Genomic DNA, 115,343 nt, shown 5'->3' with positions numbered 1-115,343 from the left:
TAATTTAATTCGTTTTCTATGCTTAAATACTTCATATTTCCTCCTTATTAATTATTTAAAAATAGTTCCTTACATGTAAAAAAACCATATAGGCTATGCCTATATGGTTTACAAGTTTCATATACCATCATAGATACAAGCCCATTTACTGTACTTAAAACAGGGCTTGTATCTATGAAAAATTTCATAATTACAATCCCTTGGATCTATGATGATGATAATATAATGTTGTATTTAATTTACTATTAAGTTTTTCATTTATAATATACATCATACTTACCTCCAAAGAATTTATTTTAATTTATTAACACTAATGATAATCTACTTTGTATACATTATCAATAATTTTTTTAATTTTAATTAGTATTTTAATGATTTAATTACTTTATCAATTTGGTTACTAGCTTTATCCATGGAAATTAGCCTTTCTTTTTCTGTAGTTCCAGTACCATCAACCAATATTTCTTTTGTCTTTTTTATCCCCATAAATTTAGAAATATATTTTATGTAACTAACTCCACGATTTAATATGGGTTTTGTGTATACAGGTATTTTCCCACCGCTTGATTGAACATATACTAAGCTTCTATCAAAATCATTTAATTTCCCCTTTGGTTTTTTATTCTCAAACTTAATAGTTTTTTTGTCTTGAATTACACAGTCAAAATATTGTTTAAGTTGTGGTGGAAAAGATGAACACCACATTGGTGCTGAAATAACATATACTCTAGCTTTCATAAATTGGTCACATAAATTATTAATTCTTTTTATTTCTTTTTGGGCATGGTCATCTAATTGTTTTAGAACTTCATTTTCAACTAAAGCGCTACGCCCTGCAAAATATTCATATTCTAGTCTTGGTATATGATCTTTATACAAATCTACTTCTTCCACATCAAAATCGGGATTTTTGTCTATAAACTTTTCTATAAAAAGTCTAGCTACTGTTTTACTTGATGACAATTCTTCTGGTTTTGAATTGCAACTAATATATAATAATGTTTTTCTCATAATTCACCTCTAATAAATAATTGATAATATTATATTATTTGTTAAATATTAGAATCTATTCTATCCGCCACTAATTATTAACTCAAAAAGGGGTACACATTTTTGTGTACCCCTTCATGGCCTATCTTTTTTTCCACTTGGCGCTTCTACCTTTTGCCACAACTTCTATTTTTCCGCTTTTTCTCAAGTTGTTAAAAACGCGATTAATAGTTGGTTCTGGAATGTCAGGACACTGATTCCTTACATCATCCTTTGTAAAATATCCCAAAGTAGAATTTATAACTTTCTCTATTCTTCTAGTTTTAGTTTCTTTTTTACTTCCAGTTAAGTTCATTTCTTCATTCAAATCTTCGTACGCAGCTAATACAAATGACAAGAAATAGTCTAGCCATTTGTTCATATTATAAGATTCTCTTTCTAAATCTCCTTGTTTAGAAAATATAGTTTTAAAATACGAGTAATTTTCATCATTATATAGATTTCCCAAACTAGTAAATCGTCCTATCTCATATCCGCTTTTGTTTAATAATAGTAGTGTCATAATTTTTGACATTGCTAAGTTATCTTCTTTAAATGGAGATATTAAGATAAAATCCATTATAAAAGAAGCAATTATTATAAGATCTTGAATTTTATTTTCTTCTAAACACTTGTAATATTTTTCACATAAACTTTCAACTTTATTGCCTATATTATTCTCTATTTCCTGGACATTATCAAAATCATCAATTGATTTTCCAAAGTCATTAAGAACTATTGCTTCATTTCTATATCTTCCACCTCTTGTTAAGGAGTATCTGTGTAAATATCCATGAAGCTCTAAAATAGTTTGAGAGCTTATTTTAATATCTTCAAAAGCACTGTTTATTGTCTTAATTACATCTCTAAATTCTACAACACTAATCTCATCTCTAGACTGTGGTGTAATTTCATTGTGAATTAATTTTACTAGATTTTCCTGCCCCCCAAGAAAACTATCAATATAAGTGTCATAAACAAATTTAAGAATAGCATCATCTGTCATTAAAGCTACCACATTTTTAGGTTGCTTCTTATAGACAATTTGCTCTCCTTTGTATTCATTTATCTTGCATAATTTTTTTACATTGTTCATATCAACTGATATATTAGCCAGCTTTGTCCCCATAGTGTATCCCATAATATCACTCCAAACCCCAATAATATACTTTGCCTATAAAATAGTCGTATTAATTTGATTTTACCATAATTTGTTACTATTTACAATTATATATATATTATTTCCCTTTCATTGACAGAATATTTTAATTATTGCCACAAATTTAACAATTCCATTTATATGTAAAAAAAGCCTTACTTGATTTTATCCAAGTAAGGCTTTCATCATTATATTAATTTATTATTATAAACACCTAACAAATCTACATCTTTTACTCTTTTTTCTATTTCATTTTTATCTATTGTATAAAGTCCAAGTTCTTTCATTCTGTTGAAGTAAATACTTCCTGCAAAGGTAAATCTCATCTTTGCGCCTTCCCTCTTATGCATTTCTTCATTAGAATAAGATATAAAGTCTCCTATTGACAAACTACTTGGTAATTGTAAATAGCCCTTATTTGTTAAATATCTTACAGCATTATGTCCAGCTAAAGATCCTGTACAAATAGCTTCTGTGTGACCTACATAAAATCCTGATTTTTCTCCTCCAACAAATAAATTTTTCATTCCTTCCGCTCTCATATAATTATCTCTTGGAGATACTGCCATATATCTAATAGAATTTCCTTTGCCTCCACTATAAGGGTCAACTATACATGCAGTTTCAAATCCTGGCACACTTCTTAATTTTTCTAAGTCAAAAAATGGTGTCATTAATTTGGCATGAGCAGTGTTAACAGTATTGCGACACTTGAACCAATATGTTTTAAATTATATGGTGATAAAACTTATCGTTTATATAATTATAATGAAAATGACACACTTTCTCAACTTATAGAAAAGTATAAATCAAATCATAATCTATCATATGAAGAAGTCGGAAGTCTTGTCGGTTGCTCTGCTAGTCATTTATGGCTAATTGAACATAAAAATAAAGACTATGCTAAATCAAAGGATTTAATTAAGAGAATACTTAATTTAATAAAAAAGGATTTCACTTCATATAGTAAGCAATCTAATTTATTTACTATATAAACAATATTCAATCTAAGTAAATCTAAGTGCTAGAGTAATTAAATTCACTTTAGCACTTTTTTCATTTCTATACCTTTTCTATATAATCACAACATAAATAACCTACTTTACCTTTAAAGTCCCAAGTGCTACCCCAGTTATCTTTTACATATCCTATAGTAAAGATAGTACCTTTTGGAATAGTCATAATTATGTGGTGATTAGTTCCTCTTCCTGTTCTAAGATTAACATTAGCTGTAGCCTTTACTTTACAGTTATAATCCCCATTTTCCCAAGTGTCCTTTGGTGGAGTTGTAGCTGAAGTCCCAGGAACTTTTGTTACTTCACCTTTTCCATTTGTACAGTTTTTTATATTTGGTACTTTTATTTTCTCTGCTTTAAGATTATAAGCATCTAGCTTGAATTGTTCCATCTTCTTTGGATTACGGACCATATACTTTGGACACTCCTTGTAACTCTTGCCTACAACATCTGTATGAGTTATTATGTCTTTCTTACAATCTAATCCTTTATATTGACATAACCAAGCACATAAATAGACCATAGCCTTATATGTTTCGTCTGTGTAGTGATTATCCTTTCCTGTTGTTGCTACCTCTATACCTATTGCATAACTATTTGCACTATTTGTTGCATAACATCTTTCTGTTGTTGGAATTAATTGATATGTAGTTCCATCAAGGTCTATGACATAATGAGCACTTGCATAAACATATTTTCCATTTACTTTATATCCATTTGCAACAACATTATTGAAATAACTTACTGTATTTTTACCAGGAACATCTGCTTTACCAGTATAATGTATTGCTATTTTTGTAGGTTTTAAATAAGTTCCTGGTCTTCCGTATTTATTTCTCTTTTGCCATTTATTTATTACTTTTGGTTTTGATATACTCATAATTATTTACCTTCCTTTTATTATGTATTTTATAAAAATAAAAGATGCCTTCATCATGATCTGAAAGACATCTTTAATAAATTATCTATTACTTTACTTCATTATATTTTTTATTGCCTTCTTTTAATTGAGCTAATGCATCTACTAATTTTTCTGGAACTGGTAAACCTATAGCAGCAACATTTTCTAAAATACTTGCACCTTCATTAGAAGTATACCAGAAACACACTAATGTTCTAAATATCCACCCTTGGCCGATTAATCTATCTATCAAGACTGATAATATTATGACATAAAAAATAGTTAACTTTTTAGCTAACCCTCTAAATCCATACTCACTACTTAATTGTTTGTTAACATACCCTCTCGTAATTCCTGTAACATAGTCTAAAGCCATAGTTGTAACTAGTATCATTAATGATAAATCCCAAGCTCCAAACAACCATATAAATGTTGTGCCTAAAAGTGCTGACATATTGTTTATCCTTTCGCTGTAAATATTCACAACAGTTCTCCTTTCTGTGTTATAATTTATTTAGAAACTTGATATATAAAACTACTTTTCATTTTTTAAGACCTACTTGTAATAGGTCTTTTTTGCTGTATAAAAAAAGAACCTACATATGTAGATTCTCAATTCAACTATTTATAATTTCCTATAACAACCTTAATTCCAGGTAAACCAGCTAATGCTATTTTTTCTTCAATATTTATTACTGTAGGTTTATTTTTATAGAATGAAATATCTATACTATCACAATAAACTAATTTATCCTTATATGTATTTTCAATTATTATATTAAAGTCCTCATCTGATACATTTGAATTTTCGCTTCTAGTTACTAATAAATCAACTTTGTCCCCATTTTGAACCTTAAATATACCTTCTATTAAATCTCTATCCTCCATAATTAATCCCCCCCCTAATACTTATTTTTCTAAATAATTCTACATATTAGGAGGATATTCCTTCTATATTGACCTATAAAGTATAACTATGCCTATAAATTAAAACATTTAGAACCTGAAAAAATAGTTCCTCCTGAACCATATGTAGCAGTCCCTGCATTACAAGCAATATCATATTCAATGAATAATGATGAATTAAGAAATTTATATGCTAACCTGCTTTCTAAATCTATGAATAGTGATACAAAAGATAGCGTTCATCCTTCATTCGTTGAAATAATAAAGCAACTATCACCTTTAGATGCTCAAGTCTTTTATCATATTTGTAATAATAGTATAAATCCTGTGATTAATCTTAATCTTAAAACAATTCCTAATGGTGGTCTGAATTATTTAAGAAATAATATTACACTTATAAATGTAGCTCCTGTTGAATCTGTCTCCATATCAATAAATAATTTAGAAAGATTAAAGTTAATTAATATTCCTTACGGCTCTTATTATACAAATGATCAATTATATAATCCTTTCTATAACCTTGAAATTTATAAAAGTTATAAGCAATTATATAGTGAGCCTAGCAAATATGAATTATACGTAGAAAAGAGATTCATAGAAACAACAGATATAGGAAAATCATTCTACGATATATGTGTAAAAAATAATTAATTATTAAAATAGGACCTGCATTTACAGGTCCTATTTATTCACAATTGATTCAATTCATCCGTATTATATATTAAATAAAAAATAAAGATAATCATATATTAGATTATCTTTATTTTTTTAGCATATGTATTTTAAATTTTTTCTTTTTAGTAATTTTGAAATAGCTATTGAAATAATAGTAGTTAATATTAATCGTATTAAAAAAATTATTAATGCTCCAAACTCACTACCAAATACTCCAATTCCATAAATATTATATATTAAAAACAAAATTAAATAATTAAGAGTATCTGAATATAAATATATTCCAAAAGAATTATCCTTTATTATATTTGTAAGTTTATAATCCATAATTTTTGTATTAGTGATTAATAAATAAGAAACGTAATACACTATAAAGCACCCTAAAATTGTAGTTGCCCAGTTACATATTATTTTCATTGATAAATACAGTATATTTGTATCTAGAATTTTTCTGCCTATAAATGACGTAAAAATAAACATACCTAATGAGATGATAAATATAATCTTGTTTTGATTTATATATATGTTAAACTTCACTCTCACACTTTCAAATTTATATCCCATATAGAACCAAAGTATATACCTTAATGGATTACTAATTATCGGTATTGTTATTTTATAACTAATCAAATACATTGTAATAAATAATACAATTTTGAATATATCTTTTCCATTATATTTTTTTTCAATAATATATAACATGATAAAATTTAAAAATAGCGATGGTAAAAACCATAAACTTGAGTTTCCCATTAACATAAACTGTCCTAGAATTATTTCTTTTACTAATTCAATTAAATTATCATTAAAATACTGTGATATAAATTTTAATGGAACTACATAACATAAGGTAATCACAAAAAACGGAACAATTAATCTAAAAAATTTATCTTTTACTAACAAATTTAATCTTTGATATCTATTCCCTTTCATTTGAATTGAAAATAATGCTCCAGATAATGCTACAAATAACGGCATGTGAAAACTATAAATTATACGAACCATAATTTCTAGTAATTTATGAGTAATAGTGTCATTAACATTCATATTTTCCATGATACTAATATAGTCTATTCCACCATAATTTGTATTTATAGTATAATAAGTACAATGTCCTATTACTACTAAAATAACAGCAAAAACCCTTGTTAAATTGTACTCTTCAATCACTCTTTTATTCATAACTCATCTAATCCCTCTAAATATTCTATTAATAACCTAAACCTCAATATATTTTATATTACTTACGTTATATAATTGTAATTTACTTGTCTAAGTATAGCATAAAAGATATAATTTCACCATATTTTATCATATTTTCTGTAATTTACAATAAATTACGATATTTTTTAATTCGAGTTCATTTCAATTCAATAAATTTCTATTTTTAAATACATAAAAATTAACTATACTGTTTAATTATTTTTCTATAAATGTTATTAATTAAATATTGTATATTAAAATTTACTTTCTATAAAACTTGCGACTATATTCCCTATATCTATATAAGTATCTTCATTAGGATGTAAATACTTATTATCTCCATCATGACATAGTCTAGTTGTATAATTTAAAATATTAACCATAGAATTTTTTCTACTGTCTAAAACTGGGATATTATACAATTCACCTATTTTGACAATAGCATCAGAATAATCATTAAGTGTATATCCTGCACCATTTTTTATATTGTAAACATTCCCATACACAGGTTGACCATTAACATTTACATATGACCTATAAATAGGGGTTATTAATACAACCTTAGCTTTAGGGTTTTTAGAGTATATAGTTTTTATTATAGTATTCCATGCACCGTAAAAAGTATTTATACCAGTATCGTCAATAGTTCCTATTTGTCTTTCATAGCCGTAGTCATTTGTTCCACCATTCATTATTATATATTGATAATTTGCATAATCATTATTTACACATCTTTCAACTAAACTTTGGCCATCAGCAGGAGTTTTAGGAGTTACGCAAGCGCCAGAAACTGCTATCTTATCAAATCCAACACCTAATCTTCTTAAAACAACGTCTGGTATAGCAGGGTTTGCTGTTTGTCCATTTATAGTTCTGCCCCACATGATGCTATCACCATCAAATAAGAATTTTTTATTTTTAAATCTATTTGAAAAACCATTATTATGCTGTATAACTCCATCTACATATATATCTGAATTTGTGAATAATTCTAAATATGTTCCATAAGTCGAGTTTAAAGTCCATGCATGACCAATAATTGAAGTATTTTTCGTATTCATATTTTTAGTTGTGTAATCAAAAGCAACACACCATTTAATCACACTGTTTTCCCAGTCTACATAGAATGTACCTTGCTTAGATAAATCTAAATTAGAAATATCAAAAGGCATATTATTCATTAATTTTTTGCCACCTGCGACTTTATATGTACCATCACAACTGATTGTCTTATTAACAGTATCAATTCTAAACGGATAAGGTGAAAATATATAAGCATTATCACCTTCATATGTTCTCATGTCATAAGTTATTTGATATTCACCGTCGCAAATCATAATACATTTAATAAGATTATCTATATCAATATCAGTCATAACTGCATCATCAATTCTAGCAATATTCAAATAGCATTTTTTTACACTATCATTTGTGATTATCCAATCAAATTTATTTTCTTGCATCCATCCTGTGAAATTGGAAGATGCACCTATCTTTACTCCATTTTCATCTGTTGTTATTAATCCTATTTTATAGATGGAATTTAACTTATTATATAAAGTAAATTTTTTATTAGATACAGTAAAAAAATCTGAATATATTCTAGCCTTTGAACCACTCGGATTTACAGTACCATTATCATTCATTTGTCCTATTGTATAATTTATATTAATAGCTCTATTAAATCCTAATGATTGAGGACTTTTATCCCAAACATAGCCTCTTGAAGATGTTTCACTATCTAGTTTTACAGAAGTTACAGACTTGTCTTGTAAGCCAGTTGATTGATATTTAATTGTAGTTTTTTCAAATATACTTCCATTATGTCTATATAAAAATCCATCGGTTGTATTTACATAATTAACTGTTGTATCTGTCATTTCTTCAATTGAATTAGCAAATTCAGTAGTTACAGTTGATAATTTTGTAATATCATCAATATTCGCTTTAGTATTAAATTGCGTATCAATGACATCTAATCTTTCACCTAATGTTTTTTTATTTTTCCTAGCATCTATTAGTTCAGCTGCATGATCTCCAGTTGTAGAATCTGATATAATTTCATCCCATTTTTCATATACATACTCTATTCCATCTTCAAGATTATTTAAATTTCTAGCATTGATAGGAGTAGTTTCATCATCTTTCCAATTTGTTTTATTGTACATTAATCTGCTCATTATACCCCAACTCCCTCTACTACTGGTTTATATAAAGTATTATTATTTAATTTATCTTGTAATGTTTCTCCATCTTCAAATACAATCATACTTGCAAGATGTGTTTCTGGATGAGTATAATTTTCTAATGATTTTAATTTATTTTTTTCTTCATTTGTATAATCATTACTAGATAATCCTTTGCCTTCTGATTTATCTACTTTTCCAAATAAAGTTGTATCTATCTTATCAAAGTTTTCATTTATTTTTTCTATTTCAATAAAGTCATTTTCTCCAGGTTTATTTAATTTATAATTAGTTGTTTGTGTTGCCATTTTATCACCTCTTAACTCCTTGGCTTGGATATATTTCTCCAGGTATTGTTTTAGAACCAGGAATAGCAATTTTCTTATTTAATTTTTCATCACTCTTTCTTATGCTATTCCAGGTGTATTCCTTGGCATTTTTCCAAGTTTGATTTTTAATTTCCTTCCAATACATATATGTAAAGTTAAAGTCATATCCAACATGAGCAGGAATAATAGAATTAATTTGAGTTACTAAGTCTTTTATATTATCAGGCTCACCCTCTTTACTTATAAATCTTATGGTGAATTTGCCTTCATCAAACTTTTCATTTATTTCTATTTCACCATACCCATACTGGGAACATAACTCCTTTATAGCATTAAAATTAGTAATTCCTCTAAACTTCAACTTATTTTTTATTACATTTCTTCTTTCATTTATATCATTACTAATAGATTTTACACCTAAGAAACTTTCCCAAAATTCTAAGCTCCATGTAGCAGAATCAACAAATAAACTATTATAAAAATCTATAGCCTCTTTCTCTAATACTAGTCTTTCACTTTCAAATCCATTTTGAATACCTTTTATATATTCTGAATTTTGATATAAAAAAGGTAGCATAGATAATAAACGATTATTTTCCATTGCTACCCTCCATATTCTTGAGAAACAGTTATATTTAAATTTTTAAGCACAGCTACATGGTCCACTGGAATAGATACTACTACATTACTAGAACCATTAATAGTAAAGTTCGAATAATCTAATATACCTTCTATACCTAAATACTCTGAACCTAACCTATTTAATTGAATCTTATCGCTACAATTCTTTAGAAACTCAACTGTTAACTCTTGAATTTCTTCCTTGATTGATTCAATGCTATACTTTGTGTATATATTAATACTTATATTAACTTCAAATATTTCTGGATTACATACAGTAACATCAGCTAATATAGGTCTAATATCTTGTATATATTCATCACATTTTTTTAGAATAACACTAGATACAGGTTGCTTATCTTTATCACTTACAATAAGTTTTACTGTATTAGCTCCATTCCAAAGAGGTCTTACAGTTACATTTTCAATTGAATCTATTTCTTTACACCAGTTAATATAATCTTGTGAATTTCCACTTGTAGAAGGATTTTGGGCCTGCTGAAAAATTCTTTCTCTAAAGTCATCATCACTTTCAATTTCAACTCCACCAGTAAAATTATTATCATTTACTATACTTTCAACTTCTATAGTATTATTTTCAGTATCAGAAATAGTTGTATTCCATGACATATTAGCTTGAATATTATAATCTTCTCCCACATTTTCAGCTTCTACTAGTACATCTACATATTCAGATTTTATATATACTTGTCTATATACTAAAAATACTAGACCTTCATCTGTTACTATAGTTGCATTTCTAGGAATAAGTGTATTATCAGGTGCATAAACTCTCACAGTTCCTTGAGCTTTATTTCCTAGCTTTCTTTTCATTCCTAACTCTCCAGCCTTTTTATCCAAATACTCATCATAAGCATCTTCTACAAACATTACTTTTAGCATATTTTCAAATTCAATATATGTCCTTGCAAATTCTGTAGCTATAGGTGCTATCATATCATGAGTAAAACTACCTTCGCTTTTATCAACATCAGAGGTATTATTATCAAGTATTCTTTCTTTTATTACATCATAAGTTTGTGCACTATACACTTATATCTACCTCCCCGTAATAAGAGTCCACTTGAAAAGTTGCTTTAACTATTCCATTTTCATATCTTATTTCATCAAAACTAATAGAGTTTATATATGGATTAATTAATAAGCACTCTTCAATATATCTTTGTGATTCAAGTTCAATATGATCTCTTGAATAAATACTTTCACCAATCAATTCATTTATTTCACATCCATAATCCCATGAATAAATTTCATGTTCATATCTATTTATTTTTATTGCTTTATAAATCCAAATTTTTAAAGCTTCAATTCCTTCTACAAATTCAACTGTTCCATTAGAATTTATAATTGGTTTATCTTGTTCAAAATTCCATGCAACCTCTTTCAACAAAGGAAGTGCTTCCTCTATTGTCTCTATATCTTCATCTTCTTCTAATTCATCAATAAATGGGAATAAATCCATACTATATATCCACCACCTTACTTACAATTAAATATTTTTCACCTAAGCATATTAACAGTACTTTATCTTTTTCTTGTAAGTCATTAGATTCTTTTAATAATTTATCTATTAATAAATCATCGTCATAAAGTGGTAATCCTTGTGTGTTAACTTCTATAGGCGATGTTTTAAAAACTTCACCAATATAAAATGAAGGCCCTATTTTGCCTTCATCAATTATTCCTATTAAATCTGCTATTGGATTAGTTCCCATACAATCGTCTCCTTATAATACTCTTCTAGCTATTACAAATTTTTTCTTGTAATAACTACTATTTATACTTACTTTTTTAACAACATCTCCTGGTTTTGGTGCATGAATCATATATCCATCCCCAATGTATAAACCAACATGAGATACACCACTACCATGTGTATTAAAAAATACCATATCTCCTGCTTGTAAATTAGATCTACTTATCTTAGTTCCAACTTTTGATTGTTCCTTTGAAGTTCTAGGAAGATTTTTACCTGCAGCATTTTTAAAGCAATACCACATAAGTCCACTACAATCAAATCTATTTGGCCCTTGAGCACCCCAAACATACTTACAACCTAATTTACTTTTAACCATATTTATAACTTTTTGAGTTTTTCCACTTGGACTAGAACTTGAGCTACTTCCACCACCAATTATAGCCGTTCCTTTTCTACGACCAAATTTATTAGCTTCCCTAGCATTTTTCATTAATATATCAATTTTATAAACACCATTTACAATTTTAATTGCACCACCTCTATCAGTAACTGTATAAGTTTTACCATCGCAACTAGTTCCTGTACCTTGTACTTTTATTTTAGTTCCAAAAGGAATTAATTTAGGTGCTGCACAAGTTCTCTTAGAAGGGTTTAACCTTTTACCTTGTGCATCATAATATCCACCTTCCATTTTACTGTTACTTGGATAATATGCTGTAAACTGTGCTTTAACTTCTTTGCCTCCAGAACTGCCTTTACTAGACTTAGATTCACTCTCACTTGCATCAACTTCATTCATTATATTTTTAAAATCAAGTGTAAGTTCAATACTATATACTCCATTTTCCCAAGTATGTTTATCTTGATCTATATAAAATAAACCAGTTAATCCTGTAGATGAATCTTTTACATGAACTCCATACCCTGTCACACAAGAAGTGTCTCCAAATCCTTTTATACTAGCCTTTTTTTCCACGTCAGTAATAGCTTCACTTGCCTGTTCTTTTGCACTCTTACCTTCTTCTTTTTTAACTACTTTTTGGAAGCATCCACAAAGTTTCATAAGATTTTTATCTACTTTTGTATAAACAACTTTTCCATTATCATCAATAACCTTAACTTTTGTTTTTATATTACTTGCATCTTCTTCAAATTGTGATGAAATTATATTTTTCCCATTTTCAAATTTAATTTCTAATACTTTTGTTCCTTTTTCAATAACATGAAGTTTACCTTTCTTGAATGTAGTCATATATTTTTTAGAATTTTTAGCAGATGCTAAAGAATAAGCAGTCATTATAATATCATATAAAGTTGCTCCCATAAATTTCTTGTTAAATTTATAGTTTGGTGATGCTAAAGATCCCATTGAGATTTTATAATCACCACATACTTTTTTAGCAATTTCTTTAGCAGTTTTATTCTTGAAATTATATACCTCTTCATTATTTGCTAGATACATACCTTTGTCTATACAACTATAACTTATATCTGTACTATCACTAGCCCTGTTCCTTTTGACTACATATCCTCTAAATAGCTCTTTCCCATTTTCATAAAATTTAATTATGCTGAATTTAGGTATATTTATTTTAGGTATATTTTTATCATTAGCAGAAAATATAGTACTAAATTCTAGTTCCCTACCTGCTAATTGATAATCACCACTCCAAGTAACATTTTTAACTATTTGAGTAATGTCATAAGTTTCAGCTTTATTATTTACTTCTTTTGTCAATGTTAATTTTATTGTCATATCATCACCTATGGAATTATAAGTACTTGTCCTGGATATATCCTATTAGGATTTTTAATCTTACTTTTATTAGCATTATATATCTTTTTATATAGGCTACCTTTTCCGTAAAATTTTTTAGCTATATTCCATAGACAATCACCTTTTTTTACTGTATATTTTTTATTTTTACTAGGTTTTTTTGATGGTCTTGAAGGTTTTTTTGATGGTGAATTAGATGAACTTGATTTTTTAACTTTAGGAATTTTAATGCTTTTATATTCAATAAAACTAATAGTAAAATACACATCCCCTGTACCATCTTTTTCTCCATATTCAAAACTTTCAATTAGAAACTCTTTATTTATATTTGAACCAGTAATTAATAATCTTACTGGCTCACCTTTTTCTTTAGGTTGCTTTATAAATTTAACACAATCATAAGGTTTTTTAATGCTTTTGTACTGACAGTATGGATGATATCGTTTTGGAAAAAAAGAGGTTAGTTCTATCTTTTGTAGATTATTTCCACCATATAGACCAACCTCTCCTAAATTATTTATATTTTCATTTTCAATATTAGCACTTTCACTTAAATTGAATTCTGCTGGTGCTACTGGTAATCTTAAATTACTTCCATTTTTCTTTTTTATCCAAAATTCTTTCACCTAGTATACACCTCCATAATTAAGTTTAGTTGCTATTATTTTTTCAACTAATGCTTTTGCTATTTTATCTATATCAGCATCTTCTCTTACAACTATTGTATCTGCTAATTTATCAATATTTATTGAATTACTTGTTACCTTTTGCCCTGAACCAGTAGACGTTGTAGAATTTGTATTATTTGCAATTGCTCTTGTTTCAGTATTAGTATAAACTTTTGAACCACTAGGCATTTGTACTAATTCTGGTCCATGTTCACCAACAAGTGAAAGACCACCTTTCCAGTACTTTGTACCAGTAGCATTTTTGCCCATCTTTTCTGCAATCCAGCCAAGTCCACTTGATACAGCTCCACTAATTCCAGAGACTGCTCCCCCTATTCCTTCAATAAGAGGTTTAACAAAGTTATATGCTTTTTCAACAGTTTTCATTATGCCTCCAAAGACACTACTAAAAATAGTGGATAGTGATGTTAAAGCACTTCCTACATTCGCAAATATTGGAGACCACATTTGTATTAAATCACTTACTATAGGCGCTGCAGTTTGAACTGCTAATCCAATTGCACTAAAAACTGTTTGAACAATAGGCATTAATGCAGAAAACACAGGGCCTAAACTTTGTATAAGCTGTCCAATAACAGGTGCTACAGTTTGTACCACTCCCTGAATAGTAGTAAATACAGAAGAAAATACCGGCGCTAAGGTCGGCATTTGTTCTTGAATCCAACCTATACCAGTTGCAAGCCCACTTGTTATAGCCTGGCCTAAAGCTAACATTCCAGGTGTTGCAGAATCAATAAATCCTATAATATCATCCATAACTGGTTTCAATGGCTCTAGCATACCTAGACCGATATCAGCCAAATTTGATTTTAATTTACCCATTATAGTAGACCAAAGTCCTGCTCCACTTGTTGCTAGTTTTTCAGCTCCACCTTGGTATAATTCTTGTAGTTTTTTTTGAACCTCTTTTGGATTATCTTTACTACTAGCTTTTAGTCCAAATTCCTTAAGTCTTTCCATTTCACCAACATTAGCATCAGCTAATGCCTCCATTGCATCCCCCACGGTTTTTCCAGGATTTAATGCTGACATATCTTCTGCTAATTTAACCATCTGCATAGCATCTTTTGAATTACCACCAGCTATTTGTAATGCTCTAGTACCAGCACCAATTACCTCTCCTGTTTCAAAAGGAGTTGCATTTGCATTATCTCTTAAACTTTTTAGATAACTACTACTCATAGTATCAAGTTCACCGCTCGATTTGCCTTTGTTACCAACGCCCATAAAATGTCTCATGGAAATTTGTTGTTGTTCTAGCTCCATACCACTTTTTACAGTAGCTCCAACAGCTCCTGCCGCTAGTGCAATTGGTATGGTAACTTTTTTAGCTATAGATTTAATAGATTTACTTACCTTTTTAATTGCACTGGTGGCTTTGTCTCTTAACAATACAACAGGCTTAGCTATAAACTTTCCTACTGATTTCATATTGGATTTTATTCTATTTAATTTAGCAGTTGTTTCATCTTTCATTGCAACTACTGTAGCCAATTTAGTCCTAAGAGGTTGCATCTTCCTTCTCAAGTTTTCAATTACCCTATGAGCAGGTGTTGCATCCATTCTTATTCTCATTCGTTCTCTGTTTGCTGACCTTATTGCAGCTCTAGTTTGTCTAACTTCACGTTGAAACTGTCTTTGTTCCCTTCGGATACCTCGCATAGTAGCCGACATATTGTCTTTTAATGAAATTACGGCACTAATATGCCTTCTTCTTGCCATATTATTACCTCCTTATATGAGGCTTATTTTACTATCTTCATATTCTCTATTAACTTCCATACTAGCGATATAGAATTGCTTTTCTAGATAAGACAAATTCATGAGTTTATTAAGGTCTATTCCTTTATTAAGGTAATAGCTGTACATACTCATCTCTATATCGCTTTTAATTAGTTTTTTAGGTCTTCTATTGTTTTAACACTATCTATATAGCCTGCGAATTTCATTCCTTCTTTAGCTATAGATGCAATCTCTCCTGGATCAAATAGTTTGTCTATTATGTCCATCCCTACATCAACACCAAAAGCTTCATGCAGTTCAGTACTTTGTAAGTTAGGTTCTTTCACTATTTCATATACAAAATATCTATCACCTTCAGATGCATCTTCCATATCTAAACAATCCATACAAAGTTCCCTATCAGGCTTGGATATAACTATATTTCCGTCTAATGATTTTACAAATAACTCCATAGTTTGATTTTTCTTATTTTCGAAAAACTCTTTTCTTTTTAATATATCTTTAAGTGTTATTACTTGATTTTTTTCATTCTTTTTCATATGTATAATCCTCTCATTTTTTATAAATTTAAAAGGTAGCTAGATTAAATTCAATTTAGCTACCTTTTCATTATTAATAATTTATATTAAGCTTTTATTTCATCTACAAAACTTGCATCATTTGGAGTAAATCCAAAACTAAATTCTTCTTCAGATAATGCTCCTTGTTCAAATTGGTGTAATAATAATTCATTAAACCATACATTATTTATTGTTATTCTTTCAGCTTGTTTTCCAGGAGAATCTGGGTCTTGTGTTTTAGCAACAAAAGTAGACCTTGGGTCATTACCTTTTTTCCAAGCTTCAAGTATTTTCTTTTTACCTCTAGTGAAAACTTTTTTGATTGCAAAAGTTCCTTCACCTGATAGAGATGTAAGTTTAGAATCTTTACTCATTCCAACCTGAACTTCTTCTCTGTTAGCTGTTACCTTTGCTTCAAAAGTTTTTATTTCCATTATTAGAGTTCCATCCCACCAAAATTGGCCCCATGTTCCTGAAACTTGATGATTTCCTCTTAAGTTCATATTATGCACCGCCTATATGTATATATTAAAGTCTAAATCTTCCATAGCATCAAGTGGTGTTACACTGGCTTTGAAAAATACTTTTGAACCTGTATTAGCTTCTTTTAACTCTTGCTCACTTAACTCTGTTATATCAACTTGATTTTCAGTTAAATATTTTTCTTGAGCTATTAAATCTAGCTCTGCTAAAGCTTCACTATTTGGTTCTAACACACCATCCTTTTGCAAACCTCTAAAATATGCATTTACTGCACTTAGGAAAATTATTTTATTATCATATGAATTTGTAACTTTTCCGATGTACTCATCCTCAAAAGTTGTTTTAATATCTTCATACATGATATCCATTGATTCTAATATTTTTATTTTCTTAAATTCTTTTGACTTTGGCTGTTCAACAGTAGTAAGTGAATTAACGCCTCTACCTATTTTAATTTTAACTCCATCGTTTACAAGAATTAACTTACCTGCATCTATATCAGTATTAGGATCATCATGCTCTACTATTTCATCTACTTCATCTAGTACATAGTATGTTGAGCTACGTGTTACAGGTAATCCTGCAAGTATTCCTGCTATTCTAGCACAATACTCTTCAGTTGTATAAGCTTTATCTCCTACTTTTATACCTGTTGTAGCAAAATTTATAATGCCTTCATAATCTGCAGCAGTATTAGGAAGTACAGCCTTAAATACTTTTCCATCTTTTCTACATTCTTTTATCCAAGTTGTAACTTCTGTAGTTTCAGATTTTTCAATTCCTGGTATAGCCATATAGTTAAACTTTTTATTTTTTAAGTCTTTTAAAACTAATTGTAGAGTTCTTTCATTTGTAGTATTCATAACTTCAACAATTAGTTTATTAGGACTTCCTTTGAATGCAAGTTCTATATAATCATAGATTTTTGAAGTGAATTTAGTTTTATCAACTTCACTTATTTTCGTGAATGTATATGTTCTTTCTGTAGCAGTATCATCTTTTACAATTAACACTACAGTACCTCTTTGACTTCTTTCTATAGCCGTTGTAGCTAAAGATTGAAATACTATATTAATTTCTGGTAATCCCATAATATTTCTCCTTATTAATATAATTTGATTTCAAAATCCTTTGGATCAGTGGATGATACATATTCATTATCATCTTCTTCTAACTTAATAGATTCTGTAAATCTCAAATCAAATTTATACTGTAAAACATTATTTTCTAGCTCTTCTCTTTTTTCATAAAGAGTCAAAGTCCTATCACCAACTTTTATACAATTAATAAATAAGTTATTTAATTTATCAATCATAACTAAATTATCAATCTCAGTCTTTTCTTTAGAAAAATAATGGATATTTACAGTAATTACTCTTTCTTGAATACTATTGCCAGTATTATTTGATACTGGCATTATTTGAATAAAAAAAGCAGGTTTTAAATTTTCAAACCCACTCCTTATCTCATTTGCTATTATATTTATATTTAAAGGCTTTAACGTATCTACTATAGCCTTTTTTAACGTAACTAAACTTAACATTTTACCACCTTAAAAATCCAACATTTTATCAATAAACCTATCTATTTCTTGATCTATTCTAGGTTGTTGGTTAGTAATTGTATTCTCTAGCATATGTGCACCTTCTACCCACGTTCCATTTTCTGCAACATGGCCATTTTCAATTAAATGTATCTTATTAGATGCATTACTAACTACTCCAAAATAATTTCCTCTTTTCTTGTAAACCTTATGCTTCCACTTTTTTTTAGTTTTTTTTGATTTACCTTTTTGTCTAACAGGTGTTCTTGCTATAGCTTCTGCTTTACACCTACCAACAACCTTATTAATAAATTTTTCTGCTTCTTTTGGATATTTATTTTCTATTTGCCTTAACATTCTATTTGTATATTCATCTAAACCTCTTACATCAAATTCACTACTCATTATAAGCACCTTCTTTATAAACAACACAATCTATATGAGTTTGATATAAATCAAGTTCATTAATAGGATTAATATGTTTAATATCATAAATAATTCCACCATAAACTATCCTCATATTTTCATTTAAATCTGTTCTATATCTTATTTTAAATCTATAAACATACTCAATACCTTCTTTACCTATAGAATAAGTATTTGATGACTTTAATTGTGTCTTTTCTGACCATAGCTTTTTATATGTGGTCCATGCTTTTATAATTTCTCCAACTTCATTTTCCACATCTGAATACACTTGAATTTCTATTCTATGTTTCATTTTCCCTAAATCCAAACTCATAATTTAACCTCTCTCTTGGGAACATTTAAGTTGTGTAATTATACTTCTTAATGCAAATGATTGAGTATTATTACTTCCTGGATCTGTTGGATTTCTATTTTCATACCAACCACATACAAGCATATTAACAGCTAATTTATATAACTCATTACTTTCATTTTCTTTAATACCTGCATTAGTTAAATATTGTTTAGCAGATTTTAAATAAGAGGATAATATAATATCCTCTTCTTCACCATCAATTCTTAAAAAGCCTTTTATCTCTTCAATTCTAGCTTTTTCTTCCATATTCAAGCTCCTTATGCATCAGCTTTTTTAAGATATAGTAATCCACCAGCTCCAACTAATTTATCTTTTGAATCTTTACCTATAGCCATTTGTCCATCTGCTATCATTAAGCACTTATGGATCCATTTATTTTTATCTTCATTAAAGTACTTTTTGTAGTACATAGCTAAGTTTGAGTTTAAACAATATTCATTTATATTTACTACTGCTCCAAATATATCTCCTGCAGATGCAGCATCAAAAGATTTAAACTTATCTAATGTCATAACTTCTCTGCCATTTAATATTTTTTGACCTTTTTCATTTATCTTTCCTAAACCTATCTTTTGGCCATTCTTATCTACCATACCATTTAAATATTTTTCCCAAGTAGTTTTACTCATAACATATATTGAACCATCTTCATAAGCTTCTGGTATAGCTCCCTCAACTTCTGCCCATGCTTGTACAGTTCCTATTTCAGCTGCAGTCATACTTATTTGTTGTTCTACTGGTAAATCATATTTTGTAAATCCTTTAGGTTGCCCTGAACCAGTTCCAACAACTATTGAATCTTCTATAGCTTTTATCATAGCCTTTTTAAGTTGTTTTACTACTGTATTTTCAAATATCGGTAATGATACAGTTGAAGTTAATAATCCAATTGCCACCTTAGCCTCTAAAACATGATATCCAAATGTTATTTTAGCTTCCATTTTTGCCTTTTGTTCATCACTTACACTATCTTCATTTGCTAACCAAGTTGCAGTAGGAACCACCTCTGATATAGGTATTTCAACTCCACCTTGGTAAGATGTTTGATTTATTCTTGATATTAATTTCCCTTCAACAGTCATATCTTCAATTACTCTATTTAATACTGTTGTAGGTATAACTGCTCCTATATCTGAAACTACAGTTAATGCATCTGCTCTTTGTTCAAAATCTTGTTGCCTAAATTCTTCTGGTATAGGTGTACCATTAACCACATAATCCCTAAATGCCTGTCTATATTCTATTGATGAAAATACATCATCTACATTAGCATCTGAACTTCTTCTTTCTCCACCAACTCTATATGTAGCTATAGGATTAAACCCTCCTGGTGGTTGTGCACTTCTTCTTTCTCCACCAGGTACAAAATGTTCTCCTTGATTAGGCTCTCCATCTCCTTCATCATCTCCTGGTAATGAATCAATCATAGCTCTTAATTCAATCATATCATTATTTAATGTTTCCATTTCACTATTGATACTTCTTAACTCTTGAATTTCTGTAACCTCTTGAGATCTCTTTAATAACTCTTGCTTTCTTTCTTGTTTAGTATTCCATAATTTTAATAATTGTTTTTTCATTTTATCTCTCCCTATACATTCATTAATATTTTTGTTCTAAGTCTTTCTATCTCCAAAGCTTTTGAGTTATCCAACTCATTAGTCTTTGACCTAGCATTCTCCAATGCTATCTTGGCATTCTCCAATGCCACTTTATCTCTTGCATTTATATCAGTATTTGAGTAGGCTGGTTGATTAACTGCACTTACCTCGTATACTTTTGCAATTTTAGTAATTTTTCTTGTTGGCATATCTGAGTCTAAATTTTCCCAAGTTTGTTCCTTAATCCTAAATGAAAAACTCATGCCATCTATATCACCTCTACTAATAGAACTATGTAGTGTCCTTGATTCTGAATTATTTTCAATATCTAAATCTGCTCTAATATATAATCCAGTCTCATTAACTTCTAATTTCATAGTTGAATTTCCATTATTACGTCGTGATCTTGCTAAAGGAATTTTATTTTGATTATGATTTACAAAGAATAAAACATCATCAAAATCACATTCATCAAATGCTCCTCTTTCTATAACTTCATAAAACCAATTCCCTATAGTTGTTGTCTGATTAAAAACTGCAGCATGACCTTCTACATTATACTTTTCATTATCAGTTGCTCTAAAATCAGATACATTAAAACTTCTAACTACTGATAATTCATTCATTTGTTTATTCATCATTTTTAACCCCCTTTCCCTTATCAAACTTATTCATTTGATATTGACCTGCAATATCTCTATCTATAAAATTAAGACTCATATGTCTTTTATCTCCCCCCTCAAAGGGAGGATATCCAAATATCTCTAGCAGTTCATTATCAGTTAAAGCGCCTCTATTTCCTAATATATCTGCAACAGCTATTTTATTTTTTGTATTTGTAAATAAGAGTTTTTGACCATAAAAAATAACCTCATTACCATAATCTAATTCTCTGTCGGTAAATAAGGTTTTACTAAATGCTTGATTAAGACCTATTATATTTATTTCAAGTTTTTTTTCATAAAATGCTTGATACTGTTCATCTGTAAAATCACCATTGATTATAGATAGTGAAACTCCATAATGATTTAATATCTTTCGTTCTACAAACTCTAACGTGTTTTTATCTATAACTGTTGGATTCACATTAAGGGGAACATATTCACCTTTTAAATCCATTGGTAATATCCCACTTTGCGAATTACTTAGTTTTTGTTCAAACTCTTTTCTTTCAGCTTCTTGTTTTTCATCATCTAAAAGAGTATTTATTTTTAATATACCTCTAATTGATAAACTTGACTTTACAGCCTTTTCTAACCCTTCAGTTATTGTATGGTTTGTTTTTAGTACTTTTAAAATATCTTCTGTTTTTGGATTACCACGTTCATCACCACCCATTAAATCATTGTCACTAAAATCTTTTCTCCAATGAATGATCTCTTTGTATGGTAATGTATAATTATCTCCATTTGCAAAATAAAATTTTGCATAAAGAGTTCCTTCAATATCCTCTAAAAAATCAACTTCTATAGGATTTAATGGATAAAATCCTGTATAGTATCTTGTTGTACCTCCAGGAATATCCTTCAATTCATACTTTGGATATATAAAGCAATTATATTTCTTTTCATATATCCAAGTGCACTTCTCTAAAAAGTCTTTAATTGTCATAAATTCATTAGGTCCAAATCTTAAAAGTCTATTAATAGAACTATTTACATTAGTTTGAATACCATTTGTTGTTCTTATATGCTTAGGTTGTAGCTTTCCCATTTCTGTCGCTATACTTCTTATACAACTATTCACTATATCACTTGAATATATATCATTTCCAAATTGAGAGAATACAGGGATACCGCCATTTAACATTTTTGCATACTGTTTTAGTATTTTTTTCTCTTTATAACTTTTAAATATATTTCTTAATGCCACGTTATCACCTCACAATCTCTAAATATTCTTTTCTGAATCTATCGAATGTAGCATAAGCAATAATCATTGTTACAGCTCCATCTATTCTCCTATTTTTCATATCTTGAACTTTTATAGGCATTATTCTTCCTAAGTTATCTGTTTTTACAGATGTGTTTGACAAACACCAAATATCAATAGGATTTTGATTATAATTTACTAGGTTACTCTTTAGATCTGCTTCCAAAAGCTTCATTGGGTTACTCATATTATTAATATCTTGAGGTATTTTTTCTAAATCAAAGCCGTAATCATCCATTTCTTTAACAAATGATTTTGCATTCCATCTATCATATCCAGTTTTATAAACCCTAATCCCATATTTTTTATATAAAGATACATACCAAGCAACTATATCTGAATAATCAACCTCATTACCTTTACATATATGAACATATCCTTGTTTTGCCCATTCTAAATAATTCTTTTGGTCCTGCTTGCTTCCTTCTTCAACCTTACTTTCTGGTATAAAGTACATTTGTATAAAATACTTAATATTATTATTAGGTTTCATGATTAAAACTCTAGCAGATGATAAGTCAGTAGTTTCAGATAAGTCTGTAGCTCCTAGTCCTATACTTCCTCTCAAGTCTTCAATATCATAAGTCAAATCATTAGCTATATCCTTTTCTTGTAGCCATGCTTGAGCATTATTCTGCTTAATGTTAAAGTCTTTAGCTAATACAAAGGCTCTTTTACTAGAACTAGTTTTAGATTCTTCTATCATATTTCTAAGGAAAGACCATTTTTTTATTCTTCCAAGACCAGGATTACTCTTTACCCATGTCTTTTCATCTTGCCATACTTCTAACTCACTATCTTGAGTGTATAGCCATATAAGCCATCTAGGTCTTTCTAGCTCTTTATTAAGAACTTTTCTAGCATCATCTAACCTTCTATCCAAGTAACCATCTTGAGTAAAACCTTCTGTAGTTAATTCAAAGTAAAGAGGTTCATCTTGAGTAGATAGTGCTTGTCTTATAGGCATTACCGTAGAATCATCCTTCATCTCAAATACTTCATCTACTGCTCCTACACCTATATTCCTACCTTCCTTAGCTCCAGTTTTCGCAGATAGTTTTCTTATACTACCTTTATTTTGATAACTAAATTTACCTTTTTTCCTCTTTTGCTTTGTATTCCCAAAGTAAATTCCTTTCAAATTCTTTCTAGTGACTTTTTCAAGACTAGGGCTTTCTTCCCTCATACTATTAATAGCTTGGAACATTAAATCAGCCTGTTCATAATCATTACTAGCACAAAGAATTTTTTTACCCATCTCACCACAAAACCATTCACTAAGACATATAGCTCCTATAAGTGGTGTTTTACCATTTTTTCTTCCAACTAAAAAAAGTACCTCCTGGTACTTTCTTACATATCTATCAAGTTCTTCATCATACATTTGAATGGCAAATATAGCCTCTATAAAAGCCTTTTGCCATATTTCAAGTATGAATGGCTTACCAGCGTGAGGTGCTTCATAATGTTTACATTTTGTTTCAATAAATTTAATTCTTTTATTTGACTCTTCTATAGAAAACTTTATCTTATGTAAGTTTTGATATATAGGATCTGTTACCTCCAAATATACCTGTTCTAGTTGAAGTCTCATTTCATGGCCAACAATAATTTCATTATTTTTAATCTTATTGTAATATTCAACTATATTGCTCATACTACTCAAAATCCTCTAAGTCATCAAAGTCATCATCATCTATATTTCTACCTAAGATATTAGATAGTTTAGCTATATAATTAAGATAGTTAGCTCTGGTCTTTACTATTAACTTTGATACTGGTAATTCTTTTTGCATTTCAAAATTATCTGGATGAACTTTTACTAATCCAGTTTTAGATATTATCTTATGTAAATCATCTAATTCAACTTTTAATCTAGCACATTCTAAAAATGCACCATCTAATAAACTAAGCTGCTTATCATCAATATCATTAAATAAATCTTTAATTTTCTGATATTCTTTTTCAATCTTCAATAATCTCACCCACTTTTTATTTTTCTGAAAAAGTCTCAAGGAAAAAGTCAAAATTTTGGTCTGTGTATTTTTTCTCTTGGGGGCTACGGTCTTTGGGGAACCCTGTTTTTTTGTTAACAGGGGGGGATTATTCAACAAAATTATCAAACCAATTATTAATATAATTAATCCATTCATTTATATTATTTTGTCTATAATCATTACAATGTTTTAATCTCTCAATGCACTCCACCTTAGTAGTATCCATGTATATTAATTCAGCACCTAAATCTTTGGCTAACTTTTCTCTATCATATTTCTTTGGATATCCACCAACAATCCATGCACTATTAAAGTTTCCATACCTTACTTTAATGTTATCTATTAATATATTCCTAATAGCAAATACATTGTACTTTAACTTATCTGGCTTATTATATCTAGGTAATAAGGTTATAGCCTCATATAGTCTATCCATATCTATAACTATATCTTCATCCTTTTTATTCTGTAAAACATAAGTAGTCTTTCCTGAACAAGGTGGACCATAAACAATATATATGCCACGTTCTTTTACTATCTTCTCCTTACTGAATCTACCATGTGTATCATTATGACACTTCTGACAAAGTATCTTAACATTATCAGGATTTAAAGATATATTATAATCATTTAGGTTATTCTTATTAAGTTCTATAATATGATGTACTTGTATATCACCTAATCCTTTAATAATCTTTCCACAGTCTTCACATGGAATACCTTCATCTTCCATTCTTTGAAGAATAATAGTTTGTCTAAAATTCTTCCACTCTTTAGAATTGTAAAATTGTTTTGATGTAGTCCACATATTACCACCCCTTCAATTCTAATTCTTTCTGTCTGAGTTTCAAAAGTTCCAAGTCTATCTTCACTTTATGAGGATCATTCTTCCACTCTTCTGGTTTTCTATTTTTCAACCAAAATATTTGTGCTGTTACATCTGGTGCTATCTTTTTCTTTACAGTTTTAACTACCCTTAATTCGGCCACACCTGTCTCTTCATTGACTACAATTTCTTTTATTTCTTCTTCATACTCATAGCCTAGAGCCCTTTTAATAAGCGCACTTTCAACCTCAAAGTCTATTACATCTTTGCCCTTTTTTAGAACAGCCGATAAGGCCGGATACTTTTTCTTATACTCTTTAAAAGTCGAATAAGCTATGCCTAAATTTTTAGCTATTTGTTGTTCAGTTAGACCATTTCTTGCCCAACCTTCAACAAGTACTAATTTGTCTTTTACATTTGTCTCCCACTTGGACCTTGCCATGGTTTCACCTCTCTACTTTAGTTAGATTTTACTTGTTTTTAGTGTATAAAAAGTCACATATCTAATAGTGTGTTGTATTTTTTTAACTATAATTTTAATTAGCTTATGCTTTAGTAATTGCAATACTTCTAATATCACTATTTTCCATCAAAATTTTTATAAACATAACATATCCTTTTTATGTTACGTTTTACATAAATAAAATTTAAAAATATTTAAAGTTTTTATAAGCTTTATTCATTCTATCCTGGTCAATTCCGATATAATGTAATGTTACTGCAGGACTTGAATGATTAAATATCTTCTGTAGTAATGCAATATCTTTTGTCTGCTTATAATAATGATACCCCCATGTCTTTCTCATACTATGAGTCCCTAGATATGGAACATCAAACATTTCTCCCAAATCTTTTAAGATTATATATGCTCTTTCTCTAGATATGGGTCTATTATAATTTTTTTGAGATTTAATTAAAAAATCATCTGGATCTTTGTCCTTAACATATTCTTTAATAGCATTTTTAAGTATAGGATTAATTTCTATAAACTTTTGTTTTCCAGTTTTCTTTTCTCTAAGTACTATTTGTCTCTTTACAATTTTTTCATCCTTGCCATTTTTATTTTTTTTAATATCAACTAAATTATATATTCTAAGTTTCAATATATCTGATATCCTAAGACCTGTATATATTCCCATCATAAATAGAATATGATCTCTTTCACTAGTCTTTTTTAAGTATGAGCACATATTCTCCAATACATCTAAGTCTCGAATTGGCTCAACAAAATTCATTTAAACACCTCCTATACATAAAAATATATTTAGCAACTAAATGCTAATCTACCTTAATTTATTATTTAATTTTTTTAAATTCTTTCTTTTCTTAACCCTATCTTTTGTTTTATCAAAGTTAGGTTTTTCTTTCATTAACCTTTCAAACTCCCACTTATCTTTTTGTACCTCTGCTTCCTGTTCTGCAATTAAATTTGCATCTATCCATTTTTTCATAGATTCACATCCTTATTTAATTAAAATAAAAAAGGATGCACATTTGTACATCCAATTGAAAGGGGTTTATATTTCATTATTTTGGTGAGACTTGTTGGAATTGAACCAACCACTTTGGGGAATTGTGTACCATTAGTCTCATATTATAGAGGAGCAACTCCTCTATAAATGTGGTGTTTACGTCAATATTTATTCTTGTTGTAATGTCAATAGTTACAAATAATACATTTTAAATATACCGGTTATATTCCAGCTTATATTTTAGCTGGTCAGTCTCAAGAATCGAACTTGAATAAACTTTCAATACTGCGCGCCTCGTACCTATTTGCTTATGCTACCTGCAACCAACACATTAGAGAGAAGCCATTTTTATCTCTCTAAGTATTTAATGAACTATGACGATTAAAAAAATTAAACCTTACTATGTATAATCACTATTGTTTTCGTGCTAATCCCAAGAATTGAACTTGGCTAAACTTATTTGTCATCCCTACATACAAGTTTATGCTCCTGCAACTAACATATTGAATAGGTGTAACCAGCACCTATTCATTCTATTATAAAAAATCTATTTTAAGGAGTTGAAATAGTATCTTCCAAAAAGAAACAATTTCATTAGCAAGCACCAGCTAAAATACTTACAATATCATACTAACACCTTTTGGGGTGACATAAGGTGACACGTTTTTTATGAATTAAAAATAGATACGTATTTCTACGTATCTACCTTGTTTTCTATTCTATTTTTTCTAAAATTTCAGCATGCATTCTTTTTAAATGTCTTATACTGTAACTCATTCTACCTTCAATTTTGCTATATGGCATGCCTTTCATATATTTATATCTAATTAATCTTCGTTCATTAGAATTTAAGTTTTCTATACTGTTTTCAATATTTAACAATTGAGTTGCTAAATCAACACTTTTTTTAGCTATATCAACTATAACATCCTCAATTTCAACCATTAGATCCTCTAATAACTTTGCCGTTCCTCCACCTTTTGGTAGATCAGTTATTATCTGGGACTTAATACTTGTTTTTTGCTCTTCAAGTAATTCTTTGTGTTCATTTAATTGCTTTATTTCGCATTTAATAGATAAAAATTGTTCTAAATCTTTTTTAGTCATGTCCATTCCCCCTGATGAATTATATATAGTATTCTTCTAAATCTATTTGTGGTGTAAATGTTTTACAGCCACATTCACACTTATACACTTTTCTATTAGTTGCATTATCCACTTCTACTGTGATGTCTAGTTCATTTTTAACAACTCCACAGTCACTACATCTCAAATCCATTGTATTTTCATCTTTTGCTACAAGATATATAACATTACCGTCTTTTATTTTTCTCATTATATTTTCCCCTTCTGTTTTATATTAGCTATTTTTCCTTTTGATTAACAGATAGTTTAAATGTGTATAAGCTCTACAATCATCTACAGATACGTCTGTACCTCTTGTTGCTTTATGTAATCCGTTTTCTACTAGCTCACTATTAAGTGTGCCTCTTTCATAGTCCATTACAAGTGCTACACCATTTAACGTCTCTAACCTGTCAACTTGCATATCAGTCATCTCTTTGATTATATTGACTTTTTCTAATTCTATATTTTCTTTTATCGTATCTATTTCATCTTTCATTTCACAAATTCTATCAATTTTCATTTCTAGCTTTTGTACTATATTCATTTTTTCCCCTCTGTCTTCATTCTAATTAGTTGTCTATTGATTTTAAATTCTTTAAGTTCCTCTATATCTTCATCTGAAATATTTAATAAATACTTCATTTGCTCCAGGACCACATAAACATCCGCCATTTCACCTTTTATATTGTTAAGAGTTTTAGCCTTGTCTTTTGATTCTCTATGTTTGCAAATAGCTTGAGTTAGTTCTGACATTTCTTCTACTAACTTTATTGATTCCACATCATAACCATAATGAATTGCTATCTTTTTTATTCTCCTATCTGTATGATCCAAGTGTTTAATTAAATATTCCATATTTAGCATCTTCCTTTTTTCTTACTTCAACTTCTGCTTTTTTCACTGCATCTATGTATGAGTATCCTTGTTTTATATACTCTTTAGCTAAATCTTTTACTGCTATTATTGTTTTATTTTTCATGTACTTCCTCCTGCTCACTTGTGCTCCACCAACTACCAATAACAAATCCTATATCAAATATTATCACTATCAAAATTAAATCCATATCTGCTCCATTTTACAAATCTGATGACTTCACAATTTTAATTTCTTTGTGTTTTAAACTTGCCAGATACTCATCAAGTTCTTTTTTATTTAATTTGTATGTTGTAACACCATCTTGACTTACTTTTGCTTTTTTCTTTTTCTTATCCCAGTTCCAGTTTTTTCCCTTAACATAATTTCCATTCCAATTTTCATTTATCCTCATTGTCTTACTCCCATCTATTTAAAAGAATTATTTTATTCACTAAACAATTTTGCATATTTAGCAACTTCTAACTTACCTTCCCAAAAGGCTTTTTCTAATACAAGTCTATTTATTTGATTGTTACTCCTTGCATCAATTAACATTCTAGTGGTTATTAATATTTCACTTTCACAAGTGCTTATCAACGTAGTCAACATCTTATTTAGATTTTCTAATTTTTCTCTATCGTGCATATGTCCTCCATTAAATAAAAATTATATTTCATATCCTAAAATGGTATCTCATCATCATCTATTGCTTGAAACCCATTAGGATCTAATCCTTTTGGAGGTTCATTTGACTTTTTATTACTGTCCAGAACCTTTACACTTTTAGCAGCAACCTTTGTAAAGGTTCTATTCGCATCATCTTTCATATATCTATCAACTCTAATAGTTCCTTGTACTGCTACTAACCTTCCTTTTGTCACATAATTAGCAACAAAATCAGCAACCTTTCCCATGACTTCCACTGGAATAAAATCAGTATCTTTACTTCCATCTTTTTTTATAAAGTCTCTATCTATTGCTATTGTAAAATTAGCAACCGGAGTTCCACTTCCTGGTATATATCTTAATTCTGCATCCTTTGTTGTTCTTCCAACTAATACTACTTGATTCATTTTATCTCTCCCTTATAAAAAACTTAGTTGTCCTATTTTATTGCAATTTTTCAATTTCATATTGAATTCATTAAATCCTATCCACTTTGAATTTTCAAAAACCCTATTACTATACAACTCTAGCGCTAAGTTAATTGCATCATCATCTGTATTTATCCATGCGCATTCTTTTTTTACATATTCTATTAACATTTCGAATATATAGCCCTCATTTTGCTCTTTCATAGATTCATAAACTAACTTAATCCACTTCTCCTTTGAATATGTTCCAGAAGGTGTTATAATCTCACTTATGCTATTTTCTACTTTGTTATCATTTTTATCTTTGTATCTTTGCATATGATGTTTTTTATATAAATTTACATACTTCATAAATATCACCTACTCAAACTTTCTAATTTAAAGTTCATATAGTATTCCAACTTACCCTGCTCTTCTACTTTTCTATATTTCCTGTTGCATGCTACTATAGACTTGCCTAAGTATTCTGATATAACTTTAAAAGTAATATGAGGTCTTCTTTGGACCATATAAGCTATATCTTCATCTTTCCAAAGTACATACTCATATTTTTTCTTAGGTTTTTGAGTATAGTCATCAAGTGATTTCCACCACTTTTCTAGCTCCGTTTGTCCTCCTGCAGCTCTTATCTCGTCAATTTCTTTCATCCTTGCTTTTGACAAATCTTGAAAATGTTGACACTGTTTCACTACTAATCCCCCTATACAATATCTTTCAATCTGTAGTTACCACAGTTACTATCAAAAGTAACTACATTTCCTTTGCACATCTCAACGATTCTACTTCCTACTGCTTCATCCCAACTAATAATTTGATTTATACTTTTTTCAGTTGATATGATTATTGGCATTGATTTCAAATATCTTGTATTTATAATTTTGTAAATGTACTTCAAATCTGCATCTGTTGGATTCCCTTTTAAAAAATCATCAAGGAACAATACCCTTGGCTCTGTATATTTAGATTCTTCTCTAATATAATTTTCTTCGTCCATAACAGATTGTTTTAAATTTATAAGCATTGAAGTATATTCTTCATATTTGCACCCTACATTTTTATTTATAAGATTTAACATTGTAGCTATACCTAAATGAGTTTTCCCTGCCCCTGGTTGTCCACAAAGTAACAAACTTGCATTTGTTTCCTTAAACTCATTACAAAACTTCATTGCCTTTGTTTTTGCTTCTAATTGATATTTCCTACTAGGTATGTATGTTTGAAAAGTTTTCTTTTTAAATACTTCTGAAAGACCACACTTTTCTAATTTTTCTAAGGATTGTTTCTTATCTAGACATTCACATTTAATTGCTGCTTCACATCCATTTATTGTTTGAAATGTATATCCTAAATCCCTACACTTAGGACAGTTATATTCCTCTGCAACTTTTTCTTTTTTAGAAAGAGTCATAATTCTTTCTACTCTTTTCATTAGTTCCTTATCCATTTAACACTCCCCCTAGTTTAATCCTAATAGCTCCTCTTGCTTTTTCATTTCTGCTAATAATTCTGGATCTATCTCTTCATCATCATTATTTTCTAATTTTGGTTTGTTATCTTTATTTTTGGTTTTATTTTTCTTATTAGCTTTTTTATTTTTATACTCCATTTCCTTAGCTTTTAATTGTTCTAAAGTTAATATTCCTTCTGTATCCCATTTTTTAAGAATACCTTTTAAATATCCAGGAGTTACATTACTTTTATCTATACAAATTTCTATAGCTCTTTTAAATAAATCTACTTCAAATTTTTCCGATATATCTATAATCCATTCTCTATTAACTGGATATATAGGTCCTATATTGTCATTATAGATTGTACTTATAAGAGAAAGATTATTATCTTCTTCACTTACATACTTACTTACTTTTAATTTATTATTTAGTATAAGTTTATTATTTAGTAGTGTCGGGTTTTCCGGTTCTCGGGTTTCTCGATTATCGGGTTTCCCGGTTTTCGGATTTCCCGATTCTCGGCTTTTTCCCTTTTTCGGCAAATCATCTACTATAGCTATTGGTATCTCATAAACTTCATACTCAAATCCACCAATAAATTTATTTGTTTCATTATCTCTCTTTGCAATTCGCTTTACATACCCTGCATTAATCAACTCTTTAATAGTATTAGATGTACATTCTCTTCCATCTTTACTTCTATTTTTCAAGTCTTCTACATATATTTTCCAATCATCTGGAAGACTTAATAAATAGGAATGTAATCCCTTAGCCTTCCAAGATAATTTATCATCACATAAACACGTTTTATTAAGCATTACATAAGGATTACTTTTGTCTTTAATCACTCTTACAATTGCCATTTTGAACCCTCCTTTATTTAATATGTTTCTATCTAGTAAACCCCTTTAATACTCCATCTTTCACTATTAAATACATTCCTAAACTTGCAAAATACTCACACTCTTCTAGAGTTATGTTTTTTATGTCTTTTACTTTTATATTCATAAATTTCACCCCTTAAGCTTGTACATTTTATTATTCAAAGAAAGCTAGTTGCAGCTCTCTTCTCTTATTTCTTTCTCTAAAGCACTTTTTAGTGCTTTTATATATTCAGGTGACTTGCTTTTTATTAATGCCTTTGCAATGCCATCACACATTATATTTTGAAATTGTTCCATATTTTCCGGTGTTGGATAATTACATACTACAGTGATCTTTCTTCTTGCCATCACCTCACCCCCATATTAGTATTTATGTTTTTTAAATTTTGTCCTATTCTTTTTTATTGCTTTGTTGCTTTAATTCTTCGTGTATAAAATACTCTGCAACTCTAATTGGTGTAACCCTTAATGCTTTTGCTAATTCTATGACTTGTTTTATAGTTACATTGAAGGAGTTGTTTTCTAATTGACTTATAAAACTTTGTGTAACATTACACCTTTCTGCTAACTCCTTTTGTGTCAATCCTGCTCGTTGTCTCATTTTTCTTAAACTAACTCGCATTTTAAAACTCCTCTTATTTGAAATTTATTTGTCTCACATTATCAGTAACTAAATGTAACTGCATATTTTTAAGATTTATATCTTGCTCTAGTTTGTAAGGGACTTTATAATTAGCAACTATTTCTAAAGCACTCTCTAACTCTTTTCTCTTAATAGACTCATATCTGCTAACTTCAAACTCTCTCTTTATTTGTCCTTGTATATCACTATAGACTTTAGCTCTTAAAGATTTATCGTTGTACGCTGGAGACTTGTATCCTCCAAGTACTTTTGTACCTATTTGTCTTACCACTTTCTGCAACTCTTTACATTCTGTTTGGAACAAAGGTATATCTCCTTTAAAATCCTCAAACTCATTTTTTACTTCTTCTATCTTATGATCCTGCTCTTCGATTGCCTTAAATTGTAATCGTAATAAATCCATGGTTCCTAATGGTTTAACTGGTTGCTTCAATTTATTTTCAAGTGCTTCTATGTACTGTTGTGTTTTATATCTTACTAATGCACTTTCTTTATTAAGCATCTGCATTATTCCAGCTTTATTCATTTGATAGCATGGTCTTTTTTCGCCTTTAGCATCTATGTAATTAACCAGCGCAAAATTGCGCTCGTTAGAAATTCCAAACCTTTCAAGGACTTCAACTTCATTTCTTATACTTCTCATAAACTCTTTGTGCTGTTTTTCTGATGTATTACCCTCTTCTAATCTGAATTTATTTATCAACTCAACTACTTCTAAACTTGTCATTGTTGCTTCTTGGTTACTTTCAGTAACTTGAAAACTTTGATACAAACTACTTTTCATTTTATTTACCTTCTTTCTACATTTTTTTTAATATTGATGTGCTATAATCTTATTAGTATTCCATTTGGGAACTTGTTGAGTAAAAAAAATATCTTCAATTGATATTTTAAAAGCACTTGAAATTTTAAAAGCTTCCTCGACTGTAAAACTGGCATTACCCAATTCTTTTCTTACATAAGTTGAGACTGGCATTTTTATAAGGTTAGCCATATCTTTTTGAGTTAACCCATATTCAACTCTAAGGCTTTTTAATTTTCTGTTATTCATTTTATCACCTTCTTTCAAATTCCACTTTGGGAACTTTATATTTATATAATAATTCCCAAAAAGGAACTTGTCAACTATTTTCGGAATGTTTTTTTCTATTTTTGGGAACTAAAGTTTCAATTTTAGCAACTTTAGATATAATTGAATTTAAAAGGAGTGATAAAATTGGCAACATTTCAACAACGATTAAGGCAATTAAGAAAAGATAAAGGTTTGACAATTGAACAATTAGCGAAGGAATTAGGGACTGCTAAATCAACATTATCAAGATATGAAAATGGTTTAAGAGAACCTAAGAAAGATTTCTTAGAAATACTATCATCTTACTTTGATGTTTCTTATAACTTTCTTTTAGGTATTACAGATGTGAAACATGATAATAATGAAAATAATATAATAGATAATGAAATATTAGAAGCTTTAGATGATATAGAGATAATTAAATTTTTACAAGAGAATAATTTATCTGATGACATTATTAAAGGCTTAAAAGGATATATACTTCTAGATGAAGAAAGTAGAGAAATAGTTAATAACTTAATAAAAAAAATGAACCCAAAAAAGGAATAGATATAAATTAATCTATTCCTTTTTTAATTCTTTTATTTTATCTAATAAAAATTTAAAATCATCTTCATTATTTTTTTTAATTATTTCCATTTCATTTCCTAATTTTAATAATTCCTCTTTTGTCATTACTAATACCCCCACGTCGTAGTTTTTATTTTTGTTCCCCTTATAAGAACATTATATAGAACAACCGTTCTATTATCAACTTATTTTTTGAAATTATTCCCTTTCTACTTCCTGGATTATTTTATCATAAAATCGTATAACTGACAGTTATATTTACGACAAAATGCGACATGATTTAATATATTATAATACCATTCTTCTTTTTGCATTATTTTTTTATTTTTTTCGACATAGCAAAGTAATTATATTATGCAAAGTTTTATTTTTTGGTATATATTACCATATAAATATTATAGTACTTTTTTATCTTACTTATCTTATTTTGTTGATAATATCGTTGATAAAACTATATAATTAAATTGAACTAATATAATAAAGGGGGAACATTGATGGACTTTAACGAAAAAATTAATCAGTTTATAAATAGAATAGAAGATATAAAGGACACACTTACAACAGAAGAATCAACTAAAACAGCTTTGGTAATGCCCTTCTTTCAACTTTTAGACTATGATGTATTCAATCCTATGGAGTTTGTTCCAGAGTATACAGCTGATATAGGAGTAAAAAAGGGTGAGAAAGTAGATTATGCAATAATAAGGAATAATAAACCTGTTATGATTATAGAAGCAAAGCCTGTCAGTGATAAGTTAAAAAAGCATGATACTCAATTAATGAGATATTTTTCTGTTACTGAAGCCAAATTTGCAATACTTACAAATGGAATTAATTATAAGTTTTTTACAGATTTAGAGCAACCAAATATGATGGATGAAAAACCATTTTTGGAGATTGATTTGTTAAATATAAATGATAATGAAATTATTCAACTAAAACAATTTGCTAAAAATACATTTAATTTAGAAACAATTTCTTCTACTGCTTCTAATTTAAAATATATAGACTGTATCAACGATAGATTGAAAAAAGAATCAAAAAATCCTAGTGATGATTTTGTAAGATTCATGATAAATGATTTTTATGTTGGTGTGAAAAATAAAAATGTCGTTGACAAATTTAGGCCTATAGTAAAAAAAGCTTTAAATCAATTTACTGCCGATTTTATGAATGAAAAAATACAAATAGCCCTAGGTGAAAATACTACTGACACTACATCTATATCAAATATTGAAAAGGCAGAAACTTCTAAACTTATAACAGAAGATGAATTAGAAGCATTAGAAATGATAAGATCTATATTAGAGAATGTAGTAAATAAAGAGGATATTACATATAAAAGTACTAAAAGTTACTTTGGAATAAATTACAAAGATGACTCTAGAAATTGGATTTGCAGATTATTCTTAACAAAAAAAGGTAAAAAAGGAATACATATACCTGATGAAGATAAAAGTCCTATTAAATTTGATTTTGATGAGATAGAAGATTTAAAGGATATTAAACCTATGTTAGAGGATATTGTGAAAAGATATTTATAAATACAAAATAATAATGAATATTGATTTAATATGTAAGGAGAAAAAATGAAAATAGGAGTAAGAAAACCAAGTCTTAAAAAATCATTTAAAGCAAGGACAACTGGAAAAGCAAAAAGGGCCGTAAAAAAAGCAGTAATTCCTGGTTACGGTCAAAAAGGAACTGGATGGATAAAGGATCCAAAGAAAGCAGCATATAATAAAGTCTATAATAAAACTACTGTAAGTGTTACACAGTTAGCTAACTCTAGTAGTAAAAAAAATAAATCTAGTAATAAAAAAGTTACTAATACAGATTATGACTATGATTATGATTTAGATTTAGAACATGATAATTTTAGTAATTCCCAAGAAACTATTGAAACATTAGATAACTATATAACACTTATAAATTCTGATGGTAAAATAAAAAATTGCAAAGTTGGATATAGTTGGACCAACTTATTTTTCATGTTTTTTACACCTCTATCAAGAGGAGACTTTAAAAACGGATTCATTCAATTTATTATAATTTTTATATTAGGTAAATTATCATCACTATTAACAACATTTGCATGGCTTGTAATTCCAGCATTTTATAACAAGATTTATATAAAGGATTTAATACAAAAAGGATTTACACCTAAAAACAATCATTCTGTTGAACTACTAAATAAATTGGGTTTTAATTTTGAACAAATTCACAAAACTAATAGCACTAATTCAAAATCTGATACAGCAGCACCCTCTTTCACAAATTTCAGTGACTATTCTTCTCATAATGTCTCAAGTAATAACTTAGATGATTTAGGTGTTAGTATTACTATGACTGTAAATGGTAGAGAAATAGTTAATGATGATATTATTGTAAATGATATTGCACCTGATGGATATCATAAAATTTATACTTATGAAAAAGTAGTTGGGGTATCATTTGATAATAGAGATGTATTTGTAGAACAGTTTACTAATGGATCCAATCAAAAAATAATATTGAAAAAAGATAAAGACAACCAATATGATAAAAACGCAATAAAAGTATTTGGAGAATGTCTTGTAATGAAAGAATTTAAATCAGGAGAATTAGGATATTTAAGCTCCGAATTAGCTACTAAACTAAAAGATTTTGATTCTATATATGGAACTGTAAATGCAGTAAAACCTCCAAATAAAATAAGACTTGATATATGGGTTGATGAGGATGAATATAAAGTCGTAAATAGTCTTCATGAACAGGCAGAAAAAACATTTAAATTTGTTGAAAAAGGCTACCAGTCTAATTGTAAAGGAATGTCTTATGAAAAAGAAAAAGATATACCTAATGCAATTAAATATTATGAAGAATCTATATCTTACAACTTTGATGGCAATTCTCCTTATGAAAGATTGGCTATACTTTATAGAAAGTCTAAAGATTATGATAATGAAATAAGAGTATTAAACAAAGCTATAGAAAACTTTTCACTATTAGAAAAAACTTCTCCAAGAGGAGATATTTCTCCTAAATTAAATAAGTTCAAAGAAAGATTAGTAAAGGCTGAAACCTTAAAGTTAAAAAACTCAAAATAATAAAAATAAAAACCACTTTCACTTCCATGAGAGTGGTTTTTATTTTTATATATTTATTTTAACTCCATTTTACACATGATATAATTATCTTGAAAGGTGGTTATAAAATGAAAATTGCAATATACTCAAGAAAATCTGTTTTTACTGGTAAAGGGGATTCAGTAGAAAATCAAATACAATTATGTAAAGAATACATACAATTACATTTTCCTGGTGACAATGAAGTAAAAATATATGAAGATGAAGGTTTTAGTGCTAAAAATACTAACCGTCCTAAGTTCCAAGAACTTTTACAAGATGCTAGAAAAAAAGAGTTTGATTGTCTTATCTGCTATAGATTAGATAGAATATCAAGAAACGTTAGTGACTTCTCTAATCTTATAGAAGAGTTAAATAGCTTAGGTATATCTTTTGTATCTATTAAGGAACAATTTGACACTAGCACACCAATGGGGCGTGCTATGATGTACATATCAAGTGTATTCGCACAATTAGAACGTGAGACTATTGCAGAACGTGTTAGAGACAATATGGTTGAACTTGCTAAGCATGGTCGTTGGTTAGGTGGATTAACTCCACTTGGATTTGATAGTGAGCAACTAATATACGTTGATGAAGAAATGAAAGAACGTAAAATGTCTAAATTAATAATAAATAAAGAAGAAATGGAACTAGTAAAAAAGATATATGAAAAATATCTAGAACTAGGATCTATACACCAAGTAGTTATTTTCCTTCAACAAAATAGATATGTAGGAAAAAAAGGTAAATTATTTTCACCTTCTTCTGTAAGTAAAATACTTTCTAACCCTGTTTATGTTAAGTCCAATGATAATGTATTAAGCTATTTAAAAAGTATAGGTATAAACGTATTTGGTAGTAAGGATGGATATGGACTACTTACATATAACAAAAGAGATAATAACAATAAGAAAAGAGATAAAACAGAATGGATAGCAGCAGTAGGTAAACATAAAGGAGTTATACCTTCTGATAAATGGTTATTAGTTCAAAACCTATTAAATGCAAATAAAGATAAAAATAAAAACTTTAGATTAGGTACATCAAATAAAAGTCCTCTTACTGGATTAGTAAAATGTGCTAAATGTGGGTCTAATATGAGAATTGCTTATGGTAGAAACCATCATTACTATACTTGTACAAGAAAAATAAATTCTAAAAATGCTTTATGTGACAACGCTTCTGCCAATGGAGATGACTTTGAAAAAGCCGTTATAGATAATATTATGAACATTGATAAAAATAAATTACTCAAAAGTTTAAATAGTAATACTGAAGAAATTAAAGATGATAGTAAGATATTAGATAGAATTAATAATGAAATAATAAGTAAGAAAAAACAACTAGACAAACTTACTATAAATCTGGCCAAGTTTGATGATGAAATTTCAGATATATTAATTGAAAAAATTAATAATCTATCTAAAGAAATTAAAGAATTACAACTACAAAAAAATGAAGTTGCTTGTACACTAGATGAAACATCTACAGAGAATAGAAATACAGAATTAGTACTTGATACTTTAAATAGATTCCAGAAATCATTTAATGATATTGAAGATATTCAAACTCAAAGAACTCTAATGAATATGTTAATAGAGGAAATTCGTTGGAATGGTGATGACTCAAAAATAGAAATAGACTTCTTTGGTAGTAAAAAAAAAGTATAGAGTCTAATGACTCTATACTTAAATATAATAAACAGTCGCAATACTGTAAACACTCCTTGGCCAGTATCTAACAATATAATATTTTCAGCAAATTCATGAAGGGCATATTGCTGACAAACTTTAATATCCAGTTTCTTTTCGTTTCTAAGTTCCTTAGGAAGTGGTATTACTGCAAAACCTTTATCATTTAATTCTTTTTGTATATCCTCACTTAAGCTTTCTTTTAATAATTTCATAGAGCCACTAAATGCTCCAAAATCACCATTTACTCTTTCCCCGATCATATCATTTACTCCACATCGTCCTGTTACACTTACCCTTCCTCCAAAAGAAGGACATCTAAGAACGCACATAGCACATCCATTACCATACTTAGAACAATTACCCATTGGGCCAGAGGACCCTGTTGTATCAACAAAGCTATCCCCTTTAATCCTCTCTCCATCTTCTAATATAACTGCTTTTAATATGTCTTTTTCACAATCCACGTCCACTACTCTGCTCATTATTCTTACTTCAATCCCCATATCTTTTATAAGTTTTCTAACTGGTGGTTCAATTTTTAAAACATTATATATTGTGGCATGATTATGCCCTGGAAAATTCACATTTTTGTGAGTTGAATTTTCATCTGTTAACGTAAATAATTCACTTGCACCTAAACACATTGCCTCTTCACATGCAGTGTATCTTCCGTTATTTCTCATTATTCCGCCCACGTTACCAAGACCTATTAATAAATCTGTTTTTTCTAAAATTACTACTTGTGAACCGGCTTTTGATGCACTTATTGCAGCAGCGCATCCAGCCCAGCCACCACCTATGACTACAACTTTTGCCATTTATATCCCCCCAATTTATTTAAGATTGCTTAAAAACTCTCGTCCATTCATTTGAGCTTTACATGTCTTTATTCTGCAATTATTTAATCTAATAGTACATGCACCGCATATACCTTCTCCGCAACAGATTAAATTATTATTTGGAATTGCAAATTTTATCTTATCATCAATGCTATCTACTAATTGTAAAATAGACTTATTAAAATATATTAATCCACAACTGTAAACAAAACTTATATTGTTATTTCTTATATAATTAATTAGAATTTCTTTTTTGTCTTCCAAATTAAAAAGCTGAATATTTGCTCCCAAATCTTCTATTTTTTCTTCCATCATTTCTAGTCTTTTGCCTTTTTCATTTATAAATACTTCCACTTCATTGTTATTTCTAATTAATCTTTTTATAACTTTTAAGGAATTTACTTGAGATAAGCCATCTAGAACTACCACACATTTGTTATATGCATTTGATTTGATATCTTTTAGTCCAAAAATTCCATTAAAATAAGGAGCCTTTACAATTATCTCTTCACAATTTACTAAAGGCTTTGTTTTTATTCCTCTTGGAACTACTACTACTTCTAGTATATTATTTTCTTCATCCACATCCATTACAGATATTGGCGCATTGAAAAATCCACTTTCTCTATCTTTGTCCTTCAAAAAAACATATGCACCTGGTTCACTTAAATCTCTAGTTAAATAACTAGGTATTTTAATCTTTAAAAAGTAAATATTTTTTTCTATTTCTTTACTTTCAATCACTTTGCAAAGTAAATCCTTTCTTTCTTCTACTGGTACTATTTTGTTGTGCATAAGTTCATTGTAAATACAAACTCCTTGCCACTTACACTCACAAGTCTTTTCCCCTCTAATTAAAGAACATTTTATACAGTCCCCGCTGTGAGCTAAATGACATGGACAGTATTTTCCACCTGCATCAGCACAAAATTGATTATTAGGTCTTTCCATTTTGTCCACTTCCTTAAAATGATATTTTCTCTTAAACTCTTTCATCAATATTAAGCTATATTATTAATTTATTAATTATAGGAAAATCAGTGACAGAAAAAAAGAAGTTTAAAAGATATTTCTTTTAAACTTCCTTTTTTCATTTTATATATATGGATCTGCTGCAAACCACACTGCCGTATAGTAATCCTCCTTGTTTGTATCACTCCAAGCAATAGCAACACTAAAATCATCAATATATTGCAAATCTATAATTTCTGCTTCTAATCCATTTTTTATAACTGAAAATGAATAAGCAAAGTTTTGTTGACCTATATGGTCGCTAATATCATATCCTCCTATTGCTAAATACAAATCATCACTTTCAAACATGGCTTCAACTAAACAATCTCCTCCATCATATTGTGATATTACGTTTGTATCAATGATAAAGGTAAGTATATCTCCACTTTTTATTTGTGATTTATCAATTTCTATCATATATCTTGCGTCTACTTTATAGTTGGAAACTTCTATAGGTTTTAATGGTAGTTCACTTATATTGTATTTTACTTGTTCTTTGTTTTTATATACGTATAAAGGTCCAAATGGCGTTTGTAACAATATGTATTCCCCCTTTTCAATTCTATAATATAGTATATGGGTGTAATTACATAAATTATCCCTATATCTTTTTATAAAAAATTCGCCTTGCTCATATCGCCAACGAGATGCCTTCGCTCTCGCTTCAGACAACTCCGTTGCTCAAAAATACATTTTTACACTTTCTAAATGAGTTGATATAACTTCATCCCAGAGTTTATCAACAACGTAAATTTAACTATAATTTCCTGACGTGTAAAAAAGCCTCATACTATTTTTAGCATGAGGCTCCAAATATAATTTATTTAATTTTTATCCAAAATATCTTTGTAATAATCCTAAGAATGCTTTACCATGTCTAGCTTCATCTTTACACATTTCGTGAACAGTATCATGAATAGCATCAAGTCCTAGTTCTTTAGCTCTCTTAGCTAGTTTTAATTTTCCATCAGTTGCGCCATACTCTGCATCAACTCTAACTCTTAAGTTTTCTTTTGTATCAGCAACAACTACTTCTCCAAGTAATTCTGCAAATTTTGCAGCATGTTCTGCTTCTTCTAAAGCAATTCTTTTGTAAGCTTCACCTATTTCAGGATAACCTTCTCTATCCGCTTGGCGACTCATTGCTAAATACATTCCAACTTCAGTACATTCCCCAAGGAAGTTAGCTCTTAAATCTTCTATTACTTGTTCATCAACACCTTGTGCCACACCTATTCTGTGCTCATCTGCCCAATTCATTTTGCCTTTCATTTCTTCGAATTTTTCAGATCCTACTTTACAAACAGGACACACCTCTGGTGCTTTTTCTCCTTCATATATATATCCACATACAGTACATACAAATTTTTTCATTTTAATTACCCTCCCAAATTTTATGATTTATTATAAATGCTTAATTAATTAATTATTAATTTATACTAAATATATACCTTAAATTTGGTTTGTTTAAACAAAAAATTAAAACTTTTAATTTGGGTTATAAAAACTAGTATTAACTAACTCTTTTTTCATAATATTATTTTCTTCATCTAAAAATAATCTATATGTTTGTACAGTAATTTTATTTTTCCTATACTCCTCTACAATTTTTATAATTATTTTTTCTCTATCTAAGTTACATCCATATATTTTTGAAGTTATTGCTCCATTTCCAACTATGTTTTTTATATATACAGGATTAGTAAATGGGTTGGTAAATTTTAAGTCAGTATATCCATAAGACACAGTAGCATCTCTTCCTCTTTGTACATATCTGGAGGGAAGAGAATGATTATGTACCTCGTCTATGGTAAGTCCTGACATTAGGGCTGCATTATAAATTGTTGTAGACACTTGGCATACGCCTCCACCTTCTCCATTTGTAACCTTACCGCCTACTATTACAGGAGCACTTTTGTATCCGTTAACCCAGTTCCTCGCTCCAGTACATTTATTGTAAGAAAAAGTATCTCCAGGCATTAGTAATATATCACTAGTTTGTTGCCCTGCCACATGTATATTACTTCCTCTAGATGTGGAGTTGTTAAAACTTGTACTAAATTCTCCCAGTACTGAATTTATACTTTTAACTTGCTTTGTAGAAACTTTTGGATACAAAGTAATTACAGGCAAATTAATATCTTCAATTTTCTTTTTATTTATCATATCATATATGTCTTCTTTTAATCTTGATAAATCAACTTCCCTACCCTCTTTTGATTTTGTTGTTTTTAGCTCACCAGTAAGTTCAACACGAAAAGTTGCATCCACCGCATCTACATTTATTTTATTACAAATCACTTCTAACTTTTTACTTAATTTTATTTCATCATATGTGGCCTTTAACTTAATATTATGTTCTTTCTTTAAATTAAGTTTGCTTTTTCTTTTTATATTTTCTATTGTAGAACTACTTCTTGTATAATTAAAAGCTTCTTTTACCATTTCTTCTATGTGATAATTCAGATCTATACTTTCAGGTTTTATTGTCCATTTTTCCTTATTATAAGTAATATTAAAATCTTTTAAAGGATATGTTGATTTAAGCTTGTTTATTGCTTGTTTTTCAGTTAATTTACCAACATCTATATTCTGTATTGTAATATTTCTATGAATTTTTTTCTCATTTTCTTTTGGTGCTAACCCAAGGGAAGAAAACCCTATAATCATTATCATTACTAAATATGTTAATTTATTTAAAATATGTTTTTGTTCTCTCATTTTACTCTCCTAACTATAAAAATTATATAATTATGTTTTCCCATGAGAGTTTTTATATTCTAATGATTATTTTCATTTTTAATTTTTATTTATACTAACCTTAAGTCAATGCTTTTTCAAACAATAATATCATATCATTCCATTTTGATCCTCCATGAGAAGATATTGAAATACCCTCATGTTTAAATCCAAATTTTTCATAATAATGAATTAAAAAATCTTTGCACGTAAGAACTATTCCTTTTTTTCCTCTTTTTTTTGATAGCTCTATAAATTCTTCTAATAACATAGCTGCCGTACCTTTGTTTCTATATTGTGGTAAAACATCCAAACCAAATACTGTTTGATATTTCCCCTTTGGATTGTGTAGCGTAGTGTCACTATATAACTTATCAGGAAGGCAAGCCTTATCTGTAGTACACCCATTTATAAATCCCACAACTTTTTCATCTTCCACTGCAACTAAAAAATTTTCCCCGAAAGCTTTGAATCTTTCTTCCATAACTTCTTTACTAGCTGCTTCTGATGGTGGAAAACAAATACTTTCTATTTTTATTATTTCTTTTAAATCATCTTTATTTGCTAGTCTAATCTCCATAAGTTCTCCTTTACAATTTTTTAGTTATAATATTTATGTACTATAAATTATAGCACAAATTAATTTTTTCATCTTTTTCATAAAAAATTCGCTTCGCTCATGTCGCCAACGAGATGCCTTTGAGCAACGTGTTGGCGAATTATTTTGCTATCACTTCAGGCAACTCCGTTGCTCAAAAATACATTTTTTACACTTTCTAAATGAGTTGATCTAACTTAATTCCAGAGTTTATCAACAGCGTAAATTCAACTATAATTTTCTAATATGTAAAAAATTCACTTACAACAATTTATTCCAAATAATATAAAGCTAGTAAGTAATAATTTCGTTACTAGCTTATCAATACTATTTGTATTTTATTACTTACTTCACTACATCCTTGTTATTATTTGAGTTTTTATCTTCATCTGGATTTTGATTTGGTTTTTCTTTATTAGAATTGTCATCGTCTGGTTTTTCTTTATCTGGCTTATCTTTATCTTTGTCTTTGTCTTTATCTTTGCCATCTTTGTCCTTGTCTTTATTTTTATCCTTGTTTGAATTGTCCTTGTCATGTTTTTCTTTATCTGTTTTATCTTTGTCTTTATTATTCTTATCTTTATTATTTGTGTTTTCTTTTTTGTCTTCTTTTTTAGTATTTTCTTTAGTATTTTCCTTACTCTTTTTGCTAACATCAATTTTTTCTTCTTTTTTTGTTTCAGTTGAGTCTTTAGGTTTGATCATGTTTTCTTCAATAGGAGTTAAATTTAGGTCCCTTTCATCATTTGAACTTTTTTGTGCTTTATAAACAGCTTTACTTGTATTTTTAGTGGCTACATTATCTGTCTTTTTGTTTATTACATATTGGGCTCCAAAGGCCGTAGTACAAAGTAATACTACAACTGAACATGCTATAATTACATATTTTTTAATATTATAATTGGGATTTGGTTTACTTTGGTCTTTTAGATTAACTTCTTCATTATTAATTAATTCGCCCTTACATAAATATAAATCTATGTCGTTTAAAAATTCATTTAAATCTCTATATTTACCTTTTGAGATATGTTTTTTATTTGTAGCTTTAGCTAAAATATCACTAATACCCTTATCCAAATTTTTATTTTCTTGGGGATTGAATATTTCTTTACCTGTAATCATTTGGCATAGAATTTTTCCTATAACTTGCACATCATCCTTTGGGCGAAAATTTTTAGCATCATGAATTTTACAATTTATATGACCCCTATGATTATTAATAAATGATAAAGTATCAATTTTTATTACACCTTGGCCATTTATTATTATATTTTCTCTTGTTAAATCTTCAAAATTTATTTTTTTATTATTAAATTCCTTAACCCCATTTATTACTTCTCTTATTATTTGTAAACATTGATTATTGTGAAGCTTATTAATTCTCATTAATTCATCTAATGTTAAACCTTCAAAATCTTCACTTTCAATATAATAATAAATCTTGTCTTTTTTTATGTAACTGTCCATATGATTTATAGATGTTACATTTTCACTATTAATGCTTCTTAGTAATTCTATTTCTTTTTTAAATAATTCTAAATTTTCTTCATTGCCTTCTAAATTTATAAGTATATTTATAATTATTTTTTCATTAGTCTCTTTCTTTATGCCTGAATAAACATTTGACCATTTTGTTTTGTCAATGAAATCTCTAATTGTATATTTATAATTAAAATCTCTCATATCTTCGCCTCTTTATTAATCATTATAGTAAAATAATAATTGTATATAAAATTTTTGTCTACTATATAATTGTAACATTTTAAAAAAATATCTCAATCTTTAAATTCTAAATCCAAGGATTAAGGTGTAGTAGTTTCTATTTTTTATTTTTCTTAGATTCGTAGAATAGATTAAATTAAAAAATAATATTATGAATGTATAATGTAATACAAAAAGTAGCTATTAGCTTTTACACATAATAACTACCTTTTATCTCTTTAACTTGCTTTTTCAAATTGACTATTATAAAGCTCTGCATAGAATCCATTTTCACTTAAAAGTTCTTCATGATTTCCACTTTCTATAATATCTCCATCTTTCATAACTAAAATTACATCAGCATTTTTTATAGTTGATAGTCTATGAGCTATAACAAATGAAGTTTTTCCTACTGTTAATTTATCCATTGCCTCTTGTATTAATAATTCTGTACGAGTATCTACAGAACTTGTTGCCTCATCTAGTATTAATAGAGGTGCATTTTTCACCATTGCTCTTGCTATAGTAATTAACTGTTTTTGACCAGCAGATAAATTAGTATTATCATCTAATACGGTGTCATACCCATCAGGTAAAGTTCTTATAAAGTGATCTACTCCAACAGCTTTACAAGCAGATACTATAACAGATTGTGACACATCCTCTTTATTGTAAGTTATATTTTCTCTAATTGTTCCTTCAAATAGCCATGTGTCTTGAAGTACCATGCAAAATAACTCATGTACCTTTTCTCTACTCAGACTTTGTATTGGTACTCCATCTATTTTTATTGTTCCGCTATTTACATCGTAAAACTTCATTAATAGGTTTACTAAAGTAGTTTTACCTGCTCCTGTTGGTCCGACTATTGCAACTTTTTGTCCTGATTTAATATCAGCAGAGAAATCTTTTATTATTAATTTATCTTTATCATATCCAAATTTAACATGTTCAAATTTAACATGACCTTCTACATTTTCTAAAGATATGTTTTTATTACTTTCATCTTCCATTTCCTCTTCTTGTAAAAACTCAAATACTCTTTTACATGCAGCTGATGTTGACTGTAGAGAAGTGGCTGCTTGAGCAAATTGAGCAAGGGGTTGTGTAAAAAATCTAATATACATCATAAATGCTACTATTACACCAAAACTTATTTTATTATTGAAGGCTAGTACTGCACCTACAACACAAACTGTTACATATCCAAAGTTACCGATAAACGACATTAAAGGCATCATTAAACCTGATATAAATTGTGATTTCCATGCACTTTGTTTAAGATTATCATTTAATATTTTAAACTTTTCATTTGTTTCTTCCCCTGCGTTATATACTTTCATTACACTATGACCAGTATAAGCTTCTTCTATATGTCCATTTATTTCTCCAAGGTAACGTTGTTGATGTTCGAAATATTTTTGAGATTTTGATATTATTAACATCATTAACCCAAAACCAATTATTGTAGATAATACTGCTGTAATTGTTAAAGTGATGTTTGTAGTTGTCATCATGTACAATGAACCTAATAATAAGGATATAGCGCTTACTAAAGTCCCAATACTTTGATTTAAAGTTTGACCTATTGTATCCACATCATTAGTCATACGACTTAGAACATCGCCAACAGTGGTTTTATCAAAATACTTTAATGGTAATTTATTCATTTTATTAGATATATCACTTCTTAACTCTTTAGTAGTTTTTTGTGTTACCGTTGCCATTATAAAACCTTGCAAATAAGATAACACAACACTAACACCATATAATCCTGCTAATGTTAAACATATACTCGATATCTTGTCTATGTTAATTCCAGCTACTATTCCTTTTATAATCAAATTTGTAACTTCACTTAATTTATCTGGACTTATAACTGTTATTATTGATCCACCTATGGCAAATATAAAAGCTAAAATTAATGCAAAACTATATTTTTTCATATATGCCAATAAGTTGCCAAAGCTTCCCTTTGACTTTTGTTTATTTTTATTAAGCATTGGCTAATTCCTCCTTTGAAAGCTGAGAATATGCTATTTCTTGATAGACTCTACATTTTTTCATAAGTTCATGGTGTGTTCCCATACCTGCTATTTGTCCTTCATCTAAAACTATTATTTTGTCTGCATCAATTATAGTACCTATACGTTGTGCAACTATTAAATTTGTAGCATTAGATATTTCATGTTTTAATACAGATCTAAGTTTTCTGTCAGTTTTATAATCAAGTGCTGAGAAAGAATCGTCAAATATGTATATTTCTGGCTTTCTACATATTGCTCTTGCTATGGACAATCTTTGCTTTTGTCCTCCTGATACGTTACTTCCTCCTTGAGAAATACTTGCATTGTAGGTGTTTTCCATTTTCTCAACAAATTCAGTTCCTTGGGCTATTTTCACAGCTCTTTTCACGTCTAACTCAGAGTAATTTCCCTTGCCATTATTACCATAGGCCACGTTTGATGTTATATCTCCAGAAAATAACACTGCCTTTTGATGAACGTATCCTAAAAGATTGTTTAGCTCCTTTTGTTTATATTTTTTTACATTAACTCCATTTACTAATACTTCACCTTCTGTAACATCATAAAATCTTGGTATTAAATTAATTAAAGAAGTTTTTCCACTTCCTGTGGATCCAATTATGGCAACTGTTTCACCCATTTTAGCAGTAAAGCTTATATCACGAAGAACATAGTCTGAACCTTCTGAATCTGGATATTTAAAGCTAACATTTTTGAATTCTATTTCACCAGTTTTTGAAGTCTTTTCAAATTTTCCATCTCCATCAACTATACTTTCCTTTGTGTTTAATACTTCAAGTATACGTTTAGCTGAAACTGAAGCCCTTGGCATCATTATAAATATCATTGTTAACATCATAAATGCCATTATTACCTGCATTGAATAAGATGAGAAGACTATCATATCACTAAATAAATTCATTTTATCCATAATATTCGCATCATTTATTAAATAAGCACCTATCCAGTATATGGCAAGTGTTAACCCATTCATAACAAACATCATTCCTGGTTGCATTATTGACATAACTCTATTTATTACTAAGTTGTTTTTAGTTATCTCTTCATTTACATTTTCAAATTTACTTTTTTGATAGTTTTCTGCATTATATGCACGAACTACACGTATTCCTGTTAAATTTTCTCTTGTTACTAAGTTAAGCCTGTCAGTTAATTTTTGAATCTTTTTAAATCTAGGTAAGGCAAATATCATTATTACTAAGATAATTAATACTAATACTAATATGGCTCCACCAGTGGCACCACTCCATTGCCATCCTTTATCTAAAATTTTACAAACTGCCCAAACTGCTGTAATGGGAGCTTTTATTATTAATTGAAGACCCATAGCCACAATATTTTGAATTTGAGTAATATCATTAGTTGAACGTGTTATTAAACTAGCTGTAGAAAATTTATTAATTTCAGCCATTGAGAATCCTTCTATTTTATCGTATACACTTGAACGAAGTTTCCATGATAAATTGGAAGCTATTTGGGCTGCAAAATAACCTACTATAAAAGCTGCTATTAAACTACCAAAGGCACACAGTAGCATATAACCCCCAGCACTTAATATTTCACTCATTTCACTATTTGGTGTCTGAACTAACCTTGTTATTTCTGACATATAATCTGGTAGTCTTAAATCAAGATATACTTGCACTACTACAAATAAAAAGTTGCAAAGTACAAACATCCAGTCTTTTTTTGTTAAATATTTTAATATCTTTAACATTGTTTATCTTCCTTTCTGTCTCAAATCTATGTTTGTATTTTATAAAAGAAAAATTAACTAAAGATTAATTAAAAATGAACTAAAGATGAACTTTTTTATTTCGCCCTTATAAATATTGACTCATCTTCATAATCTAATATAATTAGAATTAAAAAAGGAGGTATATGATGATTAGTATCTTATTAGTTGAAGATGATAAAAATTTAAATAAATTATTTTATACTGTACTGACTAAGCAGGGATTTAATGTTCATACTTCTCATGATGGAATTGAGGCCTACGACATATTGGACAATAATCATGTAGATTTAATAATTTCGGACATAATGATGCCTAATATGGACGGATATGAGTTTACAAAATCAATTAGAAAAATGGATGCAGAAATACCTATTTTAATGATTACTGCAAAAGACGACTTTACATCAAAACAAAAAAGTTTCTTCATTGGTATAGATGACTATATGGTAAAGCCTATTGATGTTAATGAAATGATATTAAGAATAAATGCACTTTTAAGAAGGAGTAAAATTGCTCACGATAAGAAACAAGTTGTAGGGGATACAATATTAGATTATGACTCTTTAAGTGTAACTAGATTTGAAGAAACAATAGTATTAGCTCAAAAAGAATTTTATCTACTATACAAATTATTATCTTATCCAAATAAAGTATTTACTAGAAATCAACTTATGGATGAAATTTGGGGTGTAGATAGTCCATCTGACTCTCAAACAATAGATGTACATATAAATAGACTTAGAAGGCATTTTGAAAATAACCCTGATTTTAAAATTGTCACTGTTAGAGGTCTTGGATATAAGGCGGCAAAAAATGAAACATAAGCATAATAAAACATTACGCTTTTGGATTAATTTTATAATAAATATTTTTATAATTTCATCTATTACAATATTTATAGTTAGTATAGGTTTTTCTCTTGGTACAAAACTAAATATAGTCAACAATGAAAGATTAAACGATTTTTGGGATCTAATTATATTTATATTAATAGACATTGCTTTAGCATCAGTTTTTACCTTTATTATTATAGCTTTAGCCAATAATTTTATGAAACCTGTAAAAAAATTAATAGAAGCTACAAATGAGGTTTCAAAGGGTGATTTTTCCATAAGATTAGATGAGAAGAATGTTCATCCTGAGGTTTTAGAAATGAATGCATCTTTTAACAAAATGGTGAAAGAGTTAAGTAGTATAGAGACTTTGAGAAATGATTTTATTATAAATGTATCTCATGAGTTTAAAACTCCAATTGCAGCTATTGAAGGATATGCCACCTTATTGCAAGATGCTTCTTTAACAGAAGATGAAAGAGCTGAATATACAAATATTATTTTAGATAGTTCTAGGCAGCTATCTTCTCTTTCTGGAAATATCCTTAAATTATCTAAACTAGAAAATCAACAAATTATACCTGACAAAAAATATTTTTCTTTAGATGAACAACTTAGACAAGCTTTAATATTACTAGAAACCCAGTGGGCAAAGAAAAATATTGATATAGACATGGATCTTAAAACAATTAATTATTATGGTAGTGAAGATTTGCTAATGCAAGTTTGGTTAAATATATTTAGTAATGCTATTAAATTCACGCCTGAGGGTGGACTTATTGTAACAAGACTAGATAATACACCTAAGGGTATTTGTGTTTCCATAAGTGATAATGGTATCGGTATGACAGATGAGGTACAAAGTAGAATTTTTGATAGGTTTTACCAAGGAGATAAATCCCGTAGTTTTCAAGGCAATGGTCTTGGTCTAGCCTTAGTTAAAAGAATTCTTGATTTATGCAATTGTGAAATTAATGTTAAAAGTAAAGTAAATGAAGGTACTACATTTAATATAATACTTCCTATTAAAGATAAATAAATTAAAAAAGCTGCCATGGAAAATATGACAGCTTCTTTTATAATTATTCGCTTTGTGTACCAGATGATTCTGGTTTTTCATTTTCACTACCAGAGCTACTGTTATTTGATTCATTTGATGGTGGCTTAACTTCCGTATCTTTGTCCCCACTACCAGTTCCATTATCTGGTTTATGTGTTGTGTTTCCTGAGCCTCCATTGTTACTTGGTTTGCTAGGTTTACTTGGCTTTTGAGGTTTACTTGTATTATTACTACTGCTATTATTTGAGTTTTTGTTGCTACTACTACTTGAACTACTACTTGAGTTTTTGTTTTTCTTTGAACTAGTAGTTGAACTATTATTTTTCTTTGATTTACTTGTAGTTGAACTATTATCAGTAGATTTATTATCTTTTTTTTCAGATTTTACAGTTTTATCTTCTTCAGATTTTTCTTCTTTCTTTTCTTCTACTTTTTTCTCTTCTTCCTTTGGTTTAGTAGTTTCTTCTATTTTTGTAGCATTAGCTTCTTCATCTTTTTTGTTTTTTTCTATTATGTCATATCCATATACACAAGCTCCACCTACTAAGGCGATTACTGCACACACACCTAGAGCCTTACCCACTTTTCCTTTTTTTCTTTTCTTTTTATTTGGTACTTCTTCTTTGGTGTCATAGCTTTCTTCACTAAGAACTCCATATTGAGAGTAGGATTTAAGGTCTACTAAAAATCTGTTTATATTATTATATTTGTTTTCCAAATTGCTATTTGTAGCCTTTTCTATAATAGATGCTAAGTTAGCATTTGAAATTTGCCTTTTGTAATTATTTGATTCAAAACTTAGATTTCCAGTTAGTAGTTCATATAAAATAACTCCCAAATCATGAATATCTTTTTGTGGGTTAAATCTTTTTTCTTCTACTTTTTTTTCTATTTTTACCTCTACTTTTTCTTCTGTTTCTTCTGTTTCATCATGAGATAGTACAACAAAGTTTTTGTTTTCCAAATATGATAAAACATCTGTTTTAACCACTTCTTTAGAATTTATAAATACATTACTTAAACTTAAATTATTAAATAATATATTTCTATTATGAAACTCTTTTAATCCCTCTGCCACAGTTTCAACTATTTTAATAACTTCTTGTTCTTCTAACTTTCCAGATTGTAATTTTTCTTCTAAAGAAATTCCTTTAAAATATTCACCTTCTATGTAGTAATATGTTTTTCCACATCCACTATATTGAAACATATTATTCACATTAATCAAATTAGGATTTTTTATATTTTTCAAAATTTCTACTTCTTTTAATAGATTCTTAATATATTCCTCATCATTACTTTTTTTTACTAGTACTTTTAGTGTTACTTTTTCTTCTGTGCTTGAATGAATGGCTTTATATGTGTCAGCCCAGTCATTTCTTGTCACAAATCTTCTTTTTATATATGTTTCATTAAAATACTTCATTGCATTCCCCTTCAATTACTAAATTCTTTCATATAATAATTTTACCAATTAAATAATATTTGTAAATATTTATATTAATAATCCTTAATTTTACATATAAATTTTTTTTTAAAAATTATAAGAGGGACAGTTTTCACTGCCCCTCATTTTACAAATTCTTATATTTTATCTAAAATAGCATATGTGCAATAGGTGTAATAACTAAAAGAGAAATTACTGTTCTTATTAAGAATAAAACCATTAGATCTTTTAATTTAAGTGGTATTTCTGATTTAAGTATTACTGCACCTGTTTCAGTCATATAGACTAATTGAGAAATAGATAATGCTCCTATTATAAATTTAGTTACTTCTGCAAATCCATCTCCACTTACCATTACTGATGGTATAAACATATCTGTAAATCCAACAAGTACTGCTGGTGCTGCCTCAGCTGCATTAGGTATTTTAAGTAATTCTAATATTAATATAACTGGGTAAGATATCCACGTAAATATTGGAGTAAACTCAGCCACTGCTAAAGATATTGTTCCCCAAGCTAACACTAATGGTATTAAACTTATATATATATCTACTATATTTTTAAATCCGTTTACTATTATTTCATTAAGAGTTGGTGCTTTTGCAGCTCTATTCATTGCATTGTTTAAACCTTGTTTGTATAATCCGCCTTCTTCACTAATCTCTTCTTCTTCGTAAGGAATATTGTTGTAAGTTTCATTTTTTATTTTACATAAAGGATAAATTCTTGGAAGTATTAATGCACAAACAAGTGAAGCTGCACAAACTGTTAAATAAAATGGTACAAATTTATCCATAAATCCTAATTGGTCTGCTATAACTGTAGAAAAAGGTAGTGATACAAGTGAGAAACAAACTGCTATTATACAACTTTCTTTTTTGTTATAAAAACCTTGTTTATACTGAGTGTTTGTTATCATTATTCCTAAAGTTGCATCTCCAAGCCATGAAGATAGAGTATCTACTGAAGCTCTTCCTGGAACTAAGAATAAAGTTCTCATAAACTTAGATATCATTGTTCCAAAGAAATCCATTAAACCAAAATCTAAAACTAAAGGAAGTAAAAATCCTGCTATCAAAAATAACGCTATTAAACTTGGCATAATTCCTAAGATTACATGACCTGTGTTTTCAGAAATTATAAACTCTGGTCCCACATTTGTGTATATCATAACCATAAATACTGCTCCAACTATTCTAAAGAATAGCCAAAATGGTGGTACATCTAATATATTTTTGAAAAATTCATTTTTTATATTTATAAATTTTGCTCCAAGTGATAAAACTGCTGATCCAACAATTATGACTAAGCATATAGTTGGTATATAATCACCTATGGCAAGTTTTAATAATTCTGAAATAAATCCAACACCTATATTTACTGGTGATACATCTGCCATATTAAACATTTCTCCAAAAGGTAATGGTATGATAAATAAAAATAATCCTAATAATGACGGTATAAAAAACTTTAAAAATCTTAAGATGCTACTCGACTGTTCTAACGTGTAATTTTGTTGTGTATTCATAATAATTCCTCCATATAATTGTCTTTTTTGCAATTTTAAAATAATTTCAATTATTCCAATATTTTTTTATAATTTCTATGCGTATTCCTTTTCCAATTCTTCCAATTGAATATATTGTTTCTTTACGTATTTTGATGAAGTTAAATAAAGTGCGTTTGAATAAAACATTCCAAAGCTGATAATATCCCCTATTTGATAGTCCACCTTAGAGTTTTGTATATCTACTATAAGATGATCACTACTGCTTCCTGCTATTTCTATTCCATCTTCCAAAGGAACTAAGTCTCTATCATTGACAAAATCTTGTTTTCCAACGGCTAGTATTGCTCTTTTTCTTATTCCTTTGTCTTCATATTCAGGTTTATTTCCAAAAGCATCTAAGAACATTTCTCCAATTGGATAAGTTGGTTTTTCTTTTATTTCTATTATTTCAGCTTTTAAAATCATTGTATCTTTGTGCATTTTGTCTAAGTCGTAACCCCAATAATCTATTAAATCTCTGCCTATAATTAAGGCTTCTCCTATTCGTAGATTATTTATTTTAGATGGCATTTTCTTATCAAATAATAATGGTAGTGATGTAGTTGATCCCCCTGATACTATGTCTAGCTTTCTACCAATTTTATTTTCAACTTCCTCTGCTATTTCACACAAATAACTTAAATTCTCATGGGATGGTTTAATTGATCCATAGCAACTTAAATTTGTGCCTATTCCATATAACTTTACATATTCTAAATTGTTTTCAATGTATAAAGTAGTATCGATAAGTTCATCTTTGTCAAAAAATCCTTCTCTCAAATCCCCTAAATCCATCATAAGAATTATCTTATGTTCTTTCTTTTGCTTCTTGCACTCTTTTTCTAGCAAGTTTATAGTTTTGATTTCTGAATTTAAAGATATATCAATATGTTTAACTACTTCTTTTACTTCATGTTTCATAGGCATTCTTATTAGCATAGTTTCTTTTTCAATATTTTTTTCTTTTAACTCAATTAGTTGTTCTATTCTAGAGCTGGCTAAATATTTACAACCTCCATCTGCTAGCACATTTACTACTTCTTGCTGTGCATTTACCCCTTTGATAACTCCTGCAATACTTATGTTATTTTCATTACATAAATCTACCAAGTATTTTGTGTTATCTGCTATTTTATTAAGATTTATTTCCAAAAGTGGATATTGTTGTTTAGTATCCATAATCTTTTCCCCCTTATTTGATAGATTCATTTACTTTGAAGATATAATTTCCTACAAAAAAAGTCTCCTGGTTTTAAAAACCAAGAGACGAAATATTCCGTGTTACCACTCTTATTGATAAGTTTTCAATTAACATTTCAGAATTTTGCAAATTTTCAGTTTTTGATAAATACAAACTGACAAATTTGTTTATTCTAAGTTATGTGCTCTCGCAAAATACTTTTTGTACAATCAAAAAAGTCCCTTGGCTATAAAAACCAAGAGACGAAATATTCCGCGTTACCACTCTAATTGATAAGTAAACTTATCCACTCTAATCCCTTAAGGCGGGACATACCTAATATCCTACTATTAATTCAGATATTCTTCTCCAAAGCTCTCTTCAATACAAACATTGTTGCCAGGCTTCCACCAACCCTAGCTCGCTGAAACATGAATTATATCTACTTTCTTTTTCATCGAATTTAATTTATCTTTATTTGTTAATTATTATTGTAATTGTGTTCTTTTATATTGTCAATACATTATTTTTTTATTATATATAATTAAAACACATAGAATCTTGTAACTTATTTACGCTACTCCCATTCAAGGCACTTATCTTTAATAAATTTTTTATTTTCTTCAGTAAAATCTATACTTCCTGAAACGCAAATAACTCTGTCTTTATATCTAAGTATATACCCATCCTTAGATTTATTGTCTTTGTAAACTTTTATAGCACCCCAGTCCTTATCCTGTACTTCAACAAAATCCTGATTCTTATAAAGCTTTAAATAAGAATTGAAAATCTTGTCTAGTACCCATTCATATTTACTTTTACATATATCATATTTAAAATATCCTTTGCTATGTTGAGAAAAATAGTCATAATCTTCAACATTATTAAATTTATCATAGTAATATTTATAATCACTAGCAAGGAAAGATTCTGATCTTGCATAATATAAATTAGTATTTTTTATTTTAATATTTTCAAAATCATTTATACTCATAATTACTGGCTTATTGGGGTCTCCCACATAATTTACCATATTTTTCCCAGTGATAAAAATATTTGCAGACAAAAATACGCCAACTACAAATATGATAGTACCTAATATTTTGCTTACTTTTTTATACTTTGATAGTGTTATGTTTATAAATTTAATTATAAAAATGATAAGTAAAAATGTAAAAATAGATATATATATATAAGCTACATTGTTTATATCATCACCTATTAAACTTCTAAAACTTAAAATTATAAGGATAAACATGCTTATACAAACTTTCGCAAAAGAATTGCGTATTTTAAATGATTTACATGAAATATAATTTATATCTTCTCCCAGCTTTAAGGCTTTTTTAGATTTAAAATACCACATTCCATCTCTTATTGTGCAAGATATATATAAAAATCCTGCTACTAATAAAGTCATCATTAAAATTACACAAACATTGTTTGGTATTAGAATAAAAAATTTATAACCTAAACTAAACATAAGATTAAATCCCCATATTATAGCAGTAAAAATATAAAGAAGCATATTTATCAATATAAATTTACGCATTTTCTTTATTATCATATCTTCATCAGTATGTATAGGTGTTATGTTTTCGTCTTTGGTATAAAATATAAGGAATTTGCCATAACTTGGACATAAATATGTCCATCCTCCTGCTTCACAATACTCTATATATTCATGTATAGAACCATTTTTAATATTATCAGCAAAGTTATCAACTACAAATTTACACTTAACTGGTGGTGATTTTTTAAAGATAAAAAGTCCACAACTTTTGTGGGATAACATCCATCCTTCTAATGCTTTTTCTTCTAAATATTCTTCTATAGCTTTACACTCATGTTCTTTAAACAACAATAATTCAGCAATCATATTTTTACTTATTCTCATGATTTCCTCCCATATACTTTGCCCCTTCATCTACCATGGATTTAAGTCGCATGTATTCTTTATTTAAAGCTTCATATCCTTCCTGGGTTATTATATAACTTCTTTTTCTTCCATCTACTGCTGTTTCTCTTATTAGACCAGAGCTTTCAAACTTGCCAAGTAGGGCGTATAAGGTTCCTGGTCCTACTGATATTCTACCTTCAGATATGTGCTCGACTTTTTTCATAATGTCTACACCACAACATTCATTTGTTAAGGCTAGTAATACATAATACATGGGTTCTGATAGTGTCTGAAGTTGCTTTCTAGCCATTTTTAAACCTCCCAACTATTCGATTTCAAATATGTTAATTTATAATTATTTTAATAATTTTTACTAAATAAAAAATTGTTGCCAAAATAACTAATACTGTTCCTAAAATTGTATCTAAATTAGTAAAGCTTCCTATTAAAATTATTATTAATATTGAAAGCGTTATTACTACAAGATCAAAATATGCCATCTTTATTTTAAATTCTTTAAGAGTTAGGTATTTTACATCTTCTTTTTGTTTGATACATTTACTAGATTTGATATACCATAAACCTGTTCTTATAAGATCCACAACTAGCCATGTAATAAATATGACAGAAACCATTAGAAGTAATAAATAGCCATCACCATAAGATTCTATGTTATTACCCCAATTAGGTACAAAAGCGTCATATACATTGGAACCTGTTAAATAAAGGCACCATAGAAATAGAAATAAATATACTAGAATTGATTTACGTACTTTTTTTAACACCACTTCTTCATCCGTATGTATAGGCGTTATATTTTCTTCTTCACTGGAAAATACCAAATATTTATTAGTTTCACATATATACTTCCACCCACTGGCTTCACAATACTCTTTGTACTCACCTGTTTTTAACTCAGTAAATATATCTACAGTATATTTAATTTTGGTAGGTTTTCCTTTTTTGAATACAAAAAATCCAGCGTTTCTATCTTCTAATATCCACCCCTCTAGGGCTTTTTCTTCTAAATACTCTTCTAAGGCCTTGCATTCATTTTCTTTAAACAAAACAAATTTAATTAATGTATTTTTGTTTATTTTCATAATATACCTCCCTATTTTTTAGGTTTATGAATAAAAAATTCGCTTCGCTCATATCGCCAACGAGATGCCTTAGCTACCGCTTTAAGCCACTGCGTGGGCGCTATGAAATTTTAGGCAACTCCGTTGCTAAAAAATTTAGCCATTGTAATATCGAGTATCGATAATAATATATAAAAAAATCTGCAACTTATATATTTATTTAAATATTAACATCGAGTATCGATATTGTCAATAAATTCCATAAACATAATATTAAATTTATTATAATTAGGGAATAAATAAAAACATAGGATACTATGGTAGTAGAATGATCATTAATTAAGTAGAGCAAAATCACGATAGTTTTATCTATCGTGATTGTTTTCTTTCTTTTTCAAAAGTTGCTGCTACTTCTTTTAAAGCATTTGTTATATCAATATGTTGAGGACAGCTACCTTCACATTTTTTACATTCTATACAGTCAGAAGCCTTTCCATAAGTTTTTGTGTAGTTACCATAATACACTCCCTGGGTAGAAAACCCCTTATTATCAGATTGTTTTTCTGCATTATATAGAGCAAAGTAATTTGGTATTGGAATATTTTTAGGACATCCTTCTACACAATATTGACACGCAGTACAAGGTACAGCTATTGATTCATTTATCATTTCTACTGCTTTGTTTATGATATTTAACTCTTTATTATCTAAGGGTTGGAAGTTTTTCATATATGATGTATTGTCTAATAATTGCTCCATAGATGACATACCGCTTAGTACCATCATTACATTCTCGTGACTTGCTGCAAATCTTATTGCCCAAGATGATACAGACATATCTGCATGATAATCTTTAAATAGCTTTTCTACTGACTCTGGCACTTTTGCCAATGTTCCACCTTTTACTGGTTCCATAACAATTACTGGTTTATTATGCTTTGTGGCTATCTGGTAGCATTTTCTAGATTGGATACTTTCATTATCCCAGTCTATATAGTTTAATTGTAATTGAACAAAATCTACTTCTGGATGAGCTGTTAATATTTCTTCTAGTAAGTTTGCATTATCATGGAATGAAAATCCTGCACTTTTTATTTTGCCTTCTTCTTTTTTCTTTTGAACAAATTCAAATACCTTAAATTTTTCGGCTATTTCATAATGTGAAACTCCTAAATTATGTATTAAATAATAATCAAAATAATCTACTCCACATTTTTCTAATTGTTCATTAAATATTCTTTCTAAATCTTCTTCTTTCTTTAGAAACATTGTTGGCATTTTTGTAGCCAGTGTAAAACTTTCTCTAGGATGACGTTTTACTAATGTTTCTCTTATGACTGTTTCACTTATAAAGTTGTGATACATATATGCTGTATCAAAGTAAGTAAATCCCCTTTCTAAAAATGTATCTACCATTTTATTTACTTCTTCGTAGTCCACAGTTGTTGGATCTTCACTATTTGTTATGGGTAATCTCATATATCCGAATCCTAGTTTTTTACTCATAGTACACTCCTTTTTATAAATATGTTTTTAGTAAATTTTTCATTTCCTCATATTTATATCCTAGCACTTGGAGTTAACTCTAAGTCAACTGTTTTTAGCTGATTTTTACTTATATCTACTCTTTAATTCTTTGTATATATCTAGAAATTCCTTTATTATAATATAAAATGATACAATAATAATTATAAAAATTCCAATTATTAGAGCAATGGAGATAAATACGTTTAAAGTGTCTATAAATATTCATCCTTTCTATAACTATATTTTTTATATGATTATTGACTTAAATTATAGATTTTACTATTATTTATTATACTGAAAAATAATCACCCCAATAAAATATACCATGCTTAGTAATAACCCAACTATCCCACGGCATCAGTGTAAGTGGTTCCAATGGATAATCTTTCAACTCATATACTGTTTGATCACCTTCTATTACAGCTTCTGGCGGTCTTCTACAACTTTTATAATCTACTTTTAAATTTATTGATAATAAAAGTAAATCTTCTCTTCCTTTTAAAGTCGTTTCATATGACGCAAATGCCTGTCTAAGTACTGCAAACCTAAGTGCCCCTATTGGTGTTAAAAATATATAAAATAGTAATCCGCCTACTAAAACTATTGGAATTGCTATCTTATACTTAGTTTTCTTTTTCAAAATATTCAACTCCTTAAAATTAACTAAATATCCAATTCTTTTATTGGTATTCATCAACACAATAATAGCACAAACTTTCCTGTACAATATATTTCTTACTGAATCGTTAGGTTAATCTATATTAAATAATCAAATTTATAATCTATTCAAAATAAAAAAAAGAAGGAGCATAGCCCCAACCTTTTTTGTTTGAAATATGTAAATATTATAAATTATCTACTTTCTAAATTATTAACTTTTTTCTCTAAATTAGAGATTCTACTGTTTACTAATTCTTTATTTTTTCTGTGTATTTTAATAAATCCATATATAGCAATAGCAATCATTATCCATAGTATTATGTTTAATATTTGAAAGAAAAATTCATATGTTATGGCCATAAAACCACCTCCTTTTAGATATTTAATTATTAATCCTTTGTAGAAATATATTTTTTATACGATTATCTATTAGGCTAATAATAATAAAATTAACTGTATTCATTTCTTCCCCCTAGTTTTTATCAATTTTATAAACGCCTACTTTTACGTCTTTTTTGTAAATTGGTGTTTATCTATTTTTCCATTATATAATTTATTAACATAACACCATCTCTTTCTACTAATTGTTTTTTTGTTGCTTTGTAACCTCGCTTCTCAAAAAATGATTTTGCAGTTATAGATGCGTGAGTTTTAATACGTTCTACATCACATTTTTTCTCTAGTCTATCGCAAATTGCTGTTGCAACACCAATACTTTGATAATCCTTATGTACATATAATCTATCCAAATAACCTTCATCATTAATATCACCAAAACCAATTATTATTCCATTTTCTTCTACAATCACTGTATAGTTATTTAAAAAAGATTCATTCCACTCATTAATATCAATATTTCCTGTCGCCCATACATTTAACTGCTTCTCTGTATAGTCTTTTGCATTAATACAATGAACAGTATTATAAAATAAATCAACAATTTCATTACAATCACTTGATTTATATTCTCTTATTTCCATAGTAACTCTCCTGTCAAATTCCTTTTTTCTACATAATATCAATAGTTTCTTTTTTGCCTATATAAATTATAAGTATATGTAATATCTTTGAATTTTTTCTTTATTATCCATATCTTCACAATGAAGTATTCCACCATTATTCAATATTGTTTTTGCTGAATAAATATTATCTTTAGAACATGTTATCAAAATTTTATCAATATTTAGAGTTTTAAAACTTAATTCACTTCTCAATCTTACACCCTTTTGGCCCCAAATATCCTATAGAAACAAGGAGGATAACAAAAATCAAAGCAAATGCAAGTATGGAAATTAACGGAATATACAATGATATTAAGAATCCAGAACTCCCAACCAATATTATTAATAAAAGCATTCTTTTCAATCTATGAACAGCAATTATGGGATTATATTTTTTCTGTTCTTCACTATCCATTTGATTGTACCACTTGAACCACCTAGATGACTTGTTTTCATTTACTAGTGTATAAATAATAAAAATTAATAAGTTTGCTAAACTAACTGCTAGAAGTCCACTTTGATACTTGTCCATACTAATACCTCCAATCTCTATTTTAGCTACAACATGTAAGTTGAACTTCACTATGTAGTAAAGTTCTGTATTATATATGCAAAAATGATAAGATACAATCACAATTATTATGCATTATTGATATTAATTCAAAAAACATAACAGTTATAAAATTCCTATTAATTCATATAACTGTTATGTTCTTTTTTCTTTATTTTATTATTTTAGATTTAACTATATCAATAACATAATCAGTTGAATCAACTTTTAAAATTAATACGATTATACTATATGCAATTGCTCCTATACCAACAGAAACTGCCAATGCTAAAAATTCACTAATTAAAGATATTTTTGCAAATAATTTTAATACTATAAAAGCCATTACACATGATGCTGCAAATGTTTTTAGAAGTGTTGTAAAAATACTCATTGCATTAAACTTTCCTATTTTCTTTCGAAGTTGAATCATTAAAAAACATACAGCTACTATTGCAGCCAGGCTTGAACCTAATGCCAGTCCTGAAACTTTCATTGTTTGAATCAATATTAGATTGAATAAAATATTACATATAACACATAGTATACTGTTTTTCATTGGGATTTTAGTATCTTGCAAAGAATAAAATATCCTTACTAGAATGTCTCTCATTCCACTTGCAACCATACCTATAGCATAGCAGGATAATACTTGGGCTGTTATAATAGTTGCAGTTGGGTCAAATGCACCTCTTTCAAAAACTATTTTTACTATAGGTTCAGATAATATAAATGCACCAACAGAAATAGGCATAGTTATTAATATAACTGAATTTACAGATTTACATAATGTAATCTTTAGTTGTTTTAAATTTTTGTTTGATCCTAGTTTAGTAAATATGGGATACATTACTGTTGTTATGGAAGCAACAAACACTCCTATAACAAATATATTTAATTTATATGCAAAACTCAATGCTGCTACAGATCCTGTAGGTAAAAAAGATGATAGATTTTTATCTACCAAACTGTTTATTTGATATGCTGATGCACCTACTAATATGGGACCTATAGCTAAACCCATTTGTTTTACATGTTTATCAAGTAAATTTATATTAAATTTGTATCGAAATCCTTTTTTATAGCAAAATGGAATCAAAAATACCATTTGAACAAAAAATGCAAATACAGTTCCATATGCCAAAATTTCCATGCCAAACCTTTTACTAAGTAAAACAGCTATTATTATAGAAATATTATATGGAATTGGCATTAATCCTGTAACTAGAAAATAGTCATGTATTTCCAAATATGCTTTTAGTACGTATGTTATACATACTAAGCCCACGGAAAACAAAATAATTCTTGTTAATTGCATTGTAAGTTGGAGTTTTTCTCCATTAAAACCAGTTGCAAATAATTTAACTAGTGGCTCTGTAAAAAACCAGCCTAAAACTACTACGATAAATGATACTAAAAATATAATATTTATAATATTACTTGTAAACTTCAAAGCTTTTTGTCTTCCTTCTTTACCTTCTACCTCTGTGTAGATTGGCATATATGTACTTTGAATAGCAACGCCTAGCAATGCTATAAAGGCCACTGTTATAATATTCAACGCCATAAAATATGACTCAGCTATAACACCTATACCGTATACATATCCAATAACCTGATCTCTTAATAATCCAACAAATTTTGATATTATTGTAGCAATAAACAATATAGATGCTGATTGTACTGCTTTAGACATATAGCTACCTCTTTTCATATTAGTTATTTTCGTATAATAATTTTTCATATTTTAATACAAATTGAAATTTATTATAGCACCTTAGTAATTGTAGCTAGCTTTTATTATTATTTCAACTTACGATTTGGTTATAAATGGTATATTCCCCCTAAAACATTGTGGTTTTTATAACTAAATACCCTATTATTTCTATTCTATTGCCTATTAAAAAACTCAAAATTAAAATAACTAACCAATATATTTAATATTAGTTAGTTATTTTAGTTTTTGTGACCAGTTTTTCTTAATCCTATTGTTTTTTCTCTAATTCTTCAACCCTATATTTTGTATAATCTAACTCATGAGTTATAGTTCTCACCTTAAGTTGCAATTCAGATATTTGATGACTAAAATATATAAATCCCCCAGCTACTGCAATAAGTAAAATTAAAAATACGATCATTTGTCTTTGCATTATTTTTAAAATCTCATCTTTATCCATCTCTTTTTCCATTAGTTTATCCCCTGTATTTTCTTATATATTAATTTCATCTACAAATTGTCAATAGTCCAACAATTGATACTATGAAATAAATAAGTACTAACACGTACACTATTGATAATATATACATCATATTAATCACCTCAAGTATAAGTATTAACACTATTTATGTGATCTAAACTTTGTTGGCTATATTAATGTTTCTTACCTTAACTATACCATAAATTTACTCCTCAAAAAACCTTTTACTTAATTGTACAAATTCATTTTTATTAGAAATTATAGCAGGGTGACCACCTGATTCAAATAAGTAAATTTCTCCATGACCAATTTTTCTTAACATGTCTCCATATATATCTTGAAAATAGTTAGGATTTATAGAGCATACAAATTCATCTTCTTTGCTTCCTGTTAATAAAATCTGTGGTTTAAGAGTTTCTAAAGGTTTGTGAAAAAACTTCCCAATAGTTCTATCATGTTCAACTATACTTTTAGTATCATTATCAACTACATTCTCCCAGCCATCACCATGCATGTAGTTATAAAACATTTTAGCATTTTCATCATATTTAGAAAGTTGTCTACCTTTAATTATATTTTTAGTAAACTCTTTTAACGGATTTTCCCCTTCAAAACTATCTGCTATTACTTTATCAACTAACTGCGGTGCTTCTAATGCAACGTTTATTGCAACTAGTGCACCACCACTACTGCCAATCAAATTTACATTATTATATTTCTTTTCTTTTAAAAACGAAATTACTTGTTGTGCTTCATCAAACCATAAATCAACTGGAAATTCTTCAAGTCTATCAGACTTTCCATGCCCTAAAAAATCAATTAAAATAACCTTATAATTTAATGTATATGATTCAATTACATCTAAAAACATATTTGATGAAGCTGTGTTTCCATGTAATAGTAATACCGGCTTTCCCGTTCCAATTTCTTCGTAATATACTTTCTTATTTTTATAATTAAAAAATGGCATATTTACCTCCTAATTTTTATTTTATATTTCAATTAGATACATGACCTTCACTTATCATGCCTTTTAACATTTTTATAAAATCATCCTTTTCATCTCCCAGAACACTAAGAGGAACGTATGCACATAATATATTTTCACTTGATACTATACCAATAATATTTTCATCCATCATTATATCTTTTGTGTCCTCTACACTTGTAACTTTAACAGATGATGCGCCATGAAGTAAGAATTCATTGTCTTTTATTTCAAGTATTCTTTTGACATATATTATATCCGGATTCTTTTTTGCCATTATTTTAGCAAAGATCTTTGGGTTATTTGATAATACACGATTTGATAATATAATAGAAGAAAAAATAAACACAGCACCTACAACTATTACAAATATATTGCATAGAACTTTCAGCTCTAATAATCTTAGTATTAAGCTTATGCATATATAAATTAGTGCAAATCTTATTATAAGTGTTTTATCAATTAGGCTTTTCCCTTTCATTAATTTGAAGTTCATTTTTAAATAAGATACATAATCATCAAAACTAAATTCATATTCGTACTTCATAATATTCTCCCTTTTTTCAGATTTAATATTTCTGGTACTTATATAAAAGTATTATTATATTGTTGATTGTGATTTTCCCCATGTTTTCCCATTATCTTTTGACTCGAATAGTACACCTTTATCCCCTTTATAGTCACCATCTTGACCTTGTCCTACAATCATTTTTAATACGCCACCTTCTTTGTAAGGCACAGTTGGAAAATCAAAAATACTTGTAGTAAGGCCACCTTCTAATTCTTCTTCCTCTTGATTAAATTCCACCTTTTTAAATGTTTTTCCTCCGTTTTCACTACGATATAGTGTTGCACTATCACCAGATTTATTTACAGTAACTACAAATCCAAGTTTTTCATTTATAAAGTTTATACCATATATGCTTCCAACAGCATCTCCAAAAGGGTTTTCATTTATTTTCTCCCATGTAACACCACCATCAGTAGTCTTTATTAGTTCATAAAAAGTACTTCCAAGGGCTGCATCCACAGGATTTAGTTTATATCCTATTTTATTTGATAAGTGAAATTCCTCTTTACTTGATTTATTAGGATTATTGAATTCATCAGGTTTTTCTTCTTCCTTATTAGGATTATCTCCAGGAAGAATATTTTGACTTTTACTCCAGTCTGTATCATTTATTAAATTATATCTAAAAGGCGTTATCTCTTCTTTCTTATTTGGAATGTATAAAGATACGCTATACCCAGTTATTTCTCCACTAAATTCTTCTAAATACATGTTGTATATATCCTCTAGCTTAAGTTCATGGCCATCTTCATAAATATTTATAAGCCCTGTTGTGTTATATCCCCAGCTTCTTTTTCCACTATAAAGTAGTCCATATTCTTTTTCATTATTTTTCAAGTAGGATTTTTTTATATTAATTGCTCTTACTGTTTCTACTAAAGGATCTAATAATTTGTCTTCAGCGTAGTCAGCATTTACTACTCCATCAAGTCTTATAGTCATTTTATTTGATTTGTTGCCATAAGTTATGAGGTAACTCTTCTCCTGTCCATCTTTATTTTTACCATAAACAAAGGCGTATAAATCTGTAATTTTTCCATCAGAGTTAAACTGTAGCTGAAACTCATTGCTTATGTATAATTTCTTTGGCAGAGGATATTTTTCATTTATATCATTAAAAATTCCTTCCACACCATATTTGTAAAAATTATTGTGTTCAAATTCAACACTTCTTTCTGTTTTTGCTCTAAGTATAAGCCATGAAAGTTTTCCACCAAAATTTACTGAACTTTTGTATATGTTGTATCCATAGAAGGATGTAATTGCAATTATTAATGCTATAGATGTGTATTTCCAAGGTTTTGATGTTGCTAGTTTACTTAGATTGCCCTTTTTATTTTTTATAATTTTAGTAGATGTAATTATAATAACAAGTATAAAAAATACAGTTAATAGTATTAATATTTGAAGATTGTAATTGTGTCTTCCATATTTGCAAATTTCAGCTAGTTTATAAAAGAAAAAACCATATGCTATAAGCAGTATTGGATTTGTTATTAGTGATACGAGTATTTGTTTTAGTTTGTTCATATGTGATTCCTCTTTTCCTATGATTAAATCTATATTTGTATATCAAATTTTAGTATATTTTATAATCATAAATTTTCTTGTTTATTTATATGGTATCAAAAACATTTTCATTTCGCATTATTAATAGGTTTGGGTAAAATAAAAGCTAGCCTCATAGGCTAGCTTTGTTAATTTTTTAGATATACTTCTTTAACTATATAATTAAAAAACATTTTTATTTAGCATAGGTCTAAAGGGTCGACATAAAACCCCATCATTATCATTATATCTAAAAATTCCGATAAAAAACAGTCTTTTTCTTATAACATTTTTCATATAGAATTAAGTAAATAAAGCTTATAAGGAGAGATAGTCATGAAAAAGGGAATTCTTTTATTATCGTCTGTAATCTGTGGAGTGTTTTTTGTATTTAAACTAATAAGTAATAAAAAAGATATGGCAAAAATAAAATAGTATGAATAGTAAAAAGATATAGGATTTAGTATTATACTAATTCTATATCTTTTTAATGTATGTTTAATAACAACTTAAATTTTTTATAACTTTAGCAGTCAAATTAAAATTTATCATATCTCTCCTAACTTCTTAAAAGTATCTTCACGAACTGCTTGTCTTAATGTTGTAAGATATTCTGAAAAGGCAACTTTGTCATCCGCATAAGTTTTATTCAATTCATATTCTCTCGGAATCCAAGTGGATAAATCAGAAACATTATGCTGAATTAAAGCTTCAAGTCCATCAATAGCTTTGTAAATTTGGGCTTCTATAGTTTTGCGTTCTGCCATTTCTTCATAAAGTGAAATCATTTCTTTTGCGTATTTAGCAGGAAGAGAATTTACCCAGCTATACAGAAGATTTTTTTCTGTCTTTTCATCAGCTTGTACCTTTTCAAAAGTAGGAATATCCCCTGTAAACGCCTCTCCCAAGTCATGGATAATACACATTGTGATAACTTTATCCATGTTTACTTCTGGGAATTCATCCTTCATAAAGTAAGCCATTAAAGTCATCATCCAGCTATGTTCGGCTACACTTTCGTGTCTACCTTTAGACGTATAGCAATGACGAGTCTCATCTTTTAGTCTTTCGGCAATCAAAAGTGCATCCAGTAATTTTCTTGGTTCCATAATTATTCCCTCCCTAAAGTTTCTATTTTTACGTTTGTTCTGTAAATTGGAATTTATCATTCCATAAAAAATTTATTTTTTCTATAATTTAAAATCCTACATAATAAATTTGTATTATCTATACTCATAATACCTTTATGTATATTTCATTGTGATTATCAAATTCAAATCCGCAGGATAGCAATACACCGCAAGAGGATTTATTTTCCTTTTCTGGTTGAACAATAACTCGCTTTGCATTAGTATGATTGCTTATTTTTAAAACTAAATCCCTAATTATCTGTTTCCCCAAACCTTTGCTCAAGTAATTCTGTTCTTCATATAACCTCCTATTGTATAAATAATTACCCTACAATTTTGAATTTATAAGTTAATTAATAAAATGCTTACTCCTACAAATAGGCATGGGAATATACCTACTAATATTCCTACTAACCCATGAACAAAATGATACTTTTTTTGATGATATTCTTTATCCATATGTTCAGTACCAGGTAATCTTATTACCTTAATATTAGCAAATAAAATCCAATCCATAAAGAAACAATCCCAAACATTAATTATAAACCAAATAAAAAAGCTTCCTAAAAAACCATCTAGAAAAGTTTTTGCCTGTGCTAAACTCATTAGTCCAACAAGTACTATAAAACCAATGAAAATAAATATCCCCTTCTTAACTATAGCTGTTTTACTTAATGGTTCTGCTGGTATTCTTTCATGAGTTTTAAAATATTCTTCTTGAATATCTTTTGGATAATCATGAATCCACCAAACCGGATTTTTACATAAAGGAATAAATATAACTAAATTGAAAATCACTGTTATAATTACAGTTTCTATTAATAATATCCACAAATTCATACTTTAACCTCCAATCCAAATTCCTATTTATTTACATGACTTTGCCCATTTTTCATTACAATTTTCATTCAAATTCTTTCCAAAGGATACATTCCTAAATGAAAGTAATAGTCCAAATTGTATAAAAAACTAGGTTAAACCTAGTTTTTCTTTAAATATGTAAATTAACTTTTTCTTCAAATTCTCTAATCTTCTTTAACAATCTATTCTCATTATTCTTTTTAAAAATAATCATACAACCAAGGAAGATTGCAGGAACAAATAAAAGCTCTCTCACTACAAATCCATCAAAAATACCCATGATGGGAAACATAAGAGAGAAAATAAATCCAAAAACAATAAAAAATTTTGTGCCTGAGCCACTTTTAAAACTTCCTGAAATATAGGATGTAGACTCCTTTTCAAATATTTCCCCTTCAAAATTATATGTGTCTAAAACTCCTTTATGAGTAGCATAGGTTCCAGGCGTATTATTTGTATATAGCATAAATTTTATTTTGTTATTAATTCTCCTACATAATAAATTTGTATCAGTAGAATTGTCTGCATTTACAACTTTCAGTTTATCCAGTTCAGTAATCAAAGTATTTTTAGAACAGTTAAAATCAAATCTATGATTGCCTTTATTCATAAAGTCCCCCTTTTATTGACCATAATTTTAAGTATAGTATAAATAAATCTCATGGATAAATTGGAATTTAGTATTCTAGTAATCTCCCATTATCATCCCATTCACCATACATAACACCTTTTTCAGTATTTTCTATAAATTTTTTTAGTCTCTTATTAAATACTTCGGGTTGTTTTTTATAAGCTTGAATTGTATCTATTCTTACTCGTTGATATAAAGACGGAAAAGATTTATAGTTCTTATAAACAATAGGATTTTCTTTTATAGAATCTATTATTTTTTCGTCTATTTTAAAATATGCAATAGACATATCTGGTAGAATATCTCTGCCTGCTTTTGTCATTTTACCCATTTTTTCTAGCCTACGACAACGTTCTTTATTTAATTCAGTCCATGAACTATTTTTACGACGTGGTGATAAACGTTGAGCAGTAAGTCCATCATCTACCTTCTTACAAGTGCTATCAATCCAACCGAAACACATAGCTTCCTCTACTGCGTCCAAGTACCAAAAAACCTCATCATTTTTAGGTTTACCTCTTTTAACAATCACCCAACACTCTTTTTCTATCTTATGATTCTCATCTAACCATTTTCGTAATTCATCTCTATTTTTAATATCCAATAAATTTGTTACTTCCATATATTTCTCCTTCATAAACTCATATTTATCTCTTAATTGTAGCAGAAAAGCCACTGACTTTATATCAATGGCTTACTATCTCAAGTTATTTTTATTTTAGCCTAAATAATTTTTTAGTCTGTGGTTTTCACAAAAGTATTTCTATTATATTTTTTCTGTGGAAATTATCATATGTTTTCCCGTTATATACCTTGTATTTATTATTTTGTAAATATAATTAAGATCTCATGTGATTGATTTGCCTAATTTTCAAAGGCTATCTGAATATTTTTTATCACCTGGTTACCATAGTATACATGAATAGTAGTAGTTCCAACACCTATACCTGTTATTCTACATTTATCAAATTCATCACTTACTTTGCAAATGGAGGTGTCGTCTACAACATAAGAAAGATTATTTTCATCTATCTTTTCCTCTTTATCACTATCAAGAGCCAAATTCATTATTATAAAATCCCCTTTTTTAAAAACATATACAGACTCATCTTTTTTGTAATCTATATCAAATATGACTTCTGTTACATTTACCTGACTTGTGTTTAAACCTATAAAAATCGCTGTACCTATAATTCCTATAAAAACTACTATAAGTAAAGGAATTATGTAATTATGTTTTTTGTTTGCAGAGCTTAAACTAGGGTCATTTTCTTGGTAGTCTTTTAGTAAATCTATTTCGTAATCCTGAGAATTTATATTATTTTCATTGTGTGAAAAGTTATTTTCCATTTGACTGTTTTGGTTAGTATCATAAAGCTCCTCAAATATTTCTTCCTGTTCTAAATTACCTTTTAGTAAACACTTCTCTATTTTTTTATCTTTTATTTTAATATATTGTGGCCATTTTAAACCATATTTCAAATTTTCCAATATAAAATTTATTCTTTTTTTGGGAATATGCTTCTCTTCCATTATAAGTCTTGCTTTGCATAGGGCTATTTTTCTATTTAAGTCATTGGTGTTTTTCTTGTCTAAAAGGATCTCTCCTATGCCCAGGTCCAAAGCTTCTTTTAGCCATGCAGATTCTTTAGATAAATTTGGTCTTAATTCATTTATCATCACACTTAAATGAGTAGAGTCTAACAATGAATTTTTCCCAAAATTTTTTATTATAAATCTTAATACCCCACCAAGATTTTCTTCTAATTTTTTATCACTCATTTTACACCCCCTCATATATAAATTATTATTTGATTTATATGTATAGAACTCTATTGTGGTAGCAATGTATTGTTTTTGAGATTTGGTGTTATTTAACCTGAGCAATAAAAATATGTAAATCTATAAAATAAAAAAGAGCATCTTATCTTGATGCTCTTTTAATTGGCATTTTATTAAAATTGTGAATTAATATATTTAAGGTTATCATTCCAAATACTTCTAATCTCACTATGTCATCCTCATTATATACAACCATTGATATCTATTCCTAATTCATTTAAAAAGTTTGTTAATTAATTGGTGAATTAAATTTGAGAATCATTCATCTCCTAATTTTAAAAGTTCACCTTCATTATCTCTAATACCTTTTTCCCACACTTCTATTTCTATGGAGACAATTGTATTTTTTTCTCTAACAGCATTTAGTTTTCGTTTATTGCACAAGTCAAATATTCCCCAACATTCTCCATCTACAATTAATCCCGTTTTATTTGAATCATCTGACCATATAATAAATACTTCCTTACAATCTTCAATTGGAGGCTCTATCTGATTATAAATCCATAAATGGTCAACTATTTTATCCAATTCACCATTATCATTCAAACTACATAAATACATATAGCTAGTTTCTCCATCATCTTCAAAAACTGTAATCCATTTATTATTGGGAGATTCACATTCTATAACAAAGCTTTCTTCCTTATTCAAATTACTACTCATATTTTCTCCTTTAAAATATAGCTACATCCAATTTTATATGTCAATATAACTAATATAACCTATATTTATTATTTTTTTGCTCTTATATAACCTCTAATTACATATTCCCCATTGTTGTGTTCATATGGGATATTATATTTATTTAAAATATCAACAAATTCTTTTTCAGCATCATGCAACACTTTCTTTGAAACTAATCTTCCACCTGTCTCTTCATAATATCTGGGCCTTACTTTTATCCATTCAATCACATAATAATCTAAATATACAAATGACTCTTCATCATAATTTCCCATATAATCTACATCCTGGTTAAAATCACTATAATCTTGAGAATCTTCTTCTTCAAAAACAGTCTTCAAAATGTATGGTGGTTCAAATGGCATGTCATAAATCATTGCATCTCTAAACTCATTCCATTTAGTATTATTCATTATCGAAACTAGACGATTACTTTCAAGATACTTATTAAATTTTTCTTTCTTATTCAAATATTTCACCTCATTAATTTTTATGTAATCTATGATTTAGCAATCAAGTCTACTTGCCATATCAAATTGAAATTGTATTATTTCTTCCATTGGTATTTCTTTACGTACTCTTTTTTCAAAACTATCTTCCTCTGCCCAAAGAAAAGGATAAAATGATACACCATTATTTATATCTACATTTTCAATATCATTTTGCCACATATTCCAACGATAATCTTGGTAATAAGTATCTGTATCACCATGTAATGCCCAATATATAAATTCAGAGTAGCTTAAATCATTGTCTTCCCATGTCAAAGTATCTGGTGCAAAATATCCTATATTACCATTATCAATCAAAGCAAATAAGCCACCTAGAATATCTTCAGCAACTAATAAATTGTTATATGGAAACTTAACATTTCGCTGAAAAAAATTTGCTTTTCCTGCTCCGTATATTCTAATCCAATTATCTATTACAAGTCCTCCTGTATTAAGCACAATATTACCAAATAGACTATCTTCTTTAATTTTAAAAGTATTTGAAATTTGCCTTAATACAGTTTCTTCAACAGGTAATATCTCTACCTTTTTAGATGAGAGTTTTATGCTCTCTAATATTTTTTCAATGTACATACTTCTCTCCCTAATTTCTTTACCTAATGAATAAAATATATTTGAATTTATTAAAAATGCTTATTAAGTCATTTTTAATATATAGTATTATAACACCTTTTATTTCACAATATATAACAATTACGTACTTATTTTTTTATAACAATAGCATTAGACTTGAGTAAATTAAAAATACACTTTCCAGCGATGGATCACTGAAAAGTGTATTTATTAATTAGATTGCTCTTGTATATTTTCTTAACCACTCAGTTTCTTCTTCATTTAAGAATGGTGATATTTTTTCAAATACTTCTTGGTGATAATTGTTTAATAGTTTCTTGTCTTCAGCTGTCATTATATCTGGATTAATTGCGTCTAAATCCATTGGAATAAATGTTATTGTTTCAAAATGCATAAATTGTCCGTATGCATTTTTATTACCTTTTTTACAAAGTAATTCATTTTCTAAACGTATACCATGAGAACCTTCAATATATATACCAGGTTCATTTGTTATGATCATACCTGCATGGAATGGTTCTATTTCTCCTTTACGGTATTGCCAACGGAATCCTGTTGGACCCTCATGAATATTTAAAAGATAGCCCACACCGTGACCTGTACCATGGTTGAAGTTCATATCTCTATCCCAGAACGGTTTTCTTGCAAGCATATCAAGTGTCATACCTGTGCATCCTTCTAAGAATTTAGCACTTCCTAGTTGCATATTACTGATTGCTACTAGTGTAAAGTTGTCTTTCATTTCCTGTGAAATTTCCCCAAGAGCGAAAGTTCTTGTTATATCAGTAGACCCTTCATAAAAACCTGCACCTGTATCTGATAGATATAAGCTTCCTTCTTTAAATTCAACATCAGTTTCTGGGCTTGATGTATAATGAACTATTGCTCCATGCTCTCCAAAAGAAGATATTGGTTCAAAACTTGGGCGTATAAAATCACCCATTTCACCACGAAGTTGGTCTAATTTTTCAGATGCACTAATTTCAGTAATTTTAGTTTTTGCCACATTTTCTTTTAACCATTTCATAAATCTTACATGGGCAACACTGTCTTTAATTTGTGCTTTTTTGATATTTTCAATCTCCACTGGATTTTTTATAGCTTTAAATAAAATCTCTGGATTTCTTTGTTCTACTTTTAATACATTTGATGGAATATTGTTATAAAGAGCATAGTTTACTTTTGATGGGTCAAGAAGTACAACTTCATTTTCTCCAATTTTTCTTGCATCTTCATATACATCATTGTATGGATGAAGTACAACGCAGTCTTTAGCAAGATTTGCTTTCATCTCATCATTTAATTTACTCTCATCAATGTATAACTCAACAGTATCTTTAGTGATTATTGCATATGCAAGAACTAGTGGGAAGAACTCAATATCATTTCCTCTAATATTTAATGTCCAACATATATCATCTAAAGTTGTAAGAACATGAATAGATGCCCCTGCTTTATCCATTTCTTCTCTAATTCTTTTTAATTTGTCTGATGTTGATTCACCTGTATATTTAACATCCAATGCAAATGCTGGTTCTTTTGAAAGCTCTGGTCTATCATTCCAAATTTCACTTATAAGGTCTTCATTATAATCAACTTTTGCATTATTTGCTTTTGCTATTTTTTCATATTCTTGGCCTTCTCCTACTGATACTACACGACCATCAAAACCTAGTGTTTCTCCAGATTTTAATGTTTCTTTTAAATATTCTTCTATAGTTGGAACTTCTGGTTCACCCATTCTCATTAACTCAACTGTAGTTCCTTCAAGTTGTTTAGCAGCTTGTATAAAATATCTTCCATCTACCCAAAGGCGACCCTCAGTCTTTGTTATAATTGCAGTTCCTGCAGATCCTGAAAATCCAGTGATGAATTTTCTAGATTTAAAATGCTCTCCCACATATTCACTTTGGTGGAAATCAGCAGTTGGAACTATGTAAGCATCGATGTTTTTTTCTTGCATAACTTTGCGTAAGTTTTCAATTCTTTCTACTATATTCATCTTATATTCCCTCTTTTTTTTTATTTTTATTGTCTTGTGCCAAATCATATAGTTTTTTCTTAAATGTAACTTTTAATTTATATATTTTTATAAGTTAAGAAATGCATTTAAAGAATTCACTAATACCATATTGCTTTATAGCAATTAAATTGTAACACCAAATATATATAAGTCAATATTAAATCAACAAAATAATATGGGTAAATATATTAATATAAATAAATTAGGAATATTATGTCACTAGGTATTTGTGGAGCACTAATAAACTTCTTCCTATTTTATTAAAATCATTTGTTACTTAACTTTTTCTAATTCATCAATAAATATTGAAATTTCACCACAATTTGGACAAACACTAGCCTTTACCTTACCCTTTGTATCCGAAAAAATTCCACTTCCTTTTCCAAGCACTACTGATGCGCACGCTGTAATATTTTCAGTCTTTAACATATAATCTTCAACCATAACTTCATCACATCTTAAACATTTTCTCATACTATATCCCCCTTAAAGTATTTATAATATTAAATATTTGTCAATTTGATTGTATCAGAAAGCCTAATTTAATGTATGTTTAGAAAGCAGAAAGTACATCAGGACTTGTGTTCCCATAAAGAGGGTGTGTATGATCTCTATAAATATTAAGATTATGCTGATAGATGATTATTTATTATATTTGATAAATAATATTAGCATTATTAAGTAAATAACTATAAATAAAAGTGAGTACATGTTTAAAGAAAAGCCATAACTTTTATAATATAAAGTTGCGAAAGTTATAATACTTATCAGTATTATTATAACTTTCTGTTTGAGAAAAAATTTCATAGATTTACTTCTTTAATTAATAAAAAATTTATATTTGCTCTTTATTTGCAGGTCTCCAGTATACTTTATACTTAAGAGTTTGTGATTTGTTTGAACTCCCTGCTTTGGCTAATTTAAATGAAACATTAAACATTGAACAAATTATTAATGAAAAAACTATGAGTTTAGATTTCATTGTTTTTTTCATAATGATAAAATACCAGCTTAATTTATATTTAATATGTTAATTATATTTTAAATATGTTGATTATATTTTATAGGCATTTACTGATACAAAAGTAACTTAAACCGTTGGCAATACTTAAACACAGTGGCATTACCCTCAAATAATAGTTTAGGGGTTAAGGGATATATGTGAACAACTTGGTATTGGAGAAAAGGCGTTACAACGTATAATTAAAAATAGTGATATACTATATTTAGTAGTTATAAAAGTATTTGAAAATCACAATTTAAGTATCGTTGATTGCTAAGCTTAAATCTAATAGAAAGTTTAAAATGGGTAACGATGAGTAGGAAAATAATAGTTAAAACAAAGGGGGATAAAAAATGAATATAAAGAAAAATATTATAGCAATGATATTTGTATGCTCGATATTATTTACAGGGTGTAATATGAATAAAGATATAGGTGAAAATGAAATACCATATATAGGGGATGAAAATGAAGAAATTGATAATGGTGTAATTAATGAGAGGTATGCAAAGGTAGATAAACAAAAACTAACTTATGATGAATTTAAGTATTCTGGTGAGAATACAAATCAAGTTGAAGTTCATCTTGCTGATTCTATAAAAAATGATATTTCTTATAAAGATATATTATTAGAATTTACATATACCTCAGAAGAAAATCCAACTAAAATAAGTTATGAAGAGGCTTTAAAATTAATAAAAAAAGTACTTCCAGATGATATTGAAAAAGTTAAATCTATATTAGACAAAGAGGTTAGTAAAGAGTATATATACTATAAATCAGATAAAGGAAACTTTAGAGTAGGTTTGTCTTATGGAGAAGACTTTAATGATAAAAGTATTAAAGAGATACATAAAGATTCAATAGCAGGTATAGATTACAGCAAAGAAATAGTGCAATAATATTACAAAATTATTTACTAATTAGGTGCTTAGCATAGTAGCCCCAGCAAGTTCCTATGTTTTAATTAAAAGTGGTTATCAAGGTAAAACGGGATATGCTGATACAAACATAAAATCAACACCTCGTTCACCTAGAATTGTTGGTAGCTGGATGTCTTAATATAGTTTTATTAATAGATATAGTTTATATTGAAAATAAAAAATTAGAAGAAATAAAAAAAGACTAGGAAGGTTAACAACTTTCTAGTCTTCTTTTATTAATTTACAGAACTGACGCATCCATATTTAAAAGAGATTTAAATATTTTCTTATCAACTATACTATTGACCTCACTGCCAGATAGACCTGCTGATTATTGGAATTTCTTTACTTCTTCTTTAGTTTTAGGATCAAATGTACCTATAAATCCACCGGGACCCAATTAGGATTAAGTGCATATCTAGTATCTAACCATTTTTGAGTCTGATATACTCTTTCATCAAATTATTTTGGCATATGATCGTTTACCCATAAGGTTATACCTACCGTTTTTTCTAAATCATATTCATCTACATTATTTCCATCTTCTTTGAATGGATGCATATATGTTGCACTATAATAAAGATTATCTGATTCATATATCACTTTTGTGACTCCAGTATGAGAATTATAAGAATTTTTTACTTTCTTAATATCTTTTGGCAAATACTTTTTTGTATATTCAATAGATTTTTTCATAGTTCGTTCTATTGGATTAGACTCTCCATAATTTGAAGCAGCAGACAATTTTTCTCTTATTTTTTCAATATCACTTTTTTCATTTTTTTCGGTTTTTGTTGATACGTTACTTGGTGTATCAGTTGACTTGTTGTTTGTTTTATTACAACCAATCATAAATATTGATATTACTATCATACATATGCTAATTATTTTTAATTTAATATTAAAACCTCCCTTCAAACTTAGTTTTAAATGTTTATATATGGTGTTGGTTTTATTTATAAGTATCATTATGAAATACAACTTTAACCATGGAAGCATAGCCTCAAACCAAATTGTAACACTAATAACAATATACCGCGACAATGATAGAAAAAGAAATATTCAAACAGGATAAGTATATAGTGTTGGATTAATAATCTTAAATATTTGCGATCTTATATATCAATTAATAGTAAAAAAAATAATAATTAATATGAAGATTTAATTAAAAAGACTAAGAACAAAAAACAACTGTATCCTAGTATTTTCAATGTATACACTAAGCTACAGTTGTTAAAAGAACTAATGGAATTATTAGTCTAATAATTTTTTATATTCTTCAATATCATCAAATTCTGTTCCAAAACTTGATGGCATATCACTTATATTTTTCATATTTATTGGTTTACCCTTATTTAGTTGATTAATAGTTAAATCAAAAGAATTATCTTCTTTTAAACTAATTTCAAAATTTTGTCTATCACTACTTAATTTATAGGTATTATCTTTATTTAAAATTTCATACACTCCTTTATCAACTTCTCTATTATCAATATATTCAACAAAACTATTGTCTGTTTTATTAAATGAAATTTGAACATGATATCCATTTACTGGATCACTCTGATAAAATCCGTGCAAAGGTAAATTTGCCTTAGATGATGAACAGCCAATTAATAGTAATGTGACAGAAAAAATTAATATAGAAAATATCTTTCTTTTCATATTTTTAGTCCCCCTTTATATAATTAACATTAGGTAGCTATTATAAGAGTTATAGTAGCAGATTTAAACTTTATGCAAAACATATTTATTTAATTGTTTAATATTAATGTTTTGAAATCAGTTTCTATGAACTGGACTTGTGTTAGTGAAACCCTCAAGGCATTGGGGGTTATAATGTATTTTAAACTTGGTGTAATGAGAGCATGATATACTTTATATTGTGGTATTTTGTGATTAATAAGGTCTTGAAACATAGGTCTTATTAATAACAAAAGTATTACGAATATGATATTTAATTAAAATAAAAACCTAATAACAAAAAACACATCCGTCAAAATTCGTATGCAGCTTGAATAAGGAAGGAAAGAAAGCGAAGAAGAATGCGACAGTAAAAGAAGAGAACTTTAAATTTTAAAACTTGATTTTGAAAATTTAAAACCTTGTAAGTTTTTCGCCTACTCAAAACTTATTTCAAAAACAAAAAACGAAATCAGAATGCTAAAAAAATATTATATTTTTCAAAAGTAAAGAGACAAATTAAACTTAAAATAGGTTAAGTTTAATTTAGTGGGGGACAAATTTTATGGTTATATAGATGAGCCTTCAGTAATATCTGATTTAGCAACTTCTAATTCAAATTTGGTGATCTCCGATTCAAAATATATATTAATGGTCTTGTCTTCTAAATCTTTTCTAAAAGTCTCCATATCATTATATATAGATTTTATTTTCTCTTGTTTAACTACTTCGTTAATCTCGCTTTTAAAATCCTGATATGATGGCATATAACATCTAAAAAAACTATCACTAACTAAAATTAAATTTGATGCTTTAGAAAATGACGAATATATATCTTCTATATCCTTTAAAATTTTATCATAAGGATTATTTATAAAATTTAATATTTTTTTATTGAATTTTATAAAATTATGTATTTCAGCCGACTTATATTTAATTTTTTTTATAGTTTCAAAAGAATTCGTGATTAAATCCAGAATCTTATTACTTTCATAATTATCACTTAGCTTTTTTATTTGGCTTATCTCGTTTTTTAATTTTTCTATAAGAGTATACATATCGTTATAATACTTTTCAAATTCATTATATTTACTTAATTTTATTTCATTTTTAATTTTTGCTTTATCTTGATTTTTTGAATAGCATATAGATATGAATCCACCAACAACAGTAGCTAATATTGTTTTAATAAGATCTAATATTATTACCTCTATATCCATGTTATATTACCTCCAATTATATTTATGAGTATTGTTATAAGACTCATAAATTATTATATTGTTACTATTTGAGCTAATCAAGTTACTTTTATATATATCTATATATTTAATAGTTTGCACTCTTAAATATATAGTCATGGAAGAAAATGTTCCATGGCTAAATAAAACAAATAAAAAATAGCTTGTGGAACGTGTAAATAATACATATAAAGAAGTGGAACAGTTAGAAGAAATAGCGATAGTTCCTGAAACTAAGGAGAATACATTAATTAATAGAAAAACTTATTATTTAAGATATCTAGTAGAAAAGCCCTTAGAATTCAATTAAATAGATTCTAAGGGCTTTTCTACTAGATGTAAGATACATAACTAGTTCCTAAAGTAAAATTTAAAGATTTGTTAAGTGAATTTTATTTTTAAAAAATTTGATATAATAAGATTAATAGGTTTAAAAAGGGAGGGGATACAAATGTCAATTATAACTATATTAATGGTTATTTGGTTTTTTAATAGAAGTAATAAGTTAAAAGAAACTAAAGATATAGAAAAATATGTATTAGTATATTCCAGAAGAATCAAAGATAGAGATGGATATATAAAATTTTACTCCAAAATCTATTATAGAAGTGGAATATTTTTAATTATATTTGAAATATTTTGTATGCTAAATAAATACTATTTTGATTTGCCTGTTAAGGTACTATTCATATTATTTTGTATAGTATTCATAGTAGCTCTTATAGAATCGGTTGTAATTGAGAAAAAGAGCAAAAAATTTACTTATTAGAAAATAGAATACACTATACTCTAAAAACACATTTAGAGTTTAATAAAAAAATATAGTCTGTAGATGCATCAGTGAGAGAATTTATATACTTATTTTTGAGCCACAAAAGAAAGTGCTTCATGCCTTTTTTGATTTTAAATTACTATATTACTAGGTTATAATATGGTAGTATAATTTAAATACACATATATGTTAGTAGGATTGTCAGTTAAGCATTCAAATTCACGATTTTTTAGATATTTTTTATGTTGTTTTGTTTAAAATTAATGTTTTAAAATTAATGTTTTGAAATCAGTTTCGATGAACTGGACTTGTGTTAGTAAAACCCTTAAGGCACTGAGTGTTATGATGTATTTAAACTTTGGATAATGAGAGCCTGATATATTTTATATAGTGGTATGTTGTGATTAATTCCTTCTTGATAATTTTATGTTATAAAGTAGGTATTACTTTGGAGATCATTTGTACTTACTGTAAAAATGAAATGGTAAAAGTTGCGAGTATTACTGTTATACATAAAAAATAGTCTCCCAAAAACCATAGAATCTTTTTTATTTATTATTTTCTTTTTCTAAAATTGGATATTTATGAGGAATTTTCTCATCATCTATTCCATTACCCATTTTATTATCAATACCTAAACTCATTTTATACTGATGAACTATATCAAATCGATTATAACTATATACATATGTCAAATCCTTATCGTCTTTGTACTTAACTAAGTATGCTATAGATGAAGTTTTTTTATCCTTTGTTTTTTCTATACTTTCTATATTATTTTTATCTACGTGTTGTGCTTTTATGTATAATTGAAAACTCTTTTCGGCCTCATTCCATTGATAAGGATATATCTCATAACGATAGTAAAAACTGGCCCCAATTAGAAATATCGCAAATAAAAAAATATATATGTATTTCTTTTTCATAATATAGATTTCTCCTTTTTAAATAATGTATATGTTACAATTTAAATGATACTATTTTACTTATTAACTATATACAAATCGAACTTACTTTTTTTACTATCAGATAAATTGATTTTTACTTTATATAAACCTTTTTGGGATACAAAATCAAAATTATATTCACTTTTAGATTTTTGATTTGCATTATCATATGTAGTTCCATTTGGATCTTCTATTTCAACTGAAATAAATTCTTTTGATAAGTTCTTTATCATTATCATTTTCTTTTCATCTAAATTTATATCAAATTCATATTTATTTTCCATATCCTTTGTTTCTTTGACTACTTCATCATAATAATTTATATAATTTTTTGACGAATCATTTGGAAATTTTAGGTCTTTTTCTAATGATATAATTTTATTAGACTTTTCTTCTTCATTTTTAATATTAGAATCCTTCAATTCATTTTTATTACAAGAAACTAATATTAATAAAAGTAAACTTAATGGTAATATTTTTTTTATTATATTTTTCTTCATAAAAAAATCCCCCTATCTATCTGGAATATAAATCGTTATAACACCTGTTGAATGATTACTTATTTCATATGGAGTTGCTATTTTAACTGTTTGACTTAATTTAGTTACAAATTTACTTCTGTATCAAATAAATTTAATATAGAAAACCTAAAATTATATAATGCAATAGAATTATTAAAAAAACTTAATTTTAAAATATAAGTGGTTTTATTTTTTAATTAAGTTTTCAGTGAATTTCACTGAGGTAATGCTAGGAGTATATCCTTCATAATTTAAAAAGGCACCAATAATAGAATTATTTTCACTAACTATTAAAGACAATGTTACAATTCCATCATTGAACTTAGAATGTTCATTTAATTGATATGTACTAATTTTAAAATTATTTTTGTTTTTTTCAATAATATTTTCATCATATCCACCTTCTTTACATGATGATACAATCATAGAAAATACATGATCGTCTTTAATATCTAATTCTAAATCGTATTCACTTTTATCTTTTTTTAAAGAATATCTATTTTCTTTAGCTATTTTTTGACCTTCATTAAATGTATTTAAGTATTTTGTTGTGGTACCTTCTTTTGTCTGACATCCAATTATTAAAATAACTGTAGATAAAATACAAAATAATATAAGTATATATTTCTTCAAACTATCTCCTCCATATACTCTTTATTTGTTAGATTTTTTACTAATGTACTATTAATTATATTAAAGGAAATAACACTATTATCCTTTATTTATAAATATAAAAATAGATATTTATAAACCTCTCTTATTTTAGTATATATATATGATATTTTAAAACTACAAAAGTAATAAAAAAGTAGTTTATAATATATTTGAGGTGATTACATGAATAAGGATAGATTTAATGAACTAGATATATTTGAGCAGATAGATTTAGATAAATTAGAAATAGACGATTTTAAGGAAAAGTTGTTGTTAGGTCATATAAACGATATGAGCCTATTCAAAAAGAATTTTTAGATAAATATAGATAAAGACCATACTGCATTTTTACAGAAAAAGTGTAAATTGGCCTTTATCTATATTTATTATACTTTTTTCTTTTAGGTTTATATCTTTTCAATTTTACTATTTTAGGTATTAATTTTATACTTATCATAGCTCTCAAATATTATAAAAAATAACGTATATTAAGAACAAAAATATCTGTAATAAAAAGAAAATTTATTTATATTCTCTATAAATTTTCTAGTTCCTTAGTTATTAATTCTTTGTTAATTTTTGATGCTTCAAATTCAATAATTTCATAATTACCTAATTTGTTAATATAAAATGGATCTTCTTTTATAATTCTACTAACTTCTTCTTTATCAGCGTTACATAAAATTATTCCACCTGTTCTAGGGTTCTTTCTTCCTGAACATATAAATTTGTTATTTGCATAATACTTATTTAAAAACGCTATATGTTCCTCTAGTTTTTGTTCAATTTTTTTCAACTCAACTGTATACGTTATGTTTACTATTACCATATGTACATCCCCTTTAATAAAATATATTTACAGTATTAAAATTAGTCCTTTTAAGTTTTAAAGTCAAGTATAAAATTAGTATTAAAATTTATACTTTAGGCTAATTGTTCTTTAGACAATAAAAAATTCGCTTCGCTCATATCGCCAACGAGATGCCTTTGCTATCGCTTCAGGCAACTCCGTTGCTCAAAAATACATTTTTTACACTTACTAAATGAGTTGGTATAACTTCATTCCAAAGTTTATCAATAGCGTAAATTTAACTATAATTTCCTAATATGTAAAAAAGTTGCTTCGAAAAGCAACTTTTTGTTTTTGTATATTATAGTAAAATACTCTTTTAATTGTATTTTATATAGATAATTGTTCTGATTCCAAAGAAGTATTACTTCCTTCTCTTTTATTCAAATCTGTTTTCAACAATTGATAAATAACAGATACTGTAGGAATTCCAAATAAAACTCCTTGAATTCCAAACAATCCTCCGCCTACCATAACTGCTGCAAATACCCAAATACCAGGAAGTCCAATAGAAGAACCTACAACTTTTGGATAAATAAATTGATTTTCTAATTGTTGTAACACAACTATAAACACTAAAAATAACATTGCCTGAGTTGGTGACACTGTAAAAATCATAATAAATCCAACAATTGCACCAATATAAGCTCCAGCTATAGGAATCAATGCACTACATCCCATAAGCACTCCTACCATAAGTGCATATGGGAATTTTAAAATAAACATTCCTACTGTACAAAGTGTTCCAAGTATTATAGCTTCTGTACATTGTCCAACTATAAAGTTATGGAAACTCTTGTCAATTATTCTTAGCACATAAAATGTTCTTTCACTTATTTTAGGACTTGTGTATGTGTTTATTAGTCTAGTAAATTGATTACTTAGTTTTTCTTTTCCACCTAATATATAGATGGCAAATATTGAACCTACTACAAAATTAAATACTACTGAGAAGACACCAGTCACATATTCTATAACAGTTCCTGCTCCAGAAGTAAACCACTTAAAACCATTATCAATTATTTCTTTCCAGTTTATCATATCCATATTAAAATTGGCTATATCTTTAGGCAACAAGTTTTGTATGTTAGGATTGGAATTTAATAAATTAACCATGTGATCTATAAAAGGCGGAATACTAGAAACAAGCACTTCAATAGATGATTTTAACTCAGGTATTATTAACCTTGCTACTAATATAAATATAATCACAACGCTACCAATTGATAAAAGTATTGATATTGTTCTTTTAAACTTAATCAATCTTTCATTTTTAAATTTTTCAAATAATACTTTCTCGTAAAACTTCATGATAATATTTAAAATATAAGCAATCATGCACCCAACTATTAGAGGGTTGGCTACTGCTATAAACGTTCTTACTCCTGCCGAAATATTTTTCCAGTAATAAATCATAAGAAATAGAGCTATTACTGAAAGTCCTACTTTTATAAATATATTTTTTTCTATTTTCATTAAAAATCTCCTTTTTCTAATAGGCTATTAGCTTGTTATCAATACTTTCATTGATTTTCTATATTTTATTTTATAGCTAATATTACAATATATTTTATTGAAAATCAAGTAAAAAAGATATAGGGCCTAGTATTATACTAATTCTATATCTTTTTAGTTTATAATTTAATTAAAATTATTATAGCTGAACCTACAACAACATTGCACATGTACATTAAAACAGCTATTTTTTTCGTGCTGGCAATTCATCGTACATAGAATCAAACAACCTTGTCAAAAAGTTTTTGCTATCCACATCATTAACAAGCAGCATTTTCTTTGCCCCTTCATAAGGTACTTCATAAGAAGCTGTTGGCATAAGTGATTTTGCTGAATCAATAGGTTTTACAAGTAATCTATCGTCATAAATACCACCTACAATTTTACCACGGTAATAAATAATAAATTCTCCCATCATAGCTCTATATGAAATTTCTTCTAAATCAGATAATTGTTCTAAAATAAAATCCAAATACTCTCTACTTGAAGCCATCTTTTCCACCTCACAAATTTATATTAGCAATATATTCTCACCAAATATTTGTATCTTAAAATGTTGGTTTTTACAATAATTTACTCAAAATCCACATCACTTGCTCTCAAAGTTATATAATCGTACTCATACTCGTTGTTGCTGCTTATCCCTATGTGAAACTCATATAAATCATCTATCTTATATATTTCATCGTAGATCCAGTATGAATTTTCCTCCAAATTATTTTCTATAATCTGGCCATTTCTATAAATTATCTTATTTATATCTGTAAAACCTCCACTATTATCAAGATCAAAGACAATATCATCTCCAACTTTTTTCACACTTAAAATCTCACAGTCATGAAAATCATAATTGTCTAGGATTTTCTGTGGAATCTGCTTTTCTACCTTTTTAAAGTAATTAAAGTAATCCTTCATTACTTTTTCTGTTGTTTTTTCATTTTCTTTGCAATATTTTTCTATTCTCTTTTTAATATTTTTTGATGCCTTATTAAGAGCCAAGACTCTTATATCTGCCACATCATCTAAAATATCTTTTGGCAAATTGTTTTTTAAAAATTCTATTTCATACTTATGACTTTGGGCAAATTCACTTGTCAATTTTACCTCATCATATTCTTCTATTTCAAAGTTTTCTGCTGCTTCTCTTTCTTCTTCTAGTATGCTATTTCTAAGTTTTTCTACTTCCTCTTGTGACATAAATTCACTAACACTTACCATATTACCTTCTTCATCCAAAACAGATATTTCATCCCAATCTGTTTCATCAAATTCATCTTCTTCTGTCATTTCGCATATTTCTTTTTGCTCTTGTAAGAAGTTTTTCAATTCTTTTTTGTATAAATCTTGGTAGTATTTTTCATCAAATTTTTCTGCTTTTTTTGTAGATCTCATTAGCATATATATGTCAGTTCTTCCCATATCCCTTTGATATTCTTTTGTAAAAAACTTCATAATAACTTCCCCTTTTTTAAATAAAGATAATAATTTTTTATTTAATGCCCTTTCTTTTAATCCTACTTAAAATTCTACATTATTTTCATCATATATATCAACTTTAATTTAAATTTCCTAAGCAATTTTATATTTATTTTTTATATATCATATCTATATGTGGAATGTTATCTTCTAAATATTCCTCTGAAACAGCTTTAAACCCAAGACTGCTATAAAAATCAAGTAAATATGCTTGTGCCTGAATTTTTATAGTATTTTCAGACAAATTATTTTCTATAAATTCAATAGCTTTTAGCATCATTTTTCTTGAAATTCCTTTTCCACGATAACTTTTCTTAACAGCTACTCTTCCTATTGATATTTCATCGTAAGAAACTCCTTTTTCTAAAATTCTCAAGTATGAAACTATTTCTCCATTTTCTCTCAAAAATAAATGATAGGAATTTAAATCTTTATCATCACAGTCTAAATAGGGACATTCTTGTTCTACAATAAATATTTCATTTCTTAATGCTAAAATTTTGTATATCTCTTCTATATTAAGTTCGTTAAATTCTTTAATTTTCCAATTCATAAATTTACCTCCATCTACATTCTACTTAAACTCCCTATAAAAACATAAAAGCACCCAGTCTAATCCCTCCTTAAAAAGGCCCTAGTGGGAAAAGACACAGTGCTTTTTAATACTCTTACCCGGGGATAAGAATAAGCATCGTATTATTTAATTATCAATAATAATAACATATGCATAACTTTTAATCAATCTGTTGTTTGAATCATAATGCCAAGTTCTTAGAAATATATCTTTCAACAGTATAAATTTGCTATAAACCTTTTTTCATAACAACAGCATGTAATAATTTTTCATTCCAGTTTAAGGTTATATTTTCTATACTTTCAAAACCATTTTTTCTCCAAAAATCAAGAACACGTTTATCATAATTTGTAACAACATCAATTCTTAAGCTAGTACTATTGCTTGACTTTATGTACATTTCAAATAATTCATATACCTTTATTCCTATACCTTGGCCTTTAAGATTACTATTAATCATAAGCAATGATAAATATGTTTCTTTATCTACTTTAAAATCAATTATACCTACTATTTCATTTGAATTTTTTTGAACAATTTTACATGAGTAAAACCCTTCATTTTTCATTATCTTTAATTCATCACGTACCCATTTTGTACTTATACTTTCTTTACCTATGTGACTTTTTAAAAAAAGCTTATTTGAGTTATATATTCTTACAATATCATTTAAGTCTTTACTCTCAATTAAGTTTATATAAAAATTATTAAATTCAAAATAAATAATGCTCTCACCACCTTGATATAAATATGATTATATTAATTGGTCTAAAAGTAAAATAAATCTGTTTAATTTAAATTATCTATTTTCTTCAAATATAATCTCTGAAGAATATTTTTTTTCAGAATCTAAACGTAGTTTATAAAAAAACTGTAGCCACTCTGGCTGTATGTCTACTTGATCTGCTAATTTTCTAAGTGTTCTTTTACCTATACGTCTATCCATTATAGCAAACATTCTAATTATTGGATTTTCAGATGCAATACTTTTTTCAATAGGTAATCCTTTATACTCTCTAATTGCTTCAGTAACATCGCAAATATCAAAATCTCCATTGTTTATTGACATCTCTATAAATTTATCTTCAATAACTTTGTTTTCTTCTTCATATAAATATCCATCACCAGTCCATTCTCTATCTGGCACATCAAGCTCTACTTTAGTCCTACATTCCAATTTGTAATATCCCTTTACATAGTATGTAAATGGATTTGCTTTAGCATATTCATTTTTATCAACTCTAACACAAAACCTTCCATAGTCATCGTGTGCGTAACGATAATGTGTCAAAAAATAATGAACACGACCTCTCAAACTTTCACACAAAAACTCTTCTTCTAATTCTTTTTTTAACCCACTCCATGATTTCCCCATATATATCTCCTTTTATAGCTCTCATTTAATTAACTTTTGTTTATATAATAATAACTCAAATTATTACCTCGTATCAAGTTATACCAACTATATATTCTAATAGGTTTTAAATATATTAACATATAATATTAAGTGAAATACTTACTTATGAGGAATTGTTAAAAATCTAAAAAGGGGGGCACATTTTTGTGCACCCCCTCTCACTTACTTAGTATAATTTAAAAATCTATCTATTATTACAGCAATTGTAATCCCTATAAAATAGCTTATTAAGTCCATCCATAAGAAACCATGTCCAAGTACTAAAGCTCCAATAGTAGTTTTTCGTATGGCATTTATCCAGTTTGCCTGATATAGCTGACTTATTTCTATTGTAAAGGAAAAAATAAGTGCTATATTGAAGTTTTTTAACAGATCTAACTTGGGAAACAAGAACCTAAAACCAAAGTAAACCATCATAGCCCACAACATGTCTCCTACAAATGGAGCAATGCTGCTTGGAAATATAAACATAAATTTTCTCGATAATAAACCCATTAACATTACTACTATTGTAATTATAAAGTATACTACTCTTTTAGTCATAATAATCATTTCTCCACATCTTCATTCACAATAACTTGAACTAATAACCAAAATTAGCATCCTTGCTTGTTATATAGTTCTGTTATTATTCTAACTAAGATTCATTCTTTTGAGATATTTTTTGTGTTGTTATTTTGTCTATTTCTTTTTTAAGCTCTTTTAAGTAAGGAGAAAATTCCACCTTATCTGCACCATAAATAAGCTGCAAGTCATATTCTAATGGAATCCAAGTACTAATATCCGCCTCGTTATGCTGAATAACTGCCTCTAAATTATCTAAAGCTTTGTAAATCTTAGCTTCATCAGTCTTACGTTCATTCATTTCCTTTAAAAGTTCTGTGAATTCCTCACGGTAAGGACTCGGGAAACTTGCAATCCACTTGAAGAATACCTCATCCTCTTTTTCACTATCTTCTTCTTTTTTCTCAAAAGCAGGAATATCGCCAGTAAAGGCTTCTCCTAAATCATGAATCAAACACATACGAATTACCTTGTCCATATCAATGTCTGGAAATTCGTCACGCATTAATAATGCCATTAATGCAATACGCCAGCTATGTTCTGCCACACTTTCATGGCGTCCACTGGATGTCCATGAGTGTCTAGTATTGCATTTTAGTTTTTCTGCTACTGTTAATATTTCTAGAAATGTTGCTGTATTCATAGTTAATCCCCCCCTAGAATTTTTATCTAAAAACTTAAATAACTTCATATATATAATATCATACTATAGTCTTTGGATTAAATAAAAAGCCCTTCATCTAGCAAAGACAAGAGCCAATTTCTTAAGTTTACTTTGGTATATAAGCGTTAACGTCTTCTTTTGATAACATTGCAGATTTTTAAAAATGCTATAATAAAAACAAGTACACAATTGTTATATATTTTAAATCAACATATTGTATGAAATTTACGTCATATAAATATTTATATTTGGAGGGATTAATGTGAAAAAAAAGAAAATTGGAATAGGTTCACTTTCTTTATTATTATTTATTGTTGGTTGTTTATTTAGTTTTACGTTTAATAATCTCCGTATAGGAGATAATATCTTAACTTATATTGGTCTAAAAGCATGGTCTAATGGCAATAGTGGAACTCATTATACAATATTTTATTCTTTATTATTTTTTATTCCATCATTAATTTTGGGTTATAAATTTAAGGAGGACTTTGGCTCAAAAGTTGGTAAAATACTATCTACGATTATGGTAACAATTATAGTCATAAATTCCTTATTATTTACTTCTGTTTTCTAAATCACAATTTTAATATATTACCAAATAAAAAATCCAATATGTCAACTATTGGATTTTTTCATATTAATTTATATATTTACTCTTTTATATTTATTTGTAAGATTTTTTATATATAAAGACCTTAAGCTATCAATAATTTCACTTTCCATATCTTTTTTTCTTATTAAGGTTGCATTATTAACATTTAAATAAGTTATAAAATAATCCTTTGACTCAAATACTTTGTAAAATTGAGCATATTTAACTTTTATCTCTCCTTCAAATACTTTACTTTTTACTATTAAAAAATCTTCATAAAAGTCTAATACTTCTTCTGAATCCAGTGACCCTGTTTTATCAGTTTTTATTATTCGTCTAAATTTCATTTCGATTTTTAATATAGTAGCTAAAATTGCTACAATCATTAATATAATCCAATAATATATAAATCCTATTAAATCAAATTGATTTTCACTATAAAAAATTAGACCAGATATAATAGCAGTAAATAATACCATAACTATCATCATCATTTTGCTTTTTAAAAGTGTTGATATGTATAAAAACTTATGGTAATCTTCCTTTGCCATAGTGGTTTTCACTGTAAATAATTTGCTATAATTCATGTTTGCCCCCTTTTAGCTTTAATATATAATAGATTATAATTTAAATGGAAAATATAGTAAATAATTATATTTGTAAACAAAACCATATATAACTTGGGTTGATGTAATTATTCTAAAGATTTAAAAGGGGGGCACATTTTTGTGCCCCCCCTCTTACTCACTGTGATTTAAATTTTATCAGCATAAATTACTGCATCTTCATATCTAGTGTATGTGCATAATCAAGTCTTTTTTAAAGTGATGTTTTATCAACACTATTCTCATTTACATAGTGAAGTTTTGCATCTCCCCATGTAGCATGATCAGATCCATTTCCATTTCCACCATCTTTAACTATAAGTTTTAACTCTTTCGCCTCTGTTATGTCTACATCTACAAATTTCATAGGAGTTGTTGAATTCATTACACCACTATCAAATGTTTTTTCTCCGTCTACATAAACTTCAAATTGAATACTACCTGGACTATTATACATTTGTCTATCAACACCAACATAAGAAGTAAATCTTACAGAGTTTTTATCACTTAAATCATATACTATTGTAGAAGTAGAATGAGTTCCTATACCCTTTTCAAAATTAACTGTTTGTCCCTTTTCATCAGTTAATCTAAGTACATTAGAACTTACTGAATTATCTTTGTTTACAGTTCCCCATCCTGAGTTTGCGCTTTTCCAATCATAGTCACTTAAGTATTTAAAATCTTTCATATCTACCACATTTATTTTACGAACTTTACTTACTGTGTTATTGTCACTGTCTGTTACTGAATAAGTTATCTCATATTCACCAACTTTATTAAAGTTTACCTTATCAGTTCCAGTTACTTTAATTTTAGATGTTATATTTCCATCTTTAGTATCTGTAGCACTTATTTTTCCTATTAAACTTTCTAAAGTTTCTCCCACTTTAACACTTTGAGATTTCGGTATGTTCAAAGTTGGAAAAGTAGCTCTAACTAATTCTTCTGCTTTATCAAAATCAGCTTGGAATAATTCATTTGCTGGATGTGATGCAACCTCTTCTTTTAAAGCATTTATTTCATCTAAAGTATCATAACCTTCTGTTACTTCTTCCTTGTTTGAGTTTGTAAACATACTCGCTACTTTATCTGCTAGTTCATCTTTTTTATAAAATGACATTTCTCCCATACTTGCCCAGTTTTCTATTGCACTGTCAAATACAAATTTAACTCTTCTTGCAGTAGTATCATTTATGTCAAACTCTACAACATCACTAGCATTTCCATTATAATTTCCTTTACCAGCTAAAATAAAGTCATTTCCTTCTGCCTTAGTTGAAACATATATTGAAAAGCTAGTAGCAAATCCCTTACCAGCTCTTCTAGCTGCATAAGACATTTTACTAATCTCTTGCATTTCACCTAAATCAAATGTTACTTCATTTTTAAATGTATTGCTATTCGGTTTATTTGTTTCCCAATGAGTGTCTATGTTATTATCAATAGCTTTGGTTATAACATCACTACCATAATTACCTGCATTATTACTTATAGATGATACTGGTATTTTAAACTGTTCATTGTATTGTTCTAAATTGTCAAAACCTAAATACTTAGATTTTTTCACATCAAAAACTTCATAAGCAGTTATATATCTAGTTTTTTCAGTAGTGTTTTTGTCAGAGTTTGTTACTCTATAAACTACTTCAAATCTTCCAATTTTGTTTTTTTCAAAATTATTAGATATTACTTCAACACTAGAAGTTAAATCTCCATCCTCTGCATCTTTTGCAGTAACATTTTTATTTATATCTATAACTTGTCCTACTTCTATTTGTACATCTTCTGTAGTAATTTCAGGTTTAGAATTAGTCACTAAAAACTTGGCATCTGCCCATACTGTGTGATCTGAAGCGTTATTATTATTAGCTTGATCTGTTATAAGTTTTATTTCACTAGCTCCATTTACAGGTATATTTATAACTTGTGAATCATCATTTGTTTTAAATGTTTTTGACTCAAATACTTCCTTGCCATCTACTAAAACTTTAAACTTAGCTGATGCATTAGTATTACCTCTTTCTTTTCCATCTAATCCTATACGAGATGTAAAGAATTCATAGTTTTTATCACTTAAATCAAATGTAATCTCAGAGTTAGCATGAGCTCCTATACCTTTTCCAAAAGTAGTTTCCTCATCATCTACTAAAACAGATATAGCGCTTCCTGCTGGTGCTTTATCATTTTTTATTCCACCCCAGTCACTTTTTTGTATTGTATATTTCGTATCAGATGCGTAATCTTGTCCACTATACACTAGAATTTCCCTAGTTTTAGTTGTAGTATTATTATTACTATCTGTTACAATGTATTTTACTTTGTATTTACCTGTTTTAGATGTTGTTAAGTTTCCTTCCTCAACTACAATTGACTCAGTTAAATCCCCGTCTTCTATGTCTTTCGCTGTAACTCCATTTCTTATATCAAATTTACTATTTAATTTTACAGTAGTTACATCTTGTGCATTTATAATTGGTTTAGTATTGTTATTTATAAATTTAGCATCTGCCCATACTGTTTGGTCAGCGCCATTGCTTCCTAACCCATCAGTAACAAGTTTTAATTCTTTTACACCTTCTAAATCTATACTTACAAAATCGTGGTCCCTGTTAGATGTAAACTTTTTACTTTCATAAACTTTTTCTCCATCTGCATAAATTATAAATTTTGCACAAGAATTTGGGTTATCTCTCATAGATTGATCTATTCCTATATATGACTCAAATTTATCATAATTTTCTACATCATACACAACTTCAGAATTAGCATGTGCTCCTAGACCTTTTGTATATGTGGTTACTATACCTTGTCTATCTAGTTCTATTGCTGTGTTATTTGGTGCCTTATCTTTTCCAAGTTGCCCCCAACCTACTTTATATGAAGTTTCTTGTACATCTGAAGCATAAGTTATCTTACTAACAACACTAACTTTCATAGTTTTTTCTACTGTTAAATCTGAGTGAGTAACAGTATACTTAACTTCATAATTACCTTTTTTAGATGTATCAACATTACTATCCACTTTAATATCTTCTATTACATTTCCTTGGTAATCTAGTGCAGTAACATATTTTTTTGCATCAAATTTATCTCCTATACTTAAAGTTATATTTTCCTCTATACTTAAAGTTGGCTTTTGTGATTTACTATTTATTGCTTGTGCTGTGCTTAAATCTTTTGCATAAGCAACTATAGTATAATCTGCTGTTTCATCATATTCCCTAATTGTAAATAAATTTGTTTTAGTAAATCCTACAACTTTTCCATCTTTTAATATTTCATATCCTAAAACATCATCTTGATTATTTTTATCAACACTAAGCTTTAATGATAATGTATTTTCTTCTTCGCCTAAAGTAGACTTAACATTAACATCTATATCTTTAGTAAATCCATCTCCTTCATAATCATAAGCTCCACCATGTAGATATTCTATTTTTTTATTAGGCTTAGGTAAATCTTTTACTGCATCTCTCATCTGATCAGTAATTTCTATGTCACTATAATTCCATCCTTCAAAGAAATCAAGTAAGTTAACACCTAATCCTAATGAATAAGCAACTGATAATCTTTGAACATCATAACCATTTATTGATTTTATTAAATCTGTATTATCCCTAACTGCTTTTGAAGCTTTTGCATAAGCATCATACCCATAAGCTATGTTTAATTGAGATAGTACTGCTAATCTTTCAAAATAATGCATTGCATATTCTTCATTTGCTCCATTAAATCTTTTAAATATTTCATCCCAACTGCCTCTATCTTCATTTATTCCTTTATCTGCATTTATTCTTCTATATTCTTGGGCATATAAGTTGTTTGTTACTTCTCCATCAACTATATATTTTGTATTGAGTATATGACCAAATTCATGAGTATAACACCAGTTGTCATTGCCTTTCATATTTGGTGGAGCTGCTATCATTTTAAAGAATCCACCATCACGCTGCGCATTATCACTACCTAGATATCCTGTATATCCATGGGCAGCAAATCCAAAAGGTACGTTTTGGAATACTCTAGCTACAAATTTATTAGGGAAGAAACTGTCCTTTTCTTCATCTGCATCTTTTTCTAATCCCATAAAAGTCTGGAATAATTCATACATCTTTTCCCATTGTGTCATAGTATCTGATATGTCTAAGTCTTGTTCTTCTGCTAATTTTAAACCTTCTAAGGCTCCTAACGCAGACGTTGTTATAACTACATTATCTGATACAAATTCTGCTATATTAAATACTTTTCCTTCTGGATTCCCATTAGTGAAAGATGAATCTGAAAGTTCAACTTTCTTTGCATATTCTTCTAGCTCTTTTCTATACTCTTGTGGATCAGTCTCCCCATGGAAGTAAGTTGGGAATGATGTCCCTCCAACCATTCTTGCCCTAGGAGCATAAGCTTGCTCTTTCGTTGTTGCTTGATTACTTAAATAAACAGCTGCACAGTTCATATTTGTTGGCGCTTTAATTGTGTTTTTACCCGGTTGTAGCTTAATACGTCTTGTCCATCCATCTATGACTTTACCTACTTGACCAAACCATAGTTCTGGTAATTTTCCATCTGGGTCTGCATCTAAATAAACAACTATTTCCTCACCTGGTGTTACATATTTTCCAAAAGACTCCATAGATATATATGCTGCACCATTTACCATTCTTTTTCCTGACTCTGTTGTATAGTGACCCCTTTGAACCCCAGTTACTATACGACTTGTGTTTGCACTATCCTGGTCATTTAGTAAACTTTTCGCTAAGTCTATTATTTCTTGGTATTGCTCTTTTAATGGGTGAACTTTTGCTCCTTCTTCTAATTCTTCTATTTTTTTCAAAGTATTGTACTCTTGACTTAATTCATTCATTAATCTATTAGTAAATACATTTTTTATTTTATCTTTTAATTGATCTTCACTATAAAACATTATTTCTGATGCTGAAGCCTTATTAGCATTACATTTTTTATAAACAAATTTAATTCTTTTAAATTTAGTTGGCTCAAATTTAAATTCAAGCATATCACTGGTTCTTCTCGCAGTACCATTACTTACTAATTTAAAAGTATCTCCTTTTGTTGTTTGAGATGCATAAATCTCAAACTCATCAGCAAATCCTATAGTATTTTCTGCTGATCGATAACTCATTCTATCTAACACCTTAGCTTCTTTTAATGTAAATACTATTTCATTATCAAAAGAGTCACTATTTTGTTTTCCTGTTTCCCAAAAAGTTTTTAAATCTCCATCTATCATTCTATCTTTTACATAACTACCATAGTTTCCACCGTTTGTACTTATACTAGATATATTAGAATTATCCATTTTAAATGTATTATCATATGCTTCTTTGTAATCTGTATAGAAAACATCAAATTTACTTACTTGTGCTTTTGTTGCTTCTATATTTCCATCTTCTAATAATGCTTTTGCATTTTCTATATCTTCTTTAAAATCATCATATAAAATATGTTCTTTACATTGATTTTCTAGTGCTACTATTTTTTCAAGTGTATTAAATTCTTCACTTAAAGTATTCATTGTACTATCTGTAAATAGTCTTTCAACTTTTTCTTTTGTCTTGTCTTGTTTATATAATCCAAACTCTGTGGCACATGCCCAGTTCTCATATCCATTTTTGTAAACAAATTTAATCCTTCTTGCATCTACTGGATTAAATCTTATTTCTACAGAATCTTTAGTAACTTTAGATGTTCCTGAAGATATCTTATGGAAAGTATCTCCTTTTGATGTTTTTGAAACATAAATATCAAATTCTTGTGCAAATCCTCTACTTACTCCTAGTGTATAAACTAACCTGTTTAAAGTAGTTATTTCATTTAATTCTATTACTACTTGATTTGTAAAATCATCTGTATTTTGCTTTCCAGAATGCCATCTTGTTTGGAAGTCTCCATCCATAGCTTTACTTATACTCATATCTGAATATTGTCCACCATTTGCACTTATAGACTTTACTTCACTTTGTTTTATTTTATAAGAATTGTCGTAGGAACTTAATCTTTCATCTTCAGAACTTAAGAATTTAGACACTTTAGAGTCTGAGTAATCAAATTCTCCACTTTCAAGAATAATCTTTGCATCACTTAAATCTTCTTTGAAATCATCATAAAATGGATGTAATTTACTTTCATTTTCTAATGCTTCCAATTTATCAAGTGTATTAAACTCTGAATTTAATGTGTTTTTGTTATCATCAGTAAATAAATTATTTAACTTATTTAATAATTTATCTTCTCTATAAAACCAAAACTCTGAAGCACTTGCCCAGTTTTGATTAGCTTCTTTAAATACGAATTTGATTTTTTTAGCTGTTATTTTATCAAATTTTAACTCCATCATATCTCTTGAAGTAGAGCTACTACCTGTGGATACTAATTTGAAGTCTTCATTGTCCCCACTTACAGATGCATAAATTTCAAATTTATTTGGATATCCTTTTCCTTTAGCCCCATCTTGTCTTGTTGCATAACCTATTCTATCTATAGATTCCACATTATTAAATTCTACAACGACTTCATTTTTAAAAGTTGAACTGTTTTCAATTCCAGTTTCCCAGTGAGTTGATAAATTACCATCAATTGCTTTATCCAAAGAACTTGATGCATATTGTTTGCCATTATTGGATATAGACTTAATTTCATCTCTTTTAAGTCTATATTTTGAGTTGTATTCTTGGAAGTTAGAATAATTTTCCAGATTAAAATCACTTACTTTAGCTGTGCTTAGTACGTTTTCCTCAATAATTTTAGCTTCTTCTTTTAATACTTCATCAGCAAAGACATTTATAGTAGGTGCTATATTTGCACTTAAAATAGATGCTAAAACTAACGTTGAAACTTTTTTCCTCATAAGTATTTCCCTCTCTTTTTAAGTTTTTCAAAACTAAGGGTTGTACCAAACCTAGAATAATTTACGACAATAAAAAACTACCCTTTAAAGGGTAGTTGCCATTTGAATATTACAAAAACACACCTATACAAATTTTATAGAATGTTTTTAAGCAAAGAATTTTATTCTTCGGCAACTGGCTGGCATAGTTTATTAACCTTAGCCCCTTTAGCTTTGCGTCTTTAGATTTCTCTAAATTTGCCAATATTGATTTTATTTGAGATAATTATACAATATTTTTTTAAAATAGTATATAATTTTTTTGTATTCCAACAAGATAATTTTAACTAGTAGTTAAACATAAAATGCACCCACATTTTTGTAGGTGCATTTATTAATTTAATCTTTAAACATGTATATGAAATTGTATTTTTATAATTATCTACAAAAGAGAATATTGTTCATACTTTTTACCTTTATAATTTATAGCATTTTTAGGGCAGTTATGTATACATCTACAACATAACATACATTTATTTGAAAATCTTATATTCTTATCCTTGCCAAAATTAATATTATTTTCAGGACAGTTTTTAACACAGATACCACATTTTATACAATTGTCATCAACAGAAAAGCTTTTACCCATAAATCTAGACATCACAGAGAAGGTTTCTGCTAATAGGTCTTTTCCTAATACTCCTTTATTTTCAAATTCTTTAGAATTTAAAGTATCTAAACATATCTTATCAACTAATTCATCAAGTTGTTTATTTACATCTTCTAACATTTTATCAACTTCATCTTTTGTGTTTTTAGGATACTTTCCAAAATAAAAGTTTCTAGGCATTAGGTAAGTTTCTTTAGCTAAAACATTATATCCTTTTTTAGAAAGTTTTTTAGCCAAAGAGTCAACTCCATGTGCATTTATAAGCCCCGCAGAAGTTGAATAAACTATGGAATTTGCACTAGATTCAGGTACATTTCGAAGTACCCATCTTATAAGCTTTTCGGGGACATTACCTGCATATATTGGTCCACCAATTACTAAAAGATCTGTATCTATTGGTATTATAGGATTTTGTTCTATATTATATATCTTAACATTATGATTGTTTTCTTTTAATTTATTACCTAAGTAGTCTACTATATATTTAGAGTTTCCCGTTCCAGAAAAATATATCATAGCTATATTCATTTTTAATTCACTCCCATCATAAACTGTTTTTTATAGATTATTTTCCATTTTAATTAAAGTGTTTATAGTAAAATTTATGTTTACCCTCCTTTGTCTTATTTTGTATGTATATATTATATCATAGTAATTATTGTCGAATTTAATAAAAATTTGTATAATTATTTCCATTAATAATACTTAAATATGCCCTCATCATATTCTTTTTCATCAATAATTTTAACTAGTAGTTAAACATAAAAATGCACCCACATTTGTTGTAGGTGCATTTATTATTCTAACCTTTCGTAGGTTTTACTCATTTAATCCCTTCCTTTTTATAGATATTTGGTGATTATATGTAGTATTCTTCTATATCTATTTGTGGTGTAAATGTTTTGCAGCCACATTCACATTTGTATACTTTCCTATTACTTACCTTATCAATCTCTACTTCAATATCTAACTCATTTTTAACAACACCGCACTCGCTGCATCTCAAATCCATTGTGTTTTTATCCTTTTGTATAAGATATATTACATTACCTTTTTTTATTTTTCTCATACTCATTTCTCCCTTCATTTTATACCTTTATTCTTTTGATTAACAGATACTTTATATTTTGTAGTCTCTATTTAATGTTTAATCTCTAAAATTCTATTAATTTTTACTTCCAAATCTTTTGTCATGTTTATTATACCCTTATTTTTTATCATTAAAAGTCATCAATATATTTTGTAACTTTTTGTTTCTTCTTTATATTTTTTTAACGAAACAGTATATTAAAATGATAAATTATGGAAGTATTCCTACATACAAAAATGGCCTATGGAACGTAACTTTGTTCCATAGGCCTTGATTGTGAGTGTGCTTTATACCTATTTATGTCAATATCTAATATTTAAGTCTTTTAATTAGTTATTAATTTTTTCTATATATTTGCAATTTGTTTCAATATGATTTAGGAAAAGTAATAACCTTTCGTAAAGTGGGTTTACTTTTTCTCCAAACTTAAGTTCAAGTTTTTTTCCAACTTCTTCAACAGTTTTTTTGCCATCTATTTCTAAAAATACTGCACTGCTGTATTGATCTAACTCTATTTTTTTATGAGTAGGAATTTTAAATTTTAGTTTTCTAAAAAACTTCTGAATCTTATGATCTTGTTTTTCAAATATAGTAACTACTTTATCTTCATTTACATCATATTCTATATTATCACAAATTTTATAAATAATATCTAAAATTTCTTGATTAGTTTTCATTTTTCTTAATTTTAGACATCATTATTGGCACAGTTGTAGTTATAACTAGTAAGACTAATATTACTAATGCCATCATATTTCCAGCTGCAAATCCAGTTGGAACTTTAGGAGTTATTACTCCAGATACTTGTAAGATTATTCCTATTAGACCTATTATAGATCCACCAGCAACTAATCCTGAAGATAAACTTATACCATTTGAAACTCTAGCTTCTCTCTCAACAGTATCTTTACTCATTTTTTCAACTATTACACGGATTAATGCTCCAACTAATATTATTGAAGTAGTTGATATTGGTAAGTAGAATCCTATAGCTATAGTCATTATTGGTAAGTTTAATAAGAATAAGAATAGAGCCATAACTACACCAGCTATTACCATAACCCATGGTAAGTTTCCTGACATTATACCAGAAGTTAATGTAGACATTAAGTTAGCTTGAGGTAGTGCAAATTGTGCATCTGCTCCAGTAACAGCTAATTGATCAGCAAGTAATAATATTGTTCCTGTAACAACAACAACACCTACTACAGAAGCTATTGCGAAGTAGTTTTGCATTTCTTTCTTACTTCCACCTATTATATAAGTAACTTTTTGAGATTGAGTATATCCACCAGCTGTTGATATTGCAACAACCATGAATGCAGCAAATAATAATAATGATTTATTATCAGCATTGCTAGTCCATCCCATTATAACAAACACTAATGTTAATATAACTAATGAAGCTATTGTCATTCCTGATACTGGAAGGTTAGATGTTCCTATTGTACCAGTTAAACGTCCTGCAACTATTACAAATAATAATGATAATATTAGAGAAACTATTGCTCCTACTATTGCCATTTTTATACTTCCAGATATCATAAATGCTGCAACAAATGCTATAACCATACTAGCTATAAGTATTAACATTTCACCTGAGCTACCTTCAGAACTTCCGTCTTTACCAGATCTTGCATTTAAAGTTTCTTTTACAGAAACAATTATTGTTGGTATAAGCTTTATTGCTCCTATAATACCACCACAAAGCATCATACCTGCACCTATGTATTTAACATAACTTCCAGATATTGCATTTACGTCCATTTGGTTTATAACTACTGATGCATCATTCCATGCATTCATGTTGTTAGAAGCCATATCAGTGAAGTAACCTATTAATGGAGCTATCCCAAAGTTAGATAATATAGAACCTGCAAACATTGTTAAAGAAACTTCTAAACCAACTATGAATCCTATACCTAATAATAATGGGTTTACTTCCATAGAGAACTTCCACTTGTAGAACTTACTTCCTAAGAATGTCATAGTGTTATTAACTACATTGAAGAATGATCCTGTTAAAACATTTATAATACCACTTATTCCAAAACCTATTCCCATGAATTTGATAGCATCTCCGCCACCTTCAGATGCAACAAGAGTCTCAGATATTGCCATTGACTCTGGATACATAAGTTTTCCATGTTCTTCTACTATTAAGTAGTTGTAAACTAAAGATGAACATCCTATACCGAATAAACATCCTCCAACCCCTACTATTACTCCTTCTAAGAATGTTATTTGACTTCCTATAAGGATAACTGCTGGTAAAACAAATATCATACCACTTGCTATAGATTCTCCACCACTTGACATACCTTGGATTATATTTTTCCCAAGTATACCTTTTGATTTAGCGAACACTCCTATAAGCATAGAACCAATAATAGCTCCAGGAATTCCTGCTGCAACCGTTAACCCCGACTTCATACCAGAGTAAGCTGTAGATGCTGCAAATAGTGCTGCTAGTACAATACCTATTAATAATACTGCAAGGTTTGTACCTTTTTTTGACTTATCGTTTATATATGGTACATAATCTTTACCATTGACACCGCCATAAGCCTCTTTTGATAATTTCTTATTCATATCAATTATTACCTTTCTTTTTTAATTTTTTTAATTATACCATAATTCGATATTATTTGATATATTTTTTTGATTTTTAAAGTGTTTTTTAAAAAATATTTATCTTTTCTATTGCGCTTTTGCTATTTCCCCTTAAATTTCAACATTTTCACCATCTATAATAAAGTTCATTTAAACAAAAAAACTCATACATTTGCATGAGTTTTTATATTTATTAAGTATTATATTTATATTCAACCTGCTTTACTATTTGCTAAATTAGGTTAACCTTTTCCTTTCAAGTTTTTGATCATCTTAAGATGCTTATTTGTAAATATTTACTATTTTTGGTATTATTATATGAAAATACATAATTTTAGGGGGTAACCATGACAAATGATAAATTAATCAAGTTGAATAGAATTTTACTAGGAATAATAGTATCATTGACTATTTTATTAATTTTAGTTTTCATCTTTGAAAGCAAAATTAGCAACGAAGTTATTCAGAAATTCCTTTCTATATACTTCGTAAGCTTTTTATTATTTTTAGTTTATATGCTTATAGTAACTCTTATACAAATAAAAAATTTAAATAAGGAAGATTTAAAAGACAGAATTATTAAATTTATAAAGGGTTCTGTATGTTATTTTATATTCTTAGGTTTATTATCACTATTTTTAAAACCTGAAAATATTGATTTATTTCATATTGCAACAACGTCTTTTGGTGTGTCATTTGGATATAATTTTTTAGATTTATTATTTTTTAGAAATACTAGTAAATCCAACTGGTATTAAAATCCACACTTAAAATAGTACATAGAAAAAGAGTTAAAGTATTGAAATTAATATATTTCTCTACCTTAACTCTTTTTTAATATCATGATTACTACAAAATTACTTCATTATTTTTTTAATTAGTTTTATTTTTTCCCTATATGGTGGAAATACCAACTTAATATCTATTTTAGTGCTTTTTTTAACTATTGATTTGGTATGAGTAAAAGTATCAAAGCTTGCCCTTCCATGATAGTTACCCATTCCAGAAGTTCCAACCCCTCCAAAAGGTAGATGAGCTGAGGCCACATGACTTATGGTGTCGTTTACACACCCTCCCCCAAAAGTAAATCTTCTTATTATATCTTCGCTGAAATCGTCATTTTCTGAAAATACGTATAATGCCAGTGGGTTTTTGTGTTTAGAAATATAATACTTTATATCTTCCAAATCTTTATACTTTATAACTGGAAGTATAGGACCAAAAATTTCGTCTTTCATTACACTATCTTCCAAAGTTACATCTCTAATGATTGTTGGTGAAATATATCTTTGTTCAAAATCCACATCTCCACCCACTACAATTTTGTCTTTGTCATTTTCAAGGATGTTGTTTAATCTATTCATATGTTTTTCGTTTATTATTCTGCCAAACTCTTTGTTGTTTATAATATCATTTCCATAAAATTCAACTATGGTGTTTTTTAGTTCTTCTATAAGTTCTTCATATATATGTTCCTGAGCCAATAAATAATCCGGTGCTACACAAGTTTGCCCAGCGTTTGTTAGTTTTCCCCAAAGTATTCGTTTCGCACTTACTTTTAGGTCCGCCGTATTGTCAACTATTACAGGAGATTTCCCCCCAAGTTCCAATGTTATTGGTGTTAAGTGCTTACTGGCTTTTTCCATTACTATTTTTCCAACATTAACACTACCAGTAAAGAATATGTAGTCAAATTCTAAATCTAAAAGATCACTATTTACTTTGTAGTCTCCAGTAACAACTGCAATATATTCTTCGTCAAAAGTTTCTTTAATAATTTTTTCTATTATAGTTTCCGTTGCAGTCGCATATTCAGAAGGTTTTATAATCACAGTATTCCCTCCAGCTATGGCACCAATCAATGGCTCTATAGTTAATTGAAATGGATAGTTGTAGGGCCCTATTATTAGTACTGCTCCATAGTGAGACTTATAAATATATGATTTACCAGGAAGTTGTGCTGCATCATTTTTTACTTTTTTAACTTTTGTCCAATTTTTTAAGTTTTTTATAACAAAGTCTATACTTCCATAAACAAACCCGACTTCGTTGGAGTAAGCTTCAAATATATGTTTTCCCAAGTCTTTATTTAATGCATCAATTATATCGTCTTCATACTTCTTTATTACATTCTTTAATTTTTTTAAATTATTAATTCTTTTATCCACATCTATTGTTCCAAGATTAGATAAATAACTTCTTTGACCTTCTAAGATATTTTCATATTTATTCATAATTAACCTCTTTTTATCCATTTATCATTTTTGTTTCTATACATTATATTATACACAAATTTTCTATGATTAAAAAAATCTATTTCCTTATTAATAAAAATTTAAGGAAATAGATTTATATTTCAAGTGTAATTATAGTTATTATGTTGATTTTTATTATTTTTAGAATTTAGAAACTTCACTATTTGTTGATCTACTTTTTGTTGCAGAAAATACAAATGCAACCATACTAGTAAGAGTCAATGCTAATAAAATCATGTTTATTCCTTTATATAATGTTTCAACTGTAATAGGCATTTCCCCACCCCCGTTTATGAATTAGATATAATATGTAAATAATTTCCATATCTATATAATAAATTGTATCAGTTTTTTACAAAATTAGCATCAATTTCTACATTATATTTCAGTCTCTAATTCCAAGTCAGTTTCTAATTCTAAGTCCAAGTCTTCTGCTACAGGCGCTTGTCGTTTGGCTTTTATTGCTTTTTGTGCAACGAGTACTTGCATATTGGATAATAAAAGACCTAAAAAAACGAGGTATATAGCTATGTCTTCTTCGTCAAGTTCTTCAAACAAACTATAAGAAAATGTGGAAGCTAGTACTATAAGTTCAGCATAACTAAAATCAGAAAACTTTATATTATCCTTATTATTTTCCTTGGAATTAGTATTTTTTTTTGAATTGCTACTTTTTTTTGAGTTGCAATTTCTGCTTGATTGCTTATTACTTTTCCTATCTGTGCTTTCCCTTTTTTTCTTTTTAGGCACCCTAACTTCCTCCTTGCAAACTTATAAATGTATATTAAAATCTCCTTATTATTCATATGTTTTAATTTACAAAAAAAATAGTACTCATTAAAGAATACTATTTTATTTATATAATTATGAATTTTTTCTATTTGCTAAACATTATACTTTCTTTTTCGTCTGCTTCACCAAGAAGCAAGTTTGTAACATCTGCATCAGATTTTATATTCCATTTATTATCTTTTTTAGTTAAATTAATTTGGCCAGTTCTAGTTTCTGCTTTGCTATTTTTTATTTTTGATTCTAAGCTTTTTTCCACATCAGATTGTTTTACATCTTTTCCAACTAAACTTTCTTTCATGCTCTCTTGCATAACTTCCAACAATAAATTGCTATAATTAGGTGCTTTTACTTCCACCTTTACAGTTGCACTATCTTCTTTTACATTTTCAGATACTACCTTAGCATCTATCTTTGAAAGATACATTTTTAGTGATTCATCTAAATTTTTGCTTTCTTTATTTGATTCACTAGATTTGTCAGGTGTTTTGTTAGTTGTTGAAGTTTCAGTAGTTTCTTCATTCAGTATTTCGTCTGAAAGTGTGTCTTCTATAAGTTTTTTAGCTTCTTTGCTATCACTTTTCTTTATAGATGAAAAATATGTGTTTACAGCATCTGTTGGTGTTTCAGTTTTGCAGCCAGTCATCATCATTGGCAAAAATAGCATAATCATAAGAAAAGTTAATCCGTTTTTTTTCATTTGTTTTATCCCCTTTGTTCTTTTTTATTCTATTAGTCTTTTCCCCTAATTTTGTTGAATAATTTGTATATATAAATTTTCTTCTATAAGAGTGTAACATTTTTCTTATATATAAATTGTTGTATTGTGGTGGATAAAACAAGAAATTATAGACTTTTTTTCTTATTATTTGATAAATAAAATCTAATTCCAAACTTATTAAATATAATTTGACTTAATTCAAAGAAATATTTTTTTCATATATTAAAGTCATATTCCTTTAAATTAATTTATTTTCTATCTTTATTTTCTCTTTTTGCTTTTGTTTCCTTTTTTAGTTTTGTAAAGTCCACATCAACAAAATTACCTTCTTTTATTTCCACTGCATTCATATTTATTTTAAACTGTCTTTTGTAATCTCTAATTGTGTTTAAATTTTGATTAGTAACAATTGATATTGCAATACCTTTTTTATTACCCCTAGCACTTCTACCACATCTGTGTAAATATTCATTTTTGCTAGGTGGAAAATCTAAGTTGAATATATGACTAACATCAGGTATATCCAGTCCTCTTGCAGACAAGTCAGAAGAAACTAAAATAGCTGCTTTTCCACTTCTAAAAGAAGTCATTGCATTTTTTCTATCTTCTTTACTCATTTTACCTGAAATACATACAGCTTTGTAATTATGATAGTTTAATTTTTCGTTAATAACTTCTATACTATCTTCGTCATTTACAAAAACTATTGCTCTCTTAGCCTTAGCACTAGATAAAGCCTTTCTAAGAATTGCGAACTTTTCTCTTCTGTCACCATAGATGTACATATGGTTTATATTTGGGTTTATAGCTGACTGATCAGTAGCTTTTATGATCTCCATATCCTTCATCATATAATCACAGAAACTTTCAGATTTTTCGTCTAAACTAGCTGTAAATCCTAAAAGTTGTCTATCTCTTAAAGTAGTTTTTATTATTTTTTCAACAATTCCTTCGCCTTTACCACTTACTAAACTATCAACTTCGTCTAGTATTATAGTCTTTACATCATGTACTCTTAGTTTTTTTTGTTGAATTAAATCAAGAAGTCTACCAGCAGTTCCTACTACTATATGAGGCTTCATTGCTTTTATGTTTTTAATTTGTTTTTGGATGTTAACTTCTCCTATTATGGCAAAAGTAGTTACATCCATATTAGAGTTTTCTGCTAATAATTTTGATTGGTTTGCTATTTGCATTACTAGCTCATGAGTAGGCGCAAGTACTAAAACTTGTGTCTCTCTCATAGTTGTGTCTATTTTTTCAAACATTGGAAGTAAATAAGCTAGGGTTTTTCCACTTCCAGTTTCACTATTTACTAGTAAATCTTTATTTTCTCTTATTTTTTCTATTGTTAATGACTGAACCTTTGTTGGCTCTGTTATATTTTGCTTTACTAGTCCTTTTATAAGTTTTTCATTTATTACCAATTGATTAAATGTTTTCATTTGTTGCTCCTTTAAATATAGTTATCTTCTATTATACACTCATATGACAAAATATGTCCATGTCTCCTTTTCTTGCTATAACTTATTATGTCCAAAATTCACATGTAAAAAATCAAAAGGCATGTATTTTCCAAGTTGAAAATACACGCCTTTTGATTTAATTTCATTTTTAAATTAAACTCTATGCTACTTGAGATGTTTTGTCTGTTTCTTCACTTTCTTCTAAAACACCAAGTTTTTTTGCAACCATTTTAGTAGTACTAGCTTGTACTATTAAAGTAACAAGTATTGTCATAAATACTACTGATGATATTATTTCATATCCTGGAATTTTCATAGAAACTATTATCCCTGATAGAGCAGCTGGTATAACTCCTGTTTCCCTAACCCACATCATAAATAATCTATCTTTAAAAGTCCAATTTGCACCTTTGTCAAATGCTGTACATATTAAAACTACAAGTGGTCTTGCTACAAACATTAATACTAAAGCCATTAATAAAGATGGTGCCCAATATGTTGCAAGAGCCCCTAAATCTACTTGTGTTCCAAGAACTACAAATATTGTCATACGACACATTGTACTTACACTTTCTGAAAAATGTTGTACTGATTGGAAGTCGTATTCTGGTATCCATAGACCAAATAATTTTCTATTTCCAGAAATTAAACCTGCTATAAATACTGCCATATATCCACTACCACCAAGCTTAGTTGCTATTTCATAAGCTAGGGCAACTGTTAACAATGCCATTATTGGTGCATAAGAGTGGAATACTCCTATTTTTTTGTCTGACATAAATACTGTTAATAAGTATCCTATTACTACACCTACGCCAATACCTACACCTGCTGATACAAGTAATTCTTTTACGCTATCAAGGGCAGAAAATCCACCACTAGTTAATACTCCGAGTAATGTAGAAACTAATATAGCTCCAACTGCATCATTAAATGCTGACTCACTTACTACTGTTTGTTTTATTTTATCCTTTATAGTAACTTGTTTAAAAACTGGTATAAGAGCCGCTGGGTCAGTTGATGCTACTACCGATCCTAAAAGTAATGCTGTTACCATTGGAATTCCAAAAACTTTACCTGATATTACACCTACTACAACAGCTGATATTATAACACCTACTGTTGACAACAGTCCTACGCTTACCTTCACTTTGTTTAATACTTTTAAATTTATTTCTTTTCCACCTTCAAACAATATAAATGCTGATCCAAATGTTAATATAAGGTTATTTTCCACTGGAAAAGATTGCACGCTTATTATGTTTAAAACTGCTGGTCCTATTATTATTCCGGCTATTAAATAAAGTATTACGTCTGGAATTTTTAATATTTCACTTAACCTTCCAAGCACTATTCCTGTAATACCTATTGTTGCAAAAATAAAAATTAAATGATTAGTTGCAATTGCTTCTACTGTACTTTCCATATCTTTTTCTCTCCCTTTTCTTCATTGACAATTGCTAATTATATTCCTTTCATTTCATTAAGTCAATAAGAAAACTAAACATTTTCACCAAATTTTTCCTGGTATTTACAGTATATTTAGTAATTTTTTACAATATTTTCAAATATTTTCCAGTTATTACTATATAAACTTAATAAAAAGAAAGTAGATTTTACAAAACTAAAAATAATCGTAAAACGAAATATATTTATCGTTTAACAATAAATATATATTGACAAACTTGAAATCGGAATTGTAATATATAAATATAATAAAAAAAGGAGGAAGAAATATAAAATGAAAAAGAAAACATCTAAATATGTAATAGGACTTGCAATAATCACTTTAGTTGGATTTGTAGGTATCAAAGGTTACTTATTTTTTAACCCTTCTGTGCAAATTCTCGGAATAAAAAGCCCACAGGCAAACAATGCAAGCAAAAGAATGAATCAAATGTTAAATGGAGTTGATTTATCAGGTTTTAACACAAAAGATGTATTAGGAGAAAAAGTGACTTCGGATATTTTTTCTAAATACAAAGTTACGATGATAAATGTTTGGGCAACAGACTGTGCCAGTTGTGTAGAAGAAATGCCAGAAATCAATAAACTTTCTAAAAACAAGCCAGCAAATACTAATGTAATTACCCTATGTACAGACACGGCATGGAAAGATGAGGCAATTGAGTTTGCGAAACAAATCGTTCACAAAAACAAAAGTGTAAAAGTATTAATACCAGATAAAGTATTGCAAAAATCATTAGCAAATAAGATTGTAGCCTATCCTACTACTATCTTTGTGGATAGCAAAGGAAAAATAATTCAAGATGTATATCTAGGTGGTAAAACGGAAGAAGATTATTTGAAAGAACTAAACAAGCGATTAAAAACTTTAGAATAATAAAGGAGAATGTTATGAAAAAAATAGGAAAAGTAATAGGAATTATTTTTGGAATTACAGTGGTTGTATGTGGTGTGATTGTAATATCTGGATATATAGGTGAGAGAAATGAACCAGATTTAGCAACAATGCAAGCTGAAGAAAAGAATTTAAACGAAGAAATTAGTGCAAAAATGAAAAATATCGACCTTAGTAACTTTCAAGCAGAAGATTTAGATGGAAATATTGTAACTCAAGAAGTTTTTTCTAAGAACAAAATAACTCTTATTGATATTTGGACTACCGACTGTTCACCATGTATTGAAGGAATGCCTGATCTTGCTAAACTACAAAAAGAAAACTTAGAAGGTGTTGGGATATTTACTGTTTGCCAAGATTCTGCTTACTCAGAAGAAGCCCAAAAATTTGCCAAAGAATTAATGGCAGATAATGATAATATCCCCACTCTCATACCAGATAAAAAATTAATGAATGGATTATGTGACCATATTATTGCCTATCCTACTCATTTATTCGTAGATTCAAAAGGGAAAGTGATAGGCGAGGATTACGTAGGCGGAACTTCCACAGAGCAACTGAAAGCAGAAATTTTTAAACGCCTAGAAATGGCAGAAAAAAACAAGAAGTAAAGGAGGTAAAACTAATGTTTTGTACAAAGACACAAAAAACAAGATGGCTTATTTTAGGAGTTTCAGTGATGTTTATTGGATTGGGGATTTATAGAGGAGAAGCAGAAGTTATATTTTCTAAAGCAGTGAATATTTGTATGGAATGTATAGGAATCGGTTGATATGAATAAAAGAAATTGGATACAACTCTTAGTAGCGGTTTTTACAAATGGATATATACGAGGGTTTTTGGAAGGAAAGATTTATACAGGTTCTGGAAAATATTTGTGTGTACCGGGATTAAATTGTTACTCCTGCCCAGGTGCATTGGGAGCCTGCCCTATAGGTGCAGTGCAGTCAGTATTAGGAAATCGAGATTACAAAATGACCTACTATGCTGTAGGGTTAATATCATTATTTGGAATTTTATTTGGACGATTGATTTGTGGGTTTTTATGCCCATTTGGGTTTGTACAGGATTTGCTTTACAAAATACCAATAAAAAAGATAAATATTCCACGCAAACTAGACCAGAAAATTATATATTTAAAATATATTATTTTGCTAGTATTTGTCCTAATCTTACCTGTTGTTTTAACTAACCAATATGGAATGGGAATGCCACACTTTTGTAAGTGGATTTGCCCTGCAGGTACATTAGAAGGAGCAATTCCCTTGCTATTAACCAATCCATCACTACGTGGAGCTGTTGGAATATTGTTTCAGTGGAAAATGTTGATTTTACTTATTATAGTCTTATTGTCAACAATGATTTACCGACCATTTTGTAAATATATATGTCCTTTAGGTGCACTTTATGGCCTATTTCAAAAAGTTAGTTTTTATCAGATGTCTGTAGATTACACGAAATGTAATGGTTGTGGAAAATGTGAAAAAACCTGTAAAATACAGGTGAATATAAGAAAAAATATTAATTCGCCAGAATGTATTCGTTGTGGAGAATGTAAAAAAGTTTGTCATAAAAATGCTATTTCTTCTGGATGGAAAGAAAATAAAAAAATGGAAAAGCAAAGACTATAAGGATTGAAACTTTAGATAAGATTTGCAAGTCTTTGGAATGTCAGCCAGGAGATATTTTAGCGTATAGAGAATAGGAGAAGAAAAATGAAAAAATATATTTTTAGCATGGTATCAGGATTGATTGGTTTAATTTGTTTTGTAGCCTATAATATCATAGGAACAAAAGTGTTGGAAGATGGAAGACTTGTAGAGCCTTTTGGACTAATTCCAGCAGGAATTCTATTTGTCTTGATTGGAGTTCTTAGTGCCATTATAATAGCAGTAGTAACTTTCATCCATAATTCATCAAATAAAAAAAAGTAAAAAAATGAAGGGATAGTTTTAAAAGACTATCTCTTTTTTATATGGACAATCTCTTAAAAGAGATAGAATCACTTTGTAATTATTAGAAAAACCTTACCATGTTTTTACGTTTTAAGGGAATTTACTAAAGATAAATTTTTATACGTCGTACATTTATAATGAATCATATTTAGAAAGTATTTATTAAATAATGGGGGTGAATATATGAATATTTTAAATATAAATAGTGGTAATACTCTGTTAAAAAGTTACAACAGTAGTTCATTAAAAAAAATACAAACTAATGGTATTAACAATAAAAACATAGATATATCATCAAAAGAATTACATGTAATTAGTAAAGGCAAACATTTGGCTATGGAAAACTTAGACGCTACATACAATTCAAGTATAAATAAAAAACTCCAAGAGTCTTTGGAGCATAAATTATCTCAACTTAGCGAAATAAAAGGCATGATTGAAAATAAAGATAACAAAAAAGAAACTTCACTTGATGAAGAGGAGACTTTACTTAGTGAAGGACAGCTTACTCTTGAAGATATAGACAAAAAAATATCTGAAACTCATATTGAATTAAAGGCCACTGAAAAGTTGGCTAAAGAATTTAGTCAACAGTCAGAAATAATTGATGACAAAATATCTATGTATAAAAAAACATATGGTAATGATATGTACAAAATTGCAGAAAAAGAAGTAATTTTAAAAAAAGTCTATGATCTTCGTAACAATCCATTAGTCAAAGAGTTAAAGAATACTTTTAATGAGGTTATAGAACTTGAATCACAATTAAAAGATACATTAAATAAAGATAAATCAGAAGATAAAAAAGAAAAATTTTAAAACTACAGTATTTATTTTAATGTTACCAAATGTGTTTTCAAGCACTAATACACTTAATCAAAATAAAATAAATCCTCAAACTTTTTATCTAGGGCAATACATAAAATTAAAGCCAACTTTGCTGTTGGATTAAATTGCCCTGTCTCAATTGAACTTATGGTATTTCTTGAAACTCCAATAAGCTGGGCTAGCTCTCTTTGAGATAATCCCTTTTCTTTTCTGATTTTTTTTAAGTTATTATGTAAGATTAGTGGAGTTTCCATATTATATCACCTCAAACAAAGTTAAAATTTTTGTTACAGCTCCAACACCTATTATTATGCTTAAAATTAAATATATCTTTTTTTCTCTATTATAAAAATATTCTGTTGCACCTTTGCTACCCATTCCTATCATAAGTACAAGTACAAAATAATCTATATTAATGTCCCTGTATCCCATAAAATCTTTTAATATAAAAGCAATTATTGTTAGTAATCCAAATACGCCAAGGGTTACATTAAAAGCATAACTTTCGCTACGTTCTTGAATTTTTAATTCCATTTCATCACCATTTTTATTTTCTTCACGACTTTTCATTAGTATATCTTCTTTTTTCATTTTAATACATCCTTTCTGCCAAGTTTTCTTATCAAAATTATAACACTTGCCAAGTTTTATTGTCAACAAATTGTTTTTTAATAGAACTCAAGCTGGTTCTAAAATTTCCCCTTAAAAAAAGAAAAGATAATGACATTAGAATCTAAATAAATGGATTTTAATGGCATTATCTTTGCTTAAATATATTTTAAGATTATTTATATGTTACTAGATCATTACTAAAAGTACTGTTCTTCTTATCATTCATAAATTCATCATTAAATAAATCACTATTATACCCCAGTGCGCTATTTACACTGTCAATTCCTTGGTCTTCTATAATAGTATTCTTGTTTGAATATAAATTAGTTCCAAGACCTAATCTATCTCCTTCAATTTCCACTCCTAAAGTAGAAAGAATTGTAGGAAACATATCAAATGGTGCAAACTGTCTATTCGCTACATTATCAGTAGTTATAGGAGCATTTAGTATTAAAT

The 115,343-nt window shown here is 28.1% G+C and carries 137 protein-coding genes, 1 riboswitch and 1 other annotated feature (2 of these 139 cut by a window edge); of the genes, 22 read left to right on the top strand and 115 right to left on the bottom strand.

Annotation, left to right across the window (positions count from 1 at the left end):
- The 4 genes from JW646_RS17380 to JW646_RS17365 all read right to left on the bottom strand — a co-directional run.
- Window positions 1-35, bottom strand: partial view of an ATP phosphoribosyltransferase regulatory subunit gene (locus JW646_RS17380; protein WP_074916264.1) — the beginning only. The gene continues 910 nt to the left of window position 1, outside the view; only the first 35 of its 945 coding nucleotides appear in the window; its start codon is at window positions 33-35; its stop codon lies beyond the left edge, outside the window.
- 325 nt (window positions 36-360) lie between these two features.
- Window positions 361-1,011 (bottom strand): FMN-dependent NADH-azoreductase, encoded by a 651-nt coding sequence (locus JW646_RS17375; protein ID WP_074916262.1) that lies wholly within the window; start codon window positions 1,009-1,011, stop codon window positions 361-363.
- A 121-nt stretch (window positions 1,012-1,132) separates the two neighbouring features.
- Complete coding sequence (locus JW646_RS17370; RefSeq protein WP_074916260.1) at window positions 1,133-2,170, bottom strand: Fic family protein; 1,038 nt, start codon at window positions 2,168-2,170, stop codon at window positions 1,133-1,135.
- A 206-nt stretch (window positions 2,171-2,376) separates the two neighbouring features.
- Window positions 2,377-2,862, bottom strand: a complete 486-nt coding sequence (locus JW646_RS17365; RefSeq protein ID WP_228415823.1) for an FAD-dependent oxidoreductase — start codon at window positions 2,860-2,862, stop codon at window positions 2,377-2,379.
- 9 nt (window positions 2,863-2,871) lie between these two features.
- On the opposite strand from JW646_RS17365, the gene JW646_RS17360 reads away from it, so the two are divergent.
- Entirely contained in the window at window positions 2,872-3,183 is a 312-nt protein-coding gene (locus JW646_RS17360) for a helix-turn-helix domain-containing protein (RefSeq protein ID WP_228415822.1), read from the top strand.
- Between the two features lie 67 nt (window positions 3,184-3,250).
- Here the strand turns inward: JW646_RS17360 and JW646_RS17355 are convergent, their stop codons facing one another.
- The 3 genes from JW646_RS17355 to JW646_RS17345 all read right to left on the bottom strand — a co-directional run bounded on the left by JW646_RS17355 (window position 3,251) and on the right by JW646_RS17345 (window position 4,993).
- The gene (locus tag JW646_RS17355; RefSeq protein ID WP_228415821.1) at window positions 3,251-4,084 is read right to left on the bottom strand and encodes an N-acetylmuramoyl-L-alanine amidase; all 834 of its coding nucleotides are present in this window, start codon (window positions 4,082-4,084) and stop codon (window positions 3,251-3,253) included.
- A gap of 88 nt (window positions 4,085-4,172) precedes the next feature.
- Window positions 4,173-4,589, bottom strand: a complete 417-nt coding sequence (locus JW646_RS17350; protein WP_331478036.1) for a phage holin family protein — start codon at window positions 4,587-4,589, stop codon at window positions 4,173-4,175.
- A 137-nt stretch (window positions 4,590-4,726) separates the two neighbouring features.
- Entirely contained in the window at window positions 4,727-4,993 is a 267-nt protein-coding gene (locus JW646_RS17345) for a hypothetical protein (RefSeq protein ID WP_228415820.1), read from the bottom strand.
- 75 nt (window positions 4,994-5,068) lie between these two features.
- Between JW646_RS17345 and JW646_RS17340 the strand changes: the two genes are divergently transcribed.
- Window positions 5,069-5,662, top strand: coding sequence for a DUF4393 domain-containing protein (locus JW646_RS17340; RefSeq protein WP_228417402.1), 594 nt, complete (start codon window positions 5,069-5,071; stop codon window positions 5,660-5,662).
- Window positions 5,663-5,779: 117 nt separating this feature from the next.
- Here the strand turns inward: JW646_RS17340 and JW646_RS17335 are convergent, their stop codons facing one another.
- From JW646_RS17335 to JW646_RS17130, 42 genes are all read right to left on the bottom strand, one after another.
- On the bottom strand, window positions 5,780-6,868 hold the full coding sequence (locus tag JW646_RS17335) for an acyltransferase family protein (RefSeq protein WP_228415819.1): 1,089 nt from the start codon (window positions 6,866-6,868) through the stop codon (window positions 5,780-5,782).
- 275 nt (window positions 6,869-7,143) lie between these two features.
- Complete coding sequence (locus tag JW646_RS17330; RefSeq protein WP_228415818.1) at window positions 7,144-9,069, bottom strand: SGNH/GDSL hydrolase family protein; 1,926 nt, start codon at window positions 9,067-9,069, stop codon at window positions 7,144-7,146.
- The gene (locus JW646_RS17325) at window positions 9,069-9,383 is read right to left on the bottom strand and encodes a hypothetical protein (RefSeq protein ID WP_228415817.1); all 315 of its coding nucleotides are present in this window, start codon (window positions 9,381-9,383) and stop codon (window positions 9,069-9,071) included. Before JW646_RS17325 ends, JW646_RS17330 begins: the two co-directional genes overlap by 1 nt.
- A 4-nt stretch (window positions 9,384-9,387) precedes the next feature.
- On the bottom strand, window positions 9,388-10,005 hold the full coding sequence (locus tag JW646_RS17320; RefSeq protein WP_228415816.1) for a putative phage tail protein: 618 nt from the start codon (window positions 10,003-10,005) through the stop codon (window positions 9,388-9,390).
- 2 nt (window positions 10,006-10,007) lie between these two features.
- Window positions 10,008-11,078 carry a baseplate J/gp47 family protein gene (locus JW646_RS17315; protein ID WP_228415815.1) on the bottom strand — a complete coding sequence of 357 codons (1,071 nt, stop codon included), beginning with the start codon at window positions 11,076-11,078 and terminating at the stop codon, window positions 10,008-10,010.
- On the bottom strand, window positions 11,071-11,508 hold the full coding sequence (locus JW646_RS17310; RefSeq protein ID WP_228415814.1) for a DUF2634 domain-containing protein: 438 nt from the start codon (window positions 11,506-11,508) through the stop codon (window positions 11,071-11,073). The genes JW646_RS17315 and JW646_RS17310 overlap by 8 nt, the downstream gene beginning before the upstream one ends.
- A 1-nt stretch (window position 11,509) precedes the next feature.
- Window positions 11,510-11,761, bottom strand: coding sequence for a DUF2577 family protein (locus JW646_RS17305; protein WP_228415813.1), 252 nt, complete (start codon window positions 11,759-11,761; stop codon window positions 11,510-11,512).
- A gap of 12 nt (window positions 11,762-11,773) precedes the next feature.
- Entirely contained in the window at window positions 11,774-13,501 is a 1,728-nt protein-coding gene (locus tag JW646_RS17300; RefSeq protein ID WP_228415812.1) for a C40 family peptidase, read from the bottom strand.
- 8 nt (window positions 13,502-13,509) lie between these two features.
- The gene (locus JW646_RS17295; protein WP_228415811.1) at window positions 13,510-14,148 is read right to left on the bottom strand and encodes a LysM peptidoglycan-binding domain-containing protein; all 639 of its coding nucleotides are present in this window, start codon (window positions 14,146-14,148) and stop codon (window positions 13,510-13,512) included.
- Window positions 14,149-15,933 (bottom strand): hypothetical protein, encoded by a 1,785-nt coding sequence (locus JW646_RS17290; protein ID WP_228415810.1) that lies wholly within the window; start codon window positions 15,931-15,933, stop codon window positions 14,149-14,151.
- 170 nt (window positions 15,934-16,103) lie between these two features.
- The gene (locus tag JW646_RS17285) at window positions 16,104-16,493 is read right to left on the bottom strand and encodes a phage tail assembly chaperone (RefSeq protein ID WP_228415809.1); all 390 of its coding nucleotides are present in this window, start codon (window positions 16,491-16,493) and stop codon (window positions 16,104-16,106) included.
- Window positions 16,494-16,579: 86 nt separating this feature from the next.
- Window positions 16,580-17,017, bottom strand: coding sequence for a phage tail tube protein (locus JW646_RS17280; protein WP_228415808.1), 438 nt, complete (start codon window positions 17,015-17,017; stop codon window positions 16,580-16,582).
- A 12-nt stretch (window positions 17,018-17,029) separates the two neighbouring features.
- Complete coding sequence (locus JW646_RS17275; protein ID WP_228415807.1) at window positions 17,030-18,088, bottom strand: phage tail sheath C-terminal domain-containing protein; 1,059 nt, start codon at window positions 18,086-18,088, stop codon at window positions 17,030-17,032.
- A gap of 14 nt (window positions 18,089-18,102) precedes the next feature.
- Complete coding sequence (locus JW646_RS17270) at window positions 18,103-18,540, bottom strand: phage tail terminator family protein (RefSeq protein WP_228415806.1); 438 nt, start codon at window positions 18,538-18,540, stop codon at window positions 18,103-18,105.
- A gap of 9 nt (window positions 18,541-18,549) precedes the next feature.
- A complete protein-coding gene (locus tag JW646_RS17265; RefSeq protein WP_228415805.1) occupies window positions 18,550-18,945 on the bottom strand; it encodes an HK97 gp10 family phage protein in 396 nt (131 codons plus the stop codon).
- A complete protein-coding gene (locus JW646_RS17260) occupies window positions 18,938-19,282 on the bottom strand; it encodes a phage head closure protein (RefSeq protein ID WP_228415804.1) in 345 nt (114 codons plus the stop codon). Before JW646_RS17260 ends, JW646_RS17265 begins: the two co-directional genes overlap by 8 nt.
- Window positions 19,283-19,285: 3 nt before the next feature.
- The gene (locus JW646_RS17255) at window positions 19,286-19,570 is read right to left on the bottom strand and encodes a head-tail connector protein (RefSeq protein ID WP_228415803.1); all 285 of its coding nucleotides are present in this window, start codon (window positions 19,568-19,570) and stop codon (window positions 19,286-19,288) included.
- A gap of 11 nt (window positions 19,571-19,581) precedes the next feature.
- Complete coding sequence (locus JW646_RS17250; RefSeq protein ID WP_228415802.1) at window positions 19,582-20,904, bottom strand: phage major capsid protein; 1,323 nt, start codon at window positions 20,902-20,904, stop codon at window positions 19,582-19,584.
- Between the two features lie 11 nt (window positions 20,905-20,915).
- Entirely contained in the window at window positions 20,916-21,566 is a 651-nt protein-coding gene (locus JW646_RS17245) for an HK97 family phage prohead protease (protein WP_228415801.1), read from the bottom strand.
- Complete coding sequence (locus tag JW646_RS17240) at window positions 21,556-22,797, bottom strand: phage portal protein (protein ID WP_228415800.1); 1,242 nt, start codon at window positions 22,795-22,797, stop codon at window positions 21,556-21,558. The genes JW646_RS17245 and JW646_RS17240 overlap by 11 nt, the downstream gene beginning before the upstream one ends.
- 4 nt (window positions 22,798-22,801) lie before the next feature.
- Window positions 22,802-24,514 (bottom strand): terminase large subunit, encoded by a 1,713-nt coding sequence (locus JW646_RS17235; RefSeq protein WP_228415799.1) that lies wholly within the window; start codon window positions 24,512-24,514, stop codon window positions 22,802-22,804.
- Between the two features lies 1 nt (window position 24,515).
- On the bottom strand, window positions 24,516-24,833 hold the full coding sequence (locus JW646_RS17230) for a hypothetical protein (RefSeq protein WP_331478035.1): 318 nt from the start codon (window positions 24,831-24,833) through the stop codon (window positions 24,516-24,518).
- Window positions 24,834-24,960: 127 nt separating this feature from the next.
- A complete protein-coding gene (locus JW646_RS17225) occupies window positions 24,961-25,662 on the bottom strand; it encodes an HNH endonuclease signature motif containing protein (protein WP_228415798.1) in 702 nt (233 codons plus the stop codon).
- A gap of 1 nt (window position 25,663) precedes the next feature.
- Complete coding sequence (locus JW646_RS17220; protein WP_228415797.1) at window positions 25,664-26,122, bottom strand: transposase; 459 nt, start codon at window positions 26,120-26,122, stop codon at window positions 25,664-25,666.
- A gap of 205 nt (window positions 26,123-26,327) precedes the next feature.
- Complete coding sequence (locus JW646_RS17215; protein WP_228415796.1) at window positions 26,328-26,915, bottom strand: site-specific integrase; 588 nt, start codon at window positions 26,913-26,915, stop codon at window positions 26,328-26,330.
- Window positions 26,916-26,963: 48 nt separating this feature from the next.
- On the bottom strand, window positions 26,964-27,131 hold the full coding sequence (locus JW646_RS17210) for a hypothetical protein (protein ID WP_228415795.1): 168 nt from the start codon (window positions 27,129-27,131) through the stop codon (window positions 26,964-26,966).
- 735 nt (window positions 27,132-27,866) lie between these two features.
- Window positions 27,867-28,259, bottom strand: coding sequence for a sigma-70 family RNA polymerase sigma factor (locus JW646_RS17205; RefSeq protein WP_228415794.1), 393 nt, complete (start codon window positions 28,257-28,259; stop codon window positions 27,867-27,869).
- A 19-nt stretch (window positions 28,260-28,278) separates the two neighbouring features.
- Window positions 28,279-28,488 (bottom strand): hypothetical protein, encoded by a 210-nt coding sequence (locus JW646_RS17200; protein ID WP_228415793.1) that lies wholly within the window; start codon window positions 28,486-28,488, stop codon window positions 28,279-28,281.
- A 24-nt stretch (window positions 28,489-28,512) separates the two neighbouring features.
- On the bottom strand, window positions 28,513-28,824 hold the full coding sequence (locus tag JW646_RS17195) for a hypothetical protein (RefSeq protein ID WP_228415792.1): 312 nt from the start codon (window positions 28,822-28,824) through the stop codon (window positions 28,513-28,515).
- Entirely contained in the window at window positions 28,821-29,135 is a 315-nt protein-coding gene (locus JW646_RS17190) for a nucleoside triphosphate pyrophosphohydrolase family protein (RefSeq protein WP_228415791.1), read from the bottom strand. Before JW646_RS17190 ends, JW646_RS17195 begins: the two co-directional genes overlap by 4 nt.
- The gene (locus JW646_RS17185) at window positions 29,119-29,259 is read right to left on the bottom strand and encodes a hypothetical protein (RefSeq protein WP_228415790.1); all 141 of its coding nucleotides are present in this window, start codon (window positions 29,257-29,259) and stop codon (window positions 29,119-29,121) included. Before JW646_RS17185 ends, JW646_RS17190 begins: the two co-directional genes overlap by 17 nt.
- A 97-nt stretch (window positions 29,260-29,356) precedes the next feature.
- Window positions 29,357-29,548: a hypothetical protein gene (locus JW646_RS17180; RefSeq protein WP_228415789.1), complete on the bottom strand. Its 192-nt coding sequence runs from the start codon at window positions 29,546-29,548 to the stop codon at window positions 29,357-29,359.
- Between the two features lie 32 nt (window positions 29,549-29,580).
- Entirely contained in the window at window positions 29,581-29,781 is a 201-nt protein-coding gene (locus tag JW646_RS17175; RefSeq protein WP_228415788.1) for a hypothetical protein, read from the bottom strand.
- Between the two features lie 35 nt (window positions 29,782-29,816).
- Complete coding sequence (locus tag JW646_RS17170) at window positions 29,817-30,209, bottom strand: single-stranded DNA-binding protein (RefSeq protein ID WP_228415787.1); 393 nt, start codon at window positions 30,207-30,209, stop codon at window positions 29,817-29,819.
- Between the two features lie 12 nt (window positions 30,210-30,221).
- Entirely contained in the window at window positions 30,222-30,581 is a 360-nt protein-coding gene (locus JW646_RS17165; RefSeq protein WP_228415786.1) for a hypothetical protein, read from the bottom strand.
- Between the two features lie 5 nt (window positions 30,582-30,586).
- On the bottom strand, window positions 30,587-30,919 hold the full coding sequence (locus JW646_RS17160) for a helix-turn-helix domain-containing protein (protein ID WP_228415785.1): 333 nt from the start codon (window positions 30,917-30,919) through the stop codon (window positions 30,587-30,589).
- Between the two features lie 11 nt (window positions 30,920-30,930).
- Window positions 30,931-31,674 (bottom strand): ATP-binding protein, encoded by a 744-nt coding sequence (locus JW646_RS17155; protein ID WP_228415784.1) that lies wholly within the window; start codon window positions 31,672-31,674, stop codon window positions 30,931-30,933.
- Between the two features lie 12 nt (window positions 31,675-31,686).
- Window positions 31,687-32,544 (bottom strand): DnaD domain protein, encoded by an 858-nt coding sequence (locus JW646_RS17150; RefSeq protein ID WP_228415783.1) that lies wholly within the window; start codon window positions 32,542-32,544, stop codon window positions 31,687-31,689.
- 189 nt (window positions 32,545-32,733) lie between these two features.
- The gene (locus JW646_RS17145) at window positions 32,734-32,913 is read right to left on the bottom strand and encodes a hypothetical protein (RefSeq protein ID WP_228415782.1); all 180 of its coding nucleotides are present in this window, start codon (window positions 32,911-32,913) and stop codon (window positions 32,734-32,736) included.
- A gap of 43 nt (window positions 32,914-32,956) precedes the next feature.
- Window positions 32,957-33,187, bottom strand: coding sequence for a helix-turn-helix domain-containing protein (locus tag JW646_RS17140; protein ID WP_228415781.1), 231 nt, complete (start codon window positions 33,185-33,187; stop codon window positions 32,957-32,959).
- Window positions 33,188-33,200: 13 nt separating this feature from the next.
- On the bottom strand, window positions 33,201-33,992 hold the full coding sequence (locus tag JW646_RS17135; protein ID WP_228415780.1) for an ORF6C domain-containing protein: 792 nt from the start codon (window positions 33,990-33,992) through the stop codon (window positions 33,201-33,203).
- A 27-nt stretch (window positions 33,993-34,019) separates the two neighbouring features.
- Window positions 34,020-34,259: a helix-turn-helix transcriptional regulator gene (locus JW646_RS17130; protein ID WP_228415779.1), complete on the bottom strand. Its 240-nt coding sequence runs from the start codon at window positions 34,257-34,259 to the stop codon at window positions 34,020-34,022.
- Window positions 34,260-34,424: 165 nt separating this feature from the next.
- Here JW646_RS17130 and JW646_RS17125 point away from each other — a divergent pair, with 165 nt between their 5' ends.
- From JW646_RS17125 to JW646_RS17110, 4 genes are all read left to right on the top strand, one after another.
- A complete protein-coding gene (locus JW646_RS17125) occupies window positions 34,425-34,829 on the top strand; it encodes a helix-turn-helix domain-containing protein (RefSeq protein ID WP_228415778.1) in 405 nt (134 codons plus the stop codon).
- Window positions 34,830-35,344: 515 nt separating this feature from the next.
- On the top strand, window positions 35,345-36,394 hold the full coding sequence (locus JW646_RS17120; RefSeq protein WP_228415777.1) for a type I restriction endonuclease: 1,050 nt from the start codon (window positions 35,345-35,347) through the stop codon (window positions 36,392-36,394).
- 45 nt (window positions 36,395-36,439) lie between these two features.
- Complete coding sequence (locus JW646_RS17115; protein ID WP_228417408.1) at window positions 36,440-37,939, top strand: HIRAN domain-containing protein; 1,500 nt, start codon at window positions 36,440-36,442, stop codon at window positions 37,937-37,939.
- Window positions 37,940-38,046: 107 nt separating this feature from the next.
- Window positions 38,047-39,630 carry a recombinase family protein gene (locus JW646_RS17110; RefSeq protein ID WP_228415776.1) on the top strand — a complete coding sequence of 528 codons (1,584 nt, stop codon included), beginning with the start codon at window positions 38,047-38,049 and terminating at the stop codon, window positions 39,628-39,630.
- On the opposite strand, the gene JW646_RS17105 is transcribed toward JW646_RS17110, so the two are convergent.
- The 9 genes from JW646_RS17105 to JW646_RS17065 form a co-directional block, all read right to left on the bottom strand.
- On the bottom strand, window positions 39,531-40,472 hold the full coding sequence (locus JW646_RS17105; protein WP_331478034.1) for an FAD-dependent oxidoreductase: 942 nt from the start codon (window positions 40,470-40,472) through the stop codon (window positions 39,531-39,533). The two genes, JW646_RS17110 and JW646_RS17105, sit on opposite strands and share 100 nt — an antisense overlap.
- A 15-nt stretch (window positions 40,473-40,487) precedes the next feature.
- Window positions 40,488-41,444 carry a sulfide/dihydroorotate dehydrogenase-like FAD/NAD-binding protein gene (locus tag JW646_RS17100; RefSeq protein ID WP_074916256.1) on the bottom strand — a complete coding sequence of 319 codons (957 nt, stop codon included), beginning with the start codon at window positions 41,442-41,444 and terminating at the stop codon, window positions 40,488-40,490.
- Between the two features lie 144 nt (window positions 41,445-41,588).
- Window positions 41,589-42,047: a hypothetical protein gene (locus JW646_RS17095; protein ID WP_206923657.1), complete on the bottom strand. Its 459-nt coding sequence runs from the start codon at window positions 42,045-42,047 to the stop codon at window positions 41,589-41,591.
- 291 nt (window positions 42,048-42,338) lie between these two features.
- Window positions 42,339-42,881, bottom strand: coding sequence for an NADH peroxidase (locus JW646_RS17090; protein ID WP_228415775.1), 543 nt, complete (start codon window positions 42,879-42,881; stop codon window positions 42,339-42,341).
- Between the two features lie 114 nt (window positions 42,882-42,995).
- Complete coding sequence (locus JW646_RS17085; RefSeq protein ID WP_228415774.1) at window positions 42,996-44,228, bottom strand: VanW family protein; 1,233 nt, start codon at window positions 44,226-44,228, stop codon at window positions 42,996-42,998.
- Between the two features lie 100 nt (window positions 44,229-44,328).
- On the bottom strand, window positions 44,329-44,826 hold the full coding sequence (locus JW646_RS17080) for a GNAT family N-acetyltransferase (protein WP_074916249.1): 498 nt from the start codon (window positions 44,824-44,826) through the stop codon (window positions 44,329-44,331).
- Window positions 44,827-45,189: 363 nt separating this feature from the next.
- Window positions 45,190-46,527, bottom strand: a complete 1,338-nt coding sequence (locus tag JW646_RS17075) for a protein kinase domain-containing protein (protein ID WP_228415773.1) — start codon at window positions 46,525-46,527, stop codon at window positions 45,190-45,192.
- A gap of 257 nt (window positions 46,528-46,784) precedes the next feature.
- A complete protein-coding gene (locus JW646_RS17070) occupies window positions 46,785-48,548 on the bottom strand; it encodes an ABC transporter ATP-binding protein (RefSeq protein WP_228415772.1) in 1,764 nt (587 codons plus the stop codon).
- Window positions 48,541-50,310 carry an ABC transporter ATP-binding protein gene (locus JW646_RS17065; RefSeq protein WP_228415771.1) on the bottom strand — a complete coding sequence of 590 codons (1,770 nt, stop codon included), beginning with the start codon at window positions 50,308-50,310 and terminating at the stop codon, window positions 48,541-48,543. Before JW646_RS17065 ends, JW646_RS17070 begins: the two co-directional genes overlap by 8 nt.
- 167 nt (window positions 50,311-50,477) lie before the next feature.
- Here JW646_RS17065 and JW646_RS17060 point away from each other — a divergent pair, with 167 nt between their 5' ends.
- Window positions 50,478-51,155 carry a response regulator transcription factor gene (locus tag JW646_RS17060; protein WP_074916241.1) on the top strand — a complete coding sequence of 226 codons (678 nt, stop codon included), beginning with the start codon at window positions 50,478-50,480 and terminating at the stop codon, window positions 51,153-51,155.
- Window positions 51,145-52,203, top strand: a complete 1,059-nt coding sequence (locus tag JW646_RS17055; protein WP_074916239.1) for a HAMP domain-containing sensor histidine kinase — start codon at window positions 51,145-51,147, stop codon at window positions 52,201-52,203. The genes JW646_RS17060 and JW646_RS17055 overlap by 11 nt, the downstream gene beginning before the upstream one ends.
- A 43-nt stretch (window positions 52,204-52,246) precedes the next feature.
- Here the strand turns inward: JW646_RS17055 and JW646_RS17050 are convergent, their stop codons facing one another.
- The 27 genes from JW646_RS17050 to JW646_RS16920 all read right to left on the bottom strand — a co-directional run bounded on the left by JW646_RS17050 (window position 52,247) and on the right by JW646_RS16920 (window position 77,155).
- A complete protein-coding gene (locus JW646_RS17050) occupies window positions 52,247-53,650 on the bottom strand; it encodes a protein kinase family protein (protein ID WP_228415770.1) in 1,404 nt (467 codons plus the stop codon).
- Between the two features lie 169 nt (window positions 53,651-53,819).
- The gene (locus JW646_RS17045) at window positions 53,820-55,199 is read right to left on the bottom strand and encodes a YjiH family protein (protein WP_074916237.1); all 1,380 of its coding nucleotides are present in this window, start codon (window positions 55,197-55,199) and stop codon (window positions 53,820-53,822) included.
- Between the two features lie 75 nt (window positions 55,200-55,274).
- Window positions 55,275-56,399, bottom strand: coding sequence for an alanine/ornithine racemase family PLP-dependent enzyme (locus JW646_RS17040; RefSeq protein ID WP_228415769.1), 1,125 nt, complete (start codon window positions 56,397-56,399; stop codon window positions 55,275-55,277).
- Between the two features lie 257 nt (window positions 56,400-56,656).
- Window positions 56,657-56,867, bottom strand: a binding site (T-box leader).
- Window positions 56,868-56,977: 110 nt separating this feature from the next.
- Entirely contained in the window at window positions 56,978-58,297 is a 1,320-nt protein-coding gene (locus JW646_RS17035) for a DUF2812 domain-containing protein (protein ID WP_228415768.1), read from the bottom strand.
- Window positions 58,284-58,610 carry a PadR family transcriptional regulator gene (locus tag JW646_RS17030; RefSeq protein ID WP_074916227.1) on the bottom strand — a complete coding sequence of 109 codons (327 nt, stop codon included), beginning with the start codon at window positions 58,608-58,610 and terminating at the stop codon, window positions 58,284-58,286. The genes JW646_RS17035 and JW646_RS17030 overlap by 14 nt, the downstream gene beginning before the upstream one ends.
- Window positions 58,611-58,644: 34 nt before the next feature.
- The gene (locus JW646_RS17025; RefSeq protein ID WP_228415767.1) at window positions 58,645-59,403 is read right to left on the bottom strand and encodes a DUF2812 domain-containing protein; all 759 of its coding nucleotides are present in this window, start codon (window positions 59,401-59,403) and stop codon (window positions 58,645-58,647) included.
- Window positions 59,404-59,751: 348 nt separating this feature from the next.
- Complete coding sequence (locus JW646_RS17020) at window positions 59,752-60,888, bottom strand: aldo/keto reductase (protein ID WP_228415766.1); 1,137 nt, start codon at window positions 60,886-60,888, stop codon at window positions 59,752-59,754.
- Between the two features lie 310 nt (window positions 60,889-61,198).
- Window positions 61,199-61,549: a hypothetical protein gene (locus JW646_RS17015; RefSeq protein ID WP_228415765.1), complete on the bottom strand. Its 351-nt coding sequence runs from the start codon at window positions 61,547-61,549 to the stop codon at window positions 61,199-61,201.
- Between the two features lie 212 nt (window positions 61,550-61,761).
- Window positions 61,762-61,929, bottom strand: a complete 168-nt coding sequence (locus JW646_RS17010) for a hypothetical protein (protein ID WP_206923675.1) — start codon at window positions 61,927-61,929, stop codon at window positions 61,762-61,764.
- Window positions 61,930-62,102: 173 nt separating this feature from the next.
- The gene (locus JW646_RS17005) at window positions 62,103-62,549 is read right to left on the bottom strand and encodes a GNAT family N-acetyltransferase (RefSeq protein ID WP_228415764.1); all 447 of its coding nucleotides are present in this window, start codon (window positions 62,547-62,549) and stop codon (window positions 62,103-62,105) included.
- Between the two features lie 66 nt (window positions 62,550-62,615).
- Window positions 62,616-62,783 carry an acetyltransferase gene (locus JW646_RS17000; protein WP_228415763.1) on the bottom strand — a complete coding sequence of 56 codons (168 nt, stop codon included), beginning with the start codon at window positions 62,781-62,783 and terminating at the stop codon, window positions 62,616-62,618.
- Window positions 62,773-63,102: a hypothetical protein gene (locus JW646_RS16995; protein ID WP_074916220.1), complete on the bottom strand. Its 330-nt coding sequence runs from the start codon at window positions 63,100-63,102 to the stop codon at window positions 62,773-62,775. The genes JW646_RS17000 and JW646_RS16995 overlap by 11 nt, the downstream gene beginning before the upstream one ends.
- 190 nt (window positions 63,103-63,292) lie before the next feature.
- Entirely contained in the window at window positions 63,293-64,864 is a 1,572-nt protein-coding gene (gene murJ, locus JW646_RS16990; RefSeq protein WP_228415762.1) for a murein biosynthesis integral membrane protein MurJ, read from the bottom strand.
- Window positions 64,865-65,105: 241 nt separating this feature from the next.
- Entirely contained in the window at window positions 65,106-65,309 is a 204-nt protein-coding gene (locus JW646_RS16985) for a hypothetical protein (protein ID WP_228415761.1), read from the bottom strand.
- 214 nt (window positions 65,310-65,523) lie between these two features.
- The gene (locus JW646_RS16980) at window positions 65,524-66,288 is read right to left on the bottom strand and encodes an alpha/beta fold hydrolase (protein WP_228415760.1); all 765 of its coding nucleotides are present in this window, start codon (window positions 66,286-66,288) and stop codon (window positions 65,524-65,526) included.
- A gap of 28 nt (window positions 66,289-66,316) precedes the next feature.
- Window positions 66,317-66,853 (bottom strand): hypothetical protein, encoded by a 537-nt coding sequence (locus tag JW646_RS16975; RefSeq protein WP_228415759.1) that lies wholly within the window; start codon window positions 66,851-66,853, stop codon window positions 66,317-66,319.
- A 54-nt stretch (window positions 66,854-66,907) separates the two neighbouring features.
- Entirely contained in the window at window positions 66,908-68,407 is a 1,500-nt protein-coding gene (locus JW646_RS16970) for a WD40/YVTN/BNR-like repeat-containing protein (RefSeq protein WP_228415758.1), read from the bottom strand.
- 566 nt (window positions 68,408-68,973) lie between these two features.
- Window positions 68,974-69,534, bottom strand: a complete 561-nt coding sequence (locus JW646_RS16965) for an HD domain-containing protein (protein ID WP_228415757.1) — start codon at window positions 69,532-69,534, stop codon at window positions 68,974-68,976.
- Between the two features lie 363 nt (window positions 69,535-69,897).
- Window positions 69,898-70,395 carry a hypothetical protein gene (locus JW646_RS16960; RefSeq protein ID WP_228415756.1) on the bottom strand — a complete coding sequence of 166 codons (498 nt, stop codon included), beginning with the start codon at window positions 70,393-70,395 and terminating at the stop codon, window positions 69,898-69,900.
- Between the two features lie 151 nt (window positions 70,396-70,546).
- Window positions 70,547-71,026 carry a hypothetical protein gene (locus tag JW646_RS16955; protein WP_228415755.1) on the bottom strand — a complete coding sequence of 160 codons (480 nt, stop codon included), beginning with the start codon at window positions 71,024-71,026 and terminating at the stop codon, window positions 70,547-70,549.
- A 67-nt stretch (window positions 71,027-71,093) separates the two neighbouring features.
- A complete protein-coding gene (locus tag JW646_RS16950; protein WP_331478033.1) occupies window positions 71,094-71,684 on the bottom strand; it encodes a YdeI/OmpD-associated family protein in 591 nt (196 codons plus the stop codon).
- Between the two features lie 227 nt (window positions 71,685-71,911).
- On the bottom strand, window positions 71,912-72,829 hold the full coding sequence (locus JW646_RS16945) for a hypothetical protein (RefSeq protein WP_228415754.1): 918 nt from the start codon (window positions 72,827-72,829) through the stop codon (window positions 71,912-71,914).
- A 318-nt stretch (window positions 72,830-73,147) separates the two neighbouring features.
- Entirely contained in the window at window positions 73,148-73,552 is a 405-nt protein-coding gene (locus JW646_RS16940) for a DUF2251 domain-containing protein (RefSeq protein ID WP_206923692.1), read from the bottom strand.
- A gap of 68 nt (window positions 73,553-73,620) precedes the next feature.
- Window positions 73,621-74,052, bottom strand: coding sequence for a DUF6678 family protein (locus tag JW646_RS16935; protein WP_331478032.1), 432 nt, complete (start codon window positions 74,050-74,052; stop codon window positions 73,621-73,623).
- A 27-nt stretch (window positions 74,053-74,079) separates the two neighbouring features.
- Entirely contained in the window at window positions 74,080-74,658 is a 579-nt protein-coding gene (locus JW646_RS16930) for a DUF2625 family protein (protein ID WP_228415752.1), read from the bottom strand.
- 214 nt (window positions 74,659-74,872) lie between these two features.
- On the bottom strand, window positions 74,873-76,660 hold the full coding sequence (locus JW646_RS16925; RefSeq protein ID WP_228415751.1) for an aminopeptidase P family N-terminal domain-containing protein: 1,788 nt from the start codon (window positions 76,658-76,660) through the stop codon (window positions 74,873-74,875).
- Between the two features lie 294 nt (window positions 76,661-76,954).
- Complete coding sequence (locus tag JW646_RS16920) at window positions 76,955-77,155, bottom strand: hypothetical protein (RefSeq protein WP_228415750.1); 201 nt, start codon at window positions 77,153-77,155, stop codon at window positions 76,955-76,957.
- A gap of 882 nt (window positions 77,156-78,037) precedes the next feature.
- Between JW646_RS16920 and JW646_RS16915 the strand changes: the two genes are divergently transcribed.
- Both JW646_RS16915 and JW646_RS20170 read left to right on the top strand, forming a co-directional pair.
- Window positions 78,038-78,586, top strand: a complete 549-nt coding sequence (locus tag JW646_RS16915) for a hypothetical protein (protein WP_228415749.1) — start codon at window positions 78,038-78,040, stop codon at window positions 78,584-78,586.
- Window positions 78,587-78,611: 25 nt separating this feature from the next.
- Entirely contained in the window at window positions 78,612-78,746 is a 135-nt protein-coding gene (locus JW646_RS20170; protein ID WP_255701441.1) for a hypothetical protein, read from the top strand.
- Window positions 78,747-79,069: 323 nt separating this feature from the next.
- Here the strand turns inward: JW646_RS20170 and JW646_RS16910 are convergent, their stop codons facing one another.
- From JW646_RS16910 to JW646_RS16900, 3 genes are all read right to left on the bottom strand, one after another.
- Window positions 79,070-79,480: a hypothetical protein gene (locus JW646_RS16910; RefSeq protein WP_228415748.1), complete on the bottom strand. Its 411-nt coding sequence runs from the start codon at window positions 79,478-79,480 to the stop codon at window positions 79,070-79,072.
- Between the two features lie 381 nt (window positions 79,481-79,861).
- Window positions 79,862-80,272 carry a hypothetical protein gene (locus tag JW646_RS16905; protein ID WP_228415747.1) on the bottom strand — a complete coding sequence of 137 codons (411 nt, stop codon included), beginning with the start codon at window positions 80,270-80,272 and terminating at the stop codon, window positions 79,862-79,864.
- 587 nt (window positions 80,273-80,859) lie between these two features.
- A complete protein-coding gene (locus tag JW646_RS16900) occupies window positions 80,860-81,510 on the bottom strand; it encodes a hypothetical protein (RefSeq protein ID WP_228415746.1) in 651 nt (216 codons plus the stop codon).
- Between the two features lie 184 nt (window positions 81,511-81,694).
- On the opposite strand from JW646_RS16900, the gene JW646_RS16895 reads away from it, so the two are divergent.
- Together JW646_RS16895 and JW646_RS16890 are read left to right on the top strand one after the other, a co-directional pair.
- Window positions 81,695-81,838, top strand: a complete 144-nt coding sequence (locus tag JW646_RS16895) for a hypothetical protein (RefSeq protein ID WP_228415745.1) — start codon at window positions 81,695-81,697, stop codon at window positions 81,836-81,838.
- Between the two features lie 141 nt (window positions 81,839-81,979).
- Window positions 81,980-82,297: a hypothetical protein gene (locus JW646_RS16890; RefSeq protein ID WP_228415744.1), complete on the top strand. Its 318-nt coding sequence runs from the start codon at window positions 81,980-81,982 to the stop codon at window positions 82,295-82,297.
- A gap of 551 nt (window positions 82,298-82,848) precedes the next feature.
- On the opposite strand, the gene JW646_RS16885 is transcribed toward JW646_RS16890, so the two are convergent.
- The 3 genes from JW646_RS16885 to JW646_RS16875 all read right to left on the bottom strand — a co-directional run bounded on the left by JW646_RS16885 (window position 82,849) and on the right by JW646_RS16875 (window position 84,401).
- Window positions 82,849-83,226 carry a DUF3139 domain-containing protein gene (locus JW646_RS16885; protein WP_228415743.1) on the bottom strand — a complete coding sequence of 126 codons (378 nt, stop codon included), beginning with the start codon at window positions 83,224-83,226 and terminating at the stop codon, window positions 82,849-82,851.
- A gap of 56 nt (window positions 83,227-83,282) precedes the next feature.
- The gene (locus tag JW646_RS16880) at window positions 83,283-83,747 is read right to left on the bottom strand and encodes a hypothetical protein (RefSeq protein WP_228415742.1); all 465 of its coding nucleotides are present in this window, start codon (window positions 83,745-83,747) and stop codon (window positions 83,283-83,285) included.
- Window positions 83,748-83,954: 207 nt separating this feature from the next.
- Window positions 83,955-84,401 (bottom strand): hypothetical protein, encoded by a 447-nt coding sequence (locus JW646_RS16875; protein ID WP_228415741.1) that lies wholly within the window; start codon window positions 84,399-84,401, stop codon window positions 83,955-83,957.
- A gap of 204 nt (window positions 84,402-84,605) precedes the next feature.
- Here JW646_RS16875 and JW646_RS20165 point away from each other — a divergent pair, with 204 nt between their 5' ends.
- Entirely contained in the window at window positions 84,606-84,740 is a 135-nt protein-coding gene (locus JW646_RS20165; RefSeq protein ID WP_255701439.1) for a hypothetical protein, read from the top strand.
- Between the two features lie 217 nt (window positions 84,741-84,957).
- Here the strand turns inward: JW646_RS20165 and JW646_RS16870 are convergent, their stop codons facing one another.
- The 9 genes from JW646_RS16870 to JW646_RS16830 all read right to left on the bottom strand — a co-directional run bounded on the left by JW646_RS16870 (window position 84,958) and on the right by JW646_RS16830 (window position 91,461).
- Window positions 84,958-85,251 (bottom strand): YciI family protein, encoded by a 294-nt coding sequence (locus JW646_RS16870; protein ID WP_148556584.1) that lies wholly within the window; start codon window positions 85,249-85,251, stop codon window positions 84,958-84,960.
- A gap of 351 nt (window positions 85,252-85,602) precedes the next feature.
- Complete coding sequence (locus tag JW646_RS16865) at window positions 85,603-86,748, bottom strand: AI-2E family transporter (RefSeq protein ID WP_228415740.1); 1,146 nt, start codon at window positions 86,746-86,748, stop codon at window positions 85,603-85,605.
- Between the two features lie 223 nt (window positions 86,749-86,971).
- The gene (locus tag JW646_RS16860) at window positions 86,972-87,280 is read right to left on the bottom strand and encodes a TfoX/Sxy family protein (RefSeq protein WP_148556582.1); all 309 of its coding nucleotides are present in this window, start codon (window positions 87,278-87,280) and stop codon (window positions 86,972-86,974) included.
- A gap of 80 nt (window positions 87,281-87,360) precedes the next feature.
- Entirely contained in the window at window positions 87,361-88,239 is an 879-nt protein-coding gene (locus JW646_RS16855) for a DUF4085 family protein (protein WP_228415739.1), read from the bottom strand.
- Window positions 88,240-88,372: 133 nt separating this feature from the next.
- Complete coding sequence (locus tag JW646_RS16850) at window positions 88,373-88,816, bottom strand: GNAT family N-acetyltransferase (protein WP_228415738.1); 444 nt, start codon at window positions 88,814-88,816, stop codon at window positions 88,373-88,375.
- Window positions 88,817-89,066: 250 nt separating this feature from the next.
- Window positions 89,067-89,441 carry a GNAT family N-acetyltransferase gene (locus JW646_RS16845; protein WP_331478093.1) on the bottom strand — a complete coding sequence of 125 codons (375 nt, stop codon included), beginning with the start codon at window positions 89,439-89,441 and terminating at the stop codon, window positions 89,067-89,069.
- A 195-nt stretch (window positions 89,442-89,636) separates the two neighbouring features.
- Window positions 89,637-90,212, bottom strand: coding sequence for an SF0329 family protein (locus JW646_RS16840; RefSeq protein WP_228415736.1), 576 nt, complete (start codon window positions 90,210-90,212; stop codon window positions 89,637-89,639).
- A gap of 204 nt (window positions 90,213-90,416) precedes the next feature.
- Window positions 90,417-90,797 (bottom strand): ribosomal maturation YjgA family protein, encoded by a 381-nt coding sequence (locus JW646_RS16835; protein WP_074916173.1) that lies wholly within the window; start codon window positions 90,795-90,797, stop codon window positions 90,417-90,419.
- 94 nt (window positions 90,798-90,891) lie between these two features.
- Window positions 90,892-91,461: an HD domain-containing protein gene (locus JW646_RS16830; protein ID WP_074916171.1), complete on the bottom strand. Its 570-nt coding sequence runs from the start codon at window positions 91,459-91,461 to the stop codon at window positions 90,892-90,894.
- A gap of 283 nt (window positions 91,462-91,744) precedes the next feature.
- On the opposite strand from JW646_RS16830, the gene JW646_RS16825 reads away from it, so the two are divergent.
- Window positions 91,745-92,056 (top strand): hypothetical protein, encoded by a 312-nt coding sequence (locus tag JW646_RS16825; protein ID WP_139216743.1) that lies wholly within the window; start codon window positions 91,745-91,747, stop codon window positions 92,054-92,056.
- A gap of 68 nt (window positions 92,057-92,124) precedes the next feature.
- Here JW646_RS16825 and JW646_RS16820 read toward each other — a convergent pair whose 3' ends face one another.
- The 6 genes from JW646_RS16820 to JW646_RS16795 all read right to left on the bottom strand — a co-directional run bounded on the left by JW646_RS16820 (window position 92,125) and on the right by JW646_RS16795 (window position 103,878).
- On the bottom strand, window positions 92,125-92,661 hold the full coding sequence (locus tag JW646_RS16820) for a YcxB family protein (RefSeq protein ID WP_074916166.1): 537 nt from the start codon (window positions 92,659-92,661) through the stop codon (window positions 92,125-92,127).
- A 232-nt stretch (window positions 92,662-92,893) separates the two neighbouring features.
- Window positions 92,894-99,547 (bottom strand): NPCBM/NEW2 domain-containing protein, encoded by a 6,654-nt coding sequence (locus JW646_RS16815; RefSeq protein ID WP_228415735.1) that lies wholly within the window; start codon window positions 99,545-99,547, stop codon window positions 92,894-92,896.
- A 167-nt stretch (window positions 99,548-99,714) separates the two neighbouring features.
- A riboswitch (cyclic di-GMP riboswitch) is annotated at window positions 99,715-99,799 on the bottom strand.
- Between the two features lie 169 nt (window positions 99,800-99,968).
- On the bottom strand, window positions 99,969-100,724 hold the full coding sequence (locus tag JW646_RS16810) for an EFR1 family ferrodoxin (RefSeq protein WP_074916162.1): 756 nt from the start codon (window positions 100,722-100,724) through the stop codon (window positions 99,969-99,971).
- Window positions 100,725-101,055: 331 nt separating this feature from the next.
- Window positions 101,056-101,265 (bottom strand): hypothetical protein, encoded by a 210-nt coding sequence (locus tag JW646_RS16805; RefSeq protein WP_074916160.1) that lies wholly within the window; start codon window positions 101,263-101,265, stop codon window positions 101,056-101,058.
- Between the two features lie 350 nt (window positions 101,266-101,615).
- A complete protein-coding gene (locus JW646_RS16800; protein ID WP_074916158.1) occupies window positions 101,616-101,963 on the bottom strand; it encodes a PqqD family peptide modification chaperone in 348 nt (115 codons plus the stop codon).
- Window positions 101,953-103,878: an OPT family oligopeptide transporter gene (locus JW646_RS16795; protein ID WP_074916156.1), complete on the bottom strand. Its 1,926-nt coding sequence runs from the start codon at window positions 103,876-103,878 to the stop codon at window positions 101,953-101,955. The genes JW646_RS16800 and JW646_RS16795 overlap by 11 nt, the downstream gene beginning before the upstream one ends.
- 368 nt (window positions 103,879-104,246) lie before the next feature.
- Here JW646_RS16795 and JW646_RS16790 point away from each other — a divergent pair, with 368 nt between their 5' ends.
- Window positions 104,247-104,657, top strand: a complete 411-nt coding sequence (locus JW646_RS16790) for a hypothetical protein (protein ID WP_228415734.1) — start codon at window positions 104,247-104,249, stop codon at window positions 104,655-104,657.
- Window positions 104,658-104,756: 99 nt separating this feature from the next.
- Here the strand turns inward: JW646_RS16790 and JW646_RS16785 are convergent, their stop codons facing one another.
- The 6 genes from JW646_RS16785 to JW646_RS16765 all read right to left on the bottom strand — a co-directional run bounded on the left by JW646_RS16785 (window position 104,757) and on the right by JW646_RS16765 (window position 110,556).
- Window positions 104,757-106,133, bottom strand: a complete 1,377-nt coding sequence (locus JW646_RS16785) for an aldehyde dehydrogenase (RefSeq protein ID WP_228415733.1) — start codon at window positions 106,131-106,133, stop codon at window positions 104,757-104,759.
- Window positions 106,134-106,295: 162 nt separating this feature from the next.
- Window positions 106,296-106,430, bottom strand: coding sequence for a hypothetical protein (locus tag JW646_RS20160; protein WP_255701437.1), 135 nt, complete (start codon window positions 106,428-106,430; stop codon window positions 106,296-106,298).
- A 102-nt stretch (window positions 106,431-106,532) separates the two neighbouring features.
- On the bottom strand, window positions 106,533-106,904 hold the full coding sequence (locus JW646_RS16780) for a hypothetical protein (RefSeq protein WP_074916151.1): 372 nt from the start codon (window positions 106,902-106,904) through the stop codon (window positions 106,533-106,535).
- Window positions 106,905-107,031: 127 nt separating this feature from the next.
- Window positions 107,032-107,643 (bottom strand): DUF4878 domain-containing protein, encoded by a 612-nt coding sequence (locus JW646_RS16775; RefSeq protein WP_074916150.1) that lies wholly within the window; start codon window positions 107,641-107,643, stop codon window positions 107,032-107,034.
- Between the two features lie 269 nt (window positions 107,644-107,912).
- Window positions 107,913-109,109 (bottom strand): DEAD/DEAH box helicase, encoded by a 1,197-nt coding sequence (locus JW646_RS16770; RefSeq protein ID WP_228415732.1) that lies wholly within the window; start codon window positions 109,107-109,109, stop codon window positions 107,913-107,915.
- A gap of 181 nt (window positions 109,110-109,290) precedes the next feature.
- Entirely contained in the window at window positions 109,291-110,556 is a 1,266-nt protein-coding gene (locus JW646_RS16765; protein ID WP_148556567.1) for a cation:proton antiporter, read from the bottom strand.
- A 315-nt stretch (window positions 110,557-110,871) separates the two neighbouring features.
- Here JW646_RS16765 and JW646_RS16760 point away from each other — a divergent pair, with 315 nt between their 5' ends.
- The 7 genes from JW646_RS16760 to JW646_RS16730 all read left to right on the top strand — a co-directional run bounded on the left by JW646_RS16760 (window position 110,872) and on the right by JW646_RS16730 (window position 114,266).
- A complete protein-coding gene (locus JW646_RS16760; RefSeq protein ID WP_148556566.1) occupies window positions 110,872-111,474 on the top strand; it encodes a TlpA family protein disulfide reductase in 603 nt (200 codons plus the stop codon).
- Between the two features lie 14 nt (window positions 111,475-111,488).
- Window positions 111,489-112,103 (top strand): TlpA family protein disulfide reductase, encoded by a 615-nt coding sequence (locus tag JW646_RS16755; RefSeq protein WP_228415731.1) that lies wholly within the window; start codon window positions 111,489-111,491, stop codon window positions 112,101-112,103.
- A 14-nt stretch (window positions 112,104-112,117) separates the two neighbouring features.
- Window positions 112,118-112,264 carry a CD1871A family CXXC motif-containing protein gene (locus JW646_RS16750; protein WP_175487623.1) on the top strand — a complete coding sequence of 49 codons (147 nt, stop codon included), beginning with the start codon at window positions 112,118-112,120 and terminating at the stop codon, window positions 112,262-112,264.
- 1 nt (window position 112,265) lies between these two features.
- Window positions 112,266-113,123, top strand: a complete 858-nt coding sequence (locus tag JW646_RS16745; RefSeq protein ID WP_228415730.1) for a 4Fe-4S binding protein — start codon at window positions 112,266-112,268, stop codon at window positions 113,121-113,123.
- A complete protein-coding gene (locus JW646_RS16740) occupies window positions 113,120-113,197 on the top strand; it encodes a helix-turn-helix domain-containing protein (protein ID WP_083399380.1) in 78 nt (25 codons plus the stop codon). Before JW646_RS16745 ends, JW646_RS16740 begins: the two co-directional genes overlap by 4 nt.
- A 10-nt stretch (window positions 113,198-113,207) precedes the next feature.
- On the top strand, window positions 113,208-113,426 hold the full coding sequence (locus tag JW646_RS16735; RefSeq protein WP_228415729.1) for a DUF3955 domain-containing protein: 219 nt from the start codon (window positions 113,208-113,210) through the stop codon (window positions 113,424-113,426).
- A 204-nt stretch (window positions 113,427-113,630) separates the two neighbouring features.
- Window positions 113,631-114,266, top strand: a complete 636-nt coding sequence (locus tag JW646_RS16730) for a hypothetical protein (RefSeq protein ID WP_228415728.1) — start codon at window positions 113,631-113,633, stop codon at window positions 114,264-114,266.
- 53 nt (window positions 114,267-114,319) lie between these two features.
- Here JW646_RS16730 and JW646_RS16725 read toward each other — a convergent pair whose 3' ends face one another.
- From JW646_RS16725 to JW646_RS16715, 3 genes are all read right to left on the bottom strand, one after another.
- Window positions 114,320-114,529 (bottom strand): helix-turn-helix transcriptional regulator, encoded by a 210-nt coding sequence (locus tag JW646_RS16725; RefSeq protein ID WP_074916138.1) that lies wholly within the window; start codon window positions 114,527-114,529, stop codon window positions 114,320-114,322.
- 1 nt (window position 114,530) lies between these two features.
- Window positions 114,531-114,866, bottom strand: a complete 336-nt coding sequence (locus JW646_RS16720; RefSeq protein ID WP_148556561.1) for a DUF6442 family protein — start codon at window positions 114,864-114,866, stop codon at window positions 114,531-114,533.
- Window positions 114,867-115,059: 193 nt separating this feature from the next.
- A protein-coding gene (locus tag JW646_RS16715) for an LTA synthase family protein (RefSeq protein ID WP_228415727.1) crosses the window boundary here: on the bottom strand, window positions 115,060-115,343 show its end. 1,357 nt of this gene lie beyond the right edge of the window; only the last 284 of its 1,641 coding nucleotides appear in the window; its start codon lies beyond the right edge, outside the window; it ends in the stop codon at window positions 115,060-115,062.

The organism is Terrisporobacter hibernicus, assembly GCF_020809405.1.
GTDB lineage: Bacteria > Bacillota > Clostridia > Peptostreptococcales > Peptostreptococcaceae > Terrisporobacter > Terrisporobacter petrolearius.
The sequence above is the reverse complement of the archived record's forward strand: the minus strand, read 5'-3'. Positions and strand labels throughout refer to the sequence as shown.

What these genes read in the sequence shown, in the direction of transcription:
- JW646_RS16900 (WP_228415746.1), bottom strand. Translation starts at nt 81,510, where the DNA reads ATGGATATAGAGGTAATAATATTAGATCTTATTAAAACAATATTAGCT.
- JW646_RS16920 (WP_228415750.1), bottom strand. Translation starts at nt 77,155, where the DNA reads ATGAGAAAATGTTTAAGATGTGATGAAGTTATGGTTGAAGATTATATG.
- JW646_RS17140 (WP_228415781.1), bottom strand. Translation starts at nt 33,187, where the DNA reads ATGCGAGTTAGTTTAAGAAAAATGAGACAACGAGCAGGATTGACACAA.
- JW646_RS17190 (WP_228415791.1), bottom strand. Translation starts at nt 29,135, where the DNA reads ATGGAATATTTAATTAAACACTTGGATCATACAGATAGGAGAATAAAA.
- JW646_RS17075 (WP_228415773.1), bottom strand. Translation starts at nt 46,527, where the DNA reads ATGAGAGATTTTAATTATAAATATACAATTAGAGATTTCATTGACAAA.
- JW646_RS17175 (WP_228415788.1), bottom strand. Translation starts at nt 29,781, where the DNA reads ATGCACGATAGAGAAAAATTAGAAAATCTAAATAAGATGTTGACTACG.
- JW646_RS17185 (WP_228415790.1), bottom strand. Translation starts at nt 29,259, where the DNA reads ATGAAAAATAAAACAATAATAGCAGTAAAAGATTTAGCTAAAGAGTAT.
- JW646_RS16765 (WP_148556567.1), bottom strand. Translation starts at nt 110,556, where the DNA reads ATGGAAAGTACAGTAGAAGCAATTGCAACTAATCATTTAATTTTTATT.
- JW646_RS17150 (WP_228415783.1), bottom strand. Translation starts at nt 32,544, where the DNA reads ATGGCAATTGTAAGAGTGATTAAAGACAAAAGTAATCCTTATGTAATG.
- JW646_RS16945 (WP_228415754.1), bottom strand. Translation starts at nt 72,829, where the DNA reads ATGAGTGATAAAAAATTAGAAGAAAATCTTGGTGGGGTATTAAGATTT.
- JW646_RS17050 (WP_228415770.1), bottom strand. Translation starts at nt 53,650, where the DNA reads ATGAAGTATTTTAATGAAACATATATAAAAAGAAGATTTGTGACAAGA.
- JW646_RS17265 (WP_228415805.1), bottom strand. Translation starts at nt 18,945, where the DNA reads ATGAGTAGTGAATTTGATGTAAGAGGTTTAGATGAATATACAAATAGA.
- JW646_RS16795 (WP_074916156.1), bottom strand. Translation starts at nt 103,878, where the DNA reads ATGAATAAGAAATTATCAAAAGAGGCTTATGGCGGTGTCAATGGTAAA.
- JW646_RS16955 (WP_228415755.1), bottom strand. Translation starts at nt 71,026, where the DNA reads ATGAATAAAGGCAATCATAGATTTGATTTTAACTGTTCTAAAAATACT.
- JW646_RS17130 (WP_228415779.1), bottom strand. Translation starts at nt 34,259, where the DNA reads ATGAATAACAGAAAATTAAAAAGCCTTAGAGTTGAATATGGGTTAACT.
- JW646_RS16995 (WP_074916220.1), bottom strand. Translation starts at nt 63,102, where the DNA reads ATGGACAAGTATCAAAGTGGACTTCTAGCAGTTAGTTTAGCAAACTTA.
- JW646_RS16810 (WP_074916162.1), bottom strand. Translation starts at nt 100,724, where the DNA reads ATGAATATAGCTATGATATATTTTTCTGGAACGGGAAACTCTAAATAT.
- JW646_RS16925 (WP_228415751.1), bottom strand. Translation starts at nt 76,660, where the DNA reads ATGAATATAGTAGAAAGAATTGAAAACTTACGCAAAGTTATGCAAGAA.
- JW646_RS20160 (WP_255701437.1), bottom strand. Translation starts at nt 106,430, where the DNA reads ATGCCTATTACAGTTGAAACATTATATAAAGGAATAAACATGATTTTA.
- JW646_RS16720 (WP_148556561.1), bottom strand. Translation starts at nt 114,866, where the DNA reads ATGAAAAAAGAAGATATACTAATGAAAAGTCGTGAAGAAAATAAAAAT.
- JW646_RS17225 (WP_228415798.1), bottom strand. Translation starts at nt 25,662, where the DNA reads ATGTGGACTACATCAAAACAATTTTACAATTCTAAAGAGTGGAAGAAT.
- JW646_RS17320 (WP_228415816.1), bottom strand. Translation starts at nt 10,005, where the DNA reads ATGGAAAATAATCGTTTATTATCTATGCTACCTTTTTTATATCAAAAT.
- JW646_RS16870 (WP_148556584.1), bottom strand. Translation starts at nt 85,251, where the DNA reads ATGGTAATAGTAAACATAACGTATACAGTTGAGTTGAAAAAAATTGAA.
- JW646_RS17070 (WP_228415772.1), bottom strand. Translation starts at nt 48,548, where the DNA reads ATGCTTAATAAAAATAAACAAAAGTCAAAGGGAAGCTTTGGCAACTTA.
- JW646_RS17035 (WP_228415768.1), bottom strand. Translation starts at nt 58,297, where the DNA reads ATGAGAATAAGTAAAAATATGATTGCTGAATTATTGTTGTTTAAAGAA.
- JW646_RS17220 (WP_228415797.1), bottom strand. Translation starts at nt 26,122, where the DNA reads ATGGCAAGGTCCAAGTGGGAGACAAATGTAAAAGACAAATTAGTACTT.
- JW646_RS16910 (WP_228415748.1), bottom strand. Translation starts at nt 79,480, where the DNA reads ATGATAGTAATATCAATATTTATGATTGGTTGTAATAAAACAAACAAC.
- JW646_RS17290 (WP_228415810.1), bottom strand. Translation starts at nt 15,933, where the DNA reads ATGGCAAGAAGAAGGCATATTAGTGCCGTAATTTCATTAAAAGACAAT.
- JW646_RS16770 (WP_228415732.1), bottom strand. Translation starts at nt 109,109, where the DNA reads ATGAAAACATTTAATCAATTGGTAATAAATGAAAAACTTATAAAAGGA.
- JW646_RS16855 (WP_228415739.1), bottom strand. Translation starts at nt 88,239, where the DNA reads ATGAAGTTTTTTACAAAAGAATATCAAAGGGATATGGGAAGAACTGAC.
- JW646_RS16735 (WP_228415729.1), top strand. Translation starts at nt 113,208, where the DNA reads ATGAAAAAATATATTTTTAGCATGGTATCAGGATTGATTGGTTTAATT.
- JW646_RS17195 (WP_228415792.1), bottom strand. Translation starts at nt 28,824, where the DNA reads ATGAATATAGTACAAAAGCTAGAAATGAAAATTGATAGAATTTGTGAA.
- JW646_RS16940 (WP_206923692.1), bottom strand. Translation starts at nt 73,552, where the DNA reads ATGAGTAGTAATTTGAATAAGGAAGAAAGCTTTGTTATAGAATGTGAA.
- JW646_RS17010 (WP_206923675.1), bottom strand. Translation starts at nt 61,929, where the DNA reads ATGGCCATAACATATGAATTTTTCTTTCAAATATTAAACATAATACTA.
- JW646_RS17375 (WP_074916262.1), bottom strand. Translation starts at nt 1,011, where the DNA reads ATGAGAAAAACATTATTATATATTAGTTGCAATTCAAAACCAGAAGAA.
- JW646_RS16880 (WP_228415742.1), bottom strand. Translation starts at nt 83,747, where the DNA reads ATGAAGAAAAATATAATAAAAAAAATATTACCATTAAGTTTACTTTTA.
- JW646_RS16760 (WP_148556566.1), top strand. Translation starts at nt 110,872, where the DNA reads ATGAAAAAGAAAACATCTAAATATGTAATAGGACTTGCAATAATCACT.
- JW646_RS16915 (WP_228415749.1), top strand. Translation starts at nt 78,038, where the DNA reads ATGAATATAAAGAAAAATATTATAGCAATGATATTTGTATGCTCGATA.
- JW646_RS17020 (WP_228415766.1), bottom strand. Translation starts at nt 60,888, where the DNA reads ATGAGTAAAAAACTAGGATTCGGATATATGAGATTACCCATAACAAAT.
- JW646_RS17310 (WP_228415814.1), bottom strand. Translation starts at nt 11,508, where the DNA reads ATGGATTTATTCCCATTTATTGATGAATTAGAAGAAGATGAAGATATA.
- JW646_RS16950 (WP_331478033.1), bottom strand. Translation starts at nt 71,684, where the DNA reads ATGAAGGAGAAATATATGGAAGTAACAAATTTATTGGATATTAAAAAT.
- JW646_RS16840 (WP_228415736.1), bottom strand. Translation starts at nt 90,212, where the DNA reads ATGGGGAAATCATGGAGTGGGTTAAAAAAAGAATTAGAAGAAGAGTTT.
- JW646_RS17260 (WP_228415804.1), bottom strand. Translation starts at nt 19,282, where the DNA reads ATGAGTTTGGATTTAGGGAAAATGAAACATAGAATAGAAATTCAAGTG.
- JW646_RS17090 (WP_228415775.1), bottom strand. Translation starts at nt 42,881, where the DNA reads ATGAAAAAATTTGTATGTACTGTATGTGGATATATATATGAAGGAGAA.
- JW646_RS17365 (WP_228415823.1), bottom strand. Translation starts at nt 2,862, where the DNA reads ATGACACCATTTTTTGACTTAGAAAAATTAAGAAGTGTGCCAGGATTT.
- JW646_RS17085 (WP_228415774.1), bottom strand. Translation starts at nt 44,228, where the DNA reads ATGAGAGAACAAAAACATATTTTAAATAAATTAACATATTTAGTAATG.
- JW646_RS16960 (WP_228415756.1), bottom strand. Translation starts at nt 70,395, where the DNA reads ATGAATTTGTGGATATTATTAATAGAAACTGTAATTATAACAGTGATT.
- JW646_RS17250 (WP_228415802.1), bottom strand. Translation starts at nt 20,904, where the DNA reads ATGAAAAAACAATTATTAAAATTATGGAATACTAAACAAGAAAGAAAG.
- JW646_RS17165 (WP_228415786.1), bottom strand. Translation starts at nt 30,581, where the DNA reads ATGAAGTATGTAAATTTATATAAAAAACATCATATGCAAAGATACAAA.
- JW646_RS17145 (WP_228415782.1), bottom strand. Translation starts at nt 32,913, where the DNA reads ATGGCAAGAAGAAAGATCACTGTAGTATGTAATTATCCAACACCGGAA.
- JW646_RS17285 (WP_228415809.1), bottom strand. Translation starts at nt 16,493, where the DNA reads ATGAAAAAGAATGAAAAAAATCAAGTAATAACACTTAAAGATATATTA.
- JW646_RS17245 (WP_228415801.1), bottom strand. Translation starts at nt 21,566, where the DNA reads ATGATGAATAAACAAATGAATGAATTATCAGTAGTTAGAAGTTTTAAT.
- JW646_RS16905 (WP_228415747.1), bottom strand. Translation starts at nt 80,272, where the DNA reads ATGAAAAGAAAGATATTTTCTATATTAATTTTTTCTGTCACATTACTA.
- JW646_RS17335 (WP_228415819.1), bottom strand. Translation starts at nt 6,868, where the DNA reads ATGAATAAAAGAGTGATTGAAGAGTACAATTTAACAAGGGTTTTTGCT.
- JW646_RS16800 (WP_074916158.1), bottom strand. Translation starts at nt 101,963, where the DNA reads ATGAAAACTAATCAAGAAATTTTAGATATTATTTATAAAATTTGTGAT.
- JW646_RS17280 (WP_228415808.1), bottom strand. Translation starts at nt 17,017, where the DNA reads ATGAACTTAAGAGGAAATCATCAAGTTTCAGGAACATGGGGCCAATTT.
- JW646_RS17135 (WP_228415780.1), bottom strand. Translation starts at nt 33,992, where the DNA reads ATGAAAAGTAGTTTGTATCAAAGTTTTCAAGTTACTGAAAGTAACCAA.
- JW646_RS17215 (WP_228415796.1), bottom strand. Translation starts at nt 26,915, where the DNA reads ATGAATTTTGTTGAGCCAATTCGAGACTTAGATGTATTGGAGAATATG.
- JW646_RS17200 (WP_228415793.1), bottom strand. Translation starts at nt 28,488, where the DNA reads ATGAGAAAAATAAAAGACGGTAATGTTATATATCTTGTAGCAAAAGAT.
- JW646_RS17055 (WP_074916239.1), top strand. Translation starts at nt 51,145, where the DNA reads ATGAAACATAAGCATAATAAAACATTACGCTTTTGGATTAATTTTATA.
- JW646_RS17040 (WP_228415769.1), bottom strand. Translation starts at nt 56,399, where the DNA reads ATGGATACTAAACAACAATATCCACTTTTGGAAATAAATCTTAATAAA.
- JW646_RS16820 (WP_074916166.1), bottom strand. Translation starts at nt 92,661, where the DNA reads ATGAATTATAGCAAATTATTTACAGTGAAAACCACTATGGCAAAGGAA.
- JW646_RS17330 (WP_228415818.1), bottom strand. Translation starts at nt 9,069, where the DNA reads ATGAGCAGATTAATGTACAATAAAACAAATTGGAAAGATGATGAAACT.
- JW646_RS16750 (WP_175487623.1), top strand. Translation starts at nt 112,118, where the DNA reads ATGTTTTGTACAAAGACACAAAAAACAAGATGGCTTATTTTAGGAGTT.
- murJ (WP_228415762.1), bottom strand. Translation starts at nt 64,864, where the DNA reads ATGAAAAATTATTATACGAAAATAACTAATATGAAAAGAGGTAGCTAT.
- JW646_RS17360 (WP_228415822.1), top strand. Translation starts at nt 2,872, where the DNA reads ATGAGCAGTGTTAACAGTATTGCGACACTTGAACCAATATGTTTTAAA.
- JW646_RS16890 (WP_228415744.1), top strand. Translation starts at nt 81,980, where the DNA reads ATGTCAATTATAACTATATTAATGGTTATTTGGTTTTTTAATAGAAGT.
- JW646_RS17170 (WP_228415787.1), bottom strand. Translation starts at nt 30,209, where the DNA reads ATGAATCAAGTAGTATTAGTTGGAAGAACAACAAAGGATGCAGAATTA.
- JW646_RS17080 (WP_074916249.1), bottom strand. Translation starts at nt 44,826, where the DNA reads ATGGAGATTAGACTAGCAAATAAAGATGATTTAAAAGAAATAATAAAA.
- JW646_RS16815 (WP_228415735.1), bottom strand. Translation starts at nt 99,547, where the DNA reads ATGAGGAAAAAAGTTTCAACGTTAGTTTTAGCATCTATTTTAAGTGCA.
- JW646_RS20165 (WP_255701439.1), top strand. Translation starts at nt 84,606, where the DNA reads ATGAATAAGGATAGATTTAATGAACTAGATATATTTGAGCAGATAGAT.
- JW646_RS17270 (WP_228415806.1), bottom strand. Translation starts at nt 18,540, where the DNA reads ATGTTAAGTTTAGTTACGTTAAAAAAGGCTATAGTAGATACGTTAAAG.
- JW646_RS16930 (WP_228415752.1), bottom strand. Translation starts at nt 74,658, where the DNA reads ATGTACATTGAAAAAATATTAGAGAGCATAAAACTCTCATCTAAAAAG.
- JW646_RS17005 (WP_228415764.1), bottom strand. Translation starts at nt 62,549, where the DNA reads ATGGAAATAAGAGAATATAAATCAAGTGATTGTAATGAAATTGTTGAT.
- JW646_RS17355 (WP_228415821.1), bottom strand. Translation starts at nt 4,084, where the DNA reads ATGAGTATATCAAAACCAAAAGTAATAAATAAATGGCAAAAGAGAAAT.
- JW646_RS16970 (WP_228415758.1), bottom strand. Translation starts at nt 68,407, where the DNA reads ATGAACAAACTAAAACAAATACTCGTATCACTAATAACAAATCCAATA.
- JW646_RS17065 (WP_228415771.1), bottom strand. Translation starts at nt 50,310, where the DNA reads ATGTTAAAGATATTAAAATATTTAACAAAAAAAGACTGGATGTTTGTA.
- JW646_RS17235 (WP_228415799.1), bottom strand. Translation starts at nt 24,514, where the DNA reads ATGAGCAATATAGTTGAATATTACAATAAGATTAAAAATAATGAAATT.
- JW646_RS17120 (WP_228415777.1), top strand. Translation starts at nt 35,345, where the DNA reads ATGGACTTTAACGAAAAAATTAATCAGTTTATAAATAGAATAGAAGAT.
- JW646_RS17115 (WP_228417408.1), top strand. Translation starts at nt 36,440, where the DNA reads ATGAAAATAGGAGTAAGAAAACCAAGTCTTAAAAAATCATTTAAAGCA.
- JW646_RS16745 (WP_228415730.1), top strand. Translation starts at nt 112,266, where the DNA reads ATGAATAAAAGAAATTGGATACAACTCTTAGTAGCGGTTTTTACAAAT.
- JW646_RS16985 (WP_228415761.1), bottom strand. Translation starts at nt 65,309, where the DNA reads ATGGAAAAAGAGATGGATAAAGATGAGATTTTAAAAATAATGCAAAGA.
- JW646_RS16730 (WP_228415728.1), top strand. Translation starts at nt 113,631, where the DNA reads ATGAATATTTTAAATATAAATAGTGGTAATACTCTGTTAAAAAGTTAC.
- JW646_RS17275 (WP_228415807.1), bottom strand. Translation starts at nt 18,088, where the DNA reads ATGGGATTACCAGAAATTAATATAGTATTTCAATCTTTAGCTACAACG.
- JW646_RS16725 (WP_074916138.1), bottom strand. Translation starts at nt 114,529, where the DNA reads ATGGAAACTCCACTAATCTTACATAATAACTTAAAAAAAATCAGAAAA.
- JW646_RS16830 (WP_074916171.1), bottom strand. Translation starts at nt 91,461, where the DNA reads ATGAATACAGCAACATTTCTAGAAATATTAACAGTAGCAGAAAAACTA.
- JW646_RS16805 (WP_074916160.1), bottom strand. Translation starts at nt 101,265, where the DNA reads ATGAGAAAAATAAAAAAAGGTAATGTAATATATCTTATACAAAAGGAT.
- JW646_RS16835 (WP_074916173.1), bottom strand. Translation starts at nt 90,797, where the DNA reads ATGACTAAAAGAGTAGTATACTTTATAATTACAATAGTAGTAATGTTA.
- JW646_RS17345 (WP_228415820.1), bottom strand. Translation starts at nt 4,993, where the DNA reads ATGGAGGATAGAGATTTAATAGAAGGTATATTTAAGGTTCAAAATGGG.
- JW646_RS17045 (WP_074916237.1), bottom strand. Translation starts at nt 55,199, where the DNA reads ATGAATACACAACAAAATTACACGTTAGAACAGTCGAGTAGCATCTTA.
- JW646_RS17305 (WP_228415813.1), bottom strand. Translation starts at nt 11,761, where the DNA reads ATGGGAACTAATCCAATAGCAGATTTAATAGGAATAATTGATGAAGGC.
- JW646_RS16975 (WP_228415759.1), bottom strand. Translation starts at nt 66,853, where the DNA reads ATGAAGTACGAATATGAATTTAGTTTTGATGATTATGTATCTTATTTA.
- JW646_RS16860 (WP_148556582.1), bottom strand. Translation starts at nt 87,280, where the DNA reads ATGGCTTCAAGTAGAGAGTATTTGGATTTTATTTTAGAACAATTATCT.
- JW646_RS16775 (WP_074916150.1), bottom strand. Translation starts at nt 107,643, where the DNA reads ATGAAAAAAAACGGATTAACTTTTCTTATGATTATGCTATTTTTGCCA.
- JW646_RS17030 (WP_074916227.1), bottom strand. Translation starts at nt 58,610, where the DNA reads ATGGCTAGAAAGCAACTTCAGACACTATCAGAACCCATGTATTATGTA.
- JW646_RS17180 (WP_228415789.1), bottom strand. Translation starts at nt 29,548, where the DNA reads ATGAGGATAAATGAAAATTGGAATGGAAATTATGTTAAGGGAAAAAAC.
- JW646_RS17210 (WP_228415795.1), bottom strand. Translation starts at nt 27,131, where the DNA reads ATGAAAAAATGGATAGATGCAAATTTAATTGCAGAACAGGAAGCAGAG.
- JW646_RS17325 (WP_228415817.1), bottom strand. Translation starts at nt 9,383, where the DNA reads ATGGCAACACAAACAACTAATTATAAATTAAATAAACCTGGAGAAAAT.
- JW646_RS16790 (WP_228415734.1), top strand. Translation starts at nt 104,247, where the DNA reads ATGACAAATGATAAATTAATCAAGTTGAATAGAATTTTACTAGGAATA.
- JW646_RS17060 (WP_074916241.1), top strand. Translation starts at nt 50,478, where the DNA reads ATGATTAGTATCTTATTAGTTGAAGATGATAAAAATTTAAATAAATTA.
- JW646_RS17205 (WP_228415794.1), bottom strand. Translation starts at nt 28,259, where the DNA reads ATGACTAAAAAAGATTTAGAACAATTTTTATCTATTAAATGCGAAATA.
- JW646_RS17155 (WP_228415784.1), bottom strand. Translation starts at nt 31,674, where the DNA reads ATGGATAAGGAACTAATGAAAAGAGTAGAAAGAATTATGACTCTTTCT.
- JW646_RS16755 (WP_228415731.1), top strand. Translation starts at nt 111,489, where the DNA reads ATGAAAAAAATAGGAAAAGTAATAGGAATTATTTTTGGAATTACAGTG.
- JW646_RS16865 (WP_228415740.1), bottom strand. Translation starts at nt 86,748, where the DNA reads ATGAAAATAGAAAAAAATATATTTATAAAAGTAGGACTTTCAGTAATA.
- JW646_RS17100 (WP_074916256.1), bottom strand. Translation starts at nt 41,444, where the DNA reads ATGGAAAGACCTAATAATCAATTTTGTGCTGATGCAGGTGGAAAATAC.
- JW646_RS17025 (WP_228415767.1), bottom strand. Translation starts at nt 59,403, where the DNA reads ATGAAAATAAACAAAAATACATTAATTAAATTTGTTTTGTTTAAAGAA.
- JW646_RS17255 (WP_228415803.1), bottom strand. Translation starts at nt 19,570, where the DNA reads ATGGAAGAAAAAGCTAGAATTGAAGAGATAAAAGGCTTTTTAAGAATT.
- JW646_RS16785 (WP_228415733.1), bottom strand. Translation starts at nt 106,133, where the DNA reads ATGAATAAATATGAAAATATCTTAGAAGGTCAAAGAAGTTATTTATCT.
- JW646_RS16965 (WP_228415757.1), bottom strand. Translation starts at nt 69,534, where the DNA reads ATGGAACCAAGAAAATTACTGGATGCACTTTTGATTGCCGAAAGACTA.
- JW646_RS16885 (WP_228415743.1), bottom strand. Translation starts at nt 83,226, where the DNA reads ATGAAAAAGAAATACATATATATTTTTTTATTTGCGATATTTCTAATT.
- JW646_RS17370 (WP_074916260.1), bottom strand. Translation starts at nt 2,170, where the DNA reads ATGGGATACACTATGGGGACAAAGCTGGCTAATATATCAGTTGATATG.
- JW646_RS16980 (WP_228415760.1), bottom strand. Translation starts at nt 66,288, where the DNA reads ATGCCATTTTTTAATTATAAAAATAAGAAAGTATATTACGAAGAAATT.
- JW646_RS17300 (WP_228415812.1), bottom strand. Translation starts at nt 13,501, where the DNA reads ATGACAATAAAATTAACATTGACAAAAGAAGTAAATAATAAAGCTGAA.
- JW646_RS17105 (WP_331478034.1), bottom strand. Translation starts at nt 40,472, where the DNA reads ATGGCAAAAGTTGTAGTCATAGGTGGTGGCTGGGCTGGATGCGCTGCT.
- JW646_RS16850 (WP_228415738.1), bottom strand. Translation starts at nt 88,816, where the DNA reads ATGAATTGGAAAATTAAAGAATTTAACGAACTTAATATAGAAGAGATA.
- JW646_RS17110 (WP_228415776.1), top strand. Translation starts at nt 38,047, where the DNA reads ATGAAAATTGCAATATACTCAAGAAAATCTGTTTTTACTGGTAAAGGG.